General features: G+C 36.6%; 108 protein-coding genes, 2 pseudogenes, 2 riboswitches and 1 other annotated feature (2 of these 113 running past the window's edge). Of the genes and pseudogenes, 75 read left to right on the top strand and 35 right to left on the bottom strand.

Annotation, left to right across the window (positions count from 1 at the left end):
* From ABH966_RS05935 to ABH966_RS05925, 3 genes and pseudogenes are all read left to right on the top strand, one after another.
* On the top strand, positions 1–136 hold the 3' portion of the coding sequence (locus ABH966_RS05935) for a GNAT family N-acetyltransferase (protein WP_370076659.1). Its footprint begins 338 nt before the window's first position; 136 of the gene's 474 nt are visible here — the last part of the coding sequence; its start codon lies off the left edge, out of view; the stop codon is at positions 134–136.
* A 730-nt stretch (positions 137–866) separates the two neighbouring features.
* On the top strand, positions 867–1,358 hold the full coding sequence (locus tag ABH966_RS05930) for a DinB family protein (protein ID WP_370076657.1): 492 nt from the start codon (positions 867–869) through the stop codon (positions 1,356–1,358).
* Between the two features lie 321 nt (positions 1,359–1,679).
* Positions 1,680–1,969, top strand: a pseudogene (locus ABH966_RS05925) (CcdC protein domain-containing protein).
* 256 nt (positions 1,970–2,225) lie between these two features.
* Here the strand turns inward: ABH966_RS05925 and ABH966_RS05920 are convergent.
* Positions 2,226–2,654 (bottom strand): HEAT repeat domain-containing protein, encoded by a 429-nt coding sequence (locus ABH966_RS05920; RefSeq protein WP_370076655.1) that lies wholly within the window; start codon positions 2,652–2,654, stop codon positions 2,226–2,228.
* 435 nt (positions 2,655–3,089) lie between these two features.
* On the opposite strand from ABH966_RS05920, the gene ABH966_RS05915 reads away from it, so the two are divergent.
* Positions 3,090–3,674, top strand: a complete 585-nt coding sequence (locus ABH966_RS05915) for a hypothetical protein (protein ID WP_370076653.1) — start codon at positions 3,090–3,092, stop codon at positions 3,672–3,674.
* Between the two features lie 279 nt (positions 3,675–3,953).
* On the opposite strand, the gene ABH966_RS05910 is transcribed toward ABH966_RS05915, so the two are convergent.
* Entirely contained in the window at positions 3,954–4,556 is a 603-nt protein-coding gene (locus ABH966_RS05910) for a LysE/ArgO family amino acid transporter (RefSeq protein ID WP_370076651.1), read from the bottom strand.
* A 268-nt stretch (positions 4,557–4,824) separates the two neighbouring features.
* Between ABH966_RS05910 and ABH966_RS05905 the strand changes: the two genes are divergently transcribed.
* Positions 4,825–6,252: an aminotransferase-like domain-containing protein gene (locus ABH966_RS05905; protein WP_370076649.1), complete on the top strand. Its 1,428-nt coding sequence runs from the start codon at positions 4,825–4,827 to the stop codon at positions 6,250–6,252.
* A gap of 229 nt (positions 6,253–6,481) precedes the next feature.
* Here the strand turns inward: ABH966_RS05905 and ABH966_RS05900 are convergent, their stop codons facing one another.
* Positions 6,482–6,970: a 3-isopropylmalate dehydratase small subunit gene (locus ABH966_RS05900; RefSeq protein ID WP_370076647.1), complete on the bottom strand. Its 489-nt coding sequence runs from the start codon at positions 6,968–6,970 to the stop codon at positions 6,482–6,484.
* Positions 6,971–6,982: 12 nt separating this feature from the next.
* Complete coding sequence (locus ABH966_RS05895; protein ID WP_370076645.1) at positions 6,983–8,212, bottom strand: 3-isopropylmalate dehydratase large subunit; 1,230 nt, start codon at positions 8,210–8,212, stop codon at positions 6,983–6,985.
* A gap of 456 nt (positions 8,213–8,668) precedes the next feature.
* Between ABH966_RS05895 and ABH966_RS05890 the strand changes: the two genes are divergently transcribed.
* The 12 genes from ABH966_RS05890 to ABH966_RS05835 all read left to right on the top strand — a co-directional run bounded on the left by ABH966_RS05890 (position 8,669) and on the right by ABH966_RS05835 (position 20,196).
* Positions 8,669–10,057, top strand: a complete 1,389-nt coding sequence (locus tag ABH966_RS05890; protein WP_370076643.1) for an FAD-dependent oxidoreductase — start codon at positions 8,669–8,671, stop codon at positions 10,055–10,057.
* Complete coding sequence (locus ABH966_RS05885; protein WP_370076641.1) at positions 10,054–10,761, top strand: isochorismatase family protein; 708 nt, start codon at positions 10,054–10,056, stop codon at positions 10,759–10,761. The genes ABH966_RS05890 and ABH966_RS05885 overlap by 4 nt, the downstream gene beginning before the upstream one ends.
* The gene (locus ABH966_RS05880) at positions 10,762–12,141 is read left to right on the top strand and encodes a dihydroorotase (RefSeq protein ID WP_370076639.1); all 1,380 of its coding nucleotides are present in this window, start codon (positions 10,762–10,764) and stop codon (positions 12,139–12,141) included.
* A 30-nt stretch (positions 12,142–12,171) separates the two neighbouring features.
* Complete coding sequence (locus ABH966_RS05875) at positions 12,172–13,392, top strand: ABC transporter substrate-binding protein (RefSeq protein ID WP_370076637.1); 1,221 nt, start codon at positions 12,172–12,174, stop codon at positions 13,390–13,392.
* A gap of 100 nt (positions 13,393–13,492) precedes the next feature.
* On the top strand, positions 13,493–14,365 hold the full coding sequence (locus ABH966_RS05870) for a branched-chain amino acid ABC transporter permease (RefSeq protein WP_370076635.1): 873 nt from the start codon (positions 13,493–13,495) through the stop codon (positions 14,363–14,365).
* Positions 14,362–15,351, top strand: coding sequence for a branched-chain amino acid ABC transporter permease (locus tag ABH966_RS05865; protein WP_370076633.1), 990 nt, complete (start codon positions 14,362–14,364; stop codon positions 15,349–15,351). The genes ABH966_RS05870 and ABH966_RS05865 overlap by 4 nt, the downstream gene beginning before the upstream one ends.
* Positions 15,332–16,060: an ABC transporter ATP-binding protein gene (locus ABH966_RS05860; protein ID WP_370076631.1), complete on the top strand. Its 729-nt coding sequence runs from the start codon at positions 15,332–15,334 to the stop codon at positions 16,058–16,060. Before ABH966_RS05865 ends, ABH966_RS05860 begins: the two co-directional genes overlap by 20 nt.
* The gene (locus tag ABH966_RS05855; protein WP_370076629.1) at positions 16,053–16,763 is read left to right on the top strand and encodes an ABC transporter ATP-binding protein; all 711 of its coding nucleotides are present in this window, start codon (positions 16,053–16,055) and stop codon (positions 16,761–16,763) included. The genes ABH966_RS05860 and ABH966_RS05855 overlap by 8 nt, the downstream gene beginning before the upstream one ends.
* Before the next feature lie 27 nt (positions 16,764–16,790).
* Entirely contained in the window at positions 16,791–17,528 is a 738-nt protein-coding gene (locus tag ABH966_RS05850) for an IclR family transcriptional regulator (protein WP_370076627.1), read from the top strand.
* 40 nt (positions 17,529–17,568) lie between these two features.
* Positions 17,569–17,790 carry a hypothetical protein gene (locus tag ABH966_RS05845; RefSeq protein WP_370076625.1) on the top strand — a complete coding sequence of 74 codons (222 nt, stop codon included), beginning with the start codon at positions 17,569–17,571 and terminating at the stop codon, positions 17,788–17,790.
* Between the two features lie 268 nt (positions 17,791–18,058).
* Positions 18,059–19,255, top strand: coding sequence for a CaiB/BaiF CoA transferase family protein (locus ABH966_RS05840; protein WP_370076624.1), 1,197 nt, complete (start codon positions 18,059–18,061; stop codon positions 19,253–19,255).
* Positions 19,256–19,269: 14 nt separating this feature from the next.
* The gene (locus ABH966_RS05835) at positions 19,270–20,196 is read left to right on the top strand and encodes a hydroxymethylglutaryl-CoA lyase (protein ID WP_370076622.1); all 927 of its coding nucleotides are present in this window, start codon (positions 19,270–19,272) and stop codon (positions 20,194–20,196) included.
* A 1,023-nt stretch (positions 20,197–21,219) separates the two neighbouring features.
* Here ABH966_RS05835 and ABH966_RS05830 read toward each other — a convergent pair.
* The 5 genes from ABH966_RS05830 to ABH966_RS05810 form a co-directional block, all read right to left on the bottom strand.
* The gene (locus ABH966_RS05830; protein ID WP_370076620.1) at positions 21,220–21,636 is read right to left on the bottom strand and encodes a YjdF family protein; all 417 of its coding nucleotides are present in this window, start codon (positions 21,634–21,636) and stop codon (positions 21,220–21,222) included.
* Positions 21,637–21,988: 352 nt separating this feature from the next.
* Positions 21,989–22,591 carry a CPBP family intramembrane glutamic endopeptidase gene (locus ABH966_RS05825; RefSeq protein WP_370076618.1) on the bottom strand — a complete coding sequence of 201 codons (603 nt, stop codon included), beginning with the start codon at positions 22,589–22,591 and terminating at the stop codon, positions 21,989–21,991.
* Between the two features lie 395 nt (positions 22,592–22,986).
* On the bottom strand, positions 22,987–23,178 hold the full coding sequence (locus ABH966_RS05820) for a hypothetical protein (protein ID WP_370076616.1): 192 nt from the start codon (positions 23,176–23,178) through the stop codon (positions 22,987–22,989).
* 540 nt (positions 23,179–23,718) lie between these two features.
* On the bottom strand, positions 23,719–23,907 hold the full coding sequence (locus ABH966_RS05815) for a DUF4177 domain-containing protein (RefSeq protein ID WP_370076614.1): 189 nt from the start codon (positions 23,905–23,907) through the stop codon (positions 23,719–23,721).
* Between the two features lie 215 nt (positions 23,908–24,122).
* Positions 24,123–24,329, bottom strand: coding sequence for a hypothetical protein (locus ABH966_RS05810; RefSeq protein ID WP_143999067.1), 207 nt, complete (start codon positions 24,327–24,329; stop codon positions 24,123–24,125).
* Positions 24,330–24,449: 120 nt separating this feature from the next.
* Here ABH966_RS05810 and ABH966_RS05805 point away from each other — a divergent pair, with 120 nt between their 5' ends.
* Positions 24,450–24,638 carry a hypothetical protein gene (locus tag ABH966_RS05805; RefSeq protein WP_370076612.1) on the top strand — a complete coding sequence of 63 codons (189 nt, stop codon included), beginning with the start codon at positions 24,450–24,452 and terminating at the stop codon, positions 24,636–24,638.
* A gap of 119 nt (positions 24,639–24,757) precedes the next feature.
* Here the strand turns inward: ABH966_RS05805 and ABH966_RS05800 are convergent, their stop codons facing one another.
* Together ABH966_RS05800 and ABH966_RS05795 are read right to left on the bottom strand one after the other, a co-directional pair.
* Positions 24,758–25,144, bottom strand: coding sequence for a hypothetical protein (locus ABH966_RS05800; RefSeq protein ID WP_370076610.1), 387 nt, complete (start codon positions 25,142–25,144; stop codon positions 24,758–24,760).
* Between the two features lie 585 nt (positions 25,145–25,729).
* Positions 25,730–25,930, bottom strand: coding sequence for a hypothetical protein (locus ABH966_RS05795; protein WP_370076608.1), 201 nt, complete (start codon positions 25,928–25,930; stop codon positions 25,730–25,732).
* Between the two features lie 674 nt (positions 25,931–26,604).
* Between ABH966_RS05795 and ABH966_RS05790 the strand changes: the two genes are divergently transcribed.
* Both ABH966_RS05790 and ABH966_RS05785 read left to right on the top strand, forming a co-directional pair.
* Positions 26,605–27,195, top strand: a complete 591-nt coding sequence (locus ABH966_RS05790; RefSeq protein ID WP_370076606.1) for an O-methyltransferase — start codon at positions 26,605–26,607, stop codon at positions 27,193–27,195.
* Positions 27,196–27,261: 66 nt separating this feature from the next.
* Positions 27,262–28,437, top strand: a complete 1,176-nt coding sequence (locus tag ABH966_RS05785; protein WP_370076682.1) for an oxalate decarboxylase family bicupin — start codon at positions 27,262–27,264, stop codon at positions 28,435–28,437.
* Positions 28,438–28,486: 49 nt separating this feature from the next.
* On the opposite strand, the gene ABH966_RS05780 is transcribed toward ABH966_RS05785, so the two are convergent.
* Positions 28,487–29,638, bottom strand: coding sequence for an MFS transporter (locus ABH966_RS05780; RefSeq protein WP_370076604.1), 1,152 nt, complete (start codon positions 29,636–29,638; stop codon positions 28,487–28,489).
* A gap of 101 nt (positions 29,639–29,739) precedes the next feature.
* Here ABH966_RS05780 and yeiL point away from each other — a divergent pair, with 101 nt between their 5' ends.
* Positions 29,740–30,402 carry a transcriptional regulator YeiL gene (yeiL, locus tag ABH966_RS05775; protein ID WP_370076602.1) on the top strand — a complete coding sequence of 221 codons (663 nt, stop codon included), beginning with the start codon at positions 29,740–29,742 and terminating at the stop codon, positions 30,400–30,402.
* Positions 30,403–30,408: 6 nt separating this feature from the next.
* Here yeiL and ABH966_RS05770 read toward each other — a convergent pair whose 3' ends face one another.
* A complete protein-coding gene (locus tag ABH966_RS05770; protein ID WP_370076600.1) occupies positions 30,409–30,699 on the bottom strand; it encodes a hypothetical protein in 291 nt (96 codons plus the stop codon).
* 360 nt (positions 30,700–31,059) lie between these two features.
* Between ABH966_RS05770 and ABH966_RS05765 the strand changes: the two genes are divergently transcribed.
* The 7 genes from ABH966_RS05765 (at position 31,060) to ABH966_RS05735 (ending at position 40,140) form a co-directional block, all read left to right on the top strand.
* Positions 31,060–32,040, top strand: coding sequence for a diaminopimelate dehydrogenase (locus tag ABH966_RS05765; RefSeq protein WP_370076598.1), 981 nt, complete (start codon positions 31,060–31,062; stop codon positions 32,038–32,040).
* Positions 32,041–32,513: 473 nt separating this feature from the next.
* A complete protein-coding gene (locus ABH966_RS05760) occupies positions 32,514–33,224 on the top strand; it encodes a hypothetical protein (protein ID WP_370076596.1) in 711 nt (236 codons plus the stop codon).
* A 478-nt stretch (positions 33,225–33,702) separates the two neighbouring features.
* The gene (locus ABH966_RS05755; RefSeq protein WP_370076594.1) at positions 33,703–33,918 is read left to right on the top strand and encodes a hypothetical protein; all 216 of its coding nucleotides are present in this window, start codon (positions 33,703–33,705) and stop codon (positions 33,916–33,918) included.
* Between the two features lie 336 nt (positions 33,919–34,254).
* Positions 34,255–34,758: a GrpB family protein gene (locus ABH966_RS05750; RefSeq protein ID WP_370076592.1), complete on the top strand. Its 504-nt coding sequence runs from the start codon at positions 34,255–34,257 to the stop codon at positions 34,756–34,758.
* 110 nt (positions 34,759–34,868) lie between these two features.
* Positions 34,869–38,057, top strand: a complete 3,189-nt coding sequence (locus ABH966_RS05745) for a BTAD domain-containing putative transcriptional regulator (RefSeq protein ID WP_370076590.1) — start codon at positions 34,869–34,871, stop codon at positions 38,055–38,057.
* Positions 38,058–38,302: 245 nt separating this feature from the next.
* Positions 38,303–39,121 carry an alpha/beta fold hydrolase gene (locus ABH966_RS05740; RefSeq protein ID WP_370076588.1) on the top strand — a complete coding sequence of 273 codons (819 nt, stop codon included), beginning with the start codon at positions 38,303–38,305 and terminating at the stop codon, positions 39,119–39,121.
* 119 nt (positions 39,122–39,240) lie between these two features.
* The gene (locus ABH966_RS05735) at positions 39,241–40,140 is read left to right on the top strand and encodes a LysR substrate-binding domain-containing protein (RefSeq protein ID WP_370076680.1); all 900 of its coding nucleotides are present in this window, start codon (positions 39,241–39,243) and stop codon (positions 40,138–40,140) included.
* A 36-nt stretch (positions 40,141–40,176) separates the two neighbouring features.
* On the opposite strand, the gene ABH966_RS05730 is transcribed toward ABH966_RS05735, so the two are convergent.
* Positions 40,177–41,166: an aldo/keto reductase family protein gene (locus ABH966_RS05730; protein ID WP_370076586.1), complete on the bottom strand. Its 990-nt coding sequence runs from the start codon at positions 41,164–41,166 to the stop codon at positions 40,177–40,179.
* Positions 41,167–41,609: 443 nt separating this feature from the next.
* Between ABH966_RS05730 and ABH966_RS05725 the strand changes: the two genes are divergently transcribed.
* The 12 genes and pseudogenes from ABH966_RS05725 (at position 41,610) to ABH966_RS05670 (ending at position 52,979) form a co-directional block, all read left to right on the top strand.
* Positions 41,610–42,851, top strand: coding sequence for a substrate-binding domain-containing protein (locus ABH966_RS05725; RefSeq protein ID WP_370076584.1), 1,242 nt, complete (start codon positions 41,610–41,612; stop codon positions 42,849–42,851).
* 90 nt (positions 42,852–42,941) lie between these two features.
* Positions 42,942–43,718: an ABC transporter ATP-binding protein gene (locus ABH966_RS05720; protein WP_370076582.1), complete on the top strand. Its 777-nt coding sequence runs from the start codon at positions 42,942–42,944 to the stop codon at positions 43,716–43,718.
* On the top strand, positions 43,693–44,400 hold the full coding sequence (locus ABH966_RS05715) for an ABC transporter ATP-binding protein (RefSeq protein WP_370076580.1): 708 nt from the start codon (positions 43,693–43,695) through the stop codon (positions 44,398–44,400). Before ABH966_RS05720 ends, ABH966_RS05715 begins: the two co-directional genes overlap by 26 nt.
* Before the next feature lie 15 nt (positions 44,401–44,415).
* Entirely contained in the window at positions 44,416–45,288 is an 873-nt protein-coding gene (locus tag ABH966_RS05710) for a branched-chain amino acid ABC transporter permease (RefSeq protein ID WP_370076578.1), read from the top strand.
* Between the two features lie 2 nt (positions 45,289–45,290).
* Positions 45,291–46,304, top strand: coding sequence for a branched-chain amino acid ABC transporter permease (locus tag ABH966_RS05705; protein ID WP_370076678.1), 1,014 nt, complete (start codon positions 45,291–45,293; stop codon positions 46,302–46,304).
* Positions 46,301–47,305 (top strand): 3-oxoacyl-ACP synthase, encoded by a 1,005-nt coding sequence (locus ABH966_RS05700; RefSeq protein WP_370076576.1) that lies wholly within the window; start codon positions 46,301–46,303, stop codon positions 47,303–47,305. The genes ABH966_RS05705 and ABH966_RS05700 overlap by 4 nt, the downstream gene beginning before the upstream one ends.
* Positions 47,306–47,317: 12 nt before the next feature.
* Positions 47,318–48,229: an intracellular short-chain-length polyhydroxyalkanoate depolymerase gene (gene phaZ / locus ABH966_RS05695; RefSeq protein WP_370076574.1), complete on the top strand. Its 912-nt coding sequence runs from the start codon at positions 47,318–47,320 to the stop codon at positions 48,227–48,229.
* Entirely contained in the window at positions 48,213–48,944 is a 732-nt protein-coding gene (fabG, locus tag ABH966_RS05690) for a 3-oxoacyl-ACP reductase FabG (protein WP_370076572.1), read from the top strand. The genes phaZ and fabG overlap by 17 nt, the downstream gene beginning before the upstream one ends.
* Before the next feature lie 16 nt (positions 48,945–48,960).
* Entirely contained in the window at positions 48,961–50,427 is a 1,467-nt protein-coding gene (locus ABH966_RS05685) for a class I adenylate-forming enzyme family protein (protein ID WP_370076570.1), read from the top strand.
* A gap of 231 nt (positions 50,428–50,658) precedes the next feature.
* Positions 50,659–51,047, top strand: a pseudogene (locus ABH966_RS05680) (hypothetical protein).
* A gap of 620 nt (positions 51,048–51,667) precedes the next feature.
* Positions 51,668–52,102, top strand: a complete 435-nt coding sequence (locus ABH966_RS05675) for a MarR family winged helix-turn-helix transcriptional regulator (protein WP_370076568.1) — start codon at positions 51,668–51,670, stop codon at positions 52,100–52,102.
* A gap of 19 nt (positions 52,103–52,121) precedes the next feature.
* Positions 52,122–52,979: an MBL fold metallo-hydrolase gene (locus ABH966_RS05670; RefSeq protein WP_370076566.1), complete on the top strand. Its 858-nt coding sequence runs from the start codon at positions 52,122–52,124 to the stop codon at positions 52,977–52,979.
* 75 nt (positions 52,980–53,054) lie between these two features.
* Here ABH966_RS05670 and ABH966_RS05665 read toward each other — a convergent pair whose 3' ends face one another.
* On the bottom strand, positions 53,055–53,615 hold the full coding sequence (locus ABH966_RS05665) for an AAA family ATPase (RefSeq protein WP_370076564.1): 561 nt from the start codon (positions 53,613–53,615) through the stop codon (positions 53,055–53,057).
* Positions 53,616–54,058: 443 nt separating this feature from the next.
* Between ABH966_RS05665 and ABH966_RS05660 the strand changes: the two genes are divergently transcribed.
* From ABH966_RS05660 to panF, 3 genes are all read left to right on the top strand, one after another.
* Positions 54,059–55,753, top strand: a complete 1,695-nt coding sequence (locus tag ABH966_RS05660; RefSeq protein ID WP_370076562.1) for a methyl-accepting chemotaxis protein — start codon at positions 54,059–54,061, stop codon at positions 55,751–55,753.
* Positions 55,754–56,022: 269 nt separating this feature from the next.
* Positions 56,023–56,286, top strand: a complete 264-nt coding sequence (locus ABH966_RS05655; protein ID WP_370076560.1) for a YhdT family protein — start codon at positions 56,023–56,025, stop codon at positions 56,284–56,286.
* Positions 56,286–57,731 carry a sodium/pantothenate symporter gene (gene panF, locus ABH966_RS05650; RefSeq protein WP_370076558.1) on the top strand — a complete coding sequence of 482 codons (1,446 nt, stop codon included), beginning with the start codon at positions 56,286–56,288 and terminating at the stop codon, positions 57,729–57,731. Before ABH966_RS05655 ends, panF begins: the two co-directional genes overlap by 1 nt.
* Before the next feature lie 26 nt (positions 57,732–57,757).
* On the opposite strand, the gene ABH966_RS05645 is transcribed toward panF, so the two are convergent.
* From ABH966_RS05645 to ABH966_RS05620, 6 genes are all read right to left on the bottom strand, one after another.
* Positions 57,758–57,985 carry a hypothetical protein gene (locus tag ABH966_RS05645; RefSeq protein ID WP_370076556.1) on the bottom strand — a complete coding sequence of 76 codons (228 nt, stop codon included), beginning with the start codon at positions 57,983–57,985 and terminating at the stop codon, positions 57,758–57,760.
* Between the two features lie 160 nt (positions 57,986–58,145).
* Complete coding sequence (locus ABH966_RS05640) at positions 58,146–58,319, bottom strand: hypothetical protein (RefSeq protein ID WP_370076554.1); 174 nt, start codon at positions 58,317–58,319, stop codon at positions 58,146–58,148.
* Positions 58,320–58,332: 13 nt separating this feature from the next.
* On the bottom strand, positions 58,333–58,563 hold the full coding sequence (locus ABH966_RS05635) for a hypothetical protein (protein WP_370076552.1): 231 nt from the start codon (positions 58,561–58,563) through the stop codon (positions 58,333–58,335).
* Positions 58,541–58,711, bottom strand: coding sequence for a hypothetical protein (locus ABH966_RS05630; protein WP_370076550.1), 171 nt, complete (start codon positions 58,709–58,711; stop codon positions 58,541–58,543). Before ABH966_RS05630 ends, ABH966_RS05635 begins: the two co-directional genes overlap by 23 nt.
* Before the next feature lie 13 nt (positions 58,712–58,724).
* Positions 58,725–58,934 (bottom strand): hypothetical protein, encoded by a 210-nt coding sequence (locus tag ABH966_RS05625; RefSeq protein WP_370076548.1) that lies wholly within the window; start codon positions 58,932–58,934, stop codon positions 58,725–58,727.
* Between the two features lie 171 nt (positions 58,935–59,105).
* Positions 59,106–59,888 (bottom strand): TSUP family transporter, encoded by a 783-nt coding sequence (locus tag ABH966_RS05620; protein ID WP_370076546.1) that lies wholly within the window; start codon positions 59,886–59,888, stop codon positions 59,106–59,108.
* 123 nt (positions 59,889–60,011) lie between these two features.
* On the opposite strand from ABH966_RS05620, the gene ABH966_RS05615 reads away from it, so the two are divergent.
* On the top strand, positions 60,012–60,794 hold the full coding sequence (locus tag ABH966_RS05615) for a TrmB family transcriptional regulator (RefSeq protein WP_370076544.1): 783 nt from the start codon (positions 60,012–60,014) through the stop codon (positions 60,792–60,794).
* Positions 60,795–60,867: 73 nt separating this feature from the next.
* Here ABH966_RS05615 and ABH966_RS05610 read toward each other — a convergent pair whose 3' ends face one another.
* Complete coding sequence (locus tag ABH966_RS05610; RefSeq protein ID WP_370044156.1) at positions 60,868–61,239, bottom strand: nucleotide excision repair endonuclease; 372 nt, start codon at positions 61,237–61,239, stop codon at positions 60,868–60,870.
* A gap of 557 nt (positions 61,240–61,796) precedes the next feature.
* On the opposite strand from ABH966_RS05610, the gene ABH966_RS05605 reads away from it, so the two are divergent.
* Both ABH966_RS05605 and metA read left to right on the top strand, forming a co-directional pair.
* The gene (locus ABH966_RS05605; RefSeq protein WP_370076542.1) at positions 61,797–62,096 is read left to right on the top strand and encodes a YfzA family protein; all 300 of its coding nucleotides are present in this window, start codon (positions 61,797–61,799) and stop codon (positions 62,094–62,096) included.
* Between the two features lie 156 nt (positions 62,097–62,252).
* A riboswitch (SAM riboswitch) is annotated at positions 62,253–62,363 on the top strand.
* A 150-nt stretch (positions 62,364–62,513) separates the two neighbouring features.
* A complete protein-coding gene (metA, locus tag ABH966_RS05600; protein ID WP_370076540.1) occupies positions 62,514–63,449 on the top strand; it encodes a homoserine O-acetyltransferase MetA in 936 nt (311 codons plus the stop codon).
* Between the two features lie 75 nt (positions 63,450–63,524).
* Here the strand turns inward: metA and ABH966_RS05595 are convergent, their stop codons facing one another.
* The 7 genes from ABH966_RS05595 to plsY form a co-directional block, all read right to left on the bottom strand.
* Positions 63,525–65,405 (bottom strand): endospore germination permease, encoded by a 1,881-nt coding sequence (locus ABH966_RS05595; protein WP_370076538.1) that lies wholly within the window; start codon positions 65,403–65,405, stop codon positions 63,525–63,527.
* 226 nt (positions 65,406–65,631) lie between these two features.
* The gene (locus tag ABH966_RS05590; protein ID WP_370076536.1) at positions 65,632–67,326 is read right to left on the bottom strand and encodes an endospore germination permease; all 1,695 of its coding nucleotides are present in this window, start codon (positions 67,324–67,326) and stop codon (positions 65,632–65,634) included.
* Positions 67,327–67,363: 37 nt separating this feature from the next.
* On the bottom strand, positions 67,364–67,591 hold the full coding sequence (locus tag ABH966_RS05585) for a hypothetical protein (protein WP_370076534.1): 228 nt from the start codon (positions 67,589–67,591) through the stop codon (positions 67,364–67,366).
* A gap of 9 nt (positions 67,592–67,600) precedes the next feature.
* A complete protein-coding gene (locus ABH966_RS05580) occupies positions 67,601–68,800 on the bottom strand; it encodes a Ger(x)C family spore germination protein (protein WP_370076533.1) in 1,200 nt (399 codons plus the stop codon).
* A gap of 14 nt (positions 68,801–68,814) precedes the next feature.
* Entirely contained in the window at positions 68,815–70,350 is a 1,536-nt protein-coding gene (locus tag ABH966_RS05575; RefSeq protein WP_370076531.1) for a spore germination protein, read from the bottom strand.
* Between the two features lie 127 nt (positions 70,351–70,477).
* Positions 70,478–70,768 carry a HesB/YadR/YfhF family protein gene (locus ABH966_RS05570; RefSeq protein ID WP_370076529.1) on the bottom strand — a complete coding sequence of 97 codons (291 nt, stop codon included), beginning with the start codon at positions 70,766–70,768 and terminating at the stop codon, positions 70,478–70,480.
* Positions 70,769–70,787: 19 nt separating this feature from the next.
* Positions 70,788–71,390, bottom strand: coding sequence for a glycerol-3-phosphate 1-O-acyltransferase PlsY (gene plsY / locus ABH966_RS05565; RefSeq protein WP_370076527.1), 603 nt, complete (start codon positions 71,388–71,390; stop codon positions 70,788–70,790).
* 694 nt (positions 71,391–72,084) lie between these two features.
* Between plsY and parE the strand changes: the two genes are divergently transcribed.
* From parE to ABH966_RS05520, 9 genes are all read left to right on the top strand, one after another.
* Positions 72,085–74,061 carry a DNA topoisomerase IV subunit B gene (gene parE / locus ABH966_RS05560; protein WP_370076525.1) on the top strand — a complete coding sequence of 659 codons (1,977 nt, stop codon included), beginning with the start codon at positions 72,085–72,087 and terminating at the stop codon, positions 74,059–74,061.
* Positions 74,058–76,490 (top strand): DNA topoisomerase IV subunit A, encoded by a 2,433-nt coding sequence (gene parC / locus ABH966_RS05555; protein ID WP_370076523.1) that lies wholly within the window; start codon positions 74,058–74,060, stop codon positions 76,488–76,490. Before parE ends, parC begins: the two co-directional genes overlap by 4 nt.
* Before the next feature lie 460 nt (positions 76,491–76,950).
* Positions 76,951–77,060, top strand: a riboswitch (TPP riboswitch).
* Positions 77,061–77,241: 181 nt separating this feature from the next.
* Positions 77,242–78,237, top strand: a complete 996-nt coding sequence (locus ABH966_RS05550; RefSeq protein WP_370076521.1) for an ABC transporter substrate-binding protein — start codon at positions 77,242–77,244, stop codon at positions 78,235–78,237.
* A 1-nt stretch (position 78,238) separates the two neighbouring features.
* On the top strand, positions 78,239–78,529 hold the full coding sequence (locus ABH966_RS05545) for a thiamine-binding protein (protein WP_370076519.1): 291 nt from the start codon (positions 78,239–78,241) through the stop codon (positions 78,527–78,529).
* Positions 78,529–79,299 carry an ABC transporter permease gene (locus ABH966_RS05540; protein ID WP_370076676.1) on the top strand — a complete coding sequence of 257 codons (771 nt, stop codon included), beginning with the start codon at positions 78,529–78,531 and terminating at the stop codon, positions 79,297–79,299. Before ABH966_RS05545 ends, ABH966_RS05540 begins: the two co-directional genes overlap by 1 nt.
* On the top strand, positions 79,277–80,026 hold the full coding sequence (locus ABH966_RS05535; protein WP_370076517.1) for an ABC transporter ATP-binding protein: 750 nt from the start codon (positions 79,277–79,279) through the stop codon (positions 80,024–80,026). Before ABH966_RS05540 ends, ABH966_RS05535 begins: the two co-directional genes overlap by 23 nt.
* On the top strand, positions 80,016–80,765 hold the full coding sequence (locus ABH966_RS05530) for a TatD family hydrolase (protein ID WP_370076515.1): 750 nt from the start codon (positions 80,016–80,018) through the stop codon (positions 80,763–80,765). Before ABH966_RS05535 ends, ABH966_RS05530 begins: the two co-directional genes overlap by 11 nt.
* A gap of 331 nt (positions 80,766–81,096) precedes the next feature.
* Positions 81,097–81,669 carry a TetR/AcrR family transcriptional regulator gene (locus ABH966_RS05525; protein WP_370076513.1) on the top strand — a complete coding sequence of 191 codons (573 nt, stop codon included), beginning with the start codon at positions 81,097–81,099 and terminating at the stop codon, positions 81,667–81,669.
* A gap of 13 nt (positions 81,670–81,682) precedes the next feature.
* On the top strand, positions 81,683–82,105 hold the full coding sequence (locus ABH966_RS05520) for a DUF5360 family protein (RefSeq protein ID WP_370076511.1): 423 nt from the start codon (positions 81,683–81,685) through the stop codon (positions 82,103–82,105).
* On the opposite strand, the gene ABH966_RS05515 is transcribed toward ABH966_RS05520, so the two are convergent.
* The 5 genes from ABH966_RS05515 to ABH966_RS05495 all read right to left on the bottom strand — a co-directional run bounded on the left by ABH966_RS05515 (position 82,102) and on the right by ABH966_RS05495 (position 86,655).
* Entirely contained in the window at positions 82,102–82,284 is a 183-nt protein-coding gene (locus tag ABH966_RS05515) for a hypothetical protein (RefSeq protein ID WP_370076509.1), read from the bottom strand. The genes ABH966_RS05520 and ABH966_RS05515 overlap by 4 nt on opposite strands.
* A gap of 100 nt (positions 82,285–82,384) precedes the next feature.
* A complete protein-coding gene (locus ABH966_RS05510; RefSeq protein WP_370076675.1) occupies positions 82,385–83,929 on the bottom strand; it encodes a solute symporter family protein in 1,545 nt (514 codons plus the stop codon).
* 8 nt (positions 83,930–83,937) lie between these two features.
* Complete coding sequence (locus ABH966_RS05505; RefSeq protein WP_370076507.1) at positions 83,938–84,276, bottom strand: DUF485 domain-containing protein; 339 nt, start codon at positions 84,274–84,276, stop codon at positions 83,938–83,940.
* Between the two features lie 489 nt (positions 84,277–84,765).
* Positions 84,766–86,319: a solute symporter family protein gene (locus ABH966_RS05500; RefSeq protein ID WP_370076505.1), complete on the bottom strand. Its 1,554-nt coding sequence runs from the start codon at positions 86,317–86,319 to the stop codon at positions 84,766–84,768.
* Complete coding sequence (locus tag ABH966_RS05495) at positions 86,320–86,655, bottom strand: DUF485 domain-containing protein (RefSeq protein ID WP_370076503.1); 336 nt, start codon at positions 86,653–86,655, stop codon at positions 86,320–86,322. It abuts the gene before it with no gap.
* Positions 86,656–87,244: 589 nt separating this feature from the next.
* Between ABH966_RS05495 and ABH966_RS05490 the strand changes: the two genes are divergently transcribed.
* From ABH966_RS05490 to leuS, 7 genes are all read left to right on the top strand, one after another.
* Positions 87,245–87,832 carry an SCO family protein gene (locus ABH966_RS05490; protein ID WP_370076501.1) on the top strand — a complete coding sequence of 196 codons (588 nt, stop codon included), beginning with the start codon at positions 87,245–87,247 and terminating at the stop codon, positions 87,830–87,832.
* 828 nt (positions 87,833–88,660) lie between these two features.
* Positions 88,661–89,365: an ABC transporter ATP-binding protein gene (locus tag ABH966_RS05485; protein WP_370076499.1), complete on the top strand. Its 705-nt coding sequence runs from the start codon at positions 88,661–88,663 to the stop codon at positions 89,363–89,365.
* 2 nt (positions 89,366–89,367) lie between these two features.
* Positions 89,368–91,692 carry an ABC transporter permease gene (locus ABH966_RS05480; RefSeq protein WP_370076497.1) on the top strand — a complete coding sequence of 775 codons (2,325 nt, stop codon included), beginning with the start codon at positions 89,368–89,370 and terminating at the stop codon, positions 91,690–91,692.
* A 410-nt stretch (positions 91,693–92,102) separates the two neighbouring features.
* Positions 92,103–93,062, top strand: a complete 960-nt coding sequence (locus tag ABH966_RS05475) for a 2-hydroxyacid dehydrogenase (RefSeq protein WP_370076495.1) — start codon at positions 92,103–92,105, stop codon at positions 93,060–93,062.
* A 43-nt stretch (positions 93,063–93,105) separates the two neighbouring features.
* Positions 93,106–93,489 carry a cupin domain-containing protein gene (locus ABH966_RS05470; RefSeq protein WP_370076493.1) on the top strand — a complete coding sequence of 128 codons (384 nt, stop codon included), beginning with the start codon at positions 93,106–93,108 and terminating at the stop codon, positions 93,487–93,489.
* 447 nt (positions 93,490–93,936) lie between these two features.
* Complete coding sequence (locus ABH966_RS05465; RefSeq protein WP_370076491.1) at positions 93,937–95,190, top strand: MFS transporter; 1,254 nt, start codon at positions 93,937–93,939, stop codon at positions 95,188–95,190.
* A gap of 481 nt (positions 95,191–95,671) precedes the next feature.
* Positions 95,672–95,880: a binding site (T-box leader), on the top strand.
* A 37-nt stretch (positions 95,881–95,917) separates the two neighbouring features.
* A complete protein-coding gene (gene leuS / locus ABH966_RS05460; protein ID WP_370076489.1) occupies positions 95,918–98,341 on the top strand; it encodes a leucine--tRNA ligase in 2,424 nt (807 codons plus the stop codon).
* A gap of 311 nt (positions 98,342–98,652) precedes the next feature.
* Here the strand turns inward: leuS and ABH966_RS05455 are convergent, their stop codons facing one another.
* Positions 98,653–100,266, bottom strand: coding sequence for a PucR family transcriptional regulator (locus ABH966_RS05455; protein ID WP_370076487.1), 1,614 nt, complete (start codon positions 100,264–100,266; stop codon positions 98,653–98,655).
* A gap of 371 nt (positions 100,267–100,637) precedes the next feature.
* On the opposite strand from ABH966_RS05455, the gene ABH966_RS05450 reads away from it, so the two are divergent.
* The 13 genes from ABH966_RS05450 to ABH966_RS05390 form a co-directional block, all read left to right on the top strand.
* A complete protein-coding gene (locus ABH966_RS05450; protein WP_370076485.1) occupies positions 100,638–102,260 on the top strand; it encodes a lactate permease LctP family transporter in 1,623 nt (540 codons plus the stop codon).
* Between the two features lie 112 nt (positions 102,261–102,372).
* Positions 102,373–102,606 carry a hypothetical protein gene (locus ABH966_RS05445; protein ID WP_370076483.1) on the top strand — a complete coding sequence of 78 codons (234 nt, stop codon included), beginning with the start codon at positions 102,373–102,375 and terminating at the stop codon, positions 102,604–102,606.
* 507 nt (positions 102,607–103,113) lie between these two features.
* Positions 103,114–104,343 carry an allantoate deiminase gene (allC, locus tag ABH966_RS05440; RefSeq protein ID WP_370076481.1) on the top strand — a complete coding sequence of 410 codons (1,230 nt, stop codon included), beginning with the start codon at positions 103,114–103,116 and terminating at the stop codon, positions 104,341–104,343.
* A gap of 23 nt (positions 104,344–104,366) precedes the next feature.
* A complete protein-coding gene (gene allE, locus ABH966_RS05435; RefSeq protein ID WP_370076479.1) occupies positions 104,367–105,170 on the top strand; it encodes a (S)-ureidoglycine aminohydrolase in 804 nt (267 codons plus the stop codon).
* 78 nt (positions 105,171–105,248) lie between these two features.
* Positions 105,249–106,298 (top strand): ureidoglycolate dehydrogenase, encoded by a 1,050-nt coding sequence (gene allD, locus ABH966_RS05430; RefSeq protein ID WP_370076477.1) that lies wholly within the window; start codon positions 105,249–105,251, stop codon positions 106,296–106,298.
* A gap of 17 nt (positions 106,299–106,315) precedes the next feature.
* Complete coding sequence (locus tag ABH966_RS05425; protein ID WP_370076475.1) at positions 106,316–108,073, top strand: acyl-CoA synthetase FdrA; 1,758 nt, start codon at positions 106,316–106,318, stop codon at positions 108,071–108,073.
* Positions 108,073–109,338, top strand: a complete 1,266-nt coding sequence (locus tag ABH966_RS05420; RefSeq protein WP_370076473.1) for a YlbE family protein — start codon at positions 108,073–108,075, stop codon at positions 109,336–109,338. The genes ABH966_RS05425 and ABH966_RS05420 overlap by 1 nt, the downstream gene beginning before the upstream one ends.
* Complete coding sequence (locus ABH966_RS05415) at positions 109,335–110,105, top strand: oxamate carbamoyltransferase subunit AllH family protein (protein WP_370076471.1); 771 nt, start codon at positions 109,335–109,337, stop codon at positions 110,103–110,105. The genes ABH966_RS05420 and ABH966_RS05415 overlap by 4 nt, the downstream gene beginning before the upstream one ends.
* 5 nt (positions 110,106–110,110) lie before the next feature.
* Positions 110,111–111,043 (top strand): carbamate kinase, encoded by a 933-nt coding sequence (gene arcC / locus ABH966_RS05410; protein WP_370076469.1) that lies wholly within the window; start codon positions 110,111–110,113, stop codon positions 111,041–111,043.
* A gap of 978 nt (positions 111,044–112,021) precedes the next feature.
* Complete coding sequence (locus ABH966_RS05405; RefSeq protein WP_370076467.1) at positions 112,022–112,636, top strand: hypothetical protein; 615 nt, start codon at positions 112,022–112,024, stop codon at positions 112,634–112,636.
* Positions 112,637–112,754: 118 nt separating this feature from the next.
* Positions 112,755–113,633, top strand: a complete 879-nt coding sequence (locus ABH966_RS05400) for a phosphotransferase family protein (RefSeq protein WP_370076465.1) — start codon at positions 112,755–112,757, stop codon at positions 113,631–113,633.
* Positions 113,634–114,065: 432 nt separating this feature from the next.
* Positions 114,066–114,428 carry a DUF4259 domain-containing protein gene (locus ABH966_RS05395; protein ID WP_370076463.1) on the top strand — a complete coding sequence of 121 codons (363 nt, stop codon included), beginning with the start codon at positions 114,066–114,068 and terminating at the stop codon, positions 114,426–114,428.
* 144 nt (positions 114,429–114,572) lie between these two features.
* Positions 114,573–115,343: the 5' portion of a hypothetical protein gene (locus ABH966_RS05390; RefSeq protein WP_370076461.1), read on the top strand. It continues 105 nt past the right edge of the window; the window shows 771 of its 876 coding nt (coding positions 1–771); it begins with the start codon at positions 114,573–114,575; the stop codon falls past the right edge of the window.

Genomic DNA, 115,343 nt, shown 5'->3' with positions numbered 1-115,343 from the left:
AGTTTCGATTGCCTATCATACCAAGATGGGTTTTGAAATTGAAGATGGAGATAGAAGTGTTGATGATCTGTCAATAAATACAGAATATGACGGACCAAATCAAGACAGAGTTTTATTTGTAAAAAAATTAGATTAAATTCTAGTTTCTTATTGCATTAATTAAAGATCATTGAGTTGCGAAGGCAGCTCTTTTTTCTTTAAACGGATGTAAAACAGAAAAAGTCAGTTATCATTGCAGGAAAAAGTAAGAAGAGAAGGTGGACAATGGACACGAATGATCGGAAAATAAGATTAGAGTTTCTCTTGCAAAAGTAAAAAGAGAAAGAAATAATGAATTACAGATGCAATTAGATTGGATGTTGGTGCCGTTCTCAACTAAAGAAAGTATTAGGATGTTAGATGTTGAAGAAAAGGAAAAAATGAAAACTGAATTTATAGCGAGCATCCCCATAATTGAATGGGTAAGTCTAGACTTCTGGGATTATTGAAAATATTATTCATTTAGCAGCAGAAGATGCCTATCAACAGTATGTATTTTGCCCATCACCTAAATTTGTAATAGAATTCGTTGAACCTGACTTAATAACCATTGCTTGGTAACAAGGGGGTTCTTGATCGATACGTTTTACTAACGGCGCAAGTTGCTATACAGTCTAATCGATTATTCAAGAATATGGCACTTTAATTAAAAATACGCATCTCTTTATTAAAGAAATACGCCCGATTGTGGAAGATCGTTAATTAAAGTTCAGGCTACACAAATATAAAGACCATGTATATTTTCACTCCTATGTACTATTTTCGAAAAATTTGATAAATTAATAGTAAGTAATGTTTAGAGAGTTACAAAAAAGGAGGCGATCCAAATGAGTAAAAAAGGACTCTTGCAAAATGGAGTCAATCAAGTTTTTTACGAAGAAGAATGGTACCCACCGTTATCAGAAGCATTAAAGAATCTCACTGCTGCACAAGCATGTTGGCAACCAGAAGGAAAGGCCTCTAATACGATTTGGGAAAATGCAAACCATTTACTAACCTTTAAAGAGCGCTTACTTTCTCGCTTATATAAAGATGACACATTTGTTGCTCCACAAAAAAATGATGAAACGTTTATCCAAGGTGAAGCTAATGATGAAGATGCTTGGCAAGAAACAGTGAAGCGAACGCTTCACGTACATGATGCCTTAAAATCTTCATTAGCATCCTTTCAAGAAGCAGTATTGGATCAACCTAGTCCTTCTCTTCCAGTTTGGCAACAATATCTAAATATCCTTTTGCATGACGCTTATCATACAGGACAAATTGTACAACTTCGTAAACTACAAGGTTCATGGCCAGCTAAGCGCTCAAATTTATAAACGATGATTAAAATTGATTGAATATTACACACAACAAAGCGATTTAAAAGCAGATCGAACTGTTACATCAAATAAAATCCCGATTTCCTAGTATTCAAATTGAGAAATTGGGATTTTTTATTAACCCATAATAGCGCCTGATTGTTGTTCATCCTGCCTCAAAAAATTTCTAATTCTATTTGCTACATCCTCTTTAGAAATCACTTCACTTGCATATTTTTTAACATATTGAGTTCCAACGCATACGCTATGTATTGCTTGTTCAAATAAGCATTTATCATTATTTTTGGATTGTTCATTTTAGTTCGCAGAATCCGTTCTATGTACAAACCAACCAAAGGCAGAGGAGGGCGAATAATTCTTCCCCTTCTATTTTTAACACCAGGATTTTCATTTTTTCTAAACGCTTCTGTGCACGTCACATACCTTCAATTATCTATAGCAATTTTTTTAGGAGTGGGTTTTTCTATTCCTCTTATTTTATGGTCAGATTATGAAATACGAAATGATGGTTTAATTATGCTGCTACTTGTTATTTAATTCCTTGGAGAATAGCTTGCTATATAAAGTATAAAAAGGTTCTTAAACTAAAAAATACAGTTAGTTTTTAGAACTTTGTATTTCTCTAACACTCTCCAAAATGAAACAAGGAGTATAAGTTTGTGAATAAATGCTCTTAAACTAACGAAGCAGGTTAGTTTAATAAGGTGTTTGTTTTATCATTAAACAATAAAGACGGATGATCAAAGAAAAGAAGTAATACAATTTAATATTAGTTTTCGATGAACCGCAGCGTAAGATAAGAAAAAGCCATTCCCTCCACAAGCGGAGAGAATGACTTTCCTTCATAAATCGCAAAACTACTGATTATAGTTTTGCCCAACGTTCCTCTAACCAGTTCATAAATTCTACACCTTTGTCGCCTTCATACGCATCAAAGACATCTAAACGCATACGTTTTAGTTTATCCGCAAAGTCTACCACTGTATGGTCCTTCGGCAAGCTCTTTTTCACCCGCAGGAAAATTTTGTCTGTGCCTTTGATAATATCAAAACGTGCAGGTGATGGCTTCTCTACGTCCTCACCAAACGCCGCGAGTGCTTCATAGGCTGCTAATTGCACCTTGTTGACAGTATCATGCTGCATACGATTTTTTAATAAATCTATGATTTTGTCATGTTGATAAGCCGATAACATTTCGACTGCGTCTAAACGCTCTCGCCAGCTAGACGTATAATTGGCCTGTTTTTTTAATGTTTCATACTGCTCAGGTAATGCTTTTTCAAACTGTTTCAAGTAATTGCACCTCTTTTTTTAACTAGAGGAAAAATGAATTCTTCTTCTGCTTCTCTTATTATACGTTGTCTGGGTGAAAATAGCTATGAATAGCTGGTAAGGATATTTATATAGAAAATGGAAACTAACTACATTAAGGTGAACCGTATCATAAGTATGTACTATTCTTTATTAGATTTGCTTTTCTTATTAAACTCCCATGAAAGAACTTAATCATCTTTCATTTTCTGTGGTGTAGTGCTGGTTTTTGCGCTACATGGATGGCTAACGGGGGCTTTACTTGAAGAAGGATTATTATCTCAACTACTAGAATACATAGATATGTGCAATTCTGGGTGCTAATTAAATGATTAAAATCCTTACTTATTCAAATAACTGACATACGAAAAATTTCAAACCCGTTACAAATACTAGAAATTCATTGGAGGTGTTAGCTTGAGTATAGATTTAGAAAAATTGAACTCAGATATATTAGACGAGGCAAACGAAATTCTATACAAATTAGGATTGTACGATGCCTTAAAAAAGTACGGTAATCCTAAAGTAAGTGGTAGTTATTCGTTAAAGTTGATGACGTGGAGAGATTTAGATATTTACCTTGAAACAGACACAAGTAATAATGACAATTTTTTTGAGTTAGGGAAAGAAATTTCAATTAAATTAAAACCAACAAAAATGAGTTTTAGAAATGAGTTAATTGGGAAAACACCACATTTACCAAATGGGCTATATTGGGGAGTACATACAAACTTATTTGGACACCAATGGAAAATTGATATTTGGGCTATTGGTTCAGAAGAAGTTAAGAAAAAACAAAATGATGTAGAAGAAATAAAAATTCAACTTGATGACATTAAAAGAAAATCAATATTGGAATTAAAAAAACAATTGCATAGTCATCCTAAATATCGCAAGGCATTTTTTAGTATAGATATTTATCAATCAGTTATAAACGATAATATTGAATCCTTAAGCCAATTTGAAGAATGGTTATCTAGAAAGAATGGAATAAAATTATAACCAATTTTAAACATAAGAGGCTTTTCATCAAAGGGGAGAATGACTATTTCTTCTTCAACTAACGGGGGGCGTTTCTACAATAAGTAGAGACGCTTTTTTACAAATAGAGCAGGTCTTTAAACATAAATAAAAGCTGATCTAATATCAAAATTAGTTCAGCTTAAAAAAAGTGTATTTTAATGTTGCACAATCTATATAGGATACTATTCTATTAAGTGTATTACTTTAACTCTTGATTTTTAATAAAAACTAGTATCCTGAGCGTTTTTAGTGAATACGTTACAGTAAACCACTAACAAGATAGAGAGCGGTTGCCCAAATAAAAATCGCTGAGCATTTATTAAAAATATTCATAAGCTTCCCAGAGCTATCAAGTCTTTTCAAGGATGCTCCAGCAATGATAAGACCGAAAAACCATAACCAAGAAATCAAAACACATGCTGCAGTGAACAACATTTGCTCCGTCCCACTATATTTTAAAGCACTCGTCCCGATAACACCTATTGTATCTAAAATGGCATGTGGATTTAAGAGAGAGACAGAGACCGCGAATAAAATTTGTTTTTTTACAGGAAGTGCCTCGTTATTATCGGTAGATGCAGGATTTGAGCGCCAAATTGTATAGCCCATATAAAGTAAGAAAAGTATCCCAACACTCATCAAGGCGATACGTAACCACTCAAATTGCAACACAATTATAGATAAACCGAATACCGCAAGTAGTATTAGAAGCGTATCACAAATTGAGGCAGTGATGCTGGCGGGTAAGGCCCGAACTAGATGTGGCTGAGTCGCACCTTGGGAAAAGACAAAGACATTTTGTACGCCAAGGGGCAAAATAAGTCCAAATGCTAAAATCATTCCATGTAGAAATGCTTCCAATGAAATTCCTCCTTTCACTAAACATTTTAGATATGATATAACTAAAAGAAAACGACCAATTGGGTGGTTTTTAAGCCATCCAATTTTAACTTCTTTTAGCGGCTGTTTGGACACCCGCTGAAAGAAGTTAAAGCCTCCGGCGGATGTTACGAAATCGGAAAGGAGTTCTTAGGCTAACTGACCTGCATCGTGCAGGCCTAAGTATAAAGCCGATTCCGAAAGCAATTATGCCGAGGTATAATTGATATGTATGTTTGAGGTGATACGAATGAGCTGGCAACCAAGTAGACAGGGAGAAATGACATTACAGCAGCAAATTATTCAGTGGATTACTGAGCATATAGAACGTGGAGATTGGGTGGCAGGAACAAAGCTACCGACACAAAGACAGCTAGCTATGCAGTTCGGGGTCAATCGCAGTACTGTTCAGCAGGCGTTAGAGGAGTTAAAAGCAGCAGGAATATTGGAATCGAAGGTAGGCTCAGGTATTTATGTAGCACAAAATTCATGGGATTCATTAATTACACAAACACAACCAAATTGGCAAAAGTACATAGACACAAGTCTCCATAAGCCCAATTATCATACCATTCAATTAATCAATGAATACGAGCAGCGCGATGATATCATTCGATTGGGAACTGGAGAGCTTGCACCTAGTTTATTGCCCACTACTGAAATTGAAGCGTCTTTGAAAGAGCTCTCTTTGCAGCCGAAAGCTTTAGGCTATTCATCACCACAAGGTAGCGATAAACTTCGAGAAGCGATTTGCGAATACGTGAAAAAAAGGGGGATCTATGCAAAGCCCAAAAATGTTTGTATTGTCTCTGGTGCACTTCAAGCATTGCAATTGGTTGCTGTTGGGCTGCTTGAGCAGGGTTCTATCGTATTCCAGGAACAGACGTCTTATTTAAATTCAGTCCATCCTTTCCAATCTGTAGGTAAGCAAATGCTGTCTATCGAACGTGATGAACAGCTTGCACAAACCTTAGCTCAAAAAAAAAGAAAAAGGCAGGCTGTATTTTATGCTGTACCTACGTTAAACAATCCAACTGGTGGGGTATGGACGTCGCTTGAAAAAAGGGAACTTTATGAAGCGTGTAAAGCATCTCGTATTCCTATCATTGAGGATGGCGTCTATCATGAATTGCTATTTGAAGCGGCAACGTCTCCAATTAAATCAATGGATGATAGCGGGCAAGTCCTTTATATTGGGAGTGTTTCGAAAACATTAAGCCCCGGACTCCGTATTGGCTGGTTAATCGGTCCAACTACAGTGATTGAGCGGTTAGCAGATATAAAAATGCAGACAGATTACGGATCAAGCGCCATCTCACAGGAAATTGTGCTGCATTGGTTGCAATCTGGTAAGTATGAGAAGCATATTCAAAGTTTGCGGAAAGAATTATTACTGAGAGCCAACTTTGTTGAGGGTATATTACAAGAGAGATTTACGGAAATTGCTAGTTGGGATAAGCCGAAAGGTGGCTTCTATATTTGGCTTAGGTTTCATGAGCCAATCGTTGATAAAGACTTATTTACCAAGCTATTGCATCGACAAGTTCTCATTAATCCCGGCTATATTTACGATCCTCAAGATACACAGCATATTCGATTATCATATGCATATGGAACATATGAAGAGTTGGAAATTGGACTACAAATATTATACGAATGTGTTTTGAAGCGGTTATAAAGAATAGAAAAATAGTATGGGTAAAATAAGATTTTAAAAAGCCTCTCTTTAATCTAGCTTTGTTCAAAAGAGGGGCTTTGTATTTATGTTGGAATCAGTTAAATATTCAGTTGGAATAGCCTTTTAACAATGCAATCTGTACATCATGTTTTATGATATGACATTTCACCATCTGCAACATTGTCCGCAGCGAGTTTTGTCAATGCTTCAAGAACAAGTAAATGCTCCGTCATAACTTATATGTTTTATGCTCAGCTAAATAATTTACTAAGCCATTATTATTCAAAATATCAACCATTACTTCGGGCATTTTTGTCCCTGTATAAGATTGTCCATTTACTGTAACAATGCCTGAAATTAGATCTGCCTCAACGATGTCACCTGGCTGAATTTGATAATCTTTCAGTTCGATGATGGGTAAGCCGATGTTTATGGCATTTCTAAAGAAAATACGGGCAAAGGATTTTGCAATGATTAATGAAACACCAGCTGTTTTTAATGCAAGTGGTGCTTGCTCGCGTGATGAACCACAACCAAAGTTTTCTCCTGCAACAACAATATCACCCTCTGCTACTTTTTTACTGAACTCTGGATCTAAATCTTCCAGTACATGATCAGCTAGTGATTGTAAATTTAATGTTTTTGTATATTTCCCTGGAATAATACGGTCTGTATCAATATTATCGCCATAAACGTGGGATTTTCCTGTAATTTTCATATTGATCACCCCTTATATCAGTTGTGGGTTTCTAATTTTGCCATGCAATGCAGCTGTTGCTACAAATGCTGGTGAGCCAAGGTAAATATTTGACTCTCGATTGCCCATCCGCCCTTGAAAATTACGATTTGTTGATGAAACAATAACTTCATTATTTCCCGGAACTCCTAAATGCGTGCCTACACATGGACCACATCCTGATGGCAAGAATGTGGCACCGGCATTTGTAAGAATTTCTACTGTGCCATCTTTTACAGCATCTAAAAAAACTTTACGTGAGGCTGGGGCAATAATTAGACGTACGCTTGGATGAATATGCTTGCCTTTTAATATATTAGCAGCCGTTTGTAAGTCTTCTAAACGGCCATTTGTACAGCTTCCGATAAATGCTTGGTTAATTTCGATTTCTTCAATTTCATCGATTGATTTAACATTATCAGGAGAATGTGGTACAGCAACTTGACTTGTAATTTGACTTGCATCAATGTCAATTACACTCTTGTATGTTGCATTTGCATCAGGCAAAACATGTTCAAAAGCATAGGGTAGCTGTAACCCAGTTGTATGAATAAAACCGGCCTTAGCTCCCATCTCAATTGACATACTCGCAATTGTCATTCTGCTATCTAATGATAAGCCGACCATTGTGGAGCCTGCATACTCAATGGCATCATATGTCGCCCCTTGTATTCCCACGATCCCAACAACGTACAGTACGATATCCTTTGCTGATACGCCAGGTTGTAACGACCCATTGATGTTAATAAGAATGGTTTCCGGTACTTTAATCCAAGTTTGACCTGTTAACATTGCTCCGGCTAAGTCCGTTGAACCTACCCCTGTCGAAAATGCTCCGATCGCTCCATATGTACAAGTATGAGAATCGGCACCAAGAATTAATTGACCAGGCTTGGCATGTTCATTTTCAATCATCAATTGATGACAAATTCCGTCTCCTACATCGTAAAGTTTAACATTATGCTCATTGGCGAATTCACGCATCATGTCATGCAGTGAAGCAATACGCTGATTTGGTGCAGGTGAAGCATGATCAATTACTAATGCCATTTTAGAAGCATCGAATATTTGAACTCCCCCCATATTTTTGAATGCATTGATGGCTAAGGGTGCAGTTGTATCTGATGCCATTAAAAAATCCACATTTACAACTGTGAGTTCGCTAGCAAAGACTACTTTATTTGCGTGAAGCGATACAATTTTCTCAATAATTGTTTGTCTCAAAAAAAAGTACCTCCTATTCATCGTTCCACTATATGAAACGCGTTTCCTGTTTTGGTTCATCCTAAATAGAATTTAAATGCAACAATAGATGTTTGTCAATAAATTTTTGAAAAATTCAGATAAATACTAAAATCTGATTTTTTGAATGAAATAGAGTGTAAAGTAGAAAAAATAAAAAAAGCTTGAAAAAAGTTTGAGGAGGAATTATGGTGGAAATAAGAAAAAAGTAAACGTGTTTCACAATGTGGAACGTAAGGTTGACTATGTATGATGGATTTAATATAGCAAACAAATATATAGAGAGCGCAAGCAGGTGTTAAAAATACTGAATTTTTAGATAAGTTAGTTATTCAGAAAGCTGAGTGGCATTACGAGTTTATAATGAAGGACGTATGCAGCAATTAAGCATTAAATTTTTAATTTAGAGAAAGATCGAGTGATGGGGAGTGAGTTTCTATGGAATGGGATGCAGAAGTTGATGTAATTATCGCTGGTGGAGGTGGAGGCGGTTTGATCACTGCACTAACAGTTGCACAATCAGGGTTAGAAGTAGCAGTATTTGAAAAAACGGAGCATTTACTTGGCAATACCGCGGCGAGTGCTAGCATGATTCCAGCTTGTAATACGAAGTTTCAACATCAATTAGGTATTGATGATTCTGTTGAAAAAATGACAGCAGATATTTTGATGAAAAACCATAATGAAAGTGATCCAGCACTGGTGAGGGCTTTAGCAACAGTATCAGGGGAGATGGTGGAATGGATAAATGACTCTTTGCAAATCGAAATGTCTGTCGTTTTGGAATTTAAATATCCTGGTCACAGTGCACTGCGCATGCATGCGCCACCAAGCCGTTCAGGATTAGAGTTAATGAAGAAGCTAAAGCGAAAAGTTTCTGAACGTGACAATATTTATCTGCTCCTTCAAACTTCTCTGCAAAAACTAATTCAAGATGATACAGGCCATGTCATAGGGATCGAAGTTTCCGCGTCAGAGGGAACGCGATACATTAAAGGGAGAAAAGTTGTCATTGCAACAAATGGCTTTGGTGGTAATAAAGAGCTTGTGAAGCAGCATATCCCGGAAATTGCTGTTGCAGCATATTTTGGCTATGAGGCGAACACAGGAGAAGGAATGGAAGCAGGGATTACCGCAGGTGCTGCTACTAAGAGTTTAACTGCTTATCAAGGTCATGCGGGAATCAATGAAAATACAGGTCTTCTTGTAACTTGGGGAACGATTATGATGGGTGGATTCTATATTAATAGTTTAGGTGAACGATTTGCTAATGAAACACAAGGCTATTCAGAGTTTACGCGTGAAGTATTAAAGCAACCAGAACAATATGGATACATTATTTATGATGAACGCATTCATAGGAACCTTTTATCAATTGAAGATTATAAACAAATAACTGAGATGGAAGCGTATAAAACAGCTGAAACTGTTGAGGTTTTAGCACAGAAAATTCAAGTAGATGTCGAACGACTATCTATTACATTCAAGAATTATCAACAACAACAAAATGGACAGGCCGATGCTTTTGGGCGCGAATTTTTTGACAAAAGTCTTGAAAATCCATTGTATGCGATTGAAGTAATTCCAGCATTATTCCATACACAAGGAGGGTTACTCATTAATCCACATGCACAGGTATTGGATACAAATGCAAATATAATTCCAAATGTTTATGCTATAGGAGGCAGCGCTGTCGGTATTTCTGGCAATCATGCGTATGGTTATATGTCGGGCAATGGTTTACTTGCAGCGTTAGGTTTTGGTCGTATTGCTGGACTACATATTGTGGAGTCATTGGCTGAAGAAAAAGGGGGAGTAATATTATGACAAGAATTTGGGAGTCTGCATTAACAGAGATAGATAAGATTGTTATTAAAAAAGGGGGCTATGGACAAAGTCGCGGATTAGGAAAAAAGCCTATTCTTATCATCATTGATGCACAACACAATTACATTGGTGCCGACGTACCGATTGAAGATCAATTAGATAAATGGCCAAGTGGAGGCGGCGACGTTGCATGGAAGGGAATTCGTAAAATTGAGAAATTAAAAGCGCTAGCAGATTCTCAGGGAATTCCTGTGTTATATACACGTAATGTACAGAAGAAAACTATTCAATTTGATTCATTTTCGACAAAGGCGAAGAGAGACCAAACAAAATATTTAGATGGTAATCCTGCATCAGAAATCGTTGAGTGCTTAAAGCCAACTGATCGTGATATCGTGGTGGATAAAAGCTATGCAAGTGCTTTCTTTGGCACACCTATTATTAGCTACTTAGTTAAATTGAAAATTGATACATTAATTATTGTGGGTGGTTCTACTAGTGGCTGTGTTCGGGCAACCGCGGTTGATGCAGTGACGTATAACTTCAATGTTACAATTGTAGAAGATGCTGTATTTGATCGAATTGAACTTTCACATAAAGCGGCTTTACTGGACTTATGGATGAAATATTGTGATGTTATGCCATCAACATATATCGAGTCTTATATGAAAAGCGTCGCAAAAGAGTTGAAAGAGGTGAAGTAAATGTTTGATCTATTTATTAAAAATGGTGAGGTTGTCTTTCCGCGTATTGGAGTGAAAAAAGCAAATATCTGTGTGAAAGATGAAAAAATTGTTGCCATTCTCGATTCCGAAGAAGTTGCAGAAGCAAAAGAGGTAATAGATGCAACTGGACTTCATATTTTACCAGGTGTAATCGATGCCCATCAGCACTTAGGAATTTACAATTCAATAGAAGAAGATTTTTTAGATACGAAGCAACATGCCATTTCTGGTATTACAACGGTCGTTAACTTTGACCGTCAGCCAGTAAGTTATTTAGAGTGGTTTCCAAACGTGAAAAAAGACGTTGAAAAATGGACGTACATTGATTTCACATATAGTTTAGGTATTTTGAAAGAACAGCACTTAGATGAATTAGAAGAACTAGTTGACAGGGAAGGCATTACATCCTTTAAATTCTTCCGCAATTATGAGCGTCAGTTAAACGATAAGTTCAAAATTACAGATGGTATAGATTTATCAGCCTATGATTTAGGTCGTATTTTGGCGAAGTTCAATGAAGTATCACCGAAGCTATTATTGGCTATACATTGCGAAAACATGGATATAAATCGTAAATTAACAACACAACTTCAAGCGGGTGGTGAAAATGAAGGGCTATCAACATGGAGCAAGACAAGCCCTGGGTATGCAGAAGCAGAATCTTTACTCAGTTCACTTTATTTGAACAAAGTTTATGATGGGAATCTATATATTGTGCACTTAACTTCAGGTGATAGTGTTGAGGTGCTGGAACAGTCAAAGTGGCTAACAAAGGGCAATGTCAAGGTAGAAACTTGCCCACACTATTTATTACTTCACGATGAGCATGAAGTAGGCATTAAAGCGAAAGTAGGGCCGCCAATTCATAAACTACATGACGGTGAAAAACTATGGGATGGTATTCGAAAAGGGCTTATTAATGCTATTGGGACTGATCATGTACCTAGTAGTTTAGAAAAAAAACTAGGTGAATCTGGTGATACGTGGGAGACGTTATTTGGCTTCCCAAGTACAGGCGGTTTATTACCATTAATGCTAACAGAGGGTTATGTTAAACGAGATATTCCCTTAGAGCGTATTGCTGATATTATGTCATTATCAATAGCTGAATCATACAATCTTCCTTCGAAGGGACGTATTGAAATTGGGGTGGATGCTGATTTTGCGATTGTCGATCTTCATACGAAAAAAGTATTGGTGGCGAAAGATATTTCTGAAAATTGTGACTTTTCATTATATGACGGATGGGAGTTAGTTGGTTGGCCAGCTTTTACAGTAAGTAGAGGAGAAATTATTGTAGTTAATGGTAAGACTACCAAAGAAAACGGAAGAGGTAAATTTGTGCATCGATCAATATAAATCTATTAAAAATGAGAGGAGTAGTGTTATATGAAAAAGTGGTTAGCTGTGTTCATGCTAAGTTTCTTAACTATTGTTTTAGTAGCTTGTAACAGTGACGCTTCAACATCAGGTGATAGTAGTAAAGGAGAGTCGATTAAAATTGGTTCACTTCATCCATTGAGCGGTGGCTTAGCACTGGAGGGGCAAGAAATGAAAGATGCAGTGAAATTAGCAATTAAAGTAAAAAACGATGCAGGCGGTATTCAATCATTGGGGAATAAAACAGTTGAATTAATAGAGGCAGATCACGAAGGTTCACCAGAGAAAGGGGTTTCGGAAGTACAAAAACTTGATCGTGCTGGTGTAATAGGCATTGTGGGTGCTTACTCAAGTGGTGTAGCGTTACCAGCCACTCAAGAAGCAGAGCGTTCACGCTTGCCATTTATCGTAGATATTGGTGCAGCGGATGAAATTACAGATCGTGGCTTCAAGTATACTTTCCGTTTACAACCGGCAGCTAGTTCATTTTCCAAAGATTTTTTAAAGTACTTCAAAGATTTAAATGAAAATGCAACAGAAAAGCTATCTACTGCTGTCATCGTACATGAAGATAGTGTATTCGGTACAAGTATTGCAAAGGTTATCAAGGACAACGCTGCAAACTATGGTTTAGAAATTTTAGAGGTTTTACCACACGCATCTTCAACAGCTGATTTATCATCGACAATCAATAAAATTTCTGCTAGTAAGCCAGATATCGTTTTGACAACAACATATCTTCGTGATGGCGTCATGCTGATAGAGGGTATTCAAAATTCTAGCTATACACCTCGTGCAATTATAGGGGTAGCTAACGGTGCATTTAGTAATGCGAAATTTATCACTGACTATCAATCTATTAACAATTTAATAATGGATGTTAATTATACAATTAATCCACATAGTGATCTAGCAAAGGATGTAAAAGCAAAATATAAAGAAGCATATGGTCGTGAAATGGGACCAAACGCAGCGTACTCTTTTATGGCGACAACAGTATTACTTGATGCTATTGAACGTGCAGGATCAACAGATCGAGAAGCAATCCGAAAAGCATTAACTGAAACTAACTTAAAAGATCATATTTTACCTCAAGAAGCAATTCAGTTTGATAACAAGGGTCAAAATATAAATGCAAAAGCAGTATTAAACCAAATTATTGATGGCGCAACAAAGGTAGTTGGGCCAGCAGAGTACTTAGAAGTTAATCCAGTATATCCAAGTAATTAGTAACCAGTGTTCGATATGGCGTACGCTTGTAAACAACAATTCGAGAAAAGCGTTCGCCCTTTTATTTATAGATGAATTGAACAAAAGGGGGGAATGCAGCATGAGTGCAGACTTGTTTTTTCAATCATTGATTGATGGCATTTTAATGGGAGGGATTTACGGGCTTGTAGCAATTGGTTTAACACTGATTTTTGGCGTAATGAAAATCATCAACTTTGCACAAGGCGCTCTGATGATGGTTGGAATGTATGTAACATATTGGTGCTTTGATTTAATGGGGTTAAATCCATATTTATCATTACCACTAAGCGCGATTGCATTATTCTTTATTGGGGCTGGATTACAACGTGGTGTACTTCAACGTATGGCAGATGCTCCAGACCACAATCAGTTATTAGTTACGCTCGGGATTTCATTATTTATTGAAAACTTAGCGTTAGTTATATTTAAGCCTGATTTCCGAAGTGTAACTGTTGATGGACTACCTGCAACAATTTCTCTTTTTAATTTAAATATTCATACGACAAAGTTCATTGCCTTTATTTGCGCAGCATTTTTAGCAATTGGTCTTTTCCTTTTCTTAAAAAAGACATTTATAGGACGTGCAATTCGTGCAACGTCTATTAATGGTCAAGGTGCATCGCTTGTTGGGGTTAATATTAAGCGCATAAATTATATTGCTTTTGGTATTGGTGCAGCATTAGCGGGGGTTGCGGGTACATTAATTACACCATTCTTCTACACATCACCGACAGTAGGAGCGAGCTTTATATTAAAAGCTTTCGTAGTTGTGGTATTAGGGGGATTAGGTAACTTCTTAGGCGCTTTAATAGGTGGCATTTTAATAGGAGTTAGTGAGGCATTAGGTGGCGTATTATTACCGGGTAGTTTAAAGGATCTAATGACATACCTAATCTTTATTCTCATTCTATTACTGAAGCCGAATGGTCTGTTTGGAGGTAAAGTGCGATGAAAAAATCATATATTTTATACTCGCTTGCCGTTATGTTTATTGCACTTTTTCCACTTTTTACTGATAACCAATACTTCATTCATTTGGGAATTTTGATCTTGTACTATGCTTTAGTGAGTCAGGCATGGAATATTTTAAGTGGCTATGCAGGGCAATTTTCATTCGGTCATGCCATATTCTTTGGAACAGGTGCATACGCATCGGCAATTTTACTAATAAAGTATAATATTTCGCCTTGGATTGGGATGGTTATAGGTGCAATTGTGGCGATATTAATTGCTTTATTAATTGGCTTCCTATCATTTCGGTACAAGCTACGTGGCGCATACTTCTCGTTAGGGACACTTGCATTTGCTGAAATTTTACGAATCACCGTACAAAATATGGATTTCTTCAATAAAACTATGGGGATATTATTACCAATCGGGAGTAACCCGCTTATGTTCCAATTTGAATCTCGTATGACGTATTTCTATGTGATTTTAGTTTTAACGATTTTCGTAACACTCTTAACTTATTTCATCGGAAAATCACGTTTAGGCTTCAATTTGATTGCCATTCGTGAAAACGAAGATGCAGCCCAATCGCTGGGGGTAAATACCTTTAAAAATAAAATGGTAGCAATAGCAATTAGTGGTGCACTTACATCAGTGGGCGGTACATTTTACGCGCAATATCTATTGTACATAGACCCACCAACAACATTCGGAAACGATGTATCCATATCTATTATTTTACCAGCCATTTTAGGCGGGATGGGAACTATATTAGGACCATTCATGGGTGCATTAATTATCGTACCTCTTGGTGAAATAACATCTCACTTTTTTGGTGGCTTTGCTGGAGTTCATTTAATGGTATACGGTTTAATTTTAGTATTAGTTATTTTATATCTACCAGAAGGTTTAGTTGGTTGGTTACAAGAAAAAATACGTTTACGTAAATTAAAGAAGGAGGGGAAAGTGAATGACATTGCTAAAGCTTGAAAATGTTGAGAAGAAGTTCTCGGGTTTAGTAGCCGTCAATAAAGTTAGTTTACAATTAAATGAAGGTGAAATCCTTGGTTTAATAGGTCCCAATGGCGCTGGTAAAACTACACTTTTCCATTCTATTTGTGGCTACCATACACCTACAAAGGGAATAATATTATTAAATGGTGAGTCTATTCATGGTTTAAAACCGGAGTATATGTGTGAGCGTGGTATTGCACGGACGTTTCAAATTGTACAACCATTCGGTAACTTAACTTTACTAGAAAATGTAATTGTAGGTTCCTTTAATAAGGTAGGTACATACAAAGAAGCAAGTGAAGTTGCGATGCAGCAACTTGAATATATGGGAATGTCACATAAAGCATATGATCGCATGAAGGATTTAACGTTCGCTGAGCAAAAGAAGGTTGAGGTAGCACGCGCATTAGCAACAAAGCCAAAGATATTGTTTCTGGATGAAGTGATGTCTGGATTAAATCCAACGGAAGTAAATGAGTTTATAGACCTAATCAAAGATATTCGTAATAGCGGAGTGACGATTTTCTTTATTGAGCATTTAATGTCAGCTGTTATGGCATTATCAGATCGAGTAGTCGTTATGCACCTTGGAGAAAAAATTGCAGAGGGTGCACCAAAAGAAGTAACGAAAGATCCACGTGTTGTTGAAGCATATTTAGGTGGGGAGGTTGTTACTGATGCTTAAAGTTGAAAATTTAAACGCGGGATATGGCAATCTGAATATTTTACGTAATTTAAGTTTTGAGATCAATCAGGGTGAAATTGTAAGTATTTTAGGAACAAATGGAGCAGGGAAGACAACGACATTACGTGCTATTTCAGGTTTGATTCCAGTGAAATCGGGAGTCATCCATTTTGACGATCAAATTCTTAATAAAAAATCTGCTGAATTTATTGTCAAAGCTGGTTTAGTACAAGTTCCAGAAGATCGAAAGCTATTCTCAGATATGACAGTGCTGGAAAATTTAGAAATGGGAGCTTATACTAGGAAAGCACGTACCAATTTAAAAAAGAATTTGGAATATTGTTATGAGTTGTTCCCAATTTTAGAAGAACGAACAACTCAAATTGCTGGTACGATGAGTGGTGGACAACAGCAAATGCTAGCAATTGGTCGCGCTTTAATGGCTGAACCTAAGTTATTGATTTTAGATGAGCCTTCTATTGGATTATCACCTTTATTAACAAAACAAGTTTTTGATATTATTTCAGAAATTAAAAAGAATGGTGTTACGATTTTATTAGTTGAACAAAACGTAAATCAGGCATTGCAACTTGCTAATCGTGGCTATGTTATTGAAAACGGTGAAGTGGTAATGAGTGGAACTGCGCAAGAACTTCTAAATGATGAAATGCTAAAAGCAACTTATTTAGGTGTTATAAAATAAAACACTCCAATATGAGTAGGTGATAGATTGATAAAAGCAATTGAAAAAATGATGGAAATTTTATCTTTATTTTCATTAGATAAACCGGAATTATCGATTAAAGAAATCCAACAAAAATTACAAATGCCTAAAAGTACAATTTTCCGTATTTTAAATACACTTGAGCAGGATGGTTATATTATCAAAAATGATGCGACTCATTTATATTCACTAGGATATCAATTTTTTAGGTTAGGAAGTATTTATCAAAATCATCTTGATTACCGTCATATTGCTTTACCAGAAATGCGTAAGGTGATGTTGGAAACGCAAGAAACAGTAGAATTAAATATACTCGATGGAATTAGTCGTGTATGTATAGAAAAAATTGATTCGCCATTAGATGTTCGAAATTTTGTACGGGTTGGTGAACGAAAGCCCGCTCACTTAGGTGCCTCCGGAAAAGTGTTATTAGCGTTTTTAGAAGAATCAGAGCAAATGCGAATTCTAAAGGAAGTTCAGCTAGAAGAAGACATTGATATAAAAAAAGTTCTAAATGATCTTCAGCAAATTCGTAAAGATGGCTATGCATTTACACAAGGAGAACGTATTGTTGGTACATATGCGATTGCCGCACCGATTCTAGGAATCAATGGCACAATTATTGCAGGTCTTACGATTGCCGGACCACTACAACGAATATCAGAAGAAAAAGCAGCTTTTTTGAAAATAAAATGTATTGAAAGTGCAAGGATGATATCTAAATACGTAGGCTATTTTGAATAGAAATTAGGCAAAAATAATGCATTCCATTGCAGAGAAAATAATGAATCGTTCAATTCAATTAAAAGATAATACGATAGCGGAAATATTTTTATTAAATACAATTGGTACATTTTTATTAGGATGCATGAAAAATGTACAACAATTTGCAACATTAAATGTAGGTGATTTTGCATCTATTGCATCTGACAAAAAAATCAATAACCAAACAGCAGCATTTTTAATGGGTGTCGCTTTTGTTGCAATTGAATATGAAAGCAACTAATGAAGTAAAGGACACCCTGCTGTCCACGCAAAATGGCAGTAATGGTTTCTATTATTAAAGCAAGTCTAGCAGAATACACTTGGTGACTTAACAGTTCATTTAACATTTAGGAATTTAACACACAAATTTACCTGCAATAGTCTGAATGTTCTGTCTTGTGTGGTATTTCGCGATTATTTCCTTTATCGAACATAGAAGAGCAATTAACAATGAAACGTATTAATAACCTTAATAATGATGCTATCAATTAGTAGGAGGAGGAATTTCAATGAGGATGGGGCCATTAAAGGGAGTACGAATTTTAGATTTATCGACAATGATTGCAGCACCATATGGGGCAACATTATTAGCAGATTTTGGCGCAGAGGTCATTAAAATTGAAATGCCTAATAGAGGGGATTCTCTACGTAGTATGGGTCCGTTTAAAGGGGATGAACCACTTCGCTGGCCAGCGCTTGCTCGTAATAAGAAATCATTAACACTTGATCTACATGGTGAGGAGGGGCAATCGATATTAAAAAAACTGATTACTAAGTCGGATGTTATCATTGAAAATTTTAGACCAGGTACATTAGAAAAATGGGGACTTAGCTACGAGATATTAAAAGAAGCAAATCCAAAAATTATTCTCGTGCGTGTAAGTGGCTATGGACAAACAGGACCGTATGCACATAAAGCAGGCTTTGGTACGCCCGCAACGGCATTTAGTGGCTTTACATATTTACATGGCTATTCAGATCGTCCGCCAATTAGTCCATCCTTCTCATTAGTAGACTACATTACTGGTGTGTATGTTGCGTTTGCAACTAGTACAGCATTATTCTACCGTGATGCAAAGGACGGAAAAGGCCAAATGGTCGATATTGGTCTATATGAATCGGTGTTCCGTATGATGGAATTCCTTGTAGCTGACTATGACCAAAATGGAGTTATTAAAGAGCGATCACCGGGCTTAAGTGGGCACTCGAGTCCAGCAGGGACATTTCAAACGAAGGATGGACACTGGGTTGTACTAGTAACAAGCTCAGATCGTACATTTGAACGCCTTGCAGCTGCCATGGACCGTGAGGATATGTTAGTGGACGAGCGCTTCTATACAAATAAAGTTCGTCTTGAAAACTTTAATTTAACAAATGGAATTGTAGCGAAATGGGTGAAATCATATCACCGTGATGAGCTACAAAAGAAGCTCGATGAATTTGGTGTGCCTATTAGCCCAATCATAAGCATTGAAGATATTTTTAATAATGAGCAGTACCAAGCACGTGAGAACATTGTAGAGGTTGATCATCCACGTTTAGGCAAAATCAAAATGCCGGGGGTTGTGCCAAAATTCTCTGAAACACCTGGAGCTATCGTAAATGTGGGACCTGATTTAGGTGAACATAATGAATGTATTTTAAAACAAATTATCGGCTTAACAGATGAGGAAATCGAAAGTTTGAAAAATAAAGAAGTTATTTAGGAGTTGATCGAAATATGCTGGATCCAGTAATGATTACAGAAGTCAGTCCTCGTGATGGATTTCAAATAATTAAAGAGAACATTCCTACAACAGAAAAACTAAATATCATCAATCGTTTAATAGACTGTGGCTTTAAACAAATTGAAGTTACTTCTTTCGTTCATCCTAAAGCCGTACCACAACTTAGTGATGCAAGTGAAGTGTTAAAAAGGATACGTCGTGACAGAGAAGTTATTTTCCGAGCACTAATTCCAAACTTGAAAGGGTTAGAGCGTGCTATTGAAGCAGGCGTTCACAAGGTAAAGCTAATGCTATCATCAACAGATTCTCACAGCTTACACAATGCTAATGCGAGAACACTAGATGCAATGAAAGATTTTTCTGAAATTTCACGAAATTGTAGGGCGGCAGGTATTAATGTCTCAGGTTCTATTTCGGTTGCATTTGGTTGCCCATATGAAGGGCGTGTACCAATTGAACGACATATTATGCTGTGTGAGAAATATGACGAAATAGATATTACTGATATTTCTTTGGCCGATACGACAGGTATGGCTAATCCTTACGTAATAAAGGAAATTGTAAAAACATTGCGTGAAAAATTCCCTCACTTTCACTTTTCCCTACATCTTCATAATACAAGGGGTATGGCTTTTGCCAATGCGGTTGCAGGCTATGAAGCGGGTATTCGAGATTTTGACAGCTCCATTGCAGGTCTTGGAGGGTGTCCTTATGTACCGCTAGCGACTGGAAATATTGCGACAGAGGATATGATCCATGGCTTTGAGGAAATGGGCATAACGACCAATATTGATTTAGATGCTGTATTAGTACTAGCTCGTGAAGTACAGCAAAGGTTCCCTTCCTATGCTAGTAGCTTTCTCGTAAAGGCGGGGAAAAATTCTGAGTTAAGTATTTCGCCAGGCGGACAAAGAAAGTAGTGAAAGATGGATTTTCTAATACAATCCTGAACTTAGAAATGGTCGGTGAATAGGTAGAATGTCCCGTAGTGTTCAGGAGACATGTTTGAAGCGAAAACAGACCCAAGTAAATCATACTTGGGTCTGTGTTAAAAATAAGATAGCATTTTTCTTAGAATGTTTATAAGAATACATAAATTATTCGATTGTAGGATCTTTCTCTGACGACGAATTGGCCAATTTTAAAAATACTTCGTTAATATTTTTCATGCGGTTTTCAACTTTTTAAGAAATAATGGGGCTTTAACGGTTACGGGCATGAAAGATAAATGCTATGTACAAGAGAATGATTCATAGGAGTGGGTCATCGTCGGTCCTGATGAAAAAATAATGACATTTGAGCAAGACATTAAATGGGTAGGTGGACGGATAACCGAAAAGTGGTTGCATGATAGCTGGCTGTTAGAACATCAACTATAGGGAGTTCTTTATAAAAAGCGCGAGAAATCAATATTTAGAAACGTTGATTTCTCGCACTTTTTAAACGTGAATTTGCTTTGAAAAAAACTTAACCTCTTGCGATAATTGTTATTTCCATCCACGATATTCGTCATATTCTTTCCCCGGTTTAAGAAATTGAAATCCTTTAGATTTTACGAAAATTGCATGCATTATTAAACCTAGGATCGGTAGTCCGACAATCCAAATCCAGGTCCATAGATTACCTAAATAATAGTGGGACAAAGTAGTAATTCCTAGAAACCCTCCGTATCGTAGGAGGAGAATGAACAAAGGATCTTTCCTTACGAATGAATAAAACATAAAACGACCAATACCTAAGATACATATAGCTACTAAGAGTTGAATAAACAGCAAGACTAATCCTCCTTTTCTTTTTGTTGAAAATTCTTTCCTTAAGGAAACTTTAAAGGTATATTAATTTATTTTATTTGTGATTACAATATGAAAATATTTCGAATGAAATTGTGTATTAATCCCTAATAAAAAAACTGACAACATTAGTTGTCAGTAAAAAGAATGATATTACCTACCTTTATGTTTATTTTTAGACTTTTGAACTTTGATATTCCGAATATATTCTTTGCGTTCTTCTTTAAGTCGTTTACAGGTAACAGATTTTTCTTTTTTTCTAAGTGCCAATTCTGCTTTTATAGCTTCTTCGGCCTTAGAGGTGATACTTGGATTTCTTAGTTCTTTTGCAACTTTTCTTTGAAGCCTTTTAGGATTGATTTTCTTCATTTTAACTTGTTGGATAGGTATTCCATCATGTTTATCATTATTTTTGATAAAATCCAACATATTATTATTTACAAAATCAAAGACTTCTTGATCTTTAGGTTCATTCCCGAAAGTATACTTGTATGCTTTGTATTTGTTTTCAGAAATGTGTTCTATTAGCCCTATATAAAATTGCCCATCATTAAAAATGGTTAGTTTCATAGTAGGTCCCTCCTCATATTAAAATCGAATGATGGACATCCCGAGGAGGGGAAGGTTACTGACATCATATTTACAATGCATCCGGACTACCAACCGAATCGTGTTTTTTCATTCATGTAGTATTATAAACGATTTGTTTATTATTTGTAATGGGACATTTGTGATTTCGCTATAAATAGTAACAAGGAATATAAATGATTTATGATTGAATGCAATAATAGTATCGGATCTTGGTGGCTCTTTCCGGGTGTAACCTTTTGAGAAAAGAATAATTCAAGTGAAAGATCTGGCATTAACCAATTGTTAATAGGAAGTAATTTATCAAGCTATTGCGTCGACAAGACTCATTAATCTAATGTTTAACTCTTATTAAATTGTATTTGAATAATAGTGTCATACCGATATTCATCAAAAAATGCACAAGAAAAGGCACTAAAATATTACTTGTTTCAAAATAGATCCATCCGAAAATTAAACTTGGAACGGTTATATTTATTAACATTATAGGTTTTTTGAAGTATTGAATATGCATCCCTATGAACAATAAAGTTGTTATTATAATCGCATTCCATGGGTGTTCTAGAAATACAAGAAGTAAATTTTGAATAATTCCCCTAAACAAAATTTCTTCAAATAACGCCCCTATAAACATAAAGGCAACGATACTTAACAACGAATAGTCTTGATAGCTTTTGTTAGTTTCGTCCATGTATTTCGAGGGAATAAACAATGTTAAAATTACCCCAAACAAAAGTAGACCGAATGAAGCGAGAATTATGCTCATTACCATTGTGAATGGCTGATTGAATGATAGGAAATCTTGTATTGTGAATACATCATAAACTATTAAAGCGAAAATGATAGCTACACAAACAAATGTAAAAGAAGAGAATACAAAAATAGCGTCTTTCGGGCTAAAATCCTTCTTTGTCTTTTTTGATTTGTCTTTCTCCATATCTTTCCTTCTTTCTTAATGCTTATAGAATAAAGAGATATTTTACCATAGTATTTTTGCAGAAAAAGCAATCGCTACTACTTTACCGATAATAGTCTTTTTTTAGAAAAAATCTAGGTTAGTAAAGGTAACCATTTAATCATAAATATTCATATATTCCAGAATTAGTTAAGTGAGCGAAATGTTTAGACAGGGGTTTTAGGAAATCCTAAGAAAGGCTGTTATCTGTGCTAGTGGGGTAAATTACAGAAGTGGAAATACTAGGGAAATAAAATATTAAAAGTGCCTAAATCCTAATTAGGGAAGACCACTTTTCTAGGATTGGTTATGGTGACTTAATTCTCCCAAGAAAAGGTCTTCCTTTTTTGTCGTTTTATCCATTTATACAAAATATTTTACACTCTCTTTTTCAATTGTCTATTAATGCTCACTAATAAGCTAATAATAATAGAAAGTAAAGTAACAATTATTAGCCCAATAGACATTATTAGACCATCTATATAATTAAGGAATCCTGCTGCGGCTAAAGCCAAAAAGCTGATGACGCTTAAAAATAAAGTAAGGAAAAAAATTTGGAAATAATGCATGTCATCCACCTCCTATTGTTGGTTTGTCTTTTTTATGGTGCGGTTATTATTTAACTTCTTTCAGTAAATGTTTTATGTAGCGAAAGCGAAGCGTCAGATACAAATGTTTTATGTAAGGTAAATGATTAATTTTTAATCCATGTAAGTAATCTTACAATTTGGAATGGGGCATACCAAGTAAGGATGAAACTACAAAGGAAAAATGTTACAACAGGAAAAAGCTTGTATTTTCCCTGTTCTTTTTTTATACAGCACCAAGACTTAACAAAAAACTTATAAATAATAAACCGAATCCAGATATCATAAGAATTTCAAAGTTAATTGAATAAATGTAAGAGAAACTCAGTAGAACAGCACCGATTACTGCAAGAATAATGGATAGTTTGCTAAACATTTAAAAGCTCTTTTCGGAAAAAACCAATTTATTGTAATGGACTTTTTGTAAAATTTCTTCGTAAGTTAAAGAAAAAGTTATGATGATTATTTGAAAGATATTGTGCAATAAAAAGAAAGAGAAGAGGTAATGAAACCTCATTTTTCTTAATCTTTCTTACGTTTAAATATTAATTCAAAAAAAGTAGGAGTGCCGTGACCTTTTATTCCCGGTGCAAAGATTTGTACTAACTCCCATCCTTCTTTTTCATGATCATAAACAACTTTATGATAATCTTCCTCAGGAGTTAGTGTCCATGTGGATAATTGAATTTTCACAAATTTATGTTCATACAAGATAATAACCTCCTTATTCTTACTTTTATTTACGTTTTTTAGTAATTTAAAGTTTCAAAAATATTATGAAGTAAACAGTTCGAGGGTTTTTCGAAAGAGAATGTGTAGAGAGGGTGTTCACTATGGATTTTTATAAATATTTCCATTTAGAACTGATTGATGCATGCGAATTCGCAAAAGATACTTAAACACTAGATAAATAGTGTTCAGTAAAATTATTGATCTTTTCGGGGTTTTATAAAGAATGAACTGAATACAACGGAAAGCCCAATAAAAATGAATATTATTGCAATAGATTTATTTGGAATAAATGAATTGTATTCGAGGGGACCAGATAATCTGCCTGTTCCGCTTACAAGCAAGAAGATACCTAAAATAAATATTATATATCCAATTTTAGAATGTGTACCGTCTGTTTTCATTGCATAACAACTCCTAATATATAGGTTAATAACTTATATAAGGATAACATAATTAGGTAATGTTTGAAAATATGGATTGATTCAATTACTGCACAATATGAGGAAAGAAGGTAAAAGAATATGAGTAATCAAACTTTATGCTGTGATTATTGCGAGAGCACATATCGGGAAGTACCTATTATCGAAAAACCAAAACGATTTGCTTTGAATCGAGTTTATGATTTAACACAAGTCAATTCGGATGGACGAGAAGTGGATAATATCTGCTTAGAATGCTTGAAAGAGCAAATTGATGATTACGGGATCTAAATTACACAACGTGAGTAAAAGAAAAAGCAGCAGCGTTTGCAGACGCTACAGCTCTTTAAGAGATGTTAAACCTTCATGTAAATTAATAATCTTCTAATTATTGTTTATATTGATCTTCCTCAAATACCTGTTTTATATTTAGAAATATTCTTTTCTTTTTCAAAAATAGAAGTATTCTGTTCATATTTTTTGGGATTAGATAACTTTTCAAGCTCTTGTATCAACATATCCTCTAAATCTATGGACTCTTTCATGTTTTCTTGGGTTTGTTTAACCTCCCTAACAAGTAATCTAACTAATTTTTGTCCATTCGATTTCACAAGATATGTACGTATATAACCATCTTCATATCTAGTTTCGAATTTAGGTTTGATATTTTTCTCGTTTTCGTCTTTGTCTTTATGTATATTTTCAATTCCAAATAAATCTAAGAGACTTTCATTTTTTATATTTTTATTTACCTCTGTTTTCAAATAATTTATTGTATTACTGGTTTGAATTTTCATTCATAATTCTCCTTAGAAATTAGTATTTTGTTACACTTAATTATAACCTTTAAAGTTAATAAATGGAGGTTTTATTATGAAAATTCGTTCAGTACTTTTAAGAGCATTAGTAGCATTAAAGTCTACATTGTTAACTCGCCCCAAAAAGGAGTTTTAACAACTTACCTTACTTTTTATTATTAATCATAATTCTTATAGCAACTGGGACTCAATACTACTGCACAATATAAGTATTAAACGAAAAAAGTTTGGTGGGGATATACCTACCAAACTTATGAATTAGTTAGATCGAGATCTTTTTAAAAATAATAAAGCAAGGACAATTATAGCAAGACCTATCCAAATAAATTTATATGGTAAAACAATTAAATTCCAAACAATAAAAACGATGTGGACTACAAGATCAAGAAAAAACGACAATAATAAACCTGCTTTCTTTTTAACCAAATTATAACATATTAGTAGATTCAAAAAATAAAAGCCGCAGCGTCTTCACACGCTACAGCAAACTAATGAACAATATGAGTAAAGAAACTAATATAGAGACACTCGGCTGGGAGTGATCCAAAGTTTAACTATAAGAGACTATTTAAACTTATCAACTTTCTTAACTTTCATTGAAGCTACTTCTCCACAATTCGTACAAATAGTCAAAATTAGTGGTGAACTCGAAAAATGGACCAAATCGAGCTTAATGGGTTTTACATTTGCCATAGATCCGCCTAATTCACCTTGTGCAAAGGAATCACTACCACAAGCCTTACAAACTAATTTATTATTTTCCATGTTATCACCTCTTTATGTAATATATGTAAATTTTATCATGAAAATAGCCGCAGTGTCATCATACACAACAGCAACCAAATGAACAATATGAGTATTAAATGAAAAAATAAAATCTATTTTTTATTAATTTGTTCTACTAACTTTTTTAAATTTATTGAATATGCCACTGACGAAAATAAAGACAGCAAGGAATAGATACTCCATTCATCGGCACAACTCCTCATTTTTAACTTTATTATAATATGGAAAGCTGCAGCCTTTGCACACACTACAACTCAGATTTGAAAGACATTTGATGATTTCAAAAAAAGTGTTTTGCGGACCTCAGATACTACTGGATATATCTAGGGAATTAAAATTATGGTGGGATAGCAAACTGTTAATGACGTTTGGGGCGATGCATAAGGTCAAGCTATCCCGAAGTAAATATATGTAAACGCAATTAATAACATTCCAACTGTAAATATGGTTAAAAAGGGATTTTAAAATGACAAGGGCTATTATTAAACAAGCATTTTAGGTAGGCATCAGGTTAAATCCGTTATACATAAGTAGCGATTACTTTGAATATAAAAACGTACCTCTATTTAGGGATGTGATGTTTTAACAAAGGATTTTTACGAAAAAAAGCGAAGATTATTAAGAATTAAATATCTAATAGGTGGTATGTAACTATGTTAACAAAATATCGCTCCAATACATATATTCCGGAAATGGTGAAGGCAAGTAAAATGTTAGCCCATAGACATGATTTCGAGTATTCTTGCTCAGACGAGGCAGGAAGATTGTTGTCAGTGCTTGTTGGTCAAATTACACATGGGACAATCCTAGAAGTCGGGACTGGCTATGGTGTAGGCAGTGCATGGATTCTTTCTACCATTGCACCAAACGTACAGTTTGTCTCAGTGGATCATGCAAAGGAAAAAATCGATGCTACTGCTCAAACACTTCGTCATCAGCAGGCTGAATTTTTAGTAGGTGACTGGAAAGAAGCGATAGCAAAAGGTCCTTTTCAATTTATTTTTGCTGATGCAGCTGCTGCTAAAACAAGTGAAGGCGAACAACTATTGGAGGCATTAGCTGTTGGAGGTATGTTAGTTATGGACGATTTTACGCCAGAAGAACATTTTCCAGAAGAATGGAGAGGGAAACCTGATAAGGTCAGGGACTTTTGGTTAAATCATAAGGAATTAAGAGCTACAGAAATTTATTTAACAGCAACATCTTCTGCTATCCTCGCAACTAAGCCGAAAGGAAAAGAATAATCAAAGTAAAGAATCCATACATATTATATAATGATTTCTTTATGAAGAGGTGAATCATTGGAGAACATGCCAGAGGGCTATTCTTATGTTCCGCAGCCTATTCGGAAAGATGGGGCGGGGTGGGTGGATAAAGGGCCGAGAGATATTATGAGGGATCTGGAAAATCCTGATATGCTTGTCCCTCCGAAAACAGATGCTGGACTTGTACCGAATTTAAAATTCTCTTTTTCTGATACGCATATGGTTTTAAAAAATGGCGGTTGGTCTCGAGAAGTTACTGCTCGTGATTTACCAATTGCCACTACATTAGCTGGTGTCAATATGAGTTTGACACCTGGTGGAGTTCGTGAGCTGCATTGGCATCAACAAGCTGAATGGTCGTATATGCTTCTTGGTCATGCACGTATTACAGCGGTCGATCAAAATGGGCGTAATTTTATTGCCGATGTAGGACCGGGGGATTTATGGTATTTCCCGCCAGGAATTCCGCATTCCATACAAGGTCTTGAGGATGGCTGTGAATTTTTGCTGGTGTTTGACGATGGGCATTTCTCAGATCTAAGTACTTTTTCAATATCTGATTGGTTTGCTCATACTCCTAAAGATGTGCTGTCCTCCAATTTTGGTGTTCCAATAAGCGCTTTTAATCATATCCCGAAAGAACAGGTCTATATTTTTCAAGATAAGGTTCCAGGACCTCTAGACACACAAAAAGTACAATCCCCATATGGTACAGTCCCTCAAACTTTCAAACATAGCCTGCTTGCCCAGACCCCTATAAAAACTCCAGGTGGAAGTGTCAGAATTGTGGATTCAACAAACTTTCCTATTTCTAAAAATATCGCAGCAGCACTTGTCGAAATTAAGCCTGGTGCTATGAGAGAGCTGCATTGGCACCCAAATAATGATGAATGGCAATATTACCTCCAAGGAAAAGGGCGTATGACAGTGTTTACAGCAAATGGTGTGGCTAGAACATTCGATTATCGTGCAGGAGATGTGGGATACGTGCCATTTGCAAATGGTCACTACATTGAGAATACCGGTACGGAGACATTATGGTTCCTTGAAATGTTTAAAAGTGATAGATTCCAGGATGTTTCGTTAAATCAATGGATGGCCCTTACTCCATCTGAGCTAGTACAAAGCAATTTAAACATTGGTCCTGAACTTCTTAATGTGTTAAGAAAGGAAAAGTGGCCGGTTGTAAAATATCCTGGATTTTCTTATTACCCAAGATGAGCGTATAGAAAAGCAGGTAGGAAAGAGCCTCTTTCCCACCTGCTTGTTTTTAATATTGAAATTTATTTCTAGTAGCAAGTAGTATACCGATTGCTGGAACAGTACAAATAAGCATTGCTGCAAATGATAGTCCAGGCGAAATCTCGTATAAATAGCCACCTAAAAATGTAAGGATCGCTGTACTTAATCCCATTGCTAATGCAGAATAAAGGCCTTGTGCATTCGGAATTTGCTCCTTCGGCAATGTTTTTGTTAAATAGCCGATGAAAGCGAAATGCGCGAGAGCAAATGATAATGCATGTAATGTTTGAGAAGCGATAAATACCCATACATTCGGGAATAGGTAAATGAGTAGCCAACGTAATGATGAACCACTCGCTGCTAAAAGTAATAAAGAAGATGAGCGCCATTTTTTAAATAGTGTATCAGCCTTCATAAAGTATAAGATTTCGCAAATTACGGCGATGTTAATAATCATCCCCATGTAGAATGGATCAACATGTAAATCACCTAAATATATATAGCCGTAGCTGTAATAAGAAGCATGTGCGCCTTGCAACAGAATAACAACTAATAAAACAATAGGGAAGCCTTTAATTGTCCATAATGTTTTCATCGACAATGATTTTGCGCGTTGTTCTTTTGTCGGTACAACGAGTAACTCTTTTGGTGTAGCCATTTGTTGCATCAACAGCATACCGATCAGGCCGACCACCATACTCCAAAAGATAATGTTATTGCCAAAAGCACCTGTTAGCATACTAATGATTAATACTGCAATGACAAAGCCAAGGGAACCATAGGAGCGGCTTTTACCATAGTGTACATTTCCATGCTGTACGAGCGTTGCCGCACTACTTTCAACGGCAGGTAGCAGTGCTGGATAGAAAACGCTAAATAAAAGGGTAACAATAAGAAGCGAGATAAAGCTCGTGCTTAGTAAGTAAAATAAAGTTGTGATTAGGGCACCTATTGCTAGAATACTAACGAGTCGTTTTTTGTGCACATATTTTGCAAGCATCGGGAAGAAAAATAGATTTGAAGTTGCTCGTGCTAAAAGACCGCAGCCCATTATGACGCTAGCCTGTGAGACAGTAAGATGTTTGGCATCTACAAGCCAACCAGTCCAGTAAGGTAAGAAAATACCCCATGTAAAGAAAAATGCAAAGAAATTTTGAGAAAGCCATCGTTGATTGTTCATAAATTTTCCGTACCTCCAATTTAACTATGTTGAATAATAGCACGTTCATCGGTACAATAATGTGAGATATCTCACATTTTTCAAGAGGAGAGAGTGAAAAAATGCATATACTGACAGCTGAGGAACGTTCATACTATCTCGATAAATATCCAATTGATGATTTTTTCTCATTTGATATAAATCCATTTCTGGAGGTATGTAAGTTTGACAAAGGCGAATGGATTTTTCAAGAAGGGTCATTTCCGGATACGCTATACTACATGATTGAAGGGAAAGCGAAAATATATATGACGCATAAAAACGGCAAGGTCTCACTTATCGAATACCCAGAGCCACCGCGTTTTATGGGTGAAATTGAGTTGCTTAATGAGGCGAGATATACGAAGGGGATTCAGACAGTAACCGAGACGATTTGTTTTTCGATTACGCAGTCCTGCAAAGAAAAGTTACTCACGGATGTACTATTTTTACGTAAACTTTGTGTGTTTTTAGGGGAAAAGTCGACCAAAATGACGTCAAAATATACACAAAATCAAGCGTATCCACTTGAAAATCGACTTGCTGCCTTTATCCAATTATCGTCAGATCAAGGTATCTATAAAGAAAAGCATACGGAAATCTGTGAATATTTAGGGGTTTCCTATCGGCATTTATTATATGTACTGGCGCAATTCTGTGAAGAAAAAATTTTAGAAAAGAGAAAGAATGGCTATCACATTGTGAATGAAAAGCGACTTTCCGAATTGGCACAGGAGATACAGTGAGGGATACTACAGCTTATTGTATTCACTTTTTTTAATCAACCAGCGTGCAATCTCCTTGCCGCTATGGTAGAAGTTAATCTCATCGACTCGTTGGTTTTGTACGGAGATATTTAGGGTTTCGTCTATAACGCCAAAAGGTATAACCCTTATACATTGGTGTTTGTTAGGTGAAAATCTTTTGCGCTTTGCCTTAGCTTCCATGTGAGCTTTAGCAGATTTTTGTGCATTTTGGAATGGACAAGCAAGTAATTCTCCTTGTTCCAATGTTGTGCTTGGTGAATAACAATTACTTTTCATTCAACATGCCCCCTTTGTCGTTAGTGTTATTGTACAAGATATGCGGTCGGAATAGTCTTCATTTACAATGCTTTAACGAAAACTTAAAGTTTTGTCAGTCAATTATGTCTTGGCATAATTGCGTCTGGAGGCTATAACTTCTTTAAGAGGACGTTTGTACATACTCTGAAAGAAGTTGCATTAGTAAAATGTAACCGTATTCATGCCATTAACGAATAGAAATCATAGAAAACTTGTATAATTCCAAGAGAAAAACACGTACTCAAACTATTGTGAATTTTCCTGACAAAACGTATTATTGTAATTAGATTTAACGTGAAAGGTTTCACAGAGTCACGTAATCGTGAGGAGGAATTTTTAATGAGTGCAATTCGAGTAGGTATTGTAGGTTATGGAAATTTAGGGCGCGGAGTAGAGTATGCTATCTCGCAAAATCCAGATATGGAATTAGTAGCGGTATTCACACGTCGCGATCCTTCAACTGTAAAAATTGCAAGTAATGCAAGTGTATATTTAGTAGATGATGCTGAAAAATTTCAAAATGACATTGATGTAATGATTTTATGTGGTGGCTCAGCAACAGATTTACCTGAGCAAGGACCACACTTTGCACAATGGTTTAATACAATTGATAGCTTTGATACGCATGCGAAAATTCCTGAGTTTTTCGAGGCAGTCGATGCAGCAGCTCAAAAATCTGGAAAAGTATCAGTCATTTCAGTTGGCTGGGATCCAGGTTTGTTCTCATTAAATCGTATACTTGGGGAGGCAGTTCTACCAGTGGGCACAACTTATACTTTCTGGGGAGACGGTTTAAGTCAAGGACACTCAGATGCTATCCGTCGCATCGAAGGTGTTAAAAATGCAGTACAATACACATTACCAATTAAAGAGGCTGTAGACCGTGTTCGTAACGGTGAAAATCCTGAGCTGACAACGCGTGAAAAACATGCACGTGAATGCTGGGTTGTTCTTGAGGAAGGTACAGATGCTACAAAAGTTGAGCAAGAAATTGTGACGATGCCGAACTATTTTGATGAGTATGATACTACAGTAAACTTTATTTCTGAAGAGGAATTTAAAGCAAACCACACTGGCATGCCTCACGGTGGATTCGTAATTCGTAGTGGTGAAAGCGGCGCTAACGAAAAACAAATTCTTGAATTCTCATTAAAGCTTGAAAGTAATCCAAACTTCACTTCTAGTGTTCTAGTAGCTTTTGCACGTGCAGCTCATCGCTTAAATCAAGCAGGAGACAAAGGTGCAAAAACAGTATTCGATATCCCATTCGGTCTGTTATCCCCAAAATCAGCTGCTGAATTACGTAAAGAACTTTTATAATATACTTATTCAAAATCCCGATTATCATATTATTTGATAATCGGGATTTTTTTAGCAAGTCTAATCCCAAGCACGTCAATATGTATAGCGTAGCCATGGTGTAAACAATACAAAGTTGACCCACAATATATCGGACAACAAATTACTTGAGGTCCAATCATGACAGGAAGTACATTCGATTCTACACCGGGTGGTAAAGGGAACTTGGACTACAAAGCGAAAACTCCTCTCATGATTTTTCTTAGCAACAGTTGCGATACTTGAGTTTTTGTTTAAATAAGACAAATTATTGTTATTTGGTAATAAATTATAATTTATGGTTAAATAAAACTATTTTGACCCGATATACTATGTGGTTCGTATTTAATTTCTATTAATATAGGCTGAAATTAAATATATTACGGTGCTGGTATAAATGTATTACCAACGAAAGCTTTCTTAACTAAATTGGAATAAACGATGAGGTGAATGAAGTGCAAATTATTCTTCTGTATGAAGCTGCAGTTAGGGAGTACCATAGACAAGAGGCGCTTAGCAATCCTAACCTTGTAAAGGGGCAACCACTTGGCGGAAAAAATGAAATTGAAGTTGAACGTGATGGTAAAGCATATACACTCACTCTATCTGATGAAGTAAAGTATTTAAAAGCTATGACAGAGAAAGAAATCGCAAAGATGGACATGCGATCGGTAAATCCTGATCCTTCCGATATTTTTTCGTATCGTCCACAGGATCAGTGGCTTATTTTTAGTCAATATTTGAGTGACACGGGCTTTTTTACGGGCAAAGAATCACACACAATTGACGACATAGAAAATATGCTGGTAGACATAACGGACGGTCTAGATAATTTGGATATATCCCAGATGAAAGGAAGGGATATTAAAGTAGGACGGACGCCAATTACACAAGAATTAAGTTCTACAGAAGCACAGTTGGAACTTGCTGCTTCAACAGCTGCTTTAAAATTTTTTAGTGAAAAGTATTTAACAGGTGATATGAAACAGGGCTTCGATGACTTAATCGATCAATATGTTAAACATAATGAAAGCCGTGTGATAAATCATGCTTCTCAAGAAGAAAAGTTTTATAGAGGACGTGCGAAAGTATTTGAGATGCGAGGTATGGATACTTCATCTTTAAGTGCTGAACTTGAGACTCCCACCCCTAAAGGGACAAGCTGACTAATGTCAGTGGGATTCCTGAGTAACTATGCGTTCGCAGTCCATTTCTGTTTTGAACAGTTCTCAAGATTGGGGTATCCCATTACCCCTCCCTATCCAGTGCATATAGCAGATAGGGCTACACTACTGTTACCATAGCGTATAGTTGGTTTCGTCCGATGTGTTTTAGCGTCTTTTTCGTGACGACACATATTGTTTTACCGATAGCATGAATTAGGCTATCGAACCTTATACAATATCCAATTTTCAATGAACGAGCGTGTTTTATAGACTTTTACTAGCCTATAGATGAAGTATAACACCTTTTCAGACAATTAAGGTAGCAATAGTTACCTCTTGTCTGACCTCACTTTCACCCCATGGCTAAAAACGGGCTACACCCTGCATAGGCTTTCTCGTTCGGAAAATCTGTAAGAGAGATCTATCCATTACTAATAAACTAGGTAAAATAAATTATACAGTAGCAGAAATTACTGAAATGATAGAGAGCTATAAAGAAAAATTTAACACTCTCAAAAATAAACCAGAGGTTGATGCCTTGATGTCTCAAATACAAAAGCAATATTTGAAGTTTGCGACAAAAGGAATCTCTCCATATGACAAAGACGATGAAGCTGCTAAGGGCTTTATCCAAGATAAATCAGAAAAAACCTTTATTCATATTGCAGATTATTGGAAAAGATTATTGGAATAGGATGAAACTATTTTTCGATATTGATAAAAATACTTAGGTAGAGAAGGATTACCTTTTTATAAAAACAAAACATAAATTTTCTGGTTCAGAATCCATTTTGATCATTTTTCAAAATGGATTCTTTTAACATTGAGGAGATAAATGGTCTAAGCGCTTGCGAATAATCTAGATGAAATATTTCATATTGGCGATAAGGTAAAAGTGGGCTATGATGGTAAAATAAAGGATAAAGTACCAATTGGAATTGCTACACTTACTATAGAATTAATTTAGGAATATCTACTAAAGTAGTTGTACCAATCTAACGTTGCTACTTTGTAATTGGGGGAGTTTTATATGGAAAAAGTAAATTTTTTCAAAAGTGAACTATTTCATGAAAATGCTGAGAAAACTTTTTTGATACACAAAAATAAAATTACAGATATAATACCGAAGGCTGATATCCAGCATGTCGGTAGTTCAGCAATTCCTAATAGCATTACTAAGGGTGATTTAGACATCCAAGTACGTGTTAGTGCTGAACAATTTTCGAAAGCAGTAGAGCTTCTATCTAATTTATATGAAAGAAATGATGAAAGTGTCAAAACAGATACATTTAGGGCATTTAAAGATGATACAACTAATCCTCCTTTAGGAGTTCAATTAACTGTAATTGATTCTGAGTTTGATTTCTTTTGGAAATTTAGAGAAGTTTTATTGGCAAATAATAAATATCGAGATGCATATGATAAATTGAAGAAAGAATACGAAGCCAAATCGATGGATGCCTATAGGGAAGCTAAAGATATCTTTTTCCAAAGACTCATGGAAACTCCTGAGTTTAAGAAATATGATAAGTAATTTTTGAATGGAACAACTCTACGTATGGTGATTGGCCTATAATTTAAAAGATTTTAAGCTTTGAAGACTTTTAACCTTACATAACCAGTTGAATGGGGAGGTTATCACATATGACTACAGACATTATTATTCAATCTAAGTGTATTCCACCGAGTCCTTCCAATCATTGTATTAGTAGAGCTTTATTAATGAGAACATTAAAAAAAAGCCTAGACCATACTTGTACACTTATTCATAGTGGAGCAGGGTATGGCAAAACAACAATCCTTACACAATTTCTACATGCACAATCAAGCAAATTTTCCTGGTATAGTGTGTCGGAGGAAGATGATAATATATTGCCGTTTTTAAGACATTTATTTTATAGTATCACACGTATTGTTCCGAGCTTCGGTCAAGAATTTGATGCATGGAATCAATTATCCCGTTTTCCGAAAATAGAGGAACTAAATCGTTGGTTTAAGCTGTTTGTCAACAGTTTATGTGAAATCGAAGGGCCGATTCTAATTGTTATTGACGACTACCATCTTGTTGATCATGAATTTCATATTAATTATGTGATGGAAAAAATAATTGAGTTTTCACCACCGAATGTTCATTTTATTATCGCCTCTAGAACGTTGCCGAATTGGGATATTACGAGAAGATTAAAGCTACAAAAGAAATTACTCGTTATTGCAGAAGGAGAATTAGCATTTTCTTCAGAGGAAATCGCTGTTTTTTTCGAGGATTATGTAGCAGTGCATTTAACAGATGAAGAAATATCTAAGGTTTTAGAAATTACAGAGGGCTGGGCAATTAGTATTTCTTTATTAGCTGAGCAATGGAACAATGAATCGTTAGCGCATTGGCTAAATATTTCTACAAATGATCTTTTCACCTATTTATCGGAGGAAGTTTATCTTAAGATGTCAGCATTCGAGCAAGAGGCTATACTAAAACTGGCGATTTTTCCCACATTTTCTGAGGAGTTTATCACACAATTTTATAGTTCGGAAATAGCAGAGGCGTTAAAACTGTTTATACAGCGACATTTATTTATTCAACCGATCACAACGGATGGTTTATATCGTTTTCATGCATTGTTCATTCGTTTTTTAGAGCTAAAATGGCGACAAAATGCTTCGCAATATATTGCATTACATAAACAAGCAGCATTGTATTATGTAAAAGAGAAAAATATACAAGCTGTTCTTCATCATGCATTTAAAACGAATGATCAGGATTTTAGTGGTGAGTTATTACAAAATCATGCCGAAAGTCTAGTCCGTGCAGGGCAATTTGAGTGGCTATTAGAAAAAATAAATCGATTTACAGCTGATGAAAAATCGGAATATTACAAATTATATTATTTTGAAGGTGAGTGCCACCGTTATCGTGCTTATTATGAAAGAGCGAAGCAGTCCTATGAACATTGTGCAAACATCGCAAAAAATAAGAATGATTATCTCTTTATGACGAAAGCCCAAGCAGGTTTAGCACATATTTATCTCGATACAATCCAGCCGGCATTGGCAGAGCCGCATTTAAAAAGAGCGTTAGAGTTAGCGGATCATACGCCGTTAAACGAAGAGGAACTTCTCGAATTGCAACGTCAGTATGCAGAAAATTTGGTGAATTTAGGGAAGGCGAAAGGCGCACAAATTTTTATAGGTGAGGTTGCTTTGACAGAGGATGTGCTACAAAGAGCAAATGTTGATGTTCGCATATTGTTAAGAACAGGGCAGCTACTAGAAGCAAAGGAATTGCTGACGCAGAGATTGGAATTACCACCACAGCTTGTCGCGACACATAGAGAGAGTGAGCTATTGGCATCATTTGTCTATGCGTTATTAGGGCTAGGGAAGGATGCTTGGTATGCCGCTCAGCATGGGATTCGTAGGGGATTACGTGAAAAATCGGTTTTTATTGAGGCTGTTGGCTATATTCGCAAAGCACATGCATTACTATTAATAGATTTTCCTGATTATCAAGGAGCCTGCAATGCTTATGAAAAAGCCCTTACATTGTTGAATACCATTAATATTTCTCGCGTAAAGGCCGAGCCGTACATGGGACTTGCAATTGTCAAACATGCGCAAGGAGATATTATCTCTGCTAAAAAATATGTAGCGCTCGGATTACGGGAAACGGAGCAAGTACAAGATGCATGGATGACCGCTCTTATATTAACCGCTGAGGTTAAAATTATTATTTCTCAACAGGAATTTGAACGGGCGAGGCAATTATTAATGAAGGCACAGCGATTATTCCAGGACTGTGGCGATCACAATGGAGAGATGCATGTACTTTTCTTTCAATCTGTCATTGCCTTTAAAGAAAATAATCCTCAACAATTCAATCATTATTTTCAGCAGTTTGCACAGCTATGTATTACAAATGGTTATGACTACTTTTTACAAAGGAAAACCATCCTCGGTCCACCGAATAGGATGATTTTTTATGAGCTTTTACAATTTAGTAGAAAGTGTGATGGGGAAAATGCTGCTATTTTAGCGATGCGTAGCTTTTTTCAAGTAGAGGATAATATTGTTTATCCGCATGAGGAAATACAGATGAACTTTTTAGGCAGTCTACATTTAATAAGAAAGCATCGAAAGCTTGAGGATAAAGAATGGCAACGTGATAAATCGAAGGAGCTCTTCGTCTATTTATATTGTCATCGCAACCGATTTACGCCAAAGGAAGAGATTGCACAGGCATTATGGCCAGAGCGAAATGTTGAATCGCTAGATCGAGATTTTAAAGTTGTATTGAATACGTTATTAAAAGTGCTTGAGCCAAGTAGAAACGCGCGTCAGGAAAGCTTTTTCATTCAGCGTAAAAATAATATGTACCAATTGCAGCAAATTCAATTTCTACAAATCGATGCCGAACGCTTTCTCTATTTTTATGAATTAGGGATGGAGGAGTTCGATCCACAATTGTCAAACGAATGGCTGCAGCTTGCTGAAACGAGCTATACGGATGTACTTTATGCTGAAAAAAAGCAGTTAGATTGGCTCATACAGGATCGAGAAAAGCTAGATTCAATGTATATTGAAGTACTGGAAAAATTAGCACAAAATGCGACGCGGCAACAAAATTATAAGCAAGCTATTTTTTATGCAGAAAGAATAATTCGTGAGGATCCTTTATGGGAAGAAGGCTATCGGTTGTTGATGTATAGTTACTATCAACTACAAAATCGTTCACTTGCATTAAAATGGTATGAAAAATGTGTGCAGCAATTAAAAAGTGAACTAAATACAACACCGATGGAATCGACGATGGTTGTTTATGATTTAATAATGGGCTAGTATATATTGGATAGTTGGTTATTTTGGGGATATTATCGTAACATGGGGTTGATTTCCGTTCCCACTGGCTGGGAGCGTCCGATGACCCGGGTTCGCAGTAGGGTATCATCAATGACGCTAATCTCGAAGGAGTCACCCAGTCTCCACTCCAATCAACCGGCACCTACAAGAAAAAGCCATAACAACTTTTGATGAACATTTATGTATTTTAATCAATAATTTTTATAATATTTGGAGGAACTACTATGTCATTTTGTAAGGTAAGTAAGGCGAATATTTACTATGAAATAATTGGGACCGGAACACCAATCGTTATGCTCCATGGATATTCGCCAGACCATCAACTAATGAAGGGATGTATGGAGCCTGTTTTTGCAGAAAGGGAGGGCTGGAAACGAATTTATATTGATCTTCCAGGAATGGGCAAGACGACAGACTACGAAAAGATCAATAACTCAGATGAAATGCTCGAGGCTGTTATAGAACTAATTCACTCATTAATACCAAATGAACGTTATTTATTAGTAGGAGAATCTTATGGTGGATATTTAGTCCGTGGAATTATGAGAGAGTATCATGAACAAATTTTAGGGGCTGCGTTTATTTGTCCGTTGATTATTCCAGATAAACAAAGTCGAACTGTGCCAGAACAAAGTGTTGTCTCGGCGGATAAAGACTTTTTATCGACACTAACGAAACAGGAGCTAGAAGATTTTAGCTCGCATCTAGTTGTTTTAGATGAATATAATTGTCAGCGTTACACAAATGAAGTGTTTGCAGGTATAGAAAAAGCAGATGTGGCATTTTTAGAAAAAATCCAAAAAAACTATAGTTTTTCTTTTCCTGTAGATGAGATTTCATTTGCTAAACCTTGCTTATTTTTGCTAGGTAAACAGGATTCCATGGTTGGCTATAAGGACGCTTTTGCTATTTTAGATAAATTCCCAAGAGCAGCCTTCACCATTTTAGATAAGGCTGGGCATAACTTGCAAATTGAACAAGCAAATTTGTTTACGAATCTTATGAGTGAATGGTTGGAGCGGGCAGTGGAAATTAACGATTGAAATACATTTTTAAAAAGACAAAATGAAATCCATTGATCGATTGAAGAATTCACAAGACACCAATGAGTTCAATATTAAAAGAAGTCCTGAATCGAATTTAGTAGAAGGGATAGTTGCAAATAGATATTAGGAAAATGCGATATTTCATAATGGTGGCAGAAGAATTGAATTTTAGTCGTGCAGCAGAACGTCTGAGGATGGCGCAACCTCCTTTAAGCCAAGAAATTCGTAAATTAGAAGTAGAATTGGGAGTTCAACTTTTTAATCGAACGAAAAGAACGGTTGAACTTACGGATGCTGGGAAGATATTTTTAGAAGGATCTCAACAAACACTGCTTCAGTTAGAAAGAACCATAAAAGAAACACAACTCGCAGCTGAAGGGAAAATAGGGAGCTTAATTATTGGTTTTGTCGATTCCACAGAAATTGTTATAGAAGTTCTTAATAAATTTCGAGAACGCTTTCCTAAAATCCATCTTATTTTACGTGAAATGACAACGGAGCAGCAATTAAAAGCGCTTTATGAGAAACAAATTCATATTGGATTTATTCGTTCTAAACAAAACAACGGAATTCTCTCTTCTGAAGTTTGTTCGGAAGAATCTTTAAAATTGGTTTTACAACAAGATCATCCTTTCGCCTTATTGCCCGATATACCACTCCGATTGTTAATTGATGAACCATTTATTTTGTTTCCGCGTCATATGGGTCCCAATTTTTATGATTTAATTATTAGCTACTTTTGGGATCATGGTGTAAGTTTAAATGTTGTCCAAGAAGCTATTCAAATGCAAACGATTGTTAATTTAGTGGCAACCGGAATGGGAGTTTCTGTCGTTCCATCGTCGGTGGAAAGCTATAAACATCCTGGGGTTATCTATAAAAAAATCCAAGAGACGACACCAAAAGTAAATTTATATGTTAGTTGGAGAGAAGATGAAAAATCTGCAGTAGTTAATCATTTCTTAACAGTTGTTAGAGAGATGTATTCGATTTTAAAATTTGATCACCAAAAATAAAACCCCATCCTAAAGGGGATGGGTAATAAAATATTATTAACCTGTTTTACTCGGGTCGTACTCAACGAAACCTTCTAATACTTTGTCAATCTGATTCATAATTTCAATGTCTAGTTTGATACCTGAAGCGAGCGCATTCTCTCTTACCTGTTCTGGGCTCGAGGCACCGATAATTGCTGAGGAAACGTTCTGGTTTTGTAGTACCCAAGCTACTGCGAGTTGAGCGAGGGTAAGATCAATCTCTTGTGCGATGGGTTTAAGCTTCTGAATAGCAGTGAGCACATTGTCGTTCATCCAACGTTGTGCAAGTTTATTAAAGAATGGTTTGCCAGCCGGAGAATTAGCACGTGATTGGGCTGGTACCGGTTTTTGGGGTAGATATTTTCCAGTGAGAACACCTTGTGCTAAAGGCGACCATACTACTTGCCCAAGTCCCTCACGTTGACAGGTTGGTATAATATCGCTTTCGATAACTCTCCACAACATTGAATACTGGGGTTGGCTTGCGATGAACGGAATTTTCAATTCCCGTGAAAGTGCTGCACCACGGGTGATTTGTTCTGCTGTCCACTCACTTACACCAATATAAAGCACTTTACCTTGTCTTACAAGATCTGCGAAAGCTAACATCGTTTCTTCAAGTGGAGTAGTTGGGTCATACCTGTGTGCATAATAGACATCTATATAGTCTGTTTGTAACCGACGCAAAGATGCATGACAATTTTCTAGAATATGTTTTCGTGATAAACCTTTATCGTTTTGCCCATTCCCAGTCGGATGGCACACCTTTGTACATAGTTCAATGCTCTCCCGGCGAATACCTTGTAAAGACCTGCCGAGTATTTCTTCAGCTTTAGTTTCTGAATAAACATCAGCAGTATCGAATGTAGTTATACCGACATCTAGTGCTGCTTTAACACACTCTTTTGCAGTATCCTCATCTACTTTACCCCCATGATTTATCCAGTTTCCGTATGCTATCTTGCTTATTGTCAATCCGCTATTGCCAAGTTTACTAAACTCCATTCTAGACCCTCCCTTTAAAAGTGCTATCTTCATTATAAAAACCAGATTTCAATATGGATAATATATTATTACTAATGAATTAATATGAATTTTATATAATAAAACTGTTTTGCTGTTGTTGCAGAAAAAGTGGCAGCTTACACTGTATTTTCTAAAATGTTCCGATAAATCGATGAAACATTCCGATAAAACCTGAAATTGTTCCGATAAAACACGAATTTATTCCGATAAATCTCTCATCCCCGGAAAAAAACTTTCACCCACCTAAAAAGGGAGCTCATTTAAAGATTTTTGTCGCTGTCGTTGCACTTCGCTGCAGAGATAGTTGGCTCAATAAACTGACCCAACTATCTTGTAACTAATTTGTAACTGATGTTTTATATAGTGTTTACATAGCAACGAAAACGCTTTCTATTTTAGTTCATGATGAAAGGGGTTTTGGGATGAAGAAGCATTGGTTAATTATGCTTTTATTGATGCTGACAATGTTAATGGTGGCATGTAATTCAGAGGGGTCGAAGGATAGTTCAAGTGGGGGTAAGGCTTCGGAGGATGATACAAAAGGTACAGCTGAGGAAGGGGGCACTATTAAAATCGGTATGCTTGCGTCATTGACGGGTGCCCTTGAGTCGTATGGGAAACAAACACAGCATGGATTTGAATTAGGAATTGATTATGCTACAGGCGGTACGATGGAGGTTAACGGTAAGAAAATAGAAATTGTCTATGAAGATACAGAAACAAAGCCTGAGGTTGCAGTACAAAAAGCGACAAAGCTATTAGAAGATGACAAGGTTGATTTTTTAGTTGGTTCCTCTAGCTCAGGTGATACGCTCGCTGTACTACCACTTGCGGAAGAATATCAAAAAATTATGGTGGTGGAGCCTGCAGTAGCGGATAGCATTACGGGCTCAGAATTTAATAAATATATTTTCCGTACAGGTCGAAATTCTTCTCAGGATGCTTATGCTGCAGCGGCGGCGATTGCGGGAAAAGGTGTTAAAATCGCAACGTTTGCACCGGATTATTCTTTTGGCTGGGACGGGGTAAAGGCATTTAAGACAGCTGCAGAAAAGCTAGGCGCAGAAATTGTTTTAGAGGAATATGCAGATCCAGCAGCAACTGATTTTACGTCTAATTTGCAAAAAGTAATTGCTGCAAAACCAGATTATTTATTTGTCGTATGGGCTGGAGCAAACTCGCCGTGGAATCAAATTGCAGATTTAAAAATTCAAGAAAAGGGCATTAAAATTTCAACGGGTGCACCAGATATTATTGCATTAAAACTTATGAATCCATTAATTGGTATGGAAGGGTTCTCTGTTTATTATCATACGTTACCACAAAATGATGTCAATAAATGGTTAGTGGAGGAACATCAAAAACGCTTCAATGAAGTTCCGGATTTATTTACGCCAGGAGGCATGTCTGCAGCCATCTCTATTGTTGATGCGCTGAAAAAATCAAATGGCGATACAGATGCGGAAAAACTTATCGGCATTATGGAAGGAATGTCATTTGAAACACCAAAAGGAACGATGACTTTCCGAAAAGAAGATCATCAAGCATTACAGTCGATGTATTCGATCCGTTTAGAAAAACAAGATGGTGTAGATTATCCAGTACCAGTGCTAATTCGTGAGCTTAGCCCTGAAGAAACGGCACCTCCAATCATGAATAAGTGAAATTACGAGACAGATATTTTCTGTCTCTCTTCACCCACTTTCAAATGAGAATGGGTGAAGAGAGATAGAAGTACTAGAAAGGAGAATACGATGGAACCTATTTTACGAACAGAAAACTTAACTATTCGTTTTGGCGGACACACAGCTGTCGACCAGGTGAATTTTAATATGCCGGAAAAGCATTTGAAATCAATTATTGGACCTAATGGAGCTGGAAAAACAACCTTCTTTAATTTGCTTAGTGGAGAATTAAAGCCGACTGCCGGGGATGTCTATTTTAAAGGACAGTCACTTGCGAAAAAATCAGCAATTGAAAGAACACGAATGGGTCTCGGGCGTTCTTTTCAAATTACGAATGTTTTCCCGAACTTGACAGTTTTAGAGAATGTCCGTTTAGCTGTGCAATCCAAGGAGAAAGTTCGTTACCAATTATTTCGCCATTACAAAAGCTATAAGGCGATTACCGAAAAAGCTGAGGAGCTATTAACACTTGTCTTGCTTGACAATAAAAGAGATGCTCTAACGACAATGCTGTCCCATGGGGAAAAGAGAAAGCTTGAGATTGCTATGCTGTTAGCACTTGATACGGAAATCCTTTTACTTGATGAACCAACGGCAGGCATGTCCTTAGAGGAGGTGCCAACGATTTTAGAGGTGATTCGCACTATTAAAAATCAAGGCGATAAAACTATTCTGCTCATTGAGCACAAAATGGATATGATTTTAGATTTGTCGGACTCGATTATGGTGCTATTTAACGGCCAGCTTCTTGCGGATGGAACACCAGGGGACATCATGAAAAACGAAACCGTACAAAATGCATATTTAGGAGGTCTGTACAATGAACACCTTACTGAAATTGAATGATGTCCAAACATATATCGGTCAATACCATATTTTGCAGGGAGTCAATTTTGAGGCCATGGAGGGGCAAGTAAGTGTACTGCTTGGTAGAAATGGAGCGGGTAAAACGACCACTTTAAAAACGATTATGGGGTTAACACCTGCCTCAAAGGGCGAGGTGGAATTTCGCTCACATTCTATTAAAAAAAGCCCGACCTATAAAGTTGCAAAATTAGGAATAGGTTATGTACCTGAAAACCAAGGGATTTTTGCAGATTTAACAGTTGAGGAAAATATGAAAGTGGCCATGCGTAAAGAAGATACGGCTACTTTCGAGCGACAAAATTATGTGCTGGAGCTGTTTCCTGATCTGAAGAAATTTTGGAAGAAGTCTGGCGGACATCTTTCAGGTGGTCAAAAACAAATGCTGTCCATGGCAAGGGCATTTATCAATGATAGTAAGTTAATGTTGATTGATGAGCCATCTAAAGGACTGGCGCCCATAGTGGTAGAGAAAGTAATGGAGGCCATCGTTGAAATGAAAAAGCAAACGTCCATCATTCTTGTTGAGCAGAACTTTCTGATGGCGAGCCGAATTGGTGATACGTATACATTGATTGATGATGGCAGAACAGTTCACTCGGGTAACATGCAGGATCTTATCCATCATGAAGAATTAAAAAGAAAATATCTTGGAATCGGATAAAGGTGGTGTACTTTATTGGAGCTATTCGTCAATTTAGTCATTAATGGCCTGGCAACTGGCATGTTAATTTTTTTACTAGCGGCAGGTCTGACGTTGATTTTTGGACTAATGGATGTTTTGAACTTTGCTCATGGTGGTTTATTCGTTTGGGGGGCTTATGCTGGGATCTTTACGTATATGTTCACAGAGAGCTTTCTAATTGGCATTGTAGGTGCCGTCGTAACAGGGGCTTTATTAGGACTCATTACTGAAAAATTAATTATCACACCTGTGTATGGCAATCATATTCAGCAAATTTTAATTACATTAGGGCTGATGCTTGTGCTACAGGAGTTGATTAAAGTTGTTTTTGGTCCAAATGGTGTGGCAGTGAAAACACCGAGCTACTTAGCAGGCAGCTGGGAAATTGGAGACGTTATTATTATAAAATATCGATTATTTATTATTGTTGTAGGTTTTATCATTTTCGCTATTTTTCAATACATGCTTAAGAAAACGAAGATTGGGCTTATCGTTCGGGCGGGTGTACAGGATAAAGAAATGGCACAGGCACTTGGCATTCATATAAAGCGAGTATTTTTATATGTCTTTATGGTTGGTGCGGCATTAGCAGCACTTAGCGGCATGTTGATGGCTCCGTATTCAGGTGTCATCTATGCGGAAATGGGCATGGAGTATGCAATCTTAGGTTTTATCGTTGTTGTAATCGGAGGAATGGGTAGTTTTTCGGGCTCACTATTGGCAGCTATATTAGTCGGTTTAGCAGGTAGCTTTATGGCTTATTACGTGCCAGTACTATCGCTTGCGGTCAATATGATTTTAATGGCCATTGTTTTAATTTTCCGTCCACAAGGTTTATTTACTATGAGAAAGGAGAGATCAACATGAAGATGAGGCTTTCAATGCAGCATGTATGCTTTTTCCTCGTGTTAGCTATTTTCGTGCTTCTCCCTTTCGTTAATGATTCAAGGACGCTCATCATTTTATTAACGCAAATTTTTATTTTCGGTATTTTAGCGATGAGTTATGACATTCTCCTTGGCTATACAGGTATTGTATCGTTCGGTCATGCGATGTTTTTTGGTTTAGGTGCCTACACAACGGCTGTCATGCTGAAACAAATGGAGCCAACACTTTCAACATTTTTATTATCCATCTTAGTCGGCATGGTGCTAGCAGGGTGCATCAGCTTCTTAGTAGGATTACTGACACTTCGATTAAAAAGTCATTTCTTTGCGATGCTGACATTATCATTTTCGGGGCTATTTTTAGTAGTAGCAGAAAAATGGCGTTCTGTTACATATGGAAATGATGGTTTTACGTTTAGAGCACCCGAAATGTTTAGAGATCGAATGACGTTTTATTTCTTCGTGCTAGCATGCTTAGTCGTTATTTTTATTGTGCTATATCGTTTCGTTAACTCACCAACTGGTCGAATATTAATTGCTGTTCGGGAAAATGAACAACGAACAAAATCATTAGGCTATAATACCTTGTACTATAAAGTGATTGCATCAATTGTGGCAGGAACCGTTGCAAGCTTAGCAGGTTCCTTATATGCTGTGTCACTACGATTTGTCAATACGAGTGTGATGACAATGGACATTACGCTAGATGCATTATTAATGACAATTATAGGTGGTGTTGGCACATTAGTTGGACCATTACTAGGATCGGCTGTTATTGAATATGCACAGCATGCACTTTCAGGGTTAGCTCGTAATTATCCAATATTTGAACGTTGGATTATCTTCTTTGGTATTCTTTATATTTTAGCTGTTATCTTTTTCCCAAAAGGAATTATTGGATCACTGCGCCTGATGTTTTGGAAATGGCGATTAAAGCACAAGGAAAAAGGCCAAACATCGGTTGCCCCGTCGCAGGAAAAGGAGCGATTTGAATGACTGTAGGTATTGTAAGTACAGGAATTTATATTCCACAAACTAAAATGACATCTAAAGAGATTGCGAGGATTTCCAATATTCCAGAGGATATTATTCGACAAAAAATGGGCATCTATGAAAAGCCTATTCCTGGTGAGCGCGATCATACGGTTCAAATGGGGATATGGGCAGCACAGGATGCAATACGCAAGGCTCATATCGACCCGAAGGACATTAATGTTGTGATTTATATGGGAGAGGAGCATAAGGAGTATCCCTTGTGGACTGCCTCTATAAAAATGCAGGAGGAGCTAGGGGCCGTAAATGCTTGGGCATTCGATGTGCAATTAAGATGTGGCACGACCATTATGGCGCTAAAACTAGCGAAAAGCTTAATGGCGTCGGATGATTCCATTCAGACTATCCTCCTAGCTGGTGGCTATCGAAATGTTGATTTTATCGATTATAGCAATCCTCGCACACGCTTTATGTACAATTTAGCAGCTGGTGGTGGCGCTATCCTTTTACAAAAAGACTATGACAAGAATCACTTATTAGAGGCAGATATTATGACGGATGGTTCGTTCTCAGAGGATGTAGTCGTGCCTGTTGGTGGTACAAAAAAACCTTTGACGCCTGATGATTTAGAAAATAATTTGTACCAGCTCGATGTGATCGATCCAATAGGGATGAGGGAGCGCTTAGAGCAAAAATCTTTAAGCAATTTTTTGAAGGTAATTCGAACATCCTTGGCGAAAAGTGGATTAACTGAGGGGGATATTAGTTATTTAGCGATGCTTCACATGAAAAAATCTGCTCATGACTATATTTTATCTGAACTAGGCTTACAGCAGGAGCAATCCATATACTTACGAGAGTATGGTCATATCGGACAGATTGACCAAATATTATCATTGCAGCTGGCGTTAGATGAAGGCCGTATCCACGATGGAGACATCGTCACACTTGTTAGTGCAGGGATTGGCTATGTATGGGGAGCTATTACGATTCGATGGGGATAAGGGGGAAATGCGATGTTAAAAACCGTTGAGCTATCAAATGGAGAAACGATTGCTTATCGTAAACGTCAAGGAGGAGAGCGTGCTATATTACTTATTCATGGCAATATGACATCCTCCAAACATTGGGACGTTCTAATCGATGCGTTGGATGAAAAATATACAATTTATGCGATAGATTTACGAGGTTTTGGTGGTTCATCTTATCATAAACCAATTTCCGCGATTAAAGATTTTAGCGATGATGTGAAGCTTTTTGTGGACGCCATTCAATTAAAACACTTTGACATGATTGGCTGGTCTACGGGCGGAGCTGTATGTATGCAGTTTGTCGCTCAATATCCAGGCTATTGTCAGCAGCTTATTTTACTAGCATCGGCATCTACGAGAGGCTATCCATTTTACACGGATTTAGGTACTGGCAAGCAAGCAGCCTTAAAGAGGGCATTTACCTATGAAGAAGTACTTGTCGATACATCTAAAACAAAATTAGTACAAGGCTTCTACGATTTGAAAAATGTGCAAGGCTTACAGTCGATCTGGAACGCACTTATATACACCCATAGTCAGCCTAGCCCGGAACACTATCAGACATATGTGGAGGATATGCTGACACAAAGAAATCTCGCTGAAGTTTATCATGCATTAAATATCTTTAATATAAGTGCTGTTGATCATGAGGTCACAAAAGGCACTCATGAGGTTCAACAGATCACCATTCCAGTTTTAGTGTTAAGAGGAGATCATGATTATGTCATAACAGAAGGAATGAATGACGAAACAATGCTCGATTTAGGTGCAAATGCACAATTCGTCAGCTTAAAAGACTGCGGTCACTCCCCATTAATTGATGATTTATCACAGCTTACAACTGAAATTGAAGCATTTTTAGAAATTGGAGGTAAAAATTATGCGTTTAAACAATAAAGTTGCCATTATTACAGGAGCTGCAAACGGGATTGGCTATGCTGCTGCTGAACGATTTATTGAAGAAGGTGCATTCGTTGTCATTGCAGATTTTAATGAAGAGTCGGGTATTTCAGCTGCCCAGCAATTAGGGGATCAGGCATTATTTGTGCAAGTAAACGTTGCGGATAGAGAAAGCGTCAAGAAGCTAGTGGCAACGGTTATAGAGCATACGGGCCGAGTTGATATTTTAGTGAATAATGCAGGTATTACACGTGATGCAATGCTAACAAAAATGACGGAAGAGCAGTTTCACCAGGTGCTTGATGTGAATTTGACTGGCGTGTTTCATTGCACACAAGAGGTGATTCCACATATGATTGCTGCCGGTGGGGGCAAAATTATTAATACATCCTCTGTTAGCGGTGTCTATGGCAATGTTGGCCAAACAAATTACGCTGCCACAAAGGCGGCTATTGTAGGCATGACCAAATCATGGGCAAAGGAATTGGGGCGCAAAGGTATCAACGTGAATGCGGTGGCACCTGGCTTTACAGAAACAGATATGGTGAAAAAAATGCCAGAAAATGTGCTTGCACAAATGCGCTCCATCGTGCCACTGCAAAGATTAGGAACACCTAGAGATATTGCTAATGCTTATTTATTTTTAGCATCTGATGAGGCTTCCTATGTCCACGGTCACACGCTTCATGTGGATGGAGCAATTATGATGTGATAAGGAGGCTTTCAAAATGTTTGTAGAGCAATCCTGGATTTTAAAACGTGCATCGTTAACACCTGAACGTTTAGCATTGGTGAACCTAGAAACTAAAGAACAGTGGACTTATCAGCAATTAACAGAGGAAATCAAAAAATGGAGTCATTTTTTTGAGCGCCAAAATTTGCAGGGAGGAAGTCGTGTAGCCGTATTTGCGAAAAATCATATTCAGCTTTTTGCTGTCTTATTCGCCTGCGGATTAAGAGGTCTTATCTACGTGCCATTGAATTGGCGTATGAGTAAAAAGGAATTGCATGATATTTTGACGGATGCTACGCCTTCTTTACTGCTTTACGATGAAGATATGAATTGCCCTTTGTCTTTTGAAAACATGCATTCTCTTCGTTTAACTAGTGAAGAAGCAGTTCTCAGCATTCGAGAACTAGACCTTAATGATCCGTGGTTAATGATTTATACAGGGGGCACAACTGGCAAGGCAAAGGGTGTTGTACTATCCTTTAATTCTGTGAATTGGAATGCTATAAATACAATTATTAGTTGGGGCTTGAGTGATAGTGATTGTACGTTAAATTATATGCCGTTGTTTCATACAGGAGGTTTGAATGCCTTATGTATACCGCTGCTAATGGCTGGCGGTACAGTTGTAATTGGTGATAAGTTTGAGGCAGAAAAAGCTCTTCAGGCAATTAATCAGTATAAGACAACGATTTCGCTTTTTGTGCCAACAATGTACCAAGCGATGATTGCGACGGATTACTTTAAGAACAGTAGTTTCCCTGCAGTGAAAGTTTTTTTATCAGGGGGCGCACCATGCCCGTATCCGATATATGACGCATTTTTTAAGAAGGGATTATTTTTTAAAGAGGGCTATGGTTTAACAGAAGCGGGGCCAAATAATTTTTATATTTCTAGGGAGACCGCCTATTTAAAAAAAGGTGCCGTGGGGAAGAGCATGCAATTCAATGAAGCGAAAATTATCAATAGTGCAGGAGAAAGCTGTGCGGCAAACGTTGTTGGAGAGCTAATGGTTAGAGGAAAGCATATGTTTCGCTTTTACTGGAATAATCAGCAGGAGACTGAAAAAATCATTCAAGATGGGTGGTTAAAAACCGGCGATTTAGCACTAATGGATGAAGATGGTGACTTTTATATTGTCGGTCGCAGTAAAGAGATGATTATTTCTGGTGGAGAAAATGTTTATCCCCAGGAAGTAGAGCAATGTATTTTACGCCATCAGCTAGTGCAAGAGGTTGCGGTAATTGGAGTGGCGGATGATTATTGGGGAGAAATCGTGGCAGCAGTTATCGTTTGCCAGGATAAGCAAGATACTGTACTAGAAGAAATCAAAGAAATCTGTAGCAAGCATCTAGGTCGTTACAAAATTCCCAAAAAGATTATGTTCATCGATGAATTGCCAAAAACAAGTGTTGGAAAGATTGATAAAAAAGCATTGCAAATGTATGCGAAAGCCGCGAATTAACAAAGAACGCTTGGAGATCTAGGCGTTTTTTGGGGTTCAATAAATGAAATGTCTCCTTGAGGAAGGAATAATACCCCTGGAAATAAACGGATAGAAGAGGCTATTCAATTGGGCCAGATTGTTGAAAATCCCCTGTGTAATTATGATAAAATATTGCGAGTGAAATCAGATTTTTAACGATTTTCAGTATTAAAGAATATATTTCAGAAACGAAGAGAGGGCAGTACTATTATGGAAAACGTATCAAATGTAGAAAAATTGGAATCAATAAAATCTTTACAATCGACACTAGAAAACTCGAAAGTGCCCTGTCACAGATGACCCAGAAAGGCGCAAATACTACCTTAGTAAAGAAACGACTCAAAGCTGTTTGCATTGGTTTAGCAATGTTAGAAAACGTTTGGAATCAAAGCCCTCATCATTATAACCAGGAAGATTTAGCAGAAGCGCGCAATGTTCTCGCTGGTTTATTACCATCAATTGAGAACATATATATGAAGTCAAAGGTTGGTAGTCCCCAAAGAACGCTTTTAGAAAGAAGAATTAAAGCGTTGGAACTAGCTGTTCAAGGGATTGATGAGCATTTAACTTCTTTCAGCAGGTGTCCGAGCACCCGCTGAAAGAAGTTAAAGCCTCCGGCGAATGTCACGGAATCGGAAAGGAGTTCTTAGAGGATGTTAGCCTAAGATCATCGCATCCATGCGATAACGGCAAACTGACCTGCAACATGTTGTTGCTGCTGCCGCTTCGCTTTCGCGCAGATAAAACCCTTTTGCTGCCGCTACGTTAGCACTGCGCTTTCGCACAAAAAACATCTGCAGGCCTAAGCACAAAGCCGATTCCGGACGCAATTATGCCGAGGCATAATTGATTAAATAACTTATCTAACTAAATAGAGTATCGGGAGCTTTAGTAAGAAATCATAGTAATCCTTTTGAAGAACATATACTGCCGCTTTGCTTTCGCGCAAAAAAAATTTGTTGCCCCGATGCCCCCAGGAAAGCACCCAGTCGGAACGGAAATCAACCCTACGTTGTGAATTTACTGTCTTCCCACTGCTCACTAACAACCTTTACTATTTTTAATATAAATGAGCTGTTAGTGAGCAGTGGCTATGCAAAAATAATATCTAGGGGAAAAGAACGATTTCCATCTTTAATAAGCGCATACAATAATTGACAAACGAATAATAGTTAAGTAAACTGAACTTAACTAAAGATGAATTGGGGCTGATAAATCTGTGCACGATTATTTAACAATGATAGACAAAATCAATCAAAAGTTTGAGCAGTTCAAGTTGTTAGTTTTACAAGAAACCAAGGAGGTTGAGGAATTAGAGAACTTTCACTTAACCCCTCAACAAGAAATTATAATGTTTTATATCATTCGCAATGAGCCCGTAATTGCGAATGATATTGCAAATCATTTTGGTATTTCAAAAAGTGCGGTTAGCCAAGTAATTTCAAAGTTAGAAGAAATGAAAATGATCTATCGTCAAGAGAATTCAATAAACCGTAGAGAGACCTTTATTTATCTGGGGGATAGAGGTCAAGAGTTTCATCAGCTTCTAAATAAAATTGACGCCATTCTTGTGGAAAAATATTATTCGAAAGTTAGCTTAACAGAGTTAAAAAATGTTCTTGATACATTAAATAGGATTGTCGGAACTAATTAAAACAAAGGGAGTTAAGATAATGGAGAAAAATTTGAAACAACTAACCAATCGTATACATTATTTACCGCATGATTCTGAAACAGATCGACCAATACTGTCCGCCATATGCGGGAATCACCAAACATTAATTGTAGATGCAGGAAATTCTAATAAACATGCTAAGTTATTTCTTGGTGAACTAGATCAATATCAAATTAATAATTTTCATTCTGTAGTATTAACACATTGGCATTGGGATCATAGCTTTGGAACAAATCAGATGAATCTAGTAACCATAGCACATGAAAATACAAAAATGCATCTTGAAAAAATGATGAACTATGATTGGTCAGATGAAGCTTTAGATAATCGTGTCGAAAAAGGCCTAGAGAATCAGTTTTGCTCCGACATGATAAAGAAAGAATATGGAGAAGACAGAAATATTACCATCACTTTACCTAATATTACTTTTAAAGATAAATATGAGATTGAATTAGGTGGTATTCGGTGTATAGTCAAACATGTAGGTGGAGATCACTCTTATGACTCATCACTTATTTTTGTAGAGGAAGAAAAAGTACTTTTCTTAGGGGATTGCTTGTATCCAAGTATTTACACACAACAACCACAATATAAAATTGAAAATGTTAGACATCTCTTAGAAATCATTGAAATGTTCGATGCCGAAATTTATGTACTTTCGCATGAACCCCCATTATCTAAAGAGGATTTTATGGGGTATATCATGTTGTTGAAGTTGATTTGTGACTTAACAGAAAAACATCAAAGAAACCACTCGAATTTGGTTAATGAACTATCTACTCAACTAAATCGTAAATTAAGTCAGTTAGAAGAAGAAATCGTATATTGTTTTATTAACGGATTATCAGTTGATTAAAATAAAGTTGTAAGCGGTATGTAGTTCCATTATAGAACCGAAAAAAACGCTTGGAGATCCAGGCGTTTTTCAATCCTATAAATGAAATGCTTCCTTAATGCTCAAAGCAACTTCTTTGGCACTCAAGTTTGTGTTGTTGATCTTGAGATAATTTGCATAATTTAATTCGCCCTCTAAGGAATTTAATCTGTATTTTTCCATCGAGCTTTTCAAATCTTTTTCAGACCATTCGATATCTCTTTTCGAAGGTTTATGCTCAAGTCGATTACCACTTTTATTTCGTTCCAATCTTTCTACTACATCAGCTTCAAGTTCTACAAAATAAACAGTACCTCCTCTAGATTCAAAAAGCTTTGCAAGGTCGTCGACATAATCCCAATCCTCCTGCATATCAAAAGCCCAGACATAAGTAAAAATTAAACCATACAAATTACTTTTCGATACCTCTTCAAATATTTCCTGACGAAACAAATTAACTAATCTTTTTCCTTCAGTCGTACCATAACTAAAAAAATGACTAACTAAATCGATCGTCATATGGTTATGAAAAAGCTTTAAATCCGTTATTTTAGCTAATTCCTGTCCAACAGTCATTTTCCCAACTGCTTGAGGACCGAATATTAAAACAAGTTTCATAATCTCTCTCCTCTCCAATCAACTTATCCATATAATATCTTTTTATGTGTATTTAGATATAAAAACCATATATAGATATATTAACATAAATTTCAAGATCCTCTTTGGGAATGTCGAAAGCTTCGGGCGTGTTGATGAGGAAAATATAATCCTAACTTTCGTCGTAGAGAAAAGCTTATCGGAAGGCGAAACTATGAACGGAGAGTATTTTTTCTGTGCGAAAGATGGAGCGACAGAAACATGTTTTAATAAATTGTTATTCAACAAATATTAGAGAATTATTGTCTTTCCTATTGCCACTGCTCACTAACAGCTCATTTATATTAAAATTGTTAATTTATTGATAATGTATTGAAACTATTTACAGAATAATGTTTAATAAAAATGGATTACATTTTATACATAATATTCCTGTTAAATATGAGAAAGGAGAGAAAAATTATTTGCGCACTTTTAAAATTAGTACCAAATTTAATTTGCTATTAGTGGGAGTTATCCTGTTTTTAAGCATTATGATTGGATTTGTATCCCATATACAAGTGAAGCAAATTATGCTTAATAATTTTGAGCAGAGTGTAAGCCATATTTCAAAGGTCGGCTATGCGCTTCTAGAAGAACGATTTAAGGGAGATTGGACTATTAAAGATGGGGAACTTTACAAAGGGGATTCAAAAATAGTTGATCAGGAAGCCTTTGTTGATGAGGTTGGAGAAAGCATCGATGGTGGTGTAACCATTTTCCAAGGCTCAAAAGGGCTTATTACTAATCTAAAGCTAAATGGCGAACGTTTAGTTGGCAAAGATGCTGATCCAAAAGTCGTTGAAAATGTAATGACTAAAGGGGAAACCTTTATTGGTGAGGCAGATGTAGTAGGAACGAAATACTTAACACTCTATGCACCTATTAAAGATGCAAATGGAGACATCATTGGGATGTGGTTTGTCGGTGAAACGATCGATGAAGTGAATGCTATTATTTTTGCATTTATCGGCAAGCTTCTCATTGTATTGTTCATCGGAGCTGTCATTGCTATATTAGGTAGCTTCCTCTTTACAAGAGCATTTGTGAAGCCGCTTCGTGAAATGAATGCTCAACTTCGAGATATTGCGGATGGAGAGGGAGATTTAACAAAACAGCTACAAATTAATTCCAAAGATGAAGCAGGTGAGCTTGCGCAATCGTTTAATAAAATGCTGACAAGCTTAAAGGTAGTCATGCAACAAATAGCACAATCCTCTAAACAAGTTGATGTATCGTCTGATGGCTTAACATCTAAATCACAGCAAACGGCGGATATGACGAGACAGCTAACTTCAACACTTCAAGATTTAGCCGATGGTTCAAGAACAACATTACATAGCACTAGTGATAGCTTAACGGCCATGCAGGAAATGGCGATTGGCATCCAACAAGTTGCTGAAACCGCTTCAACGGTTTCAGATGCTGCTGATTTAATGAGTGATGAGGCTGCTCAAGGAAATGACTCTTTGAATCGTGTATTGAATCAAATGACAATTATTAATGAATCATCCGACCATGTAGAGGCGCAGGTGCGAATATTAGGTGATCAGTCACAGCAAATTGGCAATATCGTTGATGTGATTACAAGCATCGCCGATCAAACGAATTTGCTTGCCTTGAATGCTGCCATTGAAGCGGCTCGTGCGGGTGAGCAAGGAAAAGGCTTTGCTGTCGTTGCGGATGAGGTTCGTAAATTAGCAGAACAATCAAAGGAATCTGCTGACCAAATAGCATCACTTATTCATTCAATTCAAAATGACACGGCCAATGTTATTACGGCTATTTCTAGTAACTCGAAAGAAGCTGCCGCAGGTATGGATGTTGTCGATGATACAAAGCTAGCCTTCCATAAAATCATGCAGTCGATTAAGGGGGTTAGTACACAGTTGCATGACATCTCTGCTGTGACGGAGCAAATGTCCGCAAGTGTTGAAGAAGTTACTGCCTCAACAGAAGCAATGGCGCGCATTGCAAACAAGGCAACTGAAAGCACCGACCACGTTACGTTAACAGCGGAGGAGCAATTAGCTTTCATAGATAATATGGCTTCTTCTGCCAAAGAGATGGCACAACAGGCAGACGAGTTGCAAGGCTTACTAAAGAAATTCCAATATTAGTTGAAAAACGCTTGGGTCCTAACGGGTTTACCTTGGGGACGAACAAGTACCTAAAAAGAAAAAAATTAATCCAGCAAATACACTAAACGAACACTCCTAAAAAGGAGTGTTTTTTAGTTGTATGGGATTTTATGTTAAAGTTGGATGCAAGGAATATAAAATGAGGAGGAAGCTGAGATGCAGAGCACATATAAGAAATTTATTTCTACACAAAGGTTCCCATAATACGAACATATCAGTAAAATAGAGTAGGTTAGGGGGACTATATTTTGAAAGATCAACGCTTTAAAATTGCGCATCGAGAGGCGCTTATCGGTATCGGGCTTGTTATCGTCAACTTTGCGATTTGGTTTGGCTTTGCCTATGGACTAGGCTCTGGTGATCCAACAAGCTATACGTATGTATTCGGTTTCCCTGCATGGTTTTTCTATAGCTGTATTGCAGGGACATGCTTTATGATTATTTTAATCTGGGTCGTCATGAAACTCTTTTTCAAAGAGGTACCATTTGACGATGAGGAGGTGGATCAATAATGCACTGGCAAGTTATTTTTCCACTGTTATTATTTTTAGTAATCATCTTTGGTATTGGGATATGGTCAAATAAGCATATACGCTCTTCCGATTCATTTTTACAGGAATACTTCCTTGGTGGTCGTGAAATGGGCGGCTTCATCCTTGCGATGACAATGATTGCTACGTACGGTAGTGCAAGTAGCTTTATTGGTGGTCCAGGCGTTGCTTACACGAAAGGGCTTGGCTGGGTATTACTGGCGATGGCGCAGCTTCCTGCAGGTTATTTTGTTTTAATGATTTTAGGGAAGAAATTTGCTATTATCGCAAGACGTTATCAAGCCATCACGTTAATAGACTTTTTACGAGAACGCTATAAGAGTCATGCCATTGTCATCCTATCAGCCATTAGCATCATCATCTTTTTATTTTCTGCAATGATGGCACAATGGGTAGGTGGTGCTCGATTAATTGAATCATTAACTGGCTTAAACTACACAATTGCACTCTTTATTTTTGCGATTTCCGTATTGGTTTATGTTATTATTGGGGGCTTCCGTGCGGTTGCATTGACGGATACTGTGCAAGGCTCGATTATGGTCATTGGAACGATTATTTTATTAATTGGGACAATCATCGCTGGTGGAGGAATCGATAATATTATGACCTCACTTGTCGCTGAGAATCCGAATCTTGTGTCTCCATTTGGAGCAGAAGGTGAATTAACGCCATTATACGTTTCTACATTTTGGATTTTGATAGGTGTCGGAGTTGTGGGGCTTCCACAAATCGCAGTTCGTGCTATGAGCTATAAAGATTCAAGAAGCATGCATTTAGCCATTATCATTGGCACTATTGCCATTGGGACAATTATGTTTGGGATGCATCTAATTGGTGTTTTAGCACGTCCAGTAATACCAGGTATTGAGATTGGTGATAAAGTAATGCCGCTGCTGACGTTAAAGGTTTTGCCGCCATTTTTAGCTGGCATTGTTTTAGCAGCACCCATGGCAGCAACGATGTCTACAGTCAACGCGCTACTTATGCTTGTAAGCTCTACAGTAGTGAAAGATATTTACTTAAATTATATAAAACCAACAGCGAATGATACGGAAATTAAGCGTGCGAGTTTTATTGTTACAGCAGTGATTGGTTTAGCCGTCGTCGTTTTTGCACTTAATCCACCAGATTTATTAGTTTGGCTTAATTTATTTGCTTTTGGCGGACTTGAGGCAGTCTTTATTTGGACCGTCGTACTAGGACTATATTGGAAAAAGGCCAATAAGTATGGTGCGATTGCGTCAATGATTTCGGGTATGATCCTTTATATTATCATTGATCGTTTTTATCCTTCTGTCTTTGGCATGCATACTGTGACAATTCCAATAGTCGCTTCATTATTGATATTTGTTATTGTTAGTTTATTAACAAGTCATAAATTTAAAGATGAAAAGTTGTTTATTTAAATTAGAGAACGCCGTAGAGTGAATGTCTACGGCGTTTTATACTGTAGAAAATAAGCAAAACGCATAGAATGTTCGAAATGATGGATAGACTGTCCAAAATTGTGGATAGAACGTTCAAAGTGACGGAAAGACCCTCCTGAGTGACGGATGGAACCTCCGAGGTGGCGGATAAAACCACTGAAACGACGGAAAGAACTTGAAGTGACGGAAAGACCACCCGGAGCGACGGAAAGAATCATTGAAGAAAGAATCATTGAAGTGACGGATGAAACCTCAGAAGCGACGGAAAGAACCCCTGAAACGACGGAAAGAACTTGAAGTGACGGATGGAACCTCCGGAGTGACGGATAAAACCACTGAAATGACGAAAAGAACTTGAAGTGACGGAAAGACCACCCGGAGCGACGGAAAGAATCACTGAAGTGACGGATGAAACTTCCGAAGTGACGGATAAAACCACTGAAACGACGGAAAGAACTTGAAGTGACGGAAAGACCCCCCCGGAGCGACGGAAAGAATCACTGAAGCGACGGATGGAACCTCCGAAGTGACGGAAAGAACCACTGAAGCGAGGGAAGGATCCTCCAAATAATGGCTAGAATCACAAAGTCGTGGATAGAACCTTCGAAATCGTGGATAGAGCGTCCAAAATCGTGGATAGAATCCCTGGATTGATGGATAGAAAGTTCAAAGTGGCGGATAGACCCCTGAAGCGACGGATGAAACTTCCGAAGTAGCGGATAAAACCACTGAAACGACGGAAAGAACTTGAAGTGACGGAAAGAATCATTGAAGCGACGGATGAGACCTCAGAAGCGACGGAAAGAACCATTGAAACGACGGAAAGACCCCCCGAAGCGACGGATAAAACCCCTGAAACGACGGAAAGAACTTGAAGTGACGGAAAGACCCCCCGGAGCGACGGAAAGAATCACTGAAGCGACGGAAAGAACCTCCGAAGCGAGGGAAGGATCCTCCAAATAATGGCTAGAATCACAAAGTCGTGGATAGAACCTTCGAAATCGTAGATAGAGCGTCCAAAATCGTGGATAGAATCCCTGGATTGATGGATAGAAAGTTCAAAGTGGCGGATAGACCCCTGAAGCGACGGATGAAACTTCCGAAGTGGCGGATAAAACCACTGAAACGACGGAAAGAACTTGAAGTGACGGAAAGACCACCCGGAGCGACGGAAAGAATCATTGAAGTGACGGATGGAACCTTAGAAGTGACGGATAAAACCCCTGAAGCGACGGAAAGAACTTGAAGCGAACGGAAAGAACCTCCAAAGTGACGGATAGAACAACTGAAACGACGGATAGCCTCTCCGATATGAAGGGTGGAATGCCCATAGAAAGCTAAAACGCCGTAGAGCTAGATATCTACGGCGTTTTTTATGTAATCATAAGCATTTTTAGTTAACAAAGTAATCGTTACGATAATAAATAATACGCGAACAAAGCCGCTACCTTTTTTAATCGCCATACGTGAGCCTACAAGTGCACCGGCAATTTGAGCTATGCCCATTAGTAAACCATAGACATAATGAATCTGACCTAAGTAAGCGAACATTAAAAGACCCGCAAAATTACTTGCTAAGTTTAAAAATTTGGCATTTCCTGCTGCCTTTAAGAAATCGAAGCCGACTAATAAAAAGCTAAAAATTAAAAATGAGCCAGTTCCTGGACCAAGAAACCCATCATAAAAACCAATTGTAAATAACAACAGCATGAATAAAACTAAGTGTGTAAACTTTAAATTTTTGACTGCAGCTACTGAACCCCAATCTTTTTTAAAGATGGTATAGACTGCAACAGCAGCAAGCATTATGAGCATGAGTGGTTTTAGTAATTCAGGATTGATTAAATGGACAGTCCAAGCCCCAAAAAGTGATCCTATAAAGGCTAGGGGAAAGTATTTGATAACTGACCGAATTTCTAGCTGACCAGAACGATAAAAAGAAATGGTTGATGTCAAAGAACCCATAGTGCCGGCAAGTTTATTGGTTGCTACGGCTGCTGCTGGATTTAAACCAGCAAACATAAGGGCAGGTAAAGCAATTAAGCCTCCACCTCCAACGACCGCATCCACAAAGGCGGCTAAAAATCCAAAAGATATTAATAATATGACTACATTTACATCTAATTCAAATAGCATGTGTGCACCTCTCAATAGTTACTACTGAAATAGTAACTAAATTTCGCGAGGCTGTAAAGACTAATTTTTTCGTTGGCTTATCTTCATAGGCTTATCTTATAATAGAGGTAATGGAGGGATTCGATGGAATTATTAATCGCCCAATTAAAAGAATTGGGATTCACAGAATATGAAGCAAAGGCCTATACTGCACTTGTCCAAAATAGTCATGTTAGTGCCTATCAAGTAAGTAAAAACTCCGGTATCCCTCGTGCAAGAATATACGACATACTTGATGTACTTGTTGAAAAAGGGTTAGTATTGAAAGAAGAAACGGCAGATCAAACGACATACTCTTCCATTCCTGTCGCTGTGTTTTTACAACAAATTCAACAACGTTGGCAGTCAAATTTCACATCGATTAGTGATCAATTAGAAAAATTAGAGGTAAAAGAGCAGGAAGCGGAGCATAAGGTTGTCACATTAAAAGGCAAAGAGGCAATCGTTAATTATTGTCAGTCTTTATTAAAAAAGGCGGAGAAAAAAGTCATATTATCAATGTGGGAAGATATGTATGAAGAATTGCGGGAAGATATACATGAGATAGCGAAACATATCCCTGTTCATGGAATTACCTTGTATGTGGAGGACCATTTAGCTTCTATTGACCAACACCGTATCACTCGCTATACGAGGAATGCGTCTACACCTCATTGGTTTATTTTATCGGTAGATGGCAAGCAAATGATTTATGGTCACTCTCCGTCAAATCAGGAAACGGCTTTTATTACCAATGATCCTGTTCATATATATTTATTAGAGGATTATATATGGCATGACGTGCTTATTAATCGCCTTTTAAAGCGCGATGATACGGAGCTTGAGGAATGGATTACTAAAGAACGTAAAGCATTTTTCTTAGAATGAAAGTATTGAAAAAGAATCTGCAAGCCGTCATGTACATTACAGAAGGCGAGCAGATTCTTTTTTTCGTTAAATATTAATAAAATACTTTATCAACATTGTATTTAGCGCGGAATGAATTGATCGCGTATGTTTCGTAAATTTCACGTTCCATTGGATCTTCCACTTCATACACTTCAATTTTGAAAATTTCATTACGGTGATTTTTCATCGGTGACACATTGTCCTCGAAATGCTTTTTAATACGTTGACGAATTTTACGTGCTTTACCGACAAATAATAGTTCGTTCTCTTCATTGTAGAATAAGAAAATACCACCGTTTTCACGTGTGATTTTATGGAAATCAATAAAACCATGGTACGGTGTGATTGGTACATCACCTGGCTTTAAATCTTGTTCGCGTTGGCGAATTACTAAATCTGGTTTTGGAAATTCAATTTTAATCAAAGTATTCACGTTCCTCTCTGTTACTAAAGGTATATGTTAACATAAGTACAGCATGTTTACCATCAAATAATGAATGTAAACATTCAAGATTAGTGTTAAACAAATTACATAATGACATGCATGGTTAATAACAAAATATTCTATGTATTATTGATATTCTTAATTGTTCATGTTACAATTCTTTTTAATTAAATAATCTCATCATGAGAAATTGAGGGATTGTTTTAGAAACCCAGTCGTACCAAGGGTTTGAAGTACATGATAAGATGTTGGGTAGATTAAAGTTTATTTGTTATTAATAATACACTTCTTATTGTCTATTAATTTAGATGAGGAGAGGTGTATTTTTTTATGCTGTTAAAGTTTGCTTATGATGATTTTATTGCAGACAGAAAATTCAACAATACGACTCAAGCAAGTATCAATAGTTACAAATACATGATTAAGCCGTTCATCGACAAATATAATTGATAGGATTATCTAAAAAAGAGAATATATGTTTAATTTTGAAATTTATTCCTGAATTTTACGTATAACAATTAGAGGGGGGATATAACTTGGCTAATAAACAAAAAAATCCAATTCCATTTTTGAAAAAAACTTGGGTGTCTTCTATTGGTGTATTTTTATTGTCACAGATAATCTTTATTACGTGTGAAGCAACAGGATGGATACCTAATTATAGAGATATTGGCGGAACGTTTATTGGAAGAATTACGGAATCTTCAATTTTCAAAGAGTGGTTTACTTTTTATGAAACACCAAATTTCAATTTACTTACTATCTTTTTTGGCATCTTTCTTGTGTTTGGAATAATAGAGGCGATAAAAAGTGTTTTTTCACCAAGGTCTACATAAGTAAAGACTATAGCAAAAGTATCACTAGGGTGTAAAGATAAATAACTAAACTATAATTTCCCTAAAAACATAATGACATGCATGATTAATAACAAAATATTCTATGTATTATTGATATTCTTAATTGTTCATGTTACAATTCTTTTTAATTAAATAATCTTATCATGAGAAGTTGAGGGATTTGGCCCGATGACGCTTCAGCAACCTCTAACGAAAGTTAGAAAGGTGCTAATTCCAGCAAAGGATTTGTCCTTTGAGAGATAAGAGTGAACGTGGAAAAATCCTTCTCATTCTATCTCAAATGGAATGAGGAGGATTTTTTAATTTCATCGAAAAAGAAGACTTAATGAGTTTTGAACAGGGCCTGTGCATGGAGACTAAGGCCCAATTGATTTTAACTAGAGAGGGGAATGCAAGATGCCAATTAATATTCCGAAAAACTTACCAGCTGGAGAACATTTACGTGAGGAAAAAATCTTCGTAATGGAAGAGGACAGAGCGAAAACTCAACAAGTTCGTCCGTTAAATATATTAATTTTAAACTTAATGCCAGAAAAAGAAAAAACAGAACTGCAATTACTTCGTTTATTGGGGAATACACCATTACAAGTGAATATTACATTTTTAAATACAGCTACGCATGAATCAAAAAATGTTAGTAAATCACATTTACAGTTATTTTACACGACTTTCAATCAAATTCGTCATCGCCGCTATGATGGCATGATTATTACGGGTGCACCAGTAGAAAAAATGGAATTTGAAGAAGTGAACTACTGGCAGGAAATTTCTGAAATTATGGATTGGTCCAAGACAAACGTAACATCGGTTTTACATATATGTTGGGGTGCACAGGCAGCGTTATATCATCATTACGGTATTGGTAAAATTGGGCTGCCTGCTAAATGCTCAGGTGTATATTCGCATGTTATTACGGATTTAACAGTGGACTTAGTACGTGGCTTTAGTGATTCATTTACTGCACCACATTCACGTTATACATCCGTATCAATTGATGAAGTACTTAGCCATCCCGATTTACGATTACTATCTTATTCTGAAGATGCTGGTGTTTTCATTGTGCAATCTAAGGATAATAAAAACATTATGATTACTGGTCATCTTGAATATGATGCAACAACTTTAGCTGATGAGTATAGTCGTGATGTTGCGAAAGGATTAGATATTGATGTACCAGTAAATTATTTCCCACATGATAATCCTGCAAATGAACCGATTAATACTTGGCGCGCCCATACACATTTATTATTCTCGAATTGGTTGAACTACTATGTTTACCAAGAAACACCATACGAATGGGATTTTGTCGATCAGATTGAATATCATATTTAAAACCGCTCAATTACAATAAAGAAAAATGATGACTTTGATATTTCAGGGTCATCATTTTTTCACGCCATTATGCTGTTAATTTTCTGATGAATTTTTATTTCTATCACTGCTTGGAGTATTGCCGGTATCGCTATCATTCTGTGTAGTATTGTTGCTACTATCACTCTGCGAAGGATTTTCGCTGTTACTTGCACTTTGAGTAGAATTATCGTTATTACTACTACTTTCATTTTGAGTAGTATTACCGGCATTGCTACTACTTTCATTTTGAGCACAATTATCAGTATTACTATTACTTTTTTGTGTAGCTTTTCCGCCATTGTTACTTGCACTTTGAGTAGAATTATCGTTATTATTACTACATTCATTTTGAGTAGTATTACCGGCATTGCTACTACTATCACTTTGAGTAGAATTATCGTTATTACTAATACTTGTACTTTGAGTAGCATTTCCGTCATTGTTGCTACTTTCGTTTTGAGTAGAATTATCGTTATTACTACTACTTTCATTTTGAGTAGTATTACCGGCATTATTGCTACTTTCACTTTGTGTAGCATTTCCACCATTACTGCTACTTCCACTTTGAGAAGAATTCCCGCCATTGTTGCTACTATTACCCTGAGTAGAGTTTTCGTCATTACTATTACTTTCACTCTGTAAAGAGTTTCCGCCATTGTTGCTACTATCATTTTGAGTAGAATTACCGTTATTACTACTACTTTCACCTTGTGTATCATTTCCAGCATTGCTACTGCTATCACTCTGTGAAGAATTATCGTTATTAGTATTACCTGCACCTTGAGTAGCATTACCGTTATTACTACCATTTTCATTCTGTGTACTACAATTACTTTTTGTATTATTACCGTTGATTTTGCGAATCTTCGCGACAAGTAGTAAAACTAATGGTAATAAGATAGCGAAAATAAAGGAAAAAATAGGCCAGGTTTCTTTATTGTAAATTTCTGAATGAATGATACTAGGATGAACAATTTGTGAAAGTCCAAGGATAATCATTCCGAATGGAAAAATGAGCGGTCGATGATTGTTAATTTTACATATTTGTGCGATGCCGATGACCCCAGCGTAAAAAAACATAAAAGTTTTAATATAAATTGATATTATCCACATTGCTGCCATAATAACTTCAATACGCTGCAAAAAATTCCCGATTGAAATTCTTTGGGCTAATGAATAGCTAGGAAATGTCCTAGAAGCAGTATTTGTTGGACCTAGGACAAGGATAGCCAGTGTGATGATAGCAATTAAGACAATCCCTCCAAGAATTGTGCCAATGTAAAAACCTTTTTGGGCTGATTCATGGACGTTAACAGAAGAAGGAAAAATCATTAACAATATGACAAGTGGCAATGAAAAAATACTCATTAATCGAATAATACTAAAGAATAATGATTTTGCTGGTACTTCCATTATTGGCTGTAGATTTTCCATATGGACGGATGGTGAAATACAAACTACAAAAAAAATAAAAATTAAAATAAACATTGCGAATAGTATTTCTGCAGAACGGGCAAAAACTTCAATTCCTAGAAATGCTGCATAAATAATGATAATACTGAACAGAAAAGCAAAGGCCATCATAGGTGTTTCTGGCATAATTTCTGTTTTCATGAAAATGCCAATGAAATATAATAATTCACCAGCAGAAAGAAAGGATAGAATAATAAAGCCAATCGAAGTTATTTTTCCGAAAAAACGACCTAATATCTTTTCATTAGCCTCTACAAATGTAAGGGTAGGTGTCCGTTTTCCTACAGTAACGAAAAGCTTTATTAAGAGTAAACTTAGAACGACACTAATAATCGCTGCAATCCAGGCATCTTGTTTCGCTTCACTTGTTACACTAGCAGGGCTAATTAAAATAGCTGTCCCAATTGAAGAGAGAAGGGTAATGATCATAAATTGTCTTGAGCTAATTATTTCTTTTTCCATATGAACGCTACCCCTTTTCTCTTAACATAAAGTTCCTTATTATTTTATCAAGGAGACAATTAAATCTTTAATTGGTGAAATGGGCTTGGAATTTTGATCCTTAATGGACCTCAATATTTAATGCAGCGACGATCAATAAAAAAATCGAAAAAATAACAATTGTTTTTGTTTCTTTATTTTTAAAAATTTTGGAATCATTCGTTTGATTCCTTTTTTTGCTATGCTGTTAACTTTCTGGAGAATCTTTATTTTTATCACTGTTTGGAGTATTCCCGGTATCGCTATCATTCTGTGTAGTATTGCTTGAAGCGTTATCACTTTTGCTCGGTGAAGGATTTTCACTATTACTGCTACTTTCATTTTGAGTACAATTAACGTTATTACTACTACTTTCACCTTGTGTAGCATTTTCGCCATTGCTAGTACTATTACTCTGTGAAGAAGTATCGTTATTACTACTACTTTCACCTTGTGTATCATTTCCGCCATTGCTAGTACTATTACTCTGTGAAGAAGTATAGTTATTATTGCTACCTGCACCTTGTGTATCATTTCCGCCATTGCTAGTACTATTATTCTGTGAAGAAGTATCGTTATTATTGCTACTTTCACCTTGTGTATCATTTCCGCCATTGCTAGTACTATTACTCTGTGAAGAAGTATCGTTATTATTACTACTTTCACCTTGTGTATCATTTCCGCCATTGCTAGTACTATTACTCTGTGAAGAAGTATCGTTATTATTGCTACTTGCACCTTGTGTAGCATTTCCGTTATTACTACCACTTTCATTCTGTGTACTACAATTACTTTTCGTATTATTTCCTTGATTACCGTTAATTTTGCGAATCTTCGCGACAATTAATAAAACTAATGGTAAAAAAACCATGAAAACGAAGGAAAATATAGGCCATGTGTCTCTATTGTAAATATCTGAATGAATGATATTAGGATGAACAATTTGTGAAAGTCCAAGGATAATCATTCCGAATGGAAAAATGAGCGGTCGATGATTGTTAATTTTACATATTTGTGCGATGCCGACGACCGCAGCGTAAAAGTACATAAAAGTTCTAATATAAATTGAAATAATCCACATGGTTGCCATAATAACTTCAATACGCTGCAAAAAATTCCCGATTGAAATTCTTTGAGCTAATGAATAGCTTGGAAATGTCCTAGCTGCTGTATTTGCCGGACCTAGGACAAGGATAGACAGTGTAATGATAGTAACTAAGACAATCCCTCCAATAATTGAACCAATGTAAAAGCCTTTTTGTGCAGATTTTTGGACGTTAACTGCAGAAGGGAAAATCATTAATAATATGACAAGTGGGAATGAAAAAAGACTTATAAATCGAATCATACTAAAGAATATTGATTTTTTTGGCGTTTCCAATATTGGCTGTAAATTTTCAATCTTGATGGATGGTGAAATACAAATTACAAAGAAAATAAAAATTAAAATAAATACAGGAAATAGTATTTCTGCAGAACGGGCAAAAACTTCAATTCCGAGAAATGCAGCATAAATAATGATAATACTGAACAGAAATGCAAAGGCCATCGTAGGTGTTTCTGGCATGATTTCCGTTTTCATGAAAATTCCAATGAAATATAATAATTCACCTGCAGAAAGAAGGGCTATAAGAATAAAGCCAATCGAAGTTAATTTTCCGAAAAAACGACCTAGTATCTTTTCATTAGCCTCTATAAATGTAAGGGTAGGTGTCCGTTTTCCTAGAGTAACGAAAAGCTTTATTAAGGGTAAACTTAAAACGACACCAATGATAGCTGCAATCCATGCATCTTGCTTTGCTTCGATTGTTACACTAGCAGGGAGAATTAAAATGGCTGTCCCAATTGAAAAGAGAAGGGTAATGATCATAAATTGTCTTGAACTAATTATTTCTTTTTCCATATGAACGAAACCCCTTCTCTTAACATAAAGTTCCCTCTTATTTTATCAGGGAGACGATTAACTCTTTAATAGGTGAAAAAATAAAGGTAATCAAATCAAGTGGGCTTGGAATTTTGATTCTTAATGAGACCCCAATATTTAATGCAGCGCCGATCAATAAAAAAATCGAAAAAATAACAATCGTTTTCGTTTCTTTATTTTTTTTTAATTTTGGAATGAAGGCAAAGGCAATAACAGCAGAAATTATTAGTATGAATATCGTCATAATTATGGCTTATTCTCCCTTCGTCTTATTCACTAATGAGTTTTCCATCGTTCCTAATCCTTGTGTGTTGACATGTACTTTAACTTTGACTGGTAACTCTTGAAATATCGTTAGCCAGTCTTTTTTGATTTTTTTCCACTCTTTAGGATTTGTGCGATGAAGTTCTTCACCAAAACCAAAAATATCGACCTGGTAATTTTGTTGAACTGAACGAATTGTTTCTTCGATTCGTTTTTTAATAAGTTCTTCTGTTTTTTTATTTATTAAGTGAATCGATTTTTCTTTCGTAAGGTCTATATTACATAGAACTTCTCCGACATTTTGGTTAACATCTATAACAACATCGATTTTGGGAGCTCCATTTTCAAATTTACCTTTTACTTTCGTCTTTGAGTGAGTAATCTCTGTTGCTAACGTACCACCCTTAGGGCAAGCAAGAATTTCAATTGTACTGTCTATTTTGTCCTTTAAAAAACCTAGGCTTCTACTCTCATCTTCCGTTAAAAGCCCAATGAGTTTACCTTCTTTAAAAACAGCTAAGCCCGCATACTTCAATAGCACAGGAGATTTCGATCTTTTAACATTCGTTTGCTCCTTGCCAATATTTTTATCCCCCTGTATTTCAATAGCAGACATGACTACACTAGTTTCTTTAGTATTTAAAGTATTGATTAATTCATCAATTTTTATGGATTCGGTTGTACCCCAAGTTTTCTCTGACGTTTTAAGAGAATTTAGTAATTTATTTGCTGGTACTTTTTCGATAGGTGTTAATACATTTAATACTTCATCGGCAGTCGCGTCATGGGCAACGATGACATCGAAATCATTTCTGAATTCATGATCTCTTGAAACCAAATCTAACGGTTCGTTAATTCCTTCTTCTGCCAATTCGTTACCGAGCACAACTATTTGAAGATGAGCAAAATAAAGTTTTCTAGCTGTTACTGTTGTCATTTTTCTAATGGCCTCAAAGACCGTTGCCCCTGTTGAATGATAGGTAATAACAGGTGATCGTCCTGAAGAAGGCTGTTTTGAGGAAATTTCACCAGTATCCACAACTTGAACAGTTATTTCAAATTCATTATCTACTTTATCTATACCTAATGCTGCGACAATCGCTAATTCATTGAGTTCACGCTTACTCCAACAACCACCTAAAAGCAAAGTAACAATCATTAGTAAACAGAGTGCTTTAAATTTTGACATAGTTCATTCCTCGTTTAATTCCTTTTTTTCGTATCGAAATATTTATGACCCCTGACAGTATTTTTTTGACTAATTAAGCGTGGTCGAGTCAATAAAGCTCTACGAGGGAACAACACTAGTGCGTCTTTTTGATCTTTTAGAATTAATGGGCCGAATGGACTTAAATATGGAACACCAAAAGTTCGTATGCTGCACATGTGTAGGACGATGATCATAAGGCCTAACATTACACCAAACAATCCAACAATTGCTGCTAAAATCATTAATGGAAAACGAAGAGCACGAACGGTATTTGATAAGCCATAAGCGGGGAATAAAAAGCTACAAATGGCTGTTAATGCTACAATAATAACCATTACGGCTGATACAATTCCAGCTTCTACGGCAGCTTGACCGATCACTAATGTTCCAACAATGGATACGGCTGGTCCAATGGTTCTAGGCATTCGAAGACCCGCTTCTCGTAACACCTCGAATGCAACCTCCATAATGAGTGCCTCTACAACGGCGGGGAAGGGGACTCCTTCTCGTTGAGATGCAATACTTATCAGCATAGGGGTTGGTAGCATTTCTTGATGGAAGGTAGTGATAGCTACGTAAAGAGATGGTGCCACCATGGCTAGGCTAATTCCGAAAAACCTCAAAAGGCGTACAAGAGAACTAATCATCCAATGCTGATAATAATCTTCAGCAGATTGTAAAAAGGCTGTAAAAAGGGCAGGTACAATTAGGACAAACGGTGAACCGTCCACTAAAATAGCAATTTTTCCGTCTAATATTTCGCCAGCTATAACATCAGGTCGTTCAGAATTATAAACTGTAGGGAATATCGAGGATTTTGAATCTTGAATAAAATCTTCGATGTAGCCACTTTCTAAAATACCATCAATATTAATACGGTCTAAACGGGCAAGAACCTCAGCTACTATTTTGTCATTGGCAACGCCATTTAAATACATAACAGCAACATCCGTTTTTGTTACTTCACCGACAATACGAGACTTGATCCAGAGATTTGGACTTTTTATTTTTCTACGAACCAGAGCAGTGTTCGTACGTAATGTTTCCGTAAAGGATTCCCTTGGACCTCTAATGACCGACTCTGTAGATGGCTCCATAACGGCTCTATCTTTTGCACCTTGAGTACTTGTAACGATACCAGTAGAAGATTCATCTAATAAAATAACCGTATTACCATTCAAAATTGAATTGTACAGTGCTGAAAAATGAAAAATATCATTAACATCGCCGACTGTTAAACAAGAATCTCTTAAATATCGGATAATCTTTTCTACTTCTGCATCATGATTATCCTCAATATCAAGCATTAGTTTATCAATTACAGCATTAGAAATGCTTATTTTATCGGATAGGCCATCTACATAGATGATCGCTAACGTAAATTGTTCAGCTTTTCCAATGGTAATTTCTCGTATGACAAGGTCATTACTATTCCCAAGTGTGTTTTTAATCAACTTTAAATTTTGAGAAAGAGAACTATATAGTTGGTCATTGTTTTGGGAGGTATCAGTAATTTTAGAAATAGACATTTTCATTTCCTCCTCAAGTTTTACATAACTATATAATGTACAACTTTGATAGAAGATAAACCAAGGTTGGAATTGAATTCAAATAAAAAACAGTGTTCCTTTCGTATATACGAAAGGGAACACTGCTTTATTTTTTATACTCATATTTTAATTCGTCATTTGTAACATCCACATCTACATATAAACTGTGATCATTGAAAAACCATATATCTTTTTCATCTATATAGTAGGTAACATCGTCAATAACTTTCTTAACACCAATGTTGATTGGTTCTTCGCGTGTCATGCCTAGAGAAAAGCCTTCATGAAAAGGACTGGAACCACCATATCTAGCATAAAAACGAATAGTATCTCCGGATTCTACTTCCATCTCTTGTTTGAACCATTGTAGGGCCTCATCTGTTAGTACGATATTCATTAGAATGTTCCTCTCCTCGTTACAGCCATTTCACCTTTGGCTCGGTACCATTTTTAATGCGGGCAATATTTGCTCGGTGACGGTACATGATAAAAGTAAATAAACATGCTACTAAAATACCTAACGCAAAATCGCCTGTAACAAAATAATATACGATTGAATAAATAAGTGCTACTAAAGCGGCAATCATAGAAGTTAAACTTACAATCTTCGTTATTTTTAATGTTACAATAAAAGCAATAAATAGTAAGACAAATAGTGGCCATGAATATCCTAAGAGAACTCCAGCTGATGTTGCTACCGCTTTCCCTCCACGGAAACCTGCAAAGATAGGGAACATATGACCAATAACGGCTACTAGTCCAAGTATTAGCGAGTGGATAGAGACATCAGAGAATAGAGGAAGAGCTACAAGTAATACGGCTACTGTACCTTTTAAGACATCCATAATCGTTACGACTATTCCTGCTTTTTTTCCTAAAATACGAAAAGTGTTTGTCGCACCTAGATTACCACTTCCGTGTTGACGAATATCAGTTTTATAAAAAACTTTGCCTATCCATAACCCAGAAGGGATCGAGCCGATTAAATAAGCACATAAAATAATAAGTCCATTTAGCATAGCTGGACTCCTTTCATCCATAGATTATTACTTGGTACTAATAATATGTAATAAATATTCTACACTTTTTCTCTACAATCTACAATGTCATGAAGGAGATTTCTTCGTGTATCTTGAATTCATTATAAAAGATAACTATTTTTCAAGGATTTTTATATGTAGTTGAATATGTGTTAGGCTTTTTGACATGATTCATGTTGGTTGCATGAAAGCCCTTTCTAAAAATATAGGTATAAAGGCAATTTTGTCAATCATCCATTCCTTTGGTAGAATAGAAGTCTATCTTTAATTTCTAGAGTAAGTTAGTATGAATTTTCTAATAGACAGAAGAAACCTATTAAGTACTGAATTGTATATTTTTCAGGGGATATTCAAATGCTTCTGTATGGAAGACCAAAACCTATAGCGATTGGTATCGTTTTGAAATGAGAGTAATGACCAGAAGATAGCCCTATGTTGTTTCATTTATGCAACTAATGTTTACGATCCTGCGTCAAGGGAATAGGATAGTTAGTAATACATATTAAAGCAACTATTGCAACTTTTTCTTTCGGTAAAAAGCTCAAAACGACAAAGCTGTGAGGAAATTTTAAAAATTTATTGGGTCTGTCACTAGCTATTGACAGGAAATGCTATTATTATTAGGAAGAGAACATAAATAGAACATGCGTTTTGTTTTTTGGAGGGGAAATTTTTGGCGAATAAACAGTCACCAAGCGTCTATAATGATGACGCCATTCAAGTATTAGAAGGATTAGAAGCGGTACGAAAACGACCCGGCATGTATATCGGTTCTACAGATGGCCGTGGACTTCATCACCTAGTATATGAAATCGTAGATAATGCGGTGGATGAAGCACTGGCTGGCTTTGGTTCTCATATCATTGTCCATATTCATAAAGATCAAAGTATCAGCGTTCGAGACTTCGGCCGTGGAATGCCAACAGGTATGCATAAGATGGGGAAACCCACTCCCGAAATTATCTTTACTGTCTTACATGCTGGTGGTAAATTCGGGCAAGGTGGCTATAAAACAAGTGGTGGCTTACATGGCGTAGGTTCGTCTGTTGTTAATGCCTTATCTACTTTTTTAGAAGTAACGATTCACCGCGATGGTAAAAAGTATCGTCAACGTTTTGAAAACGGTGGCCATCCTGTGACGACATTAGAAGAAATTGGACAAACAAAGCAGACAGGAACGCTTGTTCATTTTCTGCCAGATGACACGATTTTCTCTGTAACAAAATACAATTATGATACGCTTGCAGAACGATTACGGGAGTCAGCGTTTTTATTAAAAGGCTTAAAAATTGAGTTAATCGATGAACGCGAGGAAGGCAAAGGTGATGTTTTCTTTTATGAGAACGGCATTGAAGCTTTCGTTGCGTATTTGAATGAGGAGAAAGACGTACTTCATCCTGTTAAGTATGTGGAAGGGATTCAAGACGAAATTGAAGTTGAATTCGCCTTTCAATACAACGATGGCTACTCAGAAACAATCCTTTCATTTGTTAACAATGTGCGTACACGAGATGGTGGGACACATGAAACTGGTGCCAAGGCGGCTTTAACACGTGTTTTTAATGAATATGCACGAAAAATTGGCCTGTTAAAAGATAAAGATAAAAATCTTGAAGGGACAGACATTCGAGAGGGCTTAGCAGCGATTGTTTCTGTTCGTATACCAGAGCATTTATTGCAATTCGAAGGTCAAACGAAGGGGAAACTTGGGACAAGTGAGGCACGCTCGGCAGTAGATAGTGTTGTTTCGGAGCAAATTTTATATGTGCTTGAGGAAAACGCTGAATTGTCTGCATCACTTGTTCGTAAAGCTATTCGTGCGCAGCAAGTACGTGAAGCGGCTCGTAAAGCACGTGAAGATGCACGAAACGGCAAGAAGAGCAAAAAAGCAAGTACCATTCTTTCAGGAAAATTAACACCTGCACAATCTCGAAATGCGGCGAAAAACGAGCTGTATTTAGTCGAAGGTGACTCTGCAGGTGGCTCTGCAAAACAAGGGCGAGATCGTACGTTCCAAGCGATTTTACCTTTGCGAGGTAAAGTTATTAATACAGAAAAAGCAAAGCTTCAGGATATTATGAAAAATGAAGAGATTTCAACGATTATCCATGCCATTGGTGCTGGCGTCGGAACAGATTTTTCTGTCGAGGATGCAGCGTATGACAAAGTCGTTATTATGACCGATGCTGATACGGACGGAGCGCATATTCAAGTGCTGCTACTAACGTTCTTCTATCGTTATATGCGACCATTGATTGAAGCTGGAAAGGTATTTATCGCATTACCACCACTTTATAAAGTATCAAGAGGCACTGGTAAAAAAGAAGTGATTGAATATGCTTGGACCGAAAATGATTTACAAAAGGCCATTAAAAAAGTTGGTAAGGGTTACATATTACAGCGCTATAAAGGTCTTGGTGAGATGAATGCTGACCAGCTGTGGGATACGACGATGAACCCTGATACACGTACATTAATTCGTGTAACGATTGAGGATGGTGCACGTGCTGAGAGACGTGTGACAACATTAATGGGCGATAAGGTAGAGCCGCGCCGTAAATGGATCGAAGCTAATGTAGACTTCGGTATGGAGGATGATTCAAATATTTTAGAAAATGAATTCATCCAACAAGAGGAGGACCAAGCATGAGTAGTACGGAAAAATTCCAAGATTTACCCTTAGAAGAAGTGATGGGTGACCGCTTTGGTCGCTATAGTAAATATATTATACAAGACCGCGCGTTGCCTGATGCACGTGACGGTCTTAAGCCTGTGCAACGACGTATTTTATATGCGATGTTTACAGAGGGCAATACGAACGAAAAACCATTCCGTAAATCAGCCAAAACTGTCGGTAATGTTATCGGTAATTATCACCCACATGGTGACAGCTCCGTATATGAAGCAATGGTGCGCATGAGTCAGGATTGGAAGGCGCGCCATATGCTTATTGAAATGCATGGGAATAACGGCTCTGTTGATGGTGACCCTCCGGCAGCGATGCGTTATACAGAGGCAAGGCTTTCTGCAATTGCAGCGGAAATGCTCCGTGATATTGGCAAGAAAACTGTTGAATTTGTACCGAACTTTGATGATCAGGATATGGAGCCAACTGTTTTACCAGCTCGTTTCCCGAATTTACTAGTCAACGGCTCAACTGGTATTTCGGCTGGATATGCGACAGATATCCCTCCTCACGCACTTGATGAGGTGCTAGATGGTGTTCTCATGCGCTTAGATAAGCCGAATACTACTGTTGATGAATTAATGACTGTAATTAAAGGGCCAGATTTCCCGACAGGTGGGATCATTCAAGGTGTCGATGGTATTAAAAAGGCGTATGAGACTGGTCGCGGTAAAATTATCGTGCGCGCTCAAGCAGTCGTGGAGCCAATTAAAGGTGGCAAAGAGCAAATCGTTATTACGGAATTACCGTATGATGTCAATAAAGCAAATCTTGTGAAGAAAATCGATGAACAACGCGTGGATAAACGACTTGAAGGAATTGCAGAAATTCGCGATGAATCGGATCGTACCGGCCTACGTGTTGTCATTGAACTGAAAAAAGATGTTCCAGGACAAGGGATTTTACAATACTTGTTCAAAACAACTGATTTACAAGTAGCCTATAATTTTAATATGATTGCTATCCATAATCGTCGTCCGACAATGATGACATTGCCATTGTTACTGGATTCTTATATTGCCCATCAAAAGGAAGTTGTGACGAACCGCTCCGTTTATGATTTACAAAGGGCTAAAGATCGTTCGCATATCGTTGATGGCTTGATTAAGGCGCTTTCTATTTTAGATGAAGTTATTGCAACGATTCGTTCGTCTAATGATAAACGAGATGCGAAAACGAATTTACAGGTGAAATTTGACTTTACAGAAGTGCAATCAGAGGCGATCGTTAGCTTGCAATTATACCGATTAACGAATACAGATATCACAGAGCTTCGCCATGAACAGGATGAACTAAATAAACTGATCGCCAAGCTTGAAGGTATTCTTAATAGTGAAGCAAAGCTTGTACGTGTTATTAAACAGGAACTACTTGACATTAAAAAGCGCTTTGCAGAGCCACGTCGTTCAAAAATCGAACAAGAAATTGAAGAAATCAAAATTACGTTAGATGTCCTTGTCCCAAGTGAAGAGGTCGTAGTGACTGTCACAAAGGATGGCTATATTAAGCGTACATCTACACGTTCACATGCAGCTTCGAATGGTCAGGATTTTGCGATGAAGGATTCCGATTATTTGTTATATGAAGAGAATTTAAATACGCAGCATCATCTATTACTATTCACAAACCGAGGCAATTATATTTATCAGCCTGTCCATGAACTACCTGATATTCGTTGGAAGGATCTTGGTCAGCATATTTCTAGTATTGTGCCGACAGGGGAAGATGAATCTATTATTGCTGTATATGGTTTTGAGACATTTGAACAGGCCAATACGTATATTTTAACGGCTACGAAAGATGGACAAATTAAACGCTCACCTGTATCAGATTATGCTGTTACACGTTATTCTAAACCAATCAAAACGATGAATGTTAAGTCAGGCGATGAAATGATTTTTGCAGGTATCGTGACAGACGAAGTAGAACTAATGTTAACAACAGATACTGCCTATGCTATTCGTTTCCCAATGGAGGAATTGCCAGTAACGGGTGTGAAAACAGGCGGTGTCAAAGGGATTACGGTGAAAGACGGAGAAGCATTAGTCGGCATCAATGTTTTACCGCCAAATGCCACGGCATATGTTGCGATTGTGACACATCGTGGTGCGGTGAAGAAAATGAATGTTGCCGAGGTAGAGATGACGAGTCGTGCAAAACGTGGCTTAAAAGTGTTAACAGAATTAAAAGCGAACCCACATCGTATCGTGGCTGTAGTCAAGGTAACTGATGAGGAACGGCTAACAATCGAAACGGAAAAAGGCGTGCAAGAGATCCTTGATGTACAAGCATTAACTCGAGCAGATCGCCATTCCAATGGCTCCTTTAAAGTGGATATAGCTACAGACGGTGCTATTTCACATGTCTTTACGGTCAAAAAAGAAGAAAAATAAAACTGATTTTATAGCCCATGCTCCTTAGAGAGCTGGGCTTTTTTTCTATATAGTCTAATCAAAAGAAAGGGTAGGTGTATAGTGACAATAAAGTTTTTAGGCAAATTGGTGAATCGGGTGTAGCTTTACAAGTAAGTTGTTATGAAGATTACTGATTCTTATTCAACGTCTTACTACTAAAAGCAAAAATTAAAAACCACAAAAGGTTCTTGATTTGATTATCAACAATAGTATTTAACAGTGCCTATTAAAACTTCGAACAATATACCGCTTCTTGATTTCAGGAGGGGATTCCTTTTAAATAAAAAATGTTTTACCAAAAAAACGGTGAATATTCTCAGGAAATGGAATTGTTGAAGAGAAAGATGAGGCTTTAAATTATATTTACGGGGCTTTCAGAAAACAGAGCCTTGTCATTTACGGATAGATATGGGTATAATAATCACGAAAAGTTCATATGGAAAGAATGTAGGGGGGCTGGTGTTGCCAGCTGAGATTGTGTCCGATAGACGCTGACTCTTTGAACCTGATTTGGCTCGTACCAGCGTAGGGAACATCTATTCAAAAAGTAAAAGTTTTTGATATTGATTACAAAACGTCTGGGAGGAATCCTAGGCGTTTTTTATGTTTTCAGACTTTTATTCATGCACAGACTTTGGGTTTGGGTGTAAACAGACCGTGAATACGCTTTCTTCTGGTAAACACATTCATTTATGAACAATTTCACACTACTTTACTTGGAGGATTCAGCATGAAAAAATGGTTATTGATCCTGTTGGCTACACTGTTAACATTAGTGGGCTGTAGCGAAAAAGAGGATAAAAAGGATACTAAGGGATTAACAAAAGTATCAGTCGTTCTCGATTGGACACCGAACACAAATCATACAGGTTTATATGTTGCGAAAAAACTTGGCTTCTTTAAGGAGCAAGGCTTAGATGTCGATATTTTATTACCTGGCGAAACAGGTGCTGATCAGCTTGTGGCGTCTGGCAAGGCTCAGTTTGGCGTAAGTTATCAGGAAGGGATTACACAGGCCCGTGTGCAAGATGTACCTTTAGTATCGATTGCAGCGATTATTCAGCATAATACTTCTGGCTTCGCATCCATTGCATCAAAAGGCATTTCGTCACCAAAGGATTTTGAAGGTAAAACATACGGTGGCTGGGGTGCACCACTTGAAAAGGCTGTACTACAATCACTTATGCAAACAGAAAATGCGGATATTAATAAGTTAGATATTGTCAATGCAGGCGATATAGATTTCTTCACAATGATGAAAAAAGATATTGATTTTGCGTGGATCTATTATGCATGGACAGGTATCGAAGCAGAACTACGTGGCGAAAAACTGAACATGCTATATTTAACAGATTATAGTGATCAGTTAGATTATTACACGCCTGTACTCGCTACAAATGAAAAAATGATTAAGGATGATCCTGAGACGGTCAAAGCATTTGTCGCTGCTGCAGCAAAGGGCTATGAATATGCGATAATACATCCGAATGAGGCAGCTGATATTTTACTAGAAGCTGTACCTGATTTAGATAAAAACCTTGTGCATAAAAGTCAGGAATGGCTAGCAGATAAGTATCAAGACGACGCTAAACAATGGGGCGAGCAAAAGCTAGCTGTCTGGGAAAACTACGCGAAATGGATGGCCAGCAACAAAGTTTTAGAGGGCGAATTTAACGCAAAACAAGCATTTACAAACGACTTTTTACCGAAAAAGGAGACAAAGTAATATGGCAAACTCATTAATAAGTGTACAAATTATCCCGAAAACTGAAAAATATGAGGATGTGATCCCATATGTCGATGCAGCGATTGCGGTTATCGACGCTTCAGGAGTTAAATATGAAGTTCACCCGTTAGAAACGACAATGGAAGGTGAGCTACCGGTTTTATTACAAATCATTGAAAAAATGAATGACAAGATGATTGAGCTGGGCGCGATCAATGTCATCACGCAAGTGAAAATTTTATATCAGCCATCTGGTATTACAATGGGTACATTGACGGAGAAATACCAGTGATGAGGCAAGCTTTCAAACAAGGAAGGACGATAATTTTTATCGCCTTCCTCTTATTCATATGGGAACTAATTGTCCGCTTTGCTGATACTCCACATTGGCTTTTGCCTGCACCGAGTGCCATTTTGAAAGAAGGTTTTCAATCGTATGAGACGTTTGTGCCACATGCGTTAGCGACTGTTCAATTAGCACTTCTTGGTCTAGCTATCGGGATAGTATGTGGGCTAACGGTTGCTGTGCTATTACATCGTTTTACGTTTGTGCGGGAGCTATTTTATCCTATTCTGATTATGTCACAGAATGTCCCGGTGCTCGTTCTAGCACCACTCTTAATCATATGGTTTGGCTTCGGTTTATTGCCAAAGCTCATTATTATTTGTCTTGTGTGCTTTTTTCCTATTGTTATTTCGGCAATGGATGGCTTTCGTCAAACTTCGCCTGAGCTGAAGCACTATTTTAGGATGATTGGTGCAACGAAAGCACAAACCTTTTGGAAGCTTGAATGGCCTTATGCGTATCCAGCGATTTTTTCAGGCGTAAAGATTGCGGCAACCTATAGCGTCATGGGAGCTGTCATTGCGGAATGGTTAGGTGCGAAAATGGGGATTGGTGTCTATATGACATTAGCACAATCTTCATTTCGAACGGATCGCGTGTTTGTAGCTATTTTTGCTATCGTATTTTTAAGCTTACTATTATTTAGTGCTATACAATTGTTAGAAAAACTTGTTGTGAAGGGGAGAGGACTCCATGCTAAGCATTCAAAACATTGATAAATCCTTTGATGCTCTTCCGGTTATTCGCAATTTATCGTTTGAGGTCAAGGACGGGGAATTTGTGGCGATTATCGGACCGTCAGGCAGTGGAAAAAGTACACTCTTTCAATTAATTGGTGGTGTTACTTCTATTGATAAGGGTGCTATTTTATTAAACGATACAGATATCCAGCAAAAAAGAGGGACGATTGGCTATATGCCTCAGCAGCCGTGTTTATTACCATGGCGTACGATAGTAGAAAATGTCACGATGGTCGAGGAGCTTCATAGAAAACCAAACGTGAACTTGGCCAAGGAATGGTTAGACAAAGTAGGGCTTGCAGCGTTTGAAAATGCGTATCCCAATGAGCTGTCAGGGGGTATGCAACAGCGTGTATCGTTTATTCGTGCCATTGTTAGTGATAAGCCCATCTTATGCTTAGATGAGCCGTTTTCTGCACTTGATGAGTTTACAAGGCTTGAAATGCAGGCGTGGCTTTTATCGATATGGGAGGAATATCGAAAGTCTATATTATTCGTTACACATAGTATCGAGGAAGCTCTGTTTTTAGCTGATCGTATCATCGTGCTCACGAAACGGCCAGCGACGATTAAAAAGGAAATAATCGTACCTTTTGCGAGGCCACGACAAGAAGAAATTCGCCATTCCGCTACATTTACAGCATTGAAGCAACAATTGTTTAAGTATTTAAAAGAAGAAAAGGATGAGGCGAATGTTGATTGATGCACATATTCATTTAGATCAGTATAAGGAGCACGACATACCAACTTTGCTAGAAGAAGCTGAACATGTCATTGCCGTTAGCATGAATCTCTCATCGTGTGAGAAGACGTTGAAGCTGTCGAAAGCATATGCAAAGGTAAAAGCAGCGTTTGGGTTTCATCCCGAACAACCGTTACTTAGTGATGAGGAGGAAGACGCGTTATTCGAGTGGATACGCCAACACTCTGATGAAATGGTAGCAATTGGCGAGGTTGGATTGCCTTATTATTTGAGACAGGAGAAAGCGATTGATGTTCGTCCGTATGTGGCATTGTTAGAACGGTTTATCGTAATGGCAAAGGAATTAAATAAACCAATTGTGTTACATGCTGTTTATGAAGATGCGGCGATTGTTTGTGATTTACTAGAAAAACATCATGTAACGGAAGCGCATTTTCATTGGTTTAAAGGCGATGAGGAAGTGATTGAACGTATGATTTCTAAAGGGTATTTCATTTCTGTCACGCCTGATTGTACGTATGAGACTGAGATTGAACAACTTATCAAAAAATACCCAATCGAGCTAATGATGGTAGAAACAGATGGACCATGGCCGTTTGAAGGTCAATTTGACAATAAACGAACATCTCCTTGGATGATGGATCATTCCATCGAGGTTATCGCTTCGATAAAGGGGCTTACAATACAGGAAGCGGCGCGCATCATCACAAGAAATACGACAAAATTTTATAATTTATAGCAAATAACGCAGCTGCTCTTTTAAAGGGCAGCTGTGTTTTTGTTAAAAGTAATAGAATCGCTGATAAAACGTTGAACATCGCTGATAAAAGAGCCAGAATCGATGGTAAAACGTTGAACATCGCTGATAAAAGAGCCAGAATCGCTGATAAAAGCATCAAACATCGCTGATAAAAAATTACAGAATCACTAACTTTGGTTACGCTGGTGTTCATAGGAATCTCTCGCTTGGGAGTAGTTCAATTGACATTATTTTCATTAGGTACTATCATTAAATGGAAAATAAGGAAAATAAAAATGTTTTTTCATTTTCCTAAAGGCAGGTGATCATGATGAAAGATAGAATTTTAAAGGTATCAATGAGTGAAGCTGAACGAAAAGGCTTCCGATTTACGATGGGGGAGCTAGCAAAACAGCTAGGTATGAGTACTAAAACATTGTATGGATACTATCCCTCAAAGGAAGAACTGCTAAATGAAATGATTGATCTTGCCATTGATGAACTGAAAATGAAAGAGAAAGAAATACTGCATGATTCAACTTTAAATCTTATAGAAAAACTACAGAAATGTCTTGTACTAATTCCAGCTGATTTTAAATTTGCTCAGCTCCAATATTTGGAGGAGCTTCAACGCTATTACCCAAAGCAATGGGAAACGCTTGATCAGTTTATTCATGAACAATGGACAGGTATCTTTTCGTTGTTAGATGAAGGGATTGCTGCAAAAAAAATACGTCCTTTTAATAAAGAGATATTTATAGAAGTCTATATTGGAGGACTTTATCGATTGATGGAACATGCATCGAAAAACAGAAATATGAGTTCGCTTCAGGATACAATGCAGGAAATGGTGGACATTCTTATGCTTGGGATTCTTAAAGATAACATTCATGAAGAAAATTAAATGGGGGCTGTAAATGAGTAAAACTTTAAGATACCTTTTTTTAGTGACAGATATCTTTTTTATAGTCTATTGGCTAGTCACCTTTTTTCATTTGATTCCAGAAGAGTATTTATATCAAGATTATCAAAATGAATTATTAGTTATATGGAATTGGTCGTTTTTCCCGCTAGATATTTTAATTTCAGTTAGTGGTTTTATAAGTCTCTATCTATTTAAAATAAAAAATGAAAAGTGGAGAACATTTACCTTATTATCTCTGACACTAACAAGTTGCTCTGGATTGCAGGCGATTGCTTTTTGGACAATAAAGCTTGATTTTGATCTTATGTGGTGGATACCTAACCTTTTTCTTTTACTGTATCCGTTGTACTTTATACCAAAACTGATTACTTCTAAACATCAAAATGTCTCATTACAAGCAAAACACAACCACTAATCGTCTTCAACGTGGTTGTGTTTTCTGTGCTTTGTAAAATTTTGTTCAATATTTTCTTTTTTCGTTTTCGTTACACGCTCATGTGTACTGAAAGGGGAAGATTGACGATTTTTTTCAACGTCCTTCCCTTTAGTGCGTTTTATATGCATGCGTTTCTTTTTTGCTTTTGAGTTTGTCATGTTACCTTACCTCCAACTATCATTTGTAAATATAGTACCGAATACGGAAGAAAAAGTAAAACCTCGTAAGTATTTAACTTACGAGGCGATTGTCCTATTATTAGTGAGATACGTCTTGTACAGAAATACCTGTGTTTGCTTTAACATCCACTTCACGATATTTCTTAGCATCTGATTCCTTAGAAAGTAATGTTCCGATGAGACCCCCAAGGAAGCCAAGTGGTACAGAAATTATTGCTGGGTTCGTTAACGAAATTAACGGATTCCCAACGAAAATTGCTTTTCCTTCAACTGGATTCCAAAGGTTTGGTGAAACTGCAACAAGAACTAAAGCAGAGATTAAACCTGTCAACATTGCTGTAATAGCACCAGCTGTATTAAAGCGTTTCCAGTAGATAGTATAGATGATTACAGGTAAGTTAGCTGAACCTGCAATACAGAATGCAAGTGATACTAAGAACGCTACGTTTAATGTTTGTGCACCAAGTGCTAAAAGGATTGAAATAACAGCGATTGTGATAGAACCGATACGAGCTGCAAGTACTTGCTCTTTCTCTGTGATTTTGCCTTTTTTAATGATTTGACCATAAATATCATGCGAAAGGGCAGATGCGCCAGAAAGTACAAGACCAGCTACTACCGCTAAGATTGTTGCGAAAGCTACCGCACATACGAATGAGAATAGAATGTCCCCACCAAGTGCTTCCGCGAGAAGTGGAGCAGCCATGTTACCCGCCGCGTTTGCTTCAATAATTGCTTCTTTACCAACGAATTTAGCTGCACCGAATCCTAAGAAGATTGTAAGAATGTAGAAGATACCTACAATCCAAGTAGCCCAAATAACAGAGGAACGAGCAGTTTTCGCATCTTTTACTGTAAAGAAGCGCATTAGGATATGTGGAAGACCAGCTGTACCTAATACTAAAGCGATTAACATTGAAATAGTATCAACGCCATTTTGATATTTAAGACCTGGGTTCAAATAAGCTGCACCGCTATCAGTTGCAGTTTCCATTTCTTTGAACATCGTTGCAATACTAAAGCCGAACTCTTTTAATACTAAGAATGAAATAATAACTGTACCTAACATTAAAAGACAAGCTTTAATAATTTGTACCCAAGATGTTGCAGTCATACCACCGAATAGTACGTAAGTCGTCATCATAAAACCTACGATTAGAACGGCAACCCAATAGTCGATTCCTAAAAGTAATTGAATAAGTGCTCCTGCACCAACTAGTTGTGCAATCATGTAGAATAAGACAATTGTAATAGTGCTTAAAGCTGCTGTACCACGAACTTTAGAGCTATCAAAACGCGCTGTGATCATGTCAGCTAATGTAAATTTACCAAGATTACGTAATGGCTCAGCGACGATGTATAGAACCACTAAGTAAGCTACTAAATAACCGATAGAGAAGAAGAATCCATCAAATCCAAATAATGCAACTGCTCCAGCGATCCCTAAGAAAGATGCTGCTGATAAGTAGTCACCAGCGATGGCTAGTCCATTTTGCCAGCCTGTTAACCCACCGCCTGCAGTATAGAAATCACTTGCAGAAGAAGTTCGTTTTGATGCCCACCATGTAATAACTAATGTTAAACCAACAATGGCTACGAAGAAGAATATGGCTGTAAAACTCATTCCGTTATTCATCGGCGGCCACCTCCGTTCTCGTATTCAGTGATAATCGCCTTTGCCTCTTTATCAAAGCTATTTGCTTTTGCTACATATAAGTGACATAAGCACCAAGTCATGATGAATAACCCTGCTGAATATACCCACACCCAAGTAATTTCCCCAAATGCCTTTTGGTGTAGTACTGTCGTGTACGAAGTAAGAATTGGAAGCAACATGTATGCTGCTAAGAAGAACACAGTCATTGACCAAAGAAATGATTTCTTTCTTCGCACAAGCGCTTTAAACGATTCTTGATTTGCAATCGCATCATAATCAATCACGATGCTCTTATTGCCTTGATTGTTCCCCATTAACATTCCCCATTTTGTGTTTATTTTTACTGCTTAAAGACTCAATTTTGCTAGATTAGTGAATTCACATCTTCATTTTATGAGACAGTTCACAAAATTGCAATACTTTTCAGAAAAAATTATAAAAAAATAGTTTTTGGAAAAATAGTCTTAAAAGAGAATATACAAGACAAATGTAAGAAATAAAAGTGTTTTGGAAAATTCTGATAAATAAATGGAGTTAGGTCAATTCTAGATTTCCGAGCGGAAAATATGGTTGAAATTTCAAAAGGGAAATGATTTTTTATAAAAAATAAACACTATTTACTCAGTGAAAATCGTTTTTTATTGAAAGAGAATAGTATTGTTCGATAAATAAATTGGCAAATTTTTTATAATAAAAAGTTAAAAAACCCGATGAAAAATCGAGTTCTTTAACTTGATATTTTTATTAATATAGATAGGATGATTGATAGATATTTTTTCAATAATTTGGATGGTTAAAAGCGATCAATGAGAGATGTCAGAAACAGATACACCTGTGTTTGCTTTCACACGAATTTCCTTGTAAATACGATCTGCTTCTTCCTGTGGTACTTTGCTAGAAGATAGAACAGTGCCTAAATAACCTGCGATAAAGCCAAGTGGAATTGTAATGACCGCTGGAACTGCTAACGGTACGATAGGATTACCAACAAAAATAGCTGCACCTTCAACAGGACTCCATACATTCGGCCCCATAGCACCTAACACTAAACATGATACTAAACCAGTTACCATCGCAGTTATAGCACCTGTTGAATTGAATTTTTTCCAGTAAATTGTGTAAAGAATAACTGGTAAGTTTGCTGAAGCACCGATACAAAATGCAAAGGATACTAAGAACGATACATTCAAGTTTTGCGCAAATAATGCAAGGATAATGGATACAATGGCAATAGAAATCGAGCCAGTACGAGCGGCTACAACTTGTTGCTTTTCTGTTAATTTACCATCTTTAATGATTTCTCCATAAATATCATGGGAAATCGCAGAAGCTCCTGTTAAAACTAAGCCCGAAACAACTGCTAAGATGGTTGCGAATGCTACGGCACCGATAAATGCCATTAACACATCACCGCCCAAATAATTAGCAAGAAGTGGGGCTGCGGTGTTACCAGCTTTACTTTCAGCAAGAATTTTATCGATCCCTACAAAATTTAATGCGCCAAAGCCTAAGAAAATAGTTAATGAGAAGAAAATAGCTGTAATCCAAGTTGTCCATGAAATAGAAGAACGAGCAGTTTTGGCATCTTTAACAGTGAAGAAGCGCATTAAAATATGCGGTAACCCAGATGTACCTAAAACAAGCGCCATCATCATCGAAACCGAATCAATTGAACTTGTATATTTCATCCCTGGTACAAGGAATTTCTCGCCATGATCCACAGCGATCGTATCAAACATTTTCATAAGAGAGAAGTCGAATTTAATTAATACTAAAGTAGCTAATACGCCTGTCCCAAATAAAAGAAGGCTAGCTTTAATAATTTGCACCCAAGAAGTAGCTGTCATGCCACCGAATAATACATAAGTAGTCATCATAACACCTACGATTAACACTGCAATCCAATACTCAATACCAAATAATAGTTTAATAAGGGCACCTGCACCTACTAATTGTGCAATCATATAAAGGATTACGATGATAATTGTTCCTGACGCAGCAACCCCGCGAATGCGTTTTTCATTAAAACGGGCAGTAAGCATATCTGCTAAAGTATAACGACCTAAATTTCGCATCGGCTCCGCAATTACATAAAGAAGCACTAAGTTAGCTACTACATAGCCTACAGAGAAGAAGAAACCATCAAAACCAGTTAACGCAATCGCACCGGACACGCCAAGAAATGCAGCCGCAGATAAGTAGTCACCAGCGATCGCAAAGCCATTTTGCCAACCTTTAAGACCGCCACCAGCTGTATAAAAATCAGCCGCAGAAGATGTACGTTTCGCTGCGATATATGTTACTACAAGAGTTAAACCAACGATTGCTAAAAAGAAACCAACGGATACTAAGTTCATTTATTTTCCACCTTTCGCCTGATACTCAGCTAGTACTGCTGCCGCAGCTTTATCGAATGAAGAAGCTTTTTTCACATACACTGTACAAAGTACGATTGTCATAATGAATAATCCTGCTGAATAAACCCAAACACCCGTAATATTTCCGATAATTTTTTGTTGTAGTACAGGTTGGAAAGCGAGGATTGGTAACAAAATATAAAGTGTTAAAAATATTGCTGTAATCGAGAAAAGGAAGGTATTCTTCTTTTTCACGAACTTGTTGAACGATTCCATAGCTTCAATTGCGCTATAGTCAACTGAATCTATACTTTTGTTCTCAGAAATGTTTGCCATTATTATTCCCCCTAAAGTGATATATTTCTTTCTTAAACGACATATTTCTTTATTGCTCGTCGTTATACTCACTTATTTTATGGGGAAGATTCTTATAATGCAATACTAAATTTCGAGTTTTTTAAATTTTTAATAATTTCCGAATCGTGGAAATAACGTAGAAATAATAAGGATTTAATAGAAAAAATCCGTATGAAAGAGAATGGTATTTTTTTATAGAATAATATTCCTATAATAGTTTGATAATGATAATTGTGAATGTAGGAGAAAATTTGAACATGAAAGAGAATTTTCAAGAATTTATTATTGTGTCTTCGTATAGAGGATTTGCTTGAAAACTAAAAAAACTTTGTTATATAACAATTATATGATGTCTTGGGAAATAACCAAAATAGTAAAAAACAGCTTTAATTAATTTTTAAAAAAGTGTGAATTGTCTGGAATATACAGGATAGTAATATACCAAAATCGTACAATATACATTGAAATGACATAAAAAAAATGAAAGGATAAGCGCATATCTTGTATTAAGTGCCTATTATTTATACAATAAACAACGATGGTAAATTGAAGGGAAGTGAGCAAATATATGAAAAAGAAAAGTGCAATGCTCGTGTTGATACTAACATTAAGTAGCATTCTAACTGCTTGCGGAAGTTATAAATTTGAACCTGAAATGAACATAGAAGTACAGGATTTTTCGGTTACAAATCAAAAAAATGAAAAGGTTAGCCTTAATGATTTTAAGGGCAAGCCATGGTTAGCAATGTTCGTCTTTACTAATTGTAATTCCATTTGTCCGCCAATGACGTATAACATGACAGAGGTGCAAAAAGGACTTCAGGATAAGGGCGTGGAAGATTATCAAATTGTAGCTTTTAGCGTTGATCCTCAAGTGGACAAGCCAGAAGTTTTAACGAATTATTTGAAAACGTATTCAGTGCCTGACGAAAGCAAATGGCAACTATTAACTGGCTATGATCAAAAGTTTATTGAACAGTTTGCAATGAAATCGTTTAAATCACGCGTGAAAAATGATCCAAATACTGACCAAGTTGTACATATGGGAAGGTATTACTTAGTTAATGCTGATGGGATTGTTGTGAAGGATTATCCTGCTGTAACGGATGTACCAGTTGAGACGATTGCAGCAGATATGAAGGTGTTAACTAAATAATAAAAAATAACTCAGAGGTTGGAATGACTTCTGAGTTATTTTTTATGGCCGTAAATATGAAAGGGGTTCCACAATCTTATCAAAACGTTGAGGTGTTCGAGTACCTATCAATAAATTTGTTTTTTATTTTTTAGAAACCTGAATATTAGTGTTAATAGTAGCAGAACAATTGGTGTCAGTTCGATGTATTTAAAAGCATTTACACGTATTTATAATTAGAATGAAAGAAGTGAACTTCCTTCCGCCTTTTTCTGCTGTGATATGCGCATATCCTCACATTTGCCACAAAACATACTAGCTATAGTGATCAAAAGTAAAATCTATTCTAAGCCTCTAACATCTTCGTAACTCATCATTCAAACTTTAAATTACCGATAATTATATTATGTCTACTAAAAATCAAAACAAAAGAAACTGATGCATTTTACCCGTATGGGAAATCATTTCATAAATCTTCTATTTGATAAAATGTATTTTTTACCAAACGTGTATATATTTAATTTTATCAGCTTATATATTATTAGAATGATTTAACTGCTTTTGCTTGAGCCCGGACGAAATAATGCCGATTCATAACTGCCGTAAACATCATGGAACCTTCTTGAAGCCGTGAATCGTGTTGTGGTTGAAACTGCTACAGAGAATGGTAGATTGAATTTCTTTTTAAGTCGATATAAATCTCTAACATTTTACCGTGATTAACGGCTTCTTAATAAAGCCAATCAGCAAAAAGAAACAACTAAAGAGTAACTCTAAAATATACGACAAATGTTGTTTATTTTAGAGTTACTTGACGTTGATAAAAAATTATTTGAGGAGATGAAATAAATGAAAAAGCTGATCGAATTTAAAAATGTAACGAAAGAATACAAAATAGGAGAAGTCCCAATCAAGGCTCTGAATGGTGTTGATTTTTCCGTAAATGAAGGGGAATTCGTCGTTATTTTAGGGGCAAGTGGTGCGGGTAAAAGTACGATTTTAAATATTCTTGGCGGTATGGATACAGTTACCTCAGGTCAAGTCTTTGTTGGGAATCAAGAAATAACAAGGCTGAACGAAAAAAACTTAACTGAATATCGTGGTGAGAAAGTTGGCTTCGTCTTTCAATTTTATAATTTAATTTCGAATTTAAACGCTCTCGAAAATGTTGAATTCGCCACTGAAGTATGTAAAAACCATCTGGATGCTAAAGATATTTTACATAAAGTCGGATTAGCGGATCGTATTAAAAATTTCCCTTCCCAGCTTTCTGGAGGAGAGCAACAAAGAGTCGCTATAGCTAGAGCAGTTGCGAAAAATCCCTTACTTTTACTCTGTGATGAACCAACCGGCGCTTTGGATTATGTAACTGGCAAGTCTGTATTAAAGCTTCTGCAAGATTTAAACAGGGAAACAAAGAAATGTGTTGTTTTAGTCACACATAATTCTGCCATTGCTCCTATGGCTGACAAAATTATTAAAGTAAAAAGCGGAATGATCGAAAGCGTTACGATCAATGAGGAAAAACAAAGTGTTGAAGGGATTGAGTGGTAATCATGAAATTGTTTTTAAAATTATTGAGGGACATCAAACAGTCTATGGGGCAATTTATAGCCGTTGTGATTGTTATCGCAGTAGGTGCTTTTTTCTACGCGGGACTAGTAACCTACAGCAATAATCTTAATGCGTATACGAAGGATTACTTTCAAAAACATAATTTAAGCGATTTAAATGTGTACTACAGTCAACTTTCTAAAAATGATGTCACCCGGTTAAGTAAAATTGAAGGTATCCATAAAATCGAAGGACGTTATACCTTTGATGGTACGCAAAGCTTTGAAGATTACAAAACGTCATTAAAAATTCATTCGATCCCTGACAACAATGAAATAAATACGCCTACTATAACTGAAGGTAGTATCCCATTAAAAAAGGATGAGATTTTATTAGATTCTCATTATGCAAAAGAACATCATTATCGTGTCGGCGATCAAATCACGATAAATGCGAATGAAAGCAGTTTTAACTTTACGATTAGTGGCTTAGGTGAAAATGTTGAACATGCAAAAAAGAATGACATTCAAGACCATAAAACATATGGAGTCGCTTATATTGCTGAAGAGTCATTATCCGAAATCTTAAATGGCTTTTACTTTAACGAAATCATCGTGGATGCTACAGAAGGTTACGATATTGAAAAGTTAGGAAAATCAATTGAAGAACAGTCCAAGCAACTCAGCTATTTAGATCAAATAAGTAAGGAACGGACTTTCAACTATTCTAAAATCAATCAAACGATTAATAATAATAACTTAATGAGTAAAGTTATACCTTTAGTACTTTTTTTGATTGAAGCGATTATCCTATTTCTCGCCATGTCGAGGACGATCGATTCTCAACGGAATCAAGTTGGTATTATGAAGGCTTTAGGTGTAAAAAACAGCAACATTATGCTTCACTATATGGGATACCCTGTGCTGGCAGGTATACTAGGCTCCATCATTGGCTGTGTAATTGCCGTTTTTGTATTTATTCCTTTAGTAACTAAGTCGTGTGCAAGGGCCTACTCTTTGCCTGACATAACATTCTCACTCTCTCTATTTTCAATCATTCCACCGATTATTTTCTCCAGTGCTTTCGGGGTTCTGTCATGTTACTTAAGCGGTAGAACTATATTAAAAGAACATGCGGCTCAGGCTATGCGTCCTAAACCGCCAAAGAAGATGAAAAAGCTCTTGATAGAAAGAATTCCAGGTCTATGGAGTCATATTTCCTATAGTTATAAACTCATTCTGAGAAATATATTTTTAAATAAACAAAAAGCATTAGCAAGTTCAATTGGTGTTGTTGTAAGCACCGTTTTATTGATTACTGCTTTCGGTACTCAAGCTTCCTTACTAAAAGTAGCAGACCAAATTGAAGATGTTTATACTTATGATTTAAGAGTCGATTATACGATGGGCACAAATTTTAATACGCTAAAACTACCTTCTGAAATTAAAACTAGTTATTTGTTATCCACTCTTCCTATTGAAATGATAAAAGATAATGACAAAGAAAGCGCCAATTTAGTTGTTACTGAAAAAGAAAACAATCTCATTCATTTCTTTGACGAAAATGACAATAGGATATCTTTAGAAAATAACGGTGTGCTTGTACCCAAATCTTACGCTGACAAATATCATATTTCTAAAGGGGATCGTATCAACATAAAGTTTACAGCGCCAGAGCTAAAAGACACTTCTGTAGAAATGAAGGTTTTAAATATATCTACACAGTATTCGAATCCATCATTTTATAGTACACCAGAGTACTTAAAGAGCTTTAACATAGACTACAATCCAACCTCACTTTTAGTTCAAACAAATAACTCTACAGATGCTATGAGCGCTCGTAAGTTTTTTGAAAAAGATCGCCGTGTAGATACAATTGCAAATAAGAATGATTTAAAAAAATCAGCTCAATACATTGTGAAACAAAACAGTTTTGTATTTATCATGTTTATCACAAGCGCCATCATACTTTCCTTTGGCGCCATCTATACGATATCCTCCATCAACATATATGAAAGGAATCGTGAGCTGGCAACACTGAAAGTACTAGGCTATCAAAAAAATAAAATAAACAGATTAATATTTTTGGAAAACATTATCCTAACGACATTTGCGGTCATTGTAGCTTTACCAATCAGTGGCTATGTCTATCAAATTATAGTTAAGGCTCTATCAAGCACCCATCAACAAATCCCAGATAAATTAAATATGTTTATCATATTAATCTCTATAATTGTAACGTTCTTACTTACTATAGTGTCTAACTTACTTCTTAGAAGGAAAGTGACGAAAATAAATATGATTGAATCGCTTAAAAGTGTGGAATAGAGTTTTTGTGGTAAAGGTGTAAAATGGTAACCTTAATCAAGGAGCATCGATTGCCTAAAGATGTAAACAAAGAACGATGTGTGGTTAAATACACGATTATAATGTAACGAATCAGTCCGATTCTCTTTGGGCTGATTTTTTAATTTGGACGAAAGCTTTTGTTAAAAATATGTAATGTCGTTTGTATTTTTGTTAAAAGTGAACAATGTTATTTAATAACTCATATCCTACAATCAGATTAAGCAAATAGAATAAAAATAAGAAAAAAACAGGAGTGTTAAACTATGTAAATATTATATTTTTTGTGCGAAGTATACAAAATAATAAAAGAAGTGTGATCTCACTTTTCTAACGATGGTCACTAGTTAATCAACAGACGTATTCGACAATAATAGGAGGGAATGGATTGTATGTTAGTAAAATTATTAGAACCATTAAATGTTCCAGATTCGATCATTGAAAAATTAGCGGAACCAATCAAACAGGGCGGTCATGAATTTGTATATTACAACGAAAAAACTACTGATTGGGCAGAATTAGCAAGTCGTAGTGAAGGTGCAGATGTTATTATGATTGCGAATAATCCTTATCCTACAGAAGTAATTGATCAAAATGACAAGTTAAAATTAATCAATGTTGCCTTTACAGGGGTTGATCATGTAGGTATCACTCAAGCTAGAAACCAGGATATTATGGTATGTAATGCAGCTGGATATGCGAATCAAGCGGTTGCGGAATTAACAATTGGCTTAGTATTAGATGTATATCGTCGTATTACTAAGGGTGATAGTGAAAATCGTGCCGATAATTTCCCAGGGGCATTCCAAGGTAGTGAAATTAAAGGTAAAACAGTTGGTTTGATTGGTACAGGTAAAATTGGATTAATGACTGCCCGATTGTTTAAAGCATTTGGTGCAAACTTAATCGCTTCAGATCAATCCAGCAGAAATCCAGAAGCTAAAGATTTAGGTATCGAGTATATGGAATTAGATGAGTTATTAGCACAATCTGATATTGTGTCATTACATATTCCATTACTACCAAGCACGAAAGGATTAATTTCTAAAGAAAAATTACAATTAATGAAGAAATCAGCCATTTTAATCAACTGTGCACGAGGCCCAATTGTTGATAATGATGCATTGGCGGATGCATTAAATGAAGGGCAAATAGCAGGAGCCGGTATCGACGTATTTGATATGGAACCGCCTATACCAGGAGACTATAAACTATTACATGCCAAAAATGTAATTTTAACACCACATGTAGGTTTCTTTACTGACGAGGCGATGGAATTGCGTGCTGAAATTGCATTCGATAACACCATTGCATTTTTAGAGGGTAAACCCAAAAATATTATTAAACGCTAAATAATGTGGGTTTTTTGAAAATTTGAAACAAGGAGAAAATACAATGACATTAAAAAAAAGAGCAAGAAAAGATTTAAAAAATCGTATTTTCCATTGGCCAGATATTCAAGAGTTTAGAGAAGAAGAAGCGACAAAACATATTTTCTATGAAACACCTAATACTGTAGGAGCTGTTTGGTGTATGCATCCAGGACAAGATTTGCCAATTCACTCGCACGAGAAAGCTGATGATATTTGGATTGTTGTAGAAGGAACAGCAGATTTTTATCCAGAGTGTGGTGAAATGGTTCAAATTAGAGCTGGTGATGTTGTTGTTGCACGTGCGGGTGAAAAGCACGGAATGACTAATAATTCTGATAAAGATTTTGTTATGTTAGGGATTGCGGGTCCGACACCAATCGGTTTTATTCCGCATAAACATCATTAAGTGAAATAGCACGTCTGTTGATTAACTAGTTTTCATAGTATAAAAAGAAAGATTCCTCCTTGTAGAAGCAATACCTACAAAGGGGGAATCTTTCATGCCATCATAATAAATTGTCATACCTCAATAAAACTTTATATTATAATGTGTTGCACTGTAAATATAGGTCAGTCCGATAACCTTAAGGGTAATCGGGCTTATTTTTTGTTTGTTGCACCTACCTTGCTGTGTAGAGAGTTATCGAGGGTGCAAAAGTACTACGTAGAGATCAGTTAGCGAGAATATCATAAGTCACACTTTTATAAATATTTTAAGTATATGCTTTTGTCTAAAATGTGCAAATCCATTTCTGTTTTTGTTAAAAGTGAACAATGTTATTTACTTACTCATAACCTAAAATTAACTTAAGCAATACATAAGTAAAAAAACGAAAAATAGGAGTGTCATATTATGGGACAAACAGTTAAAAATGACCCGAATTATTACAAAAAAATAATTGTTGCACTGTGCTTAGGTTGGGTAGTTATTTGGATTTATCGTACAATACTTACGCCCATATATCCACAAATTCAAGAATCGCTAGGGAATATTAGCGATACTCAGGTCGGACTAGTTGCTTCTATTTACTTTTTTGCCTATACAGGTATGCAAATTCCATCAGGTATACTAGTTGATAAATTTGGTCAAAAAAGAGTATTAATCCCTGCGTTTATCGTTTTTGCATTAGCGGCATTCGTCATTGGGACAAGCTCGACAATCACTCAAGTTTATATAGGCGCCTTATTGGCAGGTCTTTCGACTGGTTCATACTATGGTGCAGCGTTCTCCTTATCAGCTAAATATATGCCTAAAGATAAGAAAAGTTTTTCTAATGCGATCATCAATAGTGGTGCAGCATTAGGTATGGTCATTGGTCTAGTAGGCTCATCTGTTTTAGTTGGTGGTCTTGAAATCAAATGGAATTACATGCTTTATATCACATCTATCTTAATAGTAGCTGTAACATTTGTGTTTGCTTTGTTTGTTAAACAAGACAAAAAATCACCTACAGAAGGAACATCTGAAGATAAGAAAATAGCACAAGACGCAGATTCTCAAGGCATGAATTTATTCTCACCAAAACAATTAGTCATTTATTTCGTCTATTTTGCAACATGTTATGGCTACTACATGATTGTGACATGGTTACCATCATTCCTTGTCGCAGAAAAAGGATTCGAACAAGGTTCAGTAGGCTATGTAGCTGCTTTAGTCGCCATCACAGCAGTTCCTGGTGCATTAATATTTTCTAAATATATTGATAAAAATGCACATATGCGTCTGAAATTAATTTTATTCTTGTTAATTGGTGCAGCTGTAACAATTAGTTTAACCGTGTTTGCACCTAATCCTTCAGTGCTTTATGTTGCGCTTATTTTATATGGATTACTAGGAAAACTTGCAATTGATCCAGTTTTAATAACATATGTATCTGATTCAGTACCTTCAGATAGAGTTGCTAAAGCATTAGGTTTCTTTAACTTCTTTGGTATGAGTTCATCAGTTGTTGCGCCAACGCTTACTGGTTATATTGGTGATATCACTGGAACGAAGGTATTAGCATTCTATATTGCAGCCATACTTCTTGCAGTAGCAGCGATTCTATTTTTCCTTGTCGTAATGTTACGAGAGAATAAAGCAACCTCACCCCTAATTAATGAATAAAACAAGGCTACCCATCGATGGAGATTTTCTTTATCTCCCATCGGTGGGTAGCTTTGTGATTTATTTTCATTATTATGTCCGTATAAATTAAGGTATGGAAGCAAGTGTACCGATAAAGTAATTGTAGAAAAACTTTTCTATTTTTTGCCTCAAAACCTTTTTCAATTATTTCGTGCAAATATAATCCCGCTAAAAAGCATTTATACAACCTTCGGGCACGAGTTTATTCTAAGTCATAATTTATTAATTTTGTAGAAGACTATATATAAAGAACTAAATAGAAAAATTCGATTATGGAAGCCCCTAACGTATAGGCAAATACCTTATCTTATTAAAACGGAAAATATAGAGATAATAAATTGCTACTTTAGGAAAGTGATTTAAGTGTATTTTTAAAGAGACTTAATTTTTTGAATATAAAGACTTTTTGCAAAAGCTTTACAATAAACTAAATTATCTGTAATATTCGACTCAATTAAATATTTTTACATTGATTGGAAGTAGTAAGGAACACTTATTGTATAGAGAGCTGCTGGTGGGTGAAAAGCAGTCAATAATTTCCTGAACTCGTCCAGGAGTATTTATGCTGAACTTAAGTAAGCATAGACGGCAGCTACCGTTATAGATTAAGGGGGTTAATCTTACATTAACCAATTAGAGTGGTACCGCGAATCGAACTTCGTCTCTTTATTGAGACGGAGTTTTTTATTTTTAAGGAGGTTAAATTATGACATACGAATTTATAGAAATAGAAAACAAATGGAAAGATTATTGGGAGAAAAACAAAGTATTTGCAACAAATGTCTATGACAATACAAAACCGAAATATTATATTTTAGACATGTTTCCATATCCTTCAGGTTCGGGGTTACATGTTGGACATCCTAAAGGCTATACGGCTACAGATGTTATAGCACGTATGAAACGAATGCAAGGTTATAATGTTTTACATACAATGGGTTGGGATGCATTTGGCCTACCAGCAGAGCAGTATGCGATGCAAAATAAGCAACATCCGAAATTTATTACGAAACAAAATATCGATACGTATCGTCGCCAGATTAAAAGTTTAGGTTTTTCATACGATTGGGATCGAGAAGTTAATACAACTGATCCTAATTATTATAAATGGACACAATGGATCTTTATTAAACTTTTTGAAAAAGGTTTAGCTTTCATGGATGAAGTATCTGTGAACTGGTGTGAGGAGTTAGGGACGGTATTAGCAAATGAAGAAGTGATTGACGGGAAAAGTGAACGAGGTGGCTATCCTGTAATAAGAAAACCAATGAAACAATGGGTTTTAAAGATAACAGAATATGCTGACCGATTACTTGAAGATTTAGAGGACCTGGATTGGCCTGATAGTTTAAAAGAAATTCAAAGAAATTGGATTGGCCGTTCTGAAGGGGCACAAGTGAAATTTAAAGTTGCTGGCACAGTCAAAAGCTTTGAAGTTTTCACGACTCGTCCAGATACATTATTTGGTGCGACATACTGTGTATTAGCGCCAGAGCATACATTAGTAAAAAAAATCACAACTAATACACAATATGAAGCGGTAGAAGCATACCTAACAAAAGTAGCATTAAAATCTGACTTAGAGCGTACAGACTTAGCAAAAGAAAAAACAGGAGTCTTCACAGGTGCGTATGCAATAAATCCAATCAACGGTAAAGAGGTGCCAATTTGGATTGCTGACTATGTATTATCAACATATGGTACAGGTGCAATTATGGCCGTTCCTGCACATGATGAGCGTGACTACGAGTTCGCTAAAGAGTTTGATTTAGATATCACCCCCGTACTTGAAGGTGGCGACATCGAAAAAGAAGCGTTCACTGGTAACGGTGCACATATAAACTCAGACTTCTTAAATGGCTTAAATCAAGAAGAAGGTATTGCAAAAGTAATCGATTGGCTTAAAGTAAACGGATGCGGTGAAAAGAAAATTACGTATCGTCTACGTGACTGGTTATTCTCTCGCCAACGTTACTGGGGTGAACCTATACCGATTATTCATTGGGAAGATGGTACAAAGACGGCTGTTTCAGAGTCTCAGTTACCACTAATGTTACCTGAGACGAATAATATTTATCCTTCTGGCACGGGTGAATCCCCGCTAGCTACTATGAAAGAATGGGTGAATGTGGTAGATCCTGTTACAGGGATGAAAGGTAGAAGAGAAACCAATACAATGCCACAATGGGCAGGTTCTTGCTGGTATTACTTAAGATATATAGATCCTAATAATCAAAATGCAATTGCAGATCCCGAGTTATTAAAAGAGTGGCTACCTGTAGATACATATATAGGTGGTGTTGAACATGCAGTTCTTCACTTACTGTATGCACGTTTTTGGCATAAAGTATTATATGATATCGGTGTAGTATCAACAAAAGAGCCATTCCAAAAACTTTATAATCAAGGGATGATTCTAGGCTCTAACAATATGAAAATGAGTAAATCAAAAGGGAATGTAGTAAATCCAGATGATATTGTATTAAGTCATGGGGCAGATAGTTTACGTTTATATGAAATGTTTATGGGACCACTTAATGCTTCAGCACCCTGGACAACGAATGGGCTTGACGGAGCTAAACGTTATTTAAAACGTGTTTGGGATTTAGTCATCGCTAGTGATGGTCAGATAAATTCAAATATAATTATGACAGAATCTTCCGACGAAATTTTATTTGAGTATCATCAATTAATAAAAAAAGTGACGGTGGATTTTACAGAGTTTAGATTTAATACAGGAATTTCCCACTTAATGACATTCCAAAATACGCTAAGTAAAGAAGAAGTACTTCCTCAGGATATTATTGAGGGCTATATCAAGTTATTATCACCAATTGCGCCGCACCTAGCTGAAGAACTGTGGAGTAAACTAGGTCATGAAGATACAGTTGCTTATGAAAATTGGCCAATATATGATGAAAAATTTTTAGTGAAAAATGTTTCTGAAGTCGTTGTGCAAATTAATGGTAAATTTAAAACTAAAATAAATATGCCGATGAATCTTGATCAGCAACAGGTAGAAGACTTAGTGAGGGAAGAAACAAAAGTTAATAGTGCGCTTGAAAATAAAACGATTATTAAAGTGATTTACATTCAAAATAAATTAATAAACTTCCAATGTGAAAATTGATGTAAAATAGGTTAATTTTATATGGGTTGGATGAATGGACATTCGAAGAACAACAGTGGCTGATGTAGCGGTATTGTCAAAGTCCATGTAGACAATAATCTGGGAACGTGTTACCCATTTTATTAATACCTGAGCGGATAATAATCAAATCTTTTTTTATAAAACTAAATTTCATTTATCATCAAACCCATGAATTTTGATCTATCTTTACTCAAAATTCATGGGTTTCTTCTATTATAAAATCAACGTTCAAAGACTACTTTTAGTCGAACTATATTCTTCCAAACCCACATTTTAGCGGGATTTTAAGTTTAAAATGTTATTTTCTCTGATGCAAATAACGCTAATCGTATATCCAATGAAGTATCAGGTGCATCGATTGGCTGACCTAAAATTTCTTCGCATTTTTTAATACGATATTTTACCGTATTACGATGGATATATAAATCTTCAGATGTCTTTGTAAGATCACAATGATTCGCCAAATAAATTTCTAAAGTATGTTTTAGTTCTTTCACTTTCGTTGTCTTTGGATAGGCTAATGAACCTAATGTGTATGTGATAAACGGTTTTAATTTATTGGCCGGAATGAGTTGTAATAATTCTTCCACACTTTTAGATTTATAGAGTTCTATATATCCAACTTCATCACTTTCAAACTTATGATCAAAAGCTTCATTCGCTTCGAAATAAGATAGCGGTAACTGTGAGAATTCAGTGACCTCATTACCAATGCCAAATGAAAGTGTGCTATTAAATAATTTTTGATACTCTTTTTGAAGATACTTGCAGTAATCTAAATAATATTGATGTTTAGTTTGTAAAAGTATCGTAAACCGATGATTACCTGGAGACATATATAAACTGATAGACGGATCAATGTCAATCAACTTATGCGTTAGCCATTCAAAAGTCATTTGATAGCGCTCATTCAAATAGATATTATTTTCTACATTTTTCTCTTTATCAATCGCACAAATTATCACTTGGTAGAAGTTTGATGTTTGGATATGATGCTTTTTCAAAAACTCAGGATGTTGCTTGACTGACATAAGATTATCAGGATGTTCAGACATGAGTGTTTCGAAAAATCGGTTTACCTCTTGTTGTTCCGCTTCTTTAATTTTACTGTTTTTATAAATGGCGAGACTGAGTGTATTTACGGCTTGTTCTATGGCAAGCAAACTAAATGGATAAGTAAGCGTATTGACATTTGAAACCATCAGATAATATGGGAAATATTTAAAAGCTGGCACCTCAAATATAATATGTTCTTCTTGGAAAGATGCACGATTATTAGGTGGAATGTGCTTGGAATTTAAAGATCTTTTGAAGTAACTAAGATTTTTTTGAACCTGTTCTGAGTGTTCTTGGAAGTGATGGCTCATCGATTTAATTTGATAAAAAGGATTTAAGAGCATTACAGGGACACGGAGGAGCCTACTCATCCGTTCAATCATCATTTCCAAGCTTAAACCTCTCATAAGCATTGTATTTAATTCTTGTTGGATATCTAAAGCAAAATATAATTTTTCAGTTTCTTCATCCAAGATATAGGATGAAATATGATGAGTGATCGATCCAAGATTCCAACTTTCGGGGATTCTGATAATTGGGAATTTTAATTTGTTCGCAAACTCTATCACTTCATCGTCAATTTTTTCTAAAAATCGGGATAATTTAATACCTATGCCAGCAACTTGTATATCATTTAATTCTCGAATGAGATCCATTAATCCGGATTGATCGTGCTGATAATTCATACCCGTTGTAACGATAAATGAATGTGGTGCAGTGAAATTTTGGATATCAGGCGTTTCTGTAATATCGACCATTTCTACTTCTCTTTCTAAATCGCCTTCACCATTTAACAATGTTAAATCAGAAAATTGTTGGACAGACATGATTTCTTTTAATGTTGTCAAAGAATCATCTCCTTTATCTTTGTTAGAAAAAGCCAAAATAAAACTTAAATATGTAAGATGCTACAAGGATAACCTATAAATCTGATTGTATACTATTTTTGAAGGTTATTATACGTATAGTCCTTTATTTCAAAATATCAAAGGAGAATTATGTGACAAATTCGGGGTAATCAACGGAATTCTTCGATTTTTGACAAGAGCGTGACAGCGAGGGAAGCATGCCAAAATTCATTTATTTACAAATACGACTTCGTACGAAGGAAATGAGGTAGTCGATGGATAATGCTACAAATCTAGTAGATATGTACATATCAGCTGAGGAATATCTAAATTATTTTTGAAATTAACTACTTTAGAAAGAAGTGACAACGATGTGGTATCAACAATATAATCCACTTGGAAACGAAATAGTGAGCGGAATTATAGCCTTTCTTCCTATTCTTTTATTTCTACTAAGCTTAACAATCTTTAAATTAAAAGGGGTTTATGCAGCAGCATTAACTTTAGGTGCTACTATCATCATTTCAGTCGGAGTCTTCGACATGCCGATCGCTAAAGCCTTCGGGGCAATTCTCCTCGGAACAGGCAAAGCACTTTGGCCAATCGGTTATATCGTCATTATGGCTGTATGGTTGTATAAGATTTCTGTACAAACCGGTAAATTTGAAATTGTACGTGGTAGTATAGCGAATATTACAGAGGACCAAAGACTTCAATTATTGCTCATTGGCTTTTGTTTTAATGCCTTCTTGGAAGGAGCGGCAGGATTAGGTGTTCCAATCGCTATTTGTGCAGCATTACTTGTGACTCTTGGTTTTCATCCAATAAAAGCAGCTGGACTTTGCCTCATCGCCAATGCCTCTACAGGTGCATTCGGTACAGTTGGAATTCCGGTTATTACAGGTGCCGAAGTTGGAGGTATGGAAACATTAGATCTTTCAAGAATGACGGCATTGATTTTACCATTGATTTCATTTCTTGTACCATTTCTCCTCACCTTTATTTTAAATGGCCTCAAAGGAATAAAAGAAATATTCCCAGCTATTTTTCTTGTCAGTAGTGTATTTTCAGTGCTTCAACTACTAACGATTGCTACTATAGGGCCTGAGCTTGCGAACATTATTCCATCTTTAATTAGTATGGTGGTGTTAGCCGCATTTTTAAGAAAATGGCAACCTAAAACGATTTATCATGAACCTGGGGTAGAAGTAACAGGTACTTTAAAAAAATATACTATGAAAGAGATTTTGGTAGCGTGGTCACCATTTTATTTGCTTACCGGTGTCATAGCTGTTTGGAGCTTCCCTGCATTTAAAAATTTATTCGTAGATGGTGGTGCACTGGATTTTACAACTATAGCTTTGAAAATTCCTGGACTACATGATGAAATCATTCGTACACCACCAATCGTAACAGAAGCAAATTCTATGCCAGCCATCTTACAACTTAACTTTGTTTCTGCAACAGGAACGTCGATTTTATTGGCAATCATTTTAACCAGTGTGCTTTTTCCTGCGTTAAACATAAAACAAACCGTAAATTTACTAGGTGACACCATTAAAGAACTGTGGTTACCGATTTTTACGATCGTTCTTGTCATGGCTTTCGCAAATCTATCTGATTTTTCTGGACTTAGTACATCTTTAGGACTGGCGCTTGCAAAAACGGGTGACTTCTTTCCATTTGTGAGCCCAGTATTAGGTTGGATTGGTGTCTTTCTCACTGGATCTGTTGTTAATAATAACGCTCTATTTGGTAGCTTGCAGGTAGTAACTGGAACGCAGATTGGGATTTCACCACCCTTACTGATGGCAGCCAATACAGCTGGAGGAAGCGTAGCAAAATTGATTTCACCACAGTCTATTGCTATTGCAGCAGCAGCCGTTAATCAGACCGGGAATGAATCAAAAATCTTTCAATATACATTACGATATAGCTTAGGGTTGCTTCTTCTCGTTTGTATCATGACACTTTGCTTATCATTTTTCCTATAATGATTTGAAAATGAATACACCGCATGGTAAATCAGAGTTTTCTCATTGATTTACTATGTGGTTTTGTTTTTATGTTTGGATAAATTCAGTGCCCTTTAACTGATGTTGCTGATTGGAGTCACTTGAAAAGCTGGAACTTGCTCCGGAAATAATAAATCCGATCGCTTCTCACGCCTGCCTGCTTGAGAAGATCGTCGCAAAAACGACAGAATGCGCCGCTAACCAAACGAGGATCGCCGCTAAAACATCGAATTCCGCCGCTAACCAAACGAAGATCGCTGCTAAAACGAAGTTCCGCCGTAAACCAAGAGAAGATCGTCGCAAAAACGTCGAGTTCTGCCGCTAGCCAAGAGAAGAACGCCGCTAAAACATCAAGTTCCGCCGCTAGCCAAGAGAAGAACGCCGCTAAAACATCAAGTTCCGCCGCTAACCAAGAGAAGAACGCCGCTAAAACATCAAGTTCCGCCGCTAACCAAGAGAAGTCCGCCGCAAATACGTCGAGTTCCGCCGCTAACCAAGAGAAGTCCGCCGCTAACTAAGAGAAGAACGCCACTAAAACGACAAGTACCGCCTAACTAAGCGAAGTTCGCCGCTAAAACATCAAGTTCCGCCGCTAACCAGGAGAAGAACGCCGCTAATACATCAAAATGCGCCGCTAACTAAGCCTAGACGTAATCGGAGCCAACAACTTTATTTTTTCATTCTAGACATTTTGCCTTTAAACTAACAAACAACTTAAATTAATTTGTTGATAATGCATAAAAAGACCATCCATTATTGTTCGTTATGTCAATGAATGGTTGTGAGTAAGGTCCTATAATAAAGGTAAGTTAGAGGAAGGAGTGAAAGGGTAATGGATATTCAATCAACTTTTGAATCGTTAGATAAGAAATTCACCAGTTTTGGTGGTTTACAACAAGGTGGAATTACACGTCTATTATATTCTCAAGAATGGAATGATGCTGTTCGTGAGCTGGAAACAACATTCATAGAAGCAGGATTCGAAGCAAGTTTCGACGATATCGGCAACTTAACTGGGCGACTTATTGGAAGTAAATATCCAGAAGAAACGATTTTAACGGGATCACATATTGACACAGTAGTTGAAGGTGGTCATTTAGATGGGCAATTCGGCATCTTATCTGCACTTGTGGCTGTGAGTTATTTAAAAGATAAATATGGTCAACCACTCCGATCATTAGAAGTATTATCGCTTGCGGAAGAAGAAGGTAGTCGATTCCCTTACACATTTTGGGGTAGCAAAAACTTCTTTAACTTAGCTAAAAAATCGGATGTCGACACAATTGAAGATGCTGAAGGTATTAAGTTCGAAGATGCGATGCGCGAATCCGGCTTTGATTACCGAAAAACTACTGACGTTCGTAATGACATCAAAGCATTTGTTGAATTGCATATTGAACAAGGGAAAGTGTTAGAGACAGAAAACAAAACAATCGGTGTGGTCAATGGAATCGTCGGCCAGAAACGGTACACAATCAACTTAAAAGGCGAAGCGAACCATGCTGGGACTACGCCAATGTCATTACGTCGCGATACAGTTGTTGCCTATAGCGAAATTGTCACAGATTTAACGAAACGTGCAAGAGAAGTTGGAGAACCACTTGTGTTAACGTTCGGCCATGTCGTACCTGTTCCAAACACAGTAAATGTAGTTCCTGGAGAGATTTCGTTCTCAGTAGACTGTCGTCATATTGATCAACAACTATTAAATGATTTTGCGACAGAAATCGAAGACAAAATTAAAGCAGTCGCTACCGCAAATAACATGACTTATGACATTCATTTGTGGATGGATGAGACACCAACATTGATGGATGAAAAAATCGTTCAAATAATTGAACAAGCAGCCAAGGATAATGTAGGTGATCAATATAAAGTGATGCCATCTGGTGCAGGACATGACTCACAAATATTTGCACAATATGTTCCAACAGCCATGTTGTTTGTACCTTCTATAGATGGAATTAGCCACAATATAAATGAAGAAACGAAGATAGCTGACCTCGTTAAGGGGATTGAAGTATTGATAGATGTATTGTTTGAACTAGCGTATAAAGAATAAATAATGTGAAGGAGTCAGAAATTATGGGTTACATAAATCTAAATCAAGGATATAGAGAAGGTTTATTAGAAACACGTTCCGTGATTAAAAAAGATAATTACGCGTTAATTACACCAGACGGCTTAGTCAACAATGTTGTACCTGGCTTTAAAGATTGTGACGTAACAATCTTAGGATCCCCACGTTTAGGTGCAAGATTTGTAGATTACTTAATAACAGTAAAAAACCAAGGCGGAAACACAACTGGTTTCGCTGGTGATGGTATTCAATCATTTGTATACGTTGTCTATGGCAATATCAACGCTTATGCGGATGGTAAAAAATACGAACTAACGGAAGGTGGGTACTTATATGTACCTCCACACTTACAGTTGACGTTTGAAAATAATAATAACGGTGAAGATAGCCGCTTATTCCTATATAAAAAACGTTATCAGCCACTTAAAGGGCACCCATTAAAAGGGCATACACCGGAAATTATTTCAGGTAATGTGAACAACATTAAACAAGAAGCCTATGAAGGGATGAAAGAAGTATTAATCCAAGACTTATTACCAAAAGAAATCGGCTATGACATGAACATTCATATTCTTTCATTCAAACCAGGTGCTTCACACGGTTACATTGAAACACATGTTCAAGAACACGGTGCTTACGTATTAAGTGGACGCGGTATGTATAACTTAGACAACGAATGGATGCCAGTTGATAAAGGAGACTATATCTTTATGGGCGCTTATGTGCCGCAAGCAACTTATGCAGTTGGTTTAGATGAACCATTCTCTTACATTTATTCGAAAGATGCGAACAGAGACATTGACCTATAAAGAGAGAGTATCAATAAATATTAGATTATTTAGAATCTGACAAAATATTTTATTCATGTAAGAGAAGGAGCTGACACCATGCGTGTATCGAAGGAAGAACTGTTTAATTTAATGAAACAAAAGTTTATGAAAGCGGGATTAAATGAAGGAGCGGCTCATGATGTTTCTGACGTATTAACATACGCTGATCATAGAGGCATTCACTCCCATGGCGCTGTCCGTGTTGAATACTATTCTGAACGAATTGCAAAAGGTGGTATTACAGCAAATCCAAATTACACATTTGAACAAACAGGACCAGCGTCTGCTGTTTTTGATGGGGATAATGGTCCAGGTCACCAAATCGCAAAACAAGCAATGGAAAAAGCGATTGACATGGCCAAAAAATCGGGTGTTGCTGTTGTTGGTATGAAGCATATTTCGCATAGTGGTGCATTAGGTTACTTTGTTGAAATGGCAGCAGAACAAGATATGGTTGCTTTAAGTATGTGCCAATCAGATCCAATGGCCGTGCCATTCGGAGGAACTGAACCTTATTTTGGTACAAATCCAATTGCATTTAGTGCACCATCTGCTGATGGTCGTATCATTACATTTGATATGGCGACAACGGTCCAAGCATGGGGCAAAATTCTAGACGCAAGAAGTAAAAACGAATCTATTCCAGATACATGGGCGGTCGATGCAACAGGTGCACCGACTACGAATGCAAGAGATGTACATGCACTCCTGCCAATTTCAGGTCCAAAAGGGTATGGCTTGATGATGATGGTGGATATTTTATCTGGTAGTCTTCTTGGAGTCCCACATGGTGTACATGTTTCTTCCATGTATCAAGACTTAACAAAAGGACGCGATTTAGGTCAACTTCATATCGTGATTAATCCTGCGTATTTCACAGATTTAGATGCTTTCAAACGACAAATTTCAACGATGCTTGATGAATTAAAAGTGCAGAAAGCGGCAGAGGGATATGGAGAAATTTATTATCCAGGTGAACGCGGTAAGTTAAGAAGTGAGGAATATGATAAGGAAGGTATTGAAATCGTAGACGACATTTACAACTATCTTGTGTCAGACGATGTACATTTCGATCGTTATCACGGAAAAAATAGATTTGCAGAATAATAAAATGGAGGAACATCATGTTATATACAATTATAAAAGAAAACACTTATAAGGACTCCATCGTGTTAATGCTTTTATCAAACAAGTTATCTGCAATTGATGGTGTGAACAAAGTATCAATCATGATGGGAACACCGGCAAACAAAGACATTTTTAAATCGTCTGGCTTAGGCACGGATGAATTAGAAAAAGCCAAGCCAAATGATATCGTTATCGTTGTAGATACTGATCAGGAAGAAAAAGTAGACGAAGTGAAAGAAGAGGTAGAGATCGCATTAAAAGGTGAGTCTGATTCTCAAGACGCGTCTAAAGGCCAAGAAGCACATAATTGGAAACGTGCATTGGAGCTTGCGAACAATCCGAACTTAGCATTAATTTCAATTCCTGGTCAATATGCAGCAATGGAAGCGGAAAACGCACTGAACGAAGGTTTACACGTTTTCATGTTTAGTGACAATGTTGCTAAAGAAGACGAAGCGAAATTAAAACAAAAAGCGCATGAAAAAGGATTATTAGTGATGGGTCCAGACTGTGGTACTGCACTCATTCACGGCGTACCTCTTGCCTTTACAAATAACGTAAACGAGGGCGATATTGGTATTGTTGGCGCATCAGGTACAGGTATTCAAGAAGTGACAACAATCATTGATCGCTATGGTAAAGGTGTAACGAACGCTCTTGGTACAGGTGGACGTGATTTATCGACGGAAGTTGGTGCCATCACCATGTTAGATAGCATCAAAGCATTAAACCAAGATCCGAAAGTAAAAGTGATTACTGTGATCTCCAAACCACCTGCAGAGGAAGTAAAGCGCAAAGTATTAAACTTATTAAGAAATATTGATAAACCAGTTGTTACATTATTTTTAGGTGACAAACCTTCCTATCAAGAAGAGAACATCTATCATGCTTATACCCTAGAAGAAGCTGCAGTTGTAGCTGTCCAATTATCAAATGGGGACCAACCAAATTTCAAACCGACAACAGCTGAAAATGTAAACGTTTTATTAAAAGAATCACAAGTTGGTATAAAAGGTTATTATTCAGGCGGTACATTAGCAACTGAAGCAGCCATGCTAGTGAGAGATGCTTTCAAAGATACAATAACGGAAGAAAAGAACGATCGTTATATTTTAAAAACAAAAAATCATGAAATCATTGACTTAGGTGATGATGAGTATACAAAAGGTAAACCACACCCGATGATTGATCCTGAAAATCGTATCGCAGTGCTTGAAAAATCTGTCAACGACCCTGAAACAGCCGTAATCATGATTGATAACGTCATCGGTAACGGTGGTCATGCAGATATGGCAGGTGAACTAGCACCAACAATCAAACGTTTATTGGACAATGCACATCAAAATGGTCGTCAACTTGCAGTGCTTGCAACGGTTGTTGGTACTGCACAAGACATCCAAGGTTACGATAAACAAATTGACACTTTAAAAGAGAGCGGAGCCATTATCTGCAAGACAAATGACCAAATGGTTCGTACGGCTATCCAACTTGTAGGCGGTAAAGTGGAACTACCAAGTGTTGATGTACAAAAATTTGACTATACACCAGAAAACTTAGCGGTAGATGAGAAAATTATGTCCTTCATCAATTTGAAACCAAGTGTTATTAATATTGGTCTAAAAAGCTTTACAGAAGCTGTTCAAAACAGTGGCTCTGAGTGTGTCCAATTTAACTGGCGTCCAATTGCTGGTGGTGATGAGAAGTTAATGAAAGTACTTCAATTCTTAAACTATTATGAAGGAGGTACAATCTAATGGGTTACAGAACAATAAATGAAGCGAATGAAGCCGTTATCCAGAAAATCATAGTAGCAGCACCTTTCTTAACGGATGTTGTACCTGCTAAGTCTGTGATTCCTGAATTAGAAGATTACGTGTTATTACACGCTGGACCTCCAATTAAATACGAAAACATGACAAATCCTATGCAAGGTTCATGTGTTGGAGCAATCTTGTTTGAAGGATGGGCAGAAGACGAAAAGGGTGCACGTGACTTACTTGAAAACGATAAAATCAAATTCATTCCCTGTCACCATGTAAATGCAGTTGGGCCAATGGGTGGCATCACTTCACCTAACATGCCAGTACTTGTCGTTGTTAACAAAGAAAGTGGGAACGAAGCGTACTGTCAAATGAACGAAGGGATTGGAGCCGTATTACGCTTTGGCGCCTACAATGAGCAAGTAATCAACCGTTTACATTGGATGAAAGATGTATTAGGTCCCGTATTAAGTAAAGCGTTAAAAACATTTGACGAAGGCTTGAATGTTAACGTATTGATTGCTAAAGCTATTGCAATGGGTGATGAATTCCACCAACGTAATATTGCAGCGTCACTTGCATTTTTAAAAGAACTATCTCCAGTCATTTCAGCATTAGAAGACGTTGACAAGGAACAATGTACAGAAGTAATCCAATTTTTAGCAGACACAGACCAATTTTTCTTAAATATTGCAATGGCGACTGGTAAAGCGATCATGGATGCAGCACGTACAATTGAACACGGTACGGTTGTTACGGCTATGTGCCGAAACGGTGAAAACTTTGGTATCCGTATTGCGGGGATGGGAGACGAATGGTTTACGGCTCCTGTTAATACGCCGCAAGGATTATACTTTACTGGTTATTCTGCAGAAGATGCAAACACAGATATTGGCGATTCAGCCATTACAGAAACAATCGGTGTTGGCGGAATGGCGATGATTGCAGCACCTGCAGTTACCCGCTTCGTTGGTACAGGAGGATTTAATGATGCGCTTGAAATAAGTAATCAAATGACTGAAATTTGTATCGGCGAAAACCCGAACTATGTCATTCCAACTTGGGACTTCAAAGGCGCATGTTTAGGGATCGATGCACGGAAAGTTGTTGAAACAGGAATTACACCAGTCATCAATACAGGGATTGCCCATAAAATTGCGGGTTATGGTCAAATTGGTGCTGGTACAGTCCATCCGCCAATCGAATGTTTTGAGAAGGCAATCACGGCATATGCTGAAAAGCTAGGTTTTAAAGGATGATATTACAAGCAAGTGCGGTTGGTCCAATCGCACTTGAATTATTGAATGAAGGAAACACCTTTACCGTGCACAGTATTTTTGAAAAAGGTTTGAATATGGTTGATAGAAATGGTGAATTGATATTCGCTGGTACCGACGAAAATGGGACATTTCCGTTCGGGATCTTGCTTGATCGTCAAACTAAACAAACGATAAAGACTCATATTAGAGTAGGCGATACATTAACATTTCATAATAATCGTCTATTTCATAACAGTTTTGAAATGGTGTTTAATGTAAAAATACTACCGTTATATATGGATTTTGAACATGCAAATATAAATAGATTAAAAGAAAATTTCAAATACATTTCATTTGCATCATATGAATCAACAGATTTTGAACGAGCACGTGTGTTGGCCTTAATCAATAGATTACATGATCCAACCCAAAATCTTGAAAAGACATTCCGTTATTTTATTGGACGTGGACAAGGTTTAACACCAACTGGTGACGATATACTTGTCGGCATATTATACGGGCATTTTCTAAATAATTTTATCGAACATAAACATCTTGAAACTTTAAAAGCTTTAATCAAGGAACCTTTAACGACCATTGTCAGTAAGCGCTTTTTAACTTGTGCTTTAGATGGTGTATTTAGTTCGAAGATTACAGCATTACAGCATGATCCATCCTTAGAAAGCATGAAAAGTCTAATAGAAGTTGGCTCTTCATCTGGGATGGATACGTTATATGGCATTTATATGTCGGTAACTAAGGAGTGAAAGAAATGGGGAAAAGCGTAGTTATTGCATTGGGCGGCAACGCAATTTTACAGCCAAAGCAAGAAGCAACTTATGATAATCAATTCAAAAATGTAGTGTCTGCTACACGCCATATGATTGAAATGAAACAAGCGGGGCATAAAATCGTCATTACACACGGCAATGGTCCGCAAGTGGGAAATATTATTGCTCAAAACGAAGCGGCTAAAAATGTAGTCGAACCACTACCAATCCATGTTTGTAACGCAGAATCACAGGGGTTCATTGGTTATATGATGGAAACAGCTTTAAAAAACCATATTAATGAACGAGGCATTACTTCAAATGTGGTGACATTGTTAACAATGGTTGAAGTCGATAAAGAGGATCAAGCATTTGAAAATCCGACTAAACCAATCGGTGTATTTTTTTCAGAAGAAGAAGCGAAACGTTTAGAAACACAAGGCTATACAATGTTAGAAGATGCAGGGCGTGGATACAGACGAGTTGTACCTTCACCAGAACCACAAGTGATTCATGGTATAGACGAAATTAAACGTTTAATCGATGATACGATTGTTATTTCATCCGGTGGTGGTGGTATCCCTGTATATCGTGAAGATACTGGTCAATTACAGGGTATTGAAGCGGTGATTGATAAAGACCGTTCAGGATTAAAGCTTGCCCAACAGGTAAATGCGGAAGTTTTCATGATGTTAACAGATGTACCAAATGTCTATATCAATTTCGGGAAAGAAAATGAGCAGAAATTAAGCCAAATTACAATAGAAGAAGCTGAACAATACGTTGCAGAAGGACAATTTCCACCAGGTAGTATGCTACCAAAAATGCAAGCAGCTATTGAATTTGCAAAATCAGGGAAAGAGGCAATTATTTGTTCATTGGATCAAGCAGTAGCTGCATTAGAAGGAAAAGCAGGTACACGCATAACACAATAAGCTTATTTATAAGTATGATTCAAGGACCGTCTTTGAGTAAGTTCAATGCTTACAAAAGTTCTTGTTAGCTGCAGAACAAAGAGAATAACTGGACAACACCTTAAAAAGCGCAAGAAATCAATTTTAGAAACGTTGATTTCTTGCGCTTATTTGATATTTATTATTCTTTAGTTTTATCTTCTTAACTAAAGTCGTACTAATAGAGAAAATATTAAGCAATAAAGGTTCATTTGAGTCAAATGCAGCGTGTGAAGAGTTACTATTCCGTGTTCACTTTTTTGTAGGAGGACTAGCTTCTTTATACCAGGACTGGTTCGCAGGGAAATTTGAATGCACTTTAGAAGAACTAACCGAATCCGTTAGCCGTATGATGATACAAGGGTTTCAATCGTATACTTTTAAATAAAACGACCTTCCTGTTTGGTTTATAGTGCAAGAAAAGAAGTTAGGGTGTCATTGAAACAACAAATCGAGGGCTACCTTTATATAAAAGGATAGTTAGCTTTATTAAGATGGTAAGAGGCGAAGAAATTCGTCTCTTTTTCATTGTACACTCGGCATACGTAGGAATTATAGGGTGGAAGGTTCAGAAGCGGGAAGACAGTGGTAGTGGTTAGCCGATAGCAATGGGCCTGTGGTGATGCGGAATCAGAAGGCAAAGACATGCCTGAGGAACACAAATCTCATAGAAGCTTGGGATGACGGGTGAGTGTCCACTATCAACACGAAAAATGATCTTAGCGTGAATGCAAAGCTCGCTGTCTTTTTTAAAATTTTTTAAGAAAAATGCTAATTTCTCGGGGTTCGAACAAATGTTCCTATCAAGGTGAATTCTAGCTAAATAGGGAAGTCAGTAAGTTAGAGTGCTGTTTAACTTGTGTCCAACAATCGGACCATTTAATAAAGTATAATAAAGTAATACATTAAACATAGGAGTAATATGAAATAATACATGACAAATTGATTGGAGGAGTAAAAATGCAAGGCTTTAAACGCTACTGCTCGTTTGTAATTCTTATCTTGTTGTTAACAGGGTGTGCGGGTGTGGAAAAAGATAAAACGTCCTCAAATGCGAAAATAACCATTGAACCATATAACATGAGTGAAAAAGAAAGTCTGCTTATTAGCAAATCAGGAGTAGGGCATATTGAATTTTTTAAACTAAATGGCACTTTAGCTGAAGATGATGATTTGCAAATCTCAGTGGAAGTATTTGAAAAAGGTAAGTTTAAAGAAGAATTGCTAAAAACCTGGGATAACCCCGAAAAAAATTATAAAGATATTCTCATTTCGTTTGGAATAAGTGACTTTAACGATGAAGTTCGTCCCTTAAAATTGATATCTGGCATACCTTCTGGGCTTGCTACAACGAATTATTCAAATAACATGACGACTTCTTCTTTCAGTAATTTAGTAAGCGAAAAGGTTACTTTAAAGAAAAACAAACCTGTTTATTTAGCGGCATGGCTAGGCACTACAAAAAATGAGCTGCGTTCTGTAGGAAGCGAAAATGGCGAATTACCTACCGGCATTGCAGAAGTTGAGCTCGCATTTTTATACAGAGTTTTATGGACTGATAAGGAAAAGAATTAACATTAGCAGTAATCGGGCCATTTGATGGAGTAAGACTTCCAAAAATAATGAATATATATGTTATTATTTTTAGAGATTGTGAAGAAGATAAACGGTACAGAAATGGGGGTTTTTTCGAATGGATATGTTGCAACAAGTAATAGATAAATTTAAGTTGAATGTGTTAGCAGTCGAGAACGTTCCTCAGTCTTTTAGTTCGACTGTATATAAAATCAAGCTAATTGATCATCGTACGGTATATATAAAAATTCCTTATTCCCAAGCAAAACTTGAACGTGAGTATACTGTACTTAAACGATTACGCAATGAGCTACCTGTACCAGAAATGTTAGACTTTTGGGAAGGTAATGAGGATGTCACTGGTGCTTTATTATTATCCGCAATTAACGGTGTGCCGATTACAGAGAAAGTGGATACAGCTTTAGCTTATGATATCGGAGTACACCACGGAATTCTGCATGCAATCGTTCCAAATGTGCAGGATTTCAAAAGTTCCGTTCCCAATGTATATGGTCAATGGTCTGAGTTTATTAAGCGACAATTTTATTCCTTTGCAGAAGATGTAAAAGAAGTGATTGATCCTCGTTTATACGAACAATCATTGAAGCATTTTGACCGTCAACTGAAATTACTTCCATCTCCAGACGGACCTAGTTTTATACATATGGATTTTCGACCAGGTAATATTTTAGTTCATGAAAATCAAGTAGCCGGCATCATTGATTTTGAAAGTGTCCGAATTGGCGCAACCGAAATGGACTTTACAAAAATTAATCGTGATATTTTCATGAAATATCCTGGAACAAGGGATGCGTATCAAAAAGGCTATGAGTCCATTCGTCCACTTATTGATTTACAAGAAGTTTTACCGTTTTATCGCTTTATCGATGCGTTTAATTCAATTGGTTGGTGTAAAAGAAGAGGTATCGAAAAGCATCAAACTTTTTTACAGGAGAATTTAGCATATTTAAACGTTTTTTTTACGAACGAGGGATAGTTGAAAGAGAATTATCAAACGTCAATAACTGAGGATCCATGTATAAAGCTCTTTCTCATATTTCATTATTCAACAATCGGGAGCTATTGTTGAATAAAACTAGATTTTCAAACCACTATTATTGTTTTATTGTTATATTTTTTAGTATAGTGAAGTACCTTATACGAAAATTAAATAACTTTATTGTCTTTTTACATTTTCTTTATCAGTAGGATCTGTTTTAATTTGAACTATACCTTATAAACTTAATCAACTTATAAAATGGTTCCAGTATTGTTCTGGAGCCACTTTATTTAGGATCGCTTGCTTGCTAACAGGGATTTGAAAGAAGTAGAAGAAGTTTTTTTCATGTAAGGGTAATTAGTTGAATGATTTCTTAAGTCGATTCTCTTACATAATAATGCTAAGAGTAAAAAACTAAGAGGTGATTAAATGGGGACTTGGGGAAAAGGGATATTTGATGATGATACTACTTGTGATGTGAGAGATGATTTTATTGATTATTTGGAAGAAGGAAAAACCGTTGAGGAAGCAACTCAAATAATCTTAGAAGAATATTCGGATGAATTTAGTATTGAAGATGACCTGGAAGTAATGTCTTTAGTATATATCGGTTTAGCAGCAATACAACTAGATAGAAAATGTCTTCAAGAACAAGTTTGTAACAATGCTATTGGTTTAATCGAACGTGGTGCAGATCTTGAACTTTGGGAAGAAGCAGATCAAAAAGGTTATGAAGAACGGAAAAGAGTATTGAGTGAGTTTAAACAAAAACTACTTAATTATAAGTTATAAGGACTGTCAATAGACGGTCTTTTTTTATGCCTTTAAGTGTCGCAACTCAAGAGTTGTGGATTGGATCCTTCTTCAACGAACGGAGCAGGATAGTTGAAGAAGAATCGGGAAAGATACTTATAAAGAAAAGGTAGGTGGGTTTTATTGAAGAAAAAACTCTACGTCCTTTTTTGTATCCTATTTCTCGTAAATATTACTGTTGTTTTTGCGAAGCAAGAAGTACCTAACCAAGATTTTATTAATAAGTATTTTTTTGATGTTAATTTAATTAATTCAGCTAGCCAAATGACTGAAACAAAGAAGAATATCAATCAACCTTTTTTGGAACAATTGATGAAACATTCATTAGAGCATAATGATGTCCATAACATTAAAGTTGAAAATAATTCTGGACTTCAGCGTGTTTTCAGTATCAATGATGGTTTTCAAGAACGTGTACTCAGAAAAGTGGTTTACTGGCTTAATAACTCTGTCCGAGTGAATGGAACAATCGAGGTATCTTTAGATAATCCATCCAATAAATTGACGTTAAAAATGGCAAATGATGAAGAGATCACCATTGAACCCGCTTATATATGTGTAGTTGACAATAAACGCAAAACCTGCACGGCTAAAGAAGGGAAATTAATCGTTTCGGGAAACGGAAAAAAAGTGCGATCAAAGTCACAATCTCTTTATGATTGGCTCATGGTTGGCTGGAGAAAAGAATTGGACGAAGCTACTAAAGAAGAGTTACTTGAAGAAGCACTGTTTACACGTTATTTATATCATTTGGGCCCATCTTATTCGGAATTTTTTATGTGTCCAAAAATCAAAATTGAACCCATTAATGGAGATCCTAGGAGACATCTCATTTTTGCCAGTGCTTTAAACTATTCAGGACACCACGGAGGAGATTATGATAAACTTACTTTT

The sequence above is a fragment of the Lysinibacillus sp. RC46 genome (genome assembly GCF_041262385.1).
Lineage (GTDB): Bacteria > Bacillota > Bacilli > Bacillales_A > Planococcaceae > Lysinibacillus.
The sequence above is the reverse complement of the archived record's forward strand: the minus strand, read 5'-3'. Positions and strand labels throughout refer to the sequence as shown.

Bases quoted from the DNA above. Each gene is read 5' to 3' on its own strand.
- ABH966_RS05930 (WP_370076657.1), top strand. From the start codon at position 867: ATGAGTAAAAAAGGACTCTTGCAAAATGGAGTCAATCAAGTTTTTTAC.
- ABH966_RS05905 (WP_370076649.1), top strand. From the start codon at position 4,825: ATGAGCTGGCAACCAAGTAGACAGGGAGAAATGACATTACAGCAGCAA.
- ABH966_RS05900 (WP_370076647.1), bottom strand. From the start codon at position 6,970: ATGAAAATTACAGGAAAATCCCACGTTTATGGCGATAATATTGATACA.
- ABH966_RS05890 (WP_370076643.1), top strand. From the start codon at position 8,669: ATGGAATGGGATGCAGAAGTTGATGTAATTATCGCTGGTGGAGGTGGA.
- ABH966_RS05885 (WP_370076641.1), top strand. From the start codon at position 10,054: ATGACAAGAATTTGGGAGTCTGCATTAACAGAGATAGATAAGATTGTT.
- ABH966_RS05880 (WP_370076639.1), top strand. From the start codon at position 10,762: ATGTTTGATCTATTTATTAAAAATGGTGAGGTTGTCTTTCCGCGTATT.
- ABH966_RS05875 (WP_370076637.1), top strand. From the start codon at position 12,172: ATGAAAAAGTGGTTAGCTGTGTTCATGCTAAGTTTCTTAACTATTGTT.
- ABH966_RS05870 (WP_370076635.1), top strand. From the start codon at position 13,493: ATGAGTGCAGACTTGTTTTTTCAATCATTGATTGATGGCATTTTAATG.
- ABH966_RS05865 (WP_370076633.1), top strand. From the start codon at position 14,362: ATGAAAAAATCATATATTTTATACTCGCTTGCCGTTATGTTTATTGCA.
- ABH966_RS05860 (WP_370076631.1), top strand. From the start codon at position 15,332: ATGACATTGCTAAAGCTTGAAAATGTTGAGAAGAAGTTCTCGGGTTTA.
- ABH966_RS05855 (WP_370076629.1), top strand. From the start codon at position 16,053: ATGCTTAAAGTTGAAAATTTAAACGCGGGATATGGCAATCTGAATATT.
- ABH966_RS05845 (WP_370076625.1), top strand. From the start codon at position 17,569: ATGAATCGTTCAATTCAATTAAAAGATAATACGATAGCGGAAATATTT.
- ABH966_RS05840 (WP_370076624.1), top strand. From the start codon at position 18,059: ATGAGGATGGGGCCATTAAAGGGAGTACGAATTTTAGATTTATCGACA.
- ABH966_RS05835 (WP_370076622.1), top strand. From the start codon at position 19,270: ATGCTGGATCCAGTAATGATTACAGAAGTCAGTCCTCGTGATGGATTT.
- ABH966_RS05830 (WP_370076620.1), bottom strand. From the start codon at position 21,636: ATGAAACTAACCATTTTTAATGATGGGCAATTTTATATAGGGCTAATA.
- ABH966_RS05825 (WP_370076618.1), bottom strand. From the start codon at position 22,591: ATGGAGAAAGACAAATCAAAAAAGACAAAGAAGGATTTTAGCCCGAAA.
- ABH966_RS05820 (WP_370076616.1), bottom strand. From the start codon at position 23,178: ATGCATTATTTCCAAATTTTTTTCCTTACTTTATTTTTAAGCGTCATC.
- ABH966_RS05810 (WP_143999067.1), bottom strand. From the start codon at position 24,329: ATGAAAACAGACGGTACACATTCTAAAATTGGATATATAATATTTATT.
- ABH966_RS05805 (WP_370076612.1), top strand. From the start codon at position 24,450: ATGAGTAATCAAACTTTATGCTGTGATTATTGCGAGAGCACATATCGG.
- ABH966_RS05800 (WP_370076610.1), bottom strand. From the start codon at position 25,144: ATGAAAATTCAAACCAGTAATACAATAAATTATTTGAAAACAGAGGTA.
- ABH966_RS05795 (WP_370076608.1), bottom strand. From the start codon at position 25,930: ATGGAAAATAATAAATTAGTTTGTAAGGCTTGTGGTAGTGATTCCTTT.
- ABH966_RS05790 (WP_370076606.1), top strand. From the start codon at position 26,605: ATGTTAACAAAATATCGCTCCAATACATATATTCCGGAAATGGTGAAG.
- ABH966_RS05785 (WP_370076682.1), top strand. From the start codon at position 27,262: ATGCCAGAGGGCTATTCTTATGTTCCGCAGCCTATTCGGAAAGATGGG.
- ABH966_RS05780 (WP_370076604.1), bottom strand. From the start codon at position 29,638: ATGAACAATCAACGATGGCTTTCTCAAAATTTCTTTGCATTTTTCTTT.
- yeiL (WP_370076602.1), top strand. From the start codon at position 29,740: ATGCATATACTGACAGCTGAGGAACGTTCATACTATCTCGATAAATAT.
- ABH966_RS05770 (WP_370076600.1), bottom strand. From the start codon at position 30,699: ATGAAAAGTAATTGTTATTCACCAAGCACAACATTGGAACAAGGAGAA.
- ABH966_RS05765 (WP_370076598.1), top strand. From the start codon at position 31,060: ATGAGTGCAATTCGAGTAGGTATTGTAGGTTATGGAAATTTAGGGCGC.
- ABH966_RS05755 (WP_370076594.1), top strand. From the start codon at position 33,703: ATGATAGAGAGCTATAAAGAAAAATTTAACACTCTCAAAAATAAACCA.
- ABH966_RS05750 (WP_370076592.1), top strand. From the start codon at position 34,255: ATGGAAAAAGTAAATTTTTTCAAAAGTGAACTATTTCATGAAAATGCT.
- ABH966_RS05745 (WP_370076590.1), top strand. From the start codon at position 34,869: ATGACTACAGACATTATTATTCAATCTAAGTGTATTCCACCGAGTCCT.
- ABH966_RS05740 (WP_370076588.1), top strand. From the start codon at position 38,303: ATGTCATTTTGTAAGGTAAGTAAGGCGAATATTTACTATGAAATAATT.
- ABH966_RS05730 (WP_370076586.1), bottom strand. From the start codon at position 41,166: ATGGAGTTTAGTAAACTTGGCAATAGCGGATTGACAATAAGCAAGATA.
- ABH966_RS05725 (WP_370076584.1), top strand. From the start codon at position 41,610: ATGAAGAAGCATTGGTTAATTATGCTTTTATTGATGCTGACAATGTTA.
- ABH966_RS05720 (WP_370076582.1), top strand. From the start codon at position 42,942: ATGGAACCTATTTTACGAACAGAAAACTTAACTATTCGTTTTGGCGGA.
- ABH966_RS05715 (WP_370076580.1), top strand. From the start codon at position 43,693: ATGAACACCTTACTGAAATTGAATGATGTCCAAACATATATCGGTCAA.
- ABH966_RS05705 (WP_370076678.1), top strand. From the start codon at position 45,291: ATGAGGCTTTCAATGCAGCATGTATGCTTTTTCCTCGTGTTAGCTATT.
- ABH966_RS05700 (WP_370076576.1), top strand. From the start codon at position 46,301: ATGACTGTAGGTATTGTAAGTACAGGAATTTATATTCCACAAACTAAA.
- phaZ (WP_370076574.1), top strand. From the start codon at position 47,318: ATGTTAAAAACCGTTGAGCTATCAAATGGAGAAACGATTGCTTATCGT.
- fabG (WP_370076572.1), top strand. From the start codon at position 48,213: ATGCGTTTAAACAATAAAGTTGCCATTATTACAGGAGCTGCAAACGGG.
- ABH966_RS05685 (WP_370076570.1), top strand. From the start codon at position 48,961: ATGTTTGTAGAGCAATCCTGGATTTTAAAACGTGCATCGTTAACACCT.
- ABH966_RS05670 (WP_370076566.1), top strand. From the start codon at position 52,122: ATGGAGAAAAATTTGAAACAACTAACCAATCGTATACATTATTTACCG.
- ABH966_RS05665 (WP_370076564.1), bottom strand. From the start codon at position 53,615: ATGAAACTTGTTTTAATATTCGGTCCTCAAGCAGTTGGGAAAATGACT.
- panF (WP_370076558.1), top strand. From the start codon at position 56,286: ATGCACTGGCAAGTTATTTTTCCACTGTTATTATTTTTAGTAATCATC.
- ABH966_RS05645 (WP_370076556.1), bottom strand. From the start codon at position 57,985: ATGATTCTTTCTTCAATGATTCTTTCCGTCGCTCCGGGTGGTCTTTCC.
- ABH966_RS05635 (WP_370076552.1), bottom strand. From the start codon at position 58,563: ATGGTTCTTTCCGTCGCTTCTGAGGTCTCATCCGTCGCTTCAATGATT.
- ABH966_RS05625 (WP_370076548.1), bottom strand. From the start codon at position 58,934: ATGATTCTTTCCGTCGCTCCGGGTGGTCTTTCCGTCACTTCAAGTTCT.
- ABH966_RS05620 (WP_370076546.1), bottom strand. From the start codon at position 59,888: ATGCTATTTGAATTAGATGTAAATGTAGTCATATTATTAATATCTTTT.
- ABH966_RS05615 (WP_370076544.1), top strand. From the start codon at position 60,012: ATGGAATTATTAATCGCCCAATTAAAAGAATTGGGATTCACAGAATAT.
- metA (WP_370076540.1), top strand. From the start codon at position 62,514: ATGCCAATTAATATTCCGAAAAACTTACCAGCTGGAGAACATTTACGT.
- ABH966_RS05595 (WP_370076538.1), bottom strand. From the start codon at position 65,405: ATGGAAAAAGAAATAATTAGCTCAAGACAATTTATGATCATTACCCTT.
- ABH966_RS05590 (WP_370076536.1), bottom strand. From the start codon at position 67,326: ATGGAAAAAGAAATAATTAGTTCAAGACAATTTATGATCATTACCCTT.
- ABH966_RS05585 (WP_370076534.1), bottom strand. From the start codon at position 67,591: ATGACGATATTCATACTAATAATTTCTGCTGTTATTGCCTTTGCCTTC.
- ABH966_RS05580 (WP_370076533.1), bottom strand. From the start codon at position 68,800: ATGTCAAAATTTAAAGCACTCTGTTTACTAATGATTGTTACTTTGCTT.
- ABH966_RS05575 (WP_370076531.1), bottom strand. From the start codon at position 70,350: ATGTCTATTTCTAAAATTACTGATACCTCCCAAAACAATGACCAACTA.
- ABH966_RS05570 (WP_370076529.1), bottom strand. From the start codon at position 70,768: ATGAATATCGTACTAACAGATGAGGCCCTACAATGGTTCAAACAAGAG.
- plsY (WP_370076527.1), bottom strand. From the start codon at position 71,390: ATGCTAAATGGACTTATTATTTTATGTGCTTATTTAATCGGCTCGATC.
- parC (WP_370076523.1), top strand. From the start codon at position 74,058: ATGAGTAGTACGGAAAAATTCCAAGATTTACCCTTAGAAGAAGTGATG.
- ABH966_RS05550 (WP_370076521.1), top strand. From the start codon at position 77,242: ATGAAAAAATGGTTATTGATCCTGTTGGCTACACTGTTAACATTAGTG.
- ABH966_RS05545 (WP_370076519.1), top strand. From the start codon at position 78,239: ATGGCAAACTCATTAATAAGTGTACAAATTATCCCGAAAACTGAAAAA.
- ABH966_RS05540 (WP_370076676.1), top strand. From the start codon at position 78,529: ATGAGGCAAGCTTTCAAACAAGGAAGGACGATAATTTTTATCGCCTTC.
- ABH966_RS05535 (WP_370076517.1), top strand. From the start codon at position 79,277: ATGCTAAGCATTCAAAACATTGATAAATCCTTTGATGCTCTTCCGGTT.
- ABH966_RS05530 (WP_370076515.1), top strand. From the start codon at position 80,016: ATGTTGATTGATGCACATATTCATTTAGATCAGTATAAGGAGCACGAC.
- ABH966_RS05525 (WP_370076513.1), top strand. From the start codon at position 81,097: ATGAAAGATAGAATTTTAAAGGTATCAATGAGTGAAGCTGAACGAAAA.
- ABH966_RS05520 (WP_370076511.1), top strand. From the start codon at position 81,683: ATGAGTAAAACTTTAAGATACCTTTTTTTAGTGACAGATATCTTTTTT.
- ABH966_RS05515 (WP_370076509.1), bottom strand. From the start codon at position 82,284: ATGACAAACTCAAAAGCAAAAAAGAAACGCATGCATATAAAACGCACT.
- ABH966_RS05510 (WP_370076675.1), bottom strand. From the start codon at position 83,929: ATGAGTTTTACAGCCATATTCTTCTTCGTAGCCATTGTTGGTTTAACA.
- ABH966_RS05505 (WP_370076507.1), bottom strand. From the start codon at position 84,276: ATGGGGAACAATCAAGGCAATAAGAGCATCGTGATTGATTATGATGCG.
- ABH966_RS05500 (WP_370076505.1), bottom strand. From the start codon at position 86,319: ATGAACTTAGTATCCGTTGGTTTCTTTTTAGCAATCGTTGGTTTAACT.
- ABH966_RS05495 (WP_370076503.1), bottom strand. From the start codon at position 86,655: ATGGCAAACATTTCTGAGAACAAAAGTATAGATTCAGTTGACTATAGC.
- ABH966_RS05490 (WP_370076501.1), top strand. From the start codon at position 87,245: ATGAAAAAGAAAAGTGCAATGCTCGTGTTGATACTAACATTAAGTAGC.
- ABH966_RS05485 (WP_370076499.1), top strand. From the start codon at position 88,661: ATGAAAAAGCTGATCGAATTTAAAAATGTAACGAAAGAATACAAAATA.
- ABH966_RS05480 (WP_370076497.1), top strand. From the start codon at position 89,368: ATGAAATTGTTTTTAAAATTATTGAGGGACATCAAACAGTCTATGGGG.
- ABH966_RS05475 (WP_370076495.1), top strand. From the start codon at position 92,103: ATGTTAGTAAAATTATTAGAACCATTAAATGTTCCAGATTCGATCATT.
- ABH966_RS05470 (WP_370076493.1), top strand. From the start codon at position 93,106: ATGACATTAAAAAAAAGAGCAAGAAAAGATTTAAAAAATCGTATTTTC.
- ABH966_RS05465 (WP_370076491.1), top strand. From the start codon at position 93,937: ATGGGACAAACAGTTAAAAATGACCCGAATTATTACAAAAAAATAATT.
- leuS (WP_370076489.1), top strand. From the start codon at position 95,918: ATGACATACGAATTTATAGAAATAGAAAACAAATGGAAAGATTATTGG.
- ABH966_RS05450 (WP_370076485.1), top strand. From the start codon at position 100,638: ATGTGGTATCAACAATATAATCCACTTGGAAACGAAATAGTGAGCGGA.
- allC (WP_370076481.1), top strand. From the start codon at position 103,114: ATGGATATTCAATCAACTTTTGAATCGTTAGATAAGAAATTCACCAGT.
- allE (WP_370076479.1), top strand. From the start codon at position 104,367: ATGGGTTACATAAATCTAAATCAAGGATATAGAGAAGGTTTATTAGAA.
- allD (WP_370076477.1), top strand. From the start codon at position 105,249: ATGCGTGTATCGAAGGAAGAACTGTTTAATTTAATGAAACAAAAGTTT.
- ABH966_RS05425 (WP_370076475.1), top strand. From the start codon at position 106,316: ATGTTATATACAATTATAAAAGAAAACACTTATAAGGACTCCATCGTG.
- ABH966_RS05420 (WP_370076473.1), top strand. From the start codon at position 108,073: ATGGGTTACAGAACAATAAATGAAGCGAATGAAGCCGTTATCCAGAAA.
- ABH966_RS05415 (WP_370076471.1), top strand. From the start codon at position 109,335: ATGATATTACAAGCAAGTGCGGTTGGTCCAATCGCACTTGAATTATTG.
- arcC (WP_370076469.1), top strand. From the start codon at position 110,111: ATGGGGAAAAGCGTAGTTATTGCATTGGGCGGCAACGCAATTTTACAG.
- ABH966_RS05405 (WP_370076467.1), top strand. From the start codon at position 112,022: ATGCAAGGCTTTAAACGCTACTGCTCGTTTGTAATTCTTATCTTGTTG.
- ABH966_RS05400 (WP_370076465.1), top strand. From the start codon at position 112,755: ATGGATATGTTGCAACAAGTAATAGATAAATTTAAGTTGAATGTGTTA.
- ABH966_RS05395 (WP_370076463.1), top strand. From the start codon at position 114,066: ATGGGGACTTGGGGAAAAGGGATATTTGATGATGATACTACTTGTGAT.